The organism is Halomonas sp. 1513 (assembly GCA_001971685.1).
Taxonomy (GTDB): domain Bacteria; phylum Pseudomonadota; class Gammaproteobacteria; order Pseudomonadales; family Halomonadaceae; genus Franzmannia.
The window spans coordinates 513,705-627,856 of the sequence record CP019326.1; the positions used below are offsets into that span (position 1 = coordinate 513,705).

At 65.8% G+C, this 114,152-nt stretch carries 100 protein-coding genes and 3 tRNA genes (1 of these 103 only partly in view); 56 read left to right on the forward strand and 47 right to left on the reverse strand.

All coding sequences use genetic code 11. The annotated features are described in order from the left end of the window. Positions 1 to 23: the 5' end (the start) of a delta-aminolevulinic acid dehydratase gene (locus BWR19_02355; protein ID APX91879.1), read on the reverse strand. The gene continues 985 nt to the left of window position 1, outside the view; only the first 23 of its 1,008 coding nucleotides appear in the window; the start codon lies at positions 21 to 23; its stop codon lies beyond the left edge, outside the window. Positions 24 to 257: 234 nt separating this feature from the next. On the opposite strand from BWR19_02355, the gene BWR19_02360 reads away from it, so the two are divergent. Then, entirely contained in the window at positions 258 to 920 is a 663-nt protein-coding gene (locus BWR19_02360) for an isoprenoid biosynthesis protein ElbB (GenBank protein APX91880.1), read from the forward strand. A gap of 58 nt (positions 921 to 978) precedes the next feature. Here the strand turns inward: BWR19_02360 and BWR19_02365 are convergent, their stop codons facing one another. From BWR19_02365 to BWR19_02425, 13 genes are all read right to left on the reverse strand, one after another. Next, a complete protein-coding gene (locus BWR19_02365; GenBank protein APX91881.1) occupies positions 979 to 1,755 on the reverse strand; it encodes a twin arginine-targeting protein translocase TatC in 777 nt (258 codons plus the stop codon). Beyond that, a complete protein-coding gene (locus BWR19_02370) occupies positions 1,752 to 2,198 on the reverse strand; it encodes a twin arginine-targeting protein translocase TatB (GenBank protein ID APX91882.1) in 447 nt (148 codons plus the stop codon). The genes BWR19_02365 and BWR19_02370 overlap by 4 nt, the downstream gene beginning before the upstream one ends. A 6-nt stretch (positions 2,199 to 2,204) precedes the next feature. Next, a complete protein-coding gene (locus tag BWR19_02375; protein APX91883.1) occupies positions 2,205 to 2,477 on the reverse strand; it encodes a Sec-independent protein translocase TatA in 273 nt (90 codons plus the stop codon). Positions 2,478 to 2,513: 36 nt separating this feature from the next. Further along, a complete protein-coding gene (locus BWR19_02380; protein APX91884.1) occupies positions 2,514 to 2,855 on the reverse strand; it encodes a phosphoribosyl-ATP diphosphatase in 342 nt (113 codons plus the stop codon). Between the two features lie 32 nt (positions 2,856 to 2,887). Beyond that, positions 2,888 to 4,504 (reverse strand): ubiquinone biosynthesis regulatory protein kinase UbiB, encoded by a 1,617-nt coding sequence (locus BWR19_02385; GenBank protein APX91885.1) that lies wholly within the window; start codon positions 4,502 to 4,504, stop codon positions 2,888 to 2,890. Continuing rightward, on the reverse strand, positions 4,501 to 5,127 hold the full coding sequence (locus BWR19_02390; GenBank protein APX91886.1) for a hypothetical protein: 627 nt from the start codon (positions 5,125 to 5,127) through the stop codon (positions 4,501 to 4,503). Before BWR19_02390 ends, BWR19_02385 begins: the two co-directional genes overlap by 4 nt. Beyond that, complete coding sequence (locus BWR19_02395; GenBank protein ID APX91887.1) at positions 5,127 to 5,873, reverse strand: bifunctional demethylmenaquinone methyltransferase/2-methoxy-6-polyprenyl-1,4-benzoquinol methylase; 747 nt, start codon at positions 5,871 to 5,873, stop codon at positions 5,127 to 5,129. The genes BWR19_02390 and BWR19_02395 overlap by 1 nt, the downstream gene beginning before the upstream one ends. 283 nt (positions 5,874 to 6,156) lie before the next feature. Further along, complete coding sequence (locus tag BWR19_02400) at positions 6,157 to 6,540, reverse strand: 1-(5-phosphoribosyl)-5-((5-phosphoribosylamino)methylideneamino)imidazole-4-carboxamide isomerase (protein APX91888.1); 384 nt, start codon at positions 6,538 to 6,540, stop codon at positions 6,157 to 6,159. A gap of 267 nt (positions 6,541 to 6,807) precedes the next feature. Continuing rightward, positions 6,808 to 8,127 carry an HslU--HslV peptidase ATPase subunit gene (locus tag BWR19_02405; protein ID APX91889.1) on the reverse strand — a complete coding sequence of 440 codons (1,320 nt, stop codon included), beginning with the start codon at positions 8,125 to 8,127 and terminating at the stop codon, positions 6,808 to 6,810. A gap of 10 nt (positions 8,128 to 8,137) precedes the next feature. Then, complete coding sequence (locus tag BWR19_02410) at positions 8,138 to 8,656, reverse strand: HslU--HslV peptidase proteolytic subunit (GenBank protein APX91890.1); 519 nt, start codon at positions 8,654 to 8,656, stop codon at positions 8,138 to 8,140. A 91-nt stretch (positions 8,657 to 8,747) separates the two neighbouring features. Beyond that, positions 8,748 to 9,458 (reverse strand): sporulation-like protein, encoded by a 711-nt coding sequence (locus tag BWR19_02415; protein APX91891.1) that lies wholly within the window; start codon positions 9,456 to 9,458, stop codon positions 8,748 to 8,750. Further along, entirely contained in the window at positions 9,458 to 11,143 is a 1,686-nt protein-coding gene (locus BWR19_02420) for an arginine--tRNA ligase (GenBank protein ID APX91892.1), read from the reverse strand. The genes BWR19_02415 and BWR19_02420 overlap by 1 nt, the downstream gene beginning before the upstream one ends. A gap of 252 nt (positions 11,144 to 11,395) precedes the next feature. Beyond that, positions 11,396 to 13,651 carry a primosomal protein N' gene (locus BWR19_02425; GenBank protein ID APX91893.1) on the reverse strand — a complete coding sequence of 752 codons (2,256 nt, stop codon included), beginning with the start codon at positions 13,649 to 13,651 and terminating at the stop codon, positions 11,396 to 11,398. A 178-nt stretch (positions 13,652 to 13,829) separates the two neighbouring features. On the opposite strand from BWR19_02425, the gene BWR19_02430 reads away from it, so the two are divergent. Next, on the forward strand, positions 13,830 to 14,045 hold the full coding sequence (locus tag BWR19_02430; GenBank protein APX91894.1) for a 50S ribosomal protein L31: 216 nt from the start codon (positions 13,830 to 13,832) through the stop codon (positions 14,043 to 14,045). A gap of 254 nt (positions 14,046 to 14,299) precedes the next feature. Beyond that, positions 14,300 to 15,571 carry a malate dehydrogenase gene (locus BWR19_02435; GenBank protein ID APX91895.1) on the forward strand — a complete coding sequence of 424 codons (1,272 nt, stop codon included), beginning with the start codon at positions 14,300 to 14,302 and terminating at the stop codon, positions 15,569 to 15,571. A 62-nt stretch (positions 15,572 to 15,633) separates the two neighbouring features. On the opposite strand, the gene BWR19_02440 is transcribed toward BWR19_02435, so the two are convergent. Beyond that, on the reverse strand, positions 15,634 to 16,386 hold the full coding sequence (locus BWR19_02440; GenBank protein APX91896.1) for a hypothetical protein: 753 nt from the start codon (positions 16,384 to 16,386) through the stop codon (positions 15,634 to 15,636). A gap of 115 nt (positions 16,387 to 16,501) precedes the next feature. After that, the gene (locus BWR19_02445; GenBank protein APX91897.1) at positions 16,502 to 19,030 is read right to left on the reverse strand and encodes a penicillin-binding protein; all 2,529 of its coding nucleotides are present in this window, start codon (positions 19,028 to 19,030) and stop codon (positions 16,502 to 16,504) included. Between the two features lie 244 nt (positions 19,031 to 19,274). Here BWR19_02445 and BWR19_02450 point away from each other — a divergent pair, with 244 nt between their 5' ends. The 12 genes from BWR19_02450 (at position 19,275) to BWR19_02505 (ending at position 36,663) form a co-directional block, all read left to right on the forward strand. Next, positions 19,275 to 20,339: a pilus assembly protein PilM gene (locus tag BWR19_02450; protein ID APX94865.1), complete on the forward strand. Its 1,065-nt coding sequence runs from the start codon at positions 19,275 to 19,277 to the stop codon at positions 20,337 to 20,339. Continuing rightward, positions 20,336 to 20,935 carry a fimbrial assembly protein gene (locus BWR19_02455; protein ID APX91898.1) on the forward strand — a complete coding sequence of 200 codons (600 nt, stop codon included), beginning with the start codon at positions 20,336 to 20,338 and terminating at the stop codon, positions 20,933 to 20,935. Before BWR19_02450 ends, BWR19_02455 begins: the two co-directional genes overlap by 4 nt. Beyond that, positions 20,932 to 21,552, forward strand: coding sequence for a pilus assembly protein PilO (locus tag BWR19_02460; protein APX91899.1), 621 nt, complete (start codon positions 20,932 to 20,934; stop codon positions 21,550 to 21,552). Before BWR19_02455 ends, BWR19_02460 begins: the two co-directional genes overlap by 4 nt. Further along, a complete protein-coding gene (locus BWR19_02465; protein ID APX91900.1) occupies positions 21,549 to 22,064 on the forward strand; it encodes a hypothetical protein in 516 nt (171 codons plus the stop codon). The genes BWR19_02460 and BWR19_02465 overlap by 4 nt, the downstream gene beginning before the upstream one ends. Before the next feature lie 65 nt (positions 22,065 to 22,129). Next, entirely contained in the window at positions 22,130 to 24,214 is a 2,085-nt protein-coding gene (locus tag BWR19_02470; protein ID APX91901.1) for a type II and III secretion system protein, read from the forward strand. Continuing rightward, complete coding sequence (locus BWR19_02475) at positions 24,214 to 24,756, forward strand: shikimate kinase I (protein APX91902.1); 543 nt, start codon at positions 24,214 to 24,216, stop codon at positions 24,754 to 24,756. Before BWR19_02470 ends, BWR19_02475 begins: the two co-directional genes overlap by 1 nt. A 1-nt stretch (position 24,757) precedes the next feature. Beyond that, positions 24,758 to 25,864: a 3-dehydroquinate synthase gene (locus BWR19_02480; protein ID APX91903.1), complete on the forward strand. Its 1,107-nt coding sequence runs from the start codon at positions 24,758 to 24,760 to the stop codon at positions 25,862 to 25,864. Positions 25,865 to 26,288: 424 nt separating this feature from the next. Beyond that, positions 26,289 to 30,740 (forward strand): glutamate synthase large subunit, encoded by a 4,452-nt coding sequence (locus BWR19_02485; protein ID APX91904.1) that lies wholly within the window; start codon positions 26,289 to 26,291, stop codon positions 30,738 to 30,740. A gap of 33 nt (positions 30,741 to 30,773) precedes the next feature. Further along, complete coding sequence (locus tag BWR19_02490) at positions 30,774 to 32,192, forward strand: glutamate synthase small subunit (GenBank protein APX91905.1); 1,419 nt, start codon at positions 30,774 to 30,776, stop codon at positions 32,190 to 32,192. A gap of 588 nt (positions 32,193 to 32,780) precedes the next feature. After that, a complete protein-coding gene (pyrG, locus tag BWR19_02495) occupies positions 32,781 to 34,442 on the forward strand; it encodes a CTP synthetase (protein ID APX91906.1) in 1,662 nt (553 codons plus the stop codon). A 15-nt stretch (positions 34,443 to 34,457) separates the two neighbouring features. Beyond that, positions 34,458 to 35,309: a 3-deoxy-8-phosphooctulonate synthase gene (locus BWR19_02500; protein ID APX91907.1), complete on the forward strand. Its 852-nt coding sequence runs from the start codon at positions 34,458 to 34,460 to the stop codon at positions 35,307 to 35,309. Between the two features lie 58 nt (positions 35,310 to 35,367). After that, a complete protein-coding gene (locus BWR19_02505; GenBank protein APX91908.1) occupies positions 35,368 to 36,663 on the forward strand; it encodes a phosphopyruvate hydratase in 1,296 nt (431 codons plus the stop codon). 599 nt (positions 36,664 to 37,262) lie between these two features. Here BWR19_02505 and BWR19_02510 read toward each other — a convergent pair. Both BWR19_02510 and BWR19_02515 read right to left on the reverse strand, forming a co-directional pair. After that, positions 37,263 to 37,586: a ferredoxin gene (locus tag BWR19_02510; protein ID APX91909.1), complete on the reverse strand. Its 324-nt coding sequence runs from the start codon at positions 37,584 to 37,586 to the stop codon at positions 37,263 to 37,265. Between the two features lie 326 nt (positions 37,587 to 37,912). Further along, on the reverse strand, positions 37,913 to 40,489 hold the full coding sequence (locus tag BWR19_02515) for a DNA mismatch repair protein MutS (GenBank protein ID APX91910.1): 2,577 nt from the start codon (positions 40,487 to 40,489) through the stop codon (positions 37,913 to 37,915). Between the two features lie 105 nt (positions 40,490 to 40,594). Between BWR19_02515 and BWR19_02520 the strand changes: the two genes are divergently transcribed. From BWR19_02520 to BWR19_02560, 9 genes are all read left to right on the forward strand, one after another. Continuing rightward, positions 40,595 to 41,104 (forward strand): damage-inducible protein CinA, encoded by a 510-nt coding sequence (locus tag BWR19_02520; protein APX91911.1) that lies wholly within the window; start codon positions 40,595 to 40,597, stop codon positions 41,102 to 41,104. A gap of 128 nt (positions 41,105 to 41,232) precedes the next feature. Next, positions 41,233 to 42,312 (forward strand): recombinase RecA, encoded by a 1,080-nt coding sequence (locus BWR19_02525; protein ID APX91912.1) that lies wholly within the window; start codon positions 41,233 to 41,235, stop codon positions 42,310 to 42,312. Positions 42,313 to 42,315: 3 nt separating this feature from the next. Then, positions 42,316 to 42,795, forward strand: a complete 480-nt coding sequence (locus BWR19_02530) for a recombinase RecX (GenBank protein APX91913.1) — start codon at positions 42,316 to 42,318, stop codon at positions 42,793 to 42,795. 155 nt (positions 42,796 to 42,950) lie between these two features. Continuing rightward, complete coding sequence (locus BWR19_02535) at positions 42,951 to 45,560, forward strand: alanine--tRNA ligase (protein ID APX91914.1); 2,610 nt, start codon at positions 42,951 to 42,953, stop codon at positions 45,558 to 45,560. Positions 45,561 to 45,596: 36 nt separating this feature from the next. Further along, complete coding sequence (locus BWR19_02540; protein APX91915.1) at positions 45,597 to 46,847, forward strand: aspartate kinase; 1,251 nt, start codon at positions 45,597 to 45,599, stop codon at positions 46,845 to 46,847. Positions 46,848 to 47,061: 214 nt separating this feature from the next. Beyond that, complete coding sequence (locus BWR19_02545) at positions 47,062 to 47,259, forward strand: carbon storage regulator (protein ID APX91916.1); 198 nt, start codon at positions 47,062 to 47,064, stop codon at positions 47,257 to 47,259. Between the two features lie 219 nt (positions 47,260 to 47,478). Then, positions 47,479 to 47,571: transfer RNA gene (locus BWR19_02550), tRNA-Ser, on the forward strand. A gap of 64 nt (positions 47,572 to 47,635) precedes the next feature. After that, positions 47,636 to 47,712 (forward strand) — tRNA-Arg (locus BWR19_02555). A 79-nt stretch (positions 47,713 to 47,791) separates the two neighbouring features. Beyond that, a tRNA-Arg gene (locus tag BWR19_02560) sits at positions 47,792 to 47,868 on the forward strand. A gap of 56 nt (positions 47,869 to 47,924) precedes the next feature. Here the strand turns inward: BWR19_02560 and BWR19_02565 are convergent. After that, complete coding sequence (locus BWR19_02565; protein ID APX91917.1) at positions 47,925 to 48,923, reverse strand: dihydrouridine synthase; 999 nt, start codon at positions 48,921 to 48,923, stop codon at positions 47,925 to 47,927. A gap of 158 nt (positions 48,924 to 49,081) precedes the next feature. On the opposite strand from BWR19_02565, the gene BWR19_02570 reads away from it, so the two are divergent. Genes BWR19_02570 through BWR19_02580 form a run of 3 tightly spaced genes read left to right on the forward strand, consistent with a single transcriptional unit; the run spans position 49,082 to position 52,559 of the window. Further along, the gene (locus BWR19_02570; protein APX91918.1) at positions 49,082 to 49,333 is read left to right on the forward strand and encodes a sodium pump decarboxylase subunit gamma; all 252 of its coding nucleotides are present in this window, start codon (positions 49,082 to 49,084) and stop codon (positions 49,331 to 49,333) included. A 52-nt stretch (positions 49,334 to 49,385) separates the two neighbouring features. Next, positions 49,386 to 51,227, forward strand: a complete 1,842-nt coding sequence (locus BWR19_02575) for an oxaloacetate decarboxylase subunit alpha (protein ID APX91919.1) — start codon at positions 49,386 to 49,388, stop codon at positions 51,225 to 51,227. A 9-nt stretch (positions 51,228 to 51,236) separates the two neighbouring features. Continuing rightward, the gene (locus BWR19_02580) at positions 51,237 to 52,559 is read left to right on the forward strand and encodes an oxaloacetate decarboxylase subunit beta (protein ID APX91920.1); all 1,323 of its coding nucleotides are present in this window, start codon (positions 51,237 to 51,239) and stop codon (positions 52,557 to 52,559) included. Between the two features lie 73 nt (positions 52,560 to 52,632). On the opposite strand, the gene BWR19_02585 is transcribed toward BWR19_02580, so the two are convergent. The 15 genes from BWR19_02585 to BWR19_02655 all read right to left on the reverse strand — a co-directional run bounded on the left by BWR19_02585 (position 52,633) and on the right by BWR19_02655 (position 66,962). Beyond that, positions 52,633 to 54,135: a hypothetical protein gene (locus tag BWR19_02585; GenBank protein APX94866.1), complete on the reverse strand. Its 1,503-nt coding sequence runs from the start codon at positions 54,133 to 54,135 to the stop codon at positions 52,633 to 52,635. 51 nt (positions 54,136 to 54,186) lie between these two features. Further along, a complete protein-coding gene (locus BWR19_02590; GenBank protein ID APX91921.1) occupies positions 54,187 to 54,726 on the reverse strand; it encodes a hypothetical protein in 540 nt (179 codons plus the stop codon). Then, on the reverse strand, positions 54,723 to 55,634 hold the full coding sequence (locus BWR19_02595) for a hypothetical protein (protein ID APX94867.1): 912 nt from the start codon (positions 55,632 to 55,634) through the stop codon (positions 54,723 to 54,725). Before BWR19_02595 ends, BWR19_02590 begins: the two co-directional genes overlap by 4 nt. Before the next feature lie 145 nt (positions 55,635 to 55,779). Continuing rightward, on the reverse strand, positions 55,780 to 57,387 hold the full coding sequence (locus tag BWR19_02600) for a gamma-glutamyltransferase (protein ID APX91922.1): 1,608 nt from the start codon (positions 57,385 to 57,387) through the stop codon (positions 55,780 to 55,782). Between the two features lie 20 nt (positions 57,388 to 57,407). Beyond that, positions 57,408 to 58,922 carry a Tat pathway signal protein gene (locus BWR19_02605; GenBank protein ID APX91923.1) on the reverse strand — a complete coding sequence of 505 codons (1,515 nt, stop codon included), beginning with the start codon at positions 58,920 to 58,922 and terminating at the stop codon, positions 57,408 to 57,410. A 16-nt stretch (positions 58,923 to 58,938) separates the two neighbouring features. Further along, the gene (locus BWR19_02610) at positions 58,939 to 59,409 is read right to left on the reverse strand and encodes a hypothetical protein (GenBank protein APX91924.1); all 471 of its coding nucleotides are present in this window, start codon (positions 59,407 to 59,409) and stop codon (positions 58,939 to 58,941) included. Between the two features lie 60 nt (positions 59,410 to 59,469). Further along, complete coding sequence (locus BWR19_02615; protein APX91925.1) at positions 59,470 to 60,450, reverse strand: Bordetella uptake protein; 981 nt, start codon at positions 60,448 to 60,450, stop codon at positions 59,470 to 59,472. A 106-nt stretch (positions 60,451 to 60,556) separates the two neighbouring features. After that, positions 60,557 to 61,087 carry a transporter gene (locus BWR19_02620; protein APX91926.1) on the reverse strand — a complete coding sequence of 177 codons (531 nt, stop codon included), beginning with the start codon at positions 61,085 to 61,087 and terminating at the stop codon, positions 60,557 to 60,559. Further along, complete coding sequence (locus tag BWR19_02625) at positions 61,084 to 61,662, reverse strand: chromate transporter (GenBank protein APX91927.1); 579 nt, start codon at positions 61,660 to 61,662, stop codon at positions 61,084 to 61,086. The genes BWR19_02620 and BWR19_02625 overlap by 4 nt, the downstream gene beginning before the upstream one ends. A gap of 234 nt (positions 61,663 to 61,896) precedes the next feature. Beyond that, positions 61,897 to 62,586, reverse strand: a complete 690-nt coding sequence (locus BWR19_02630; GenBank protein ID APX91928.1) for a 5-carboxymethyl-2-hydroxymuconate isomerase — start codon at positions 62,584 to 62,586, stop codon at positions 61,897 to 61,899. A 64-nt stretch (positions 62,587 to 62,650) separates the two neighbouring features. Further along, a complete protein-coding gene (locus tag BWR19_02635; protein APX91929.1) occupies positions 62,651 to 63,628 on the reverse strand; it encodes a hypothetical protein in 978 nt (325 codons plus the stop codon). Positions 63,629 to 63,709: 81 nt separating this feature from the next. Further along, positions 63,710 to 65,212, reverse strand: a complete 1,503-nt coding sequence (locus BWR19_02640; GenBank protein ID APX91930.1) for a hypothetical protein — start codon at positions 65,210 to 65,212, stop codon at positions 63,710 to 63,712. Beyond that, positions 65,212 to 65,727 carry a hypothetical protein gene (locus BWR19_02645; protein APX91931.1) on the reverse strand — a complete coding sequence of 172 codons (516 nt, stop codon included), beginning with the start codon at positions 65,725 to 65,727 and terminating at the stop codon, positions 65,212 to 65,214. Before BWR19_02645 ends, BWR19_02640 begins: the two co-directional genes overlap by 1 nt. Before the next feature lie 126 nt (positions 65,728 to 65,853). Further along, on the reverse strand, positions 65,854 to 66,384 hold the full coding sequence (locus tag BWR19_02650) for a transporter (GenBank protein APX91932.1): 531 nt from the start codon (positions 66,382 to 66,384) through the stop codon (positions 65,854 to 65,856). Continuing rightward, on the reverse strand, positions 66,381 to 66,962 hold the full coding sequence (locus BWR19_02655; protein ID APX94868.1) for a chromate transporter: 582 nt from the start codon (positions 66,960 to 66,962) through the stop codon (positions 66,381 to 66,383). Before BWR19_02655 ends, BWR19_02650 begins: the two co-directional genes overlap by 4 nt. Before the next feature lie 164 nt (positions 66,963 to 67,126). Here BWR19_02655 and BWR19_02660 point away from each other — a divergent pair, with 164 nt between their 5' ends. Beyond that, positions 67,127 to 67,786, forward strand: a complete 660-nt coding sequence (locus BWR19_02660; GenBank protein APX91933.1) for a GntR family transcriptional regulator — start codon at positions 67,127 to 67,129, stop codon at positions 67,784 to 67,786. Positions 67,787 to 67,789: 3 nt separating this feature from the next. Here BWR19_02660 and BWR19_02665 read toward each other — a convergent pair whose 3' ends face one another. Further along, entirely contained in the window at positions 67,790 to 68,407 is a 618-nt protein-coding gene (locus BWR19_02665) for an IMPACT family protein (GenBank protein ID APX91934.1), read from the reverse strand. Next, positions 68,407 to 68,886, reverse strand: coding sequence for a repressor LexA (locus tag BWR19_02670; GenBank protein ID APX91935.1), 480 nt, complete (start codon positions 68,884 to 68,886; stop codon positions 68,407 to 68,409). The genes BWR19_02665 and BWR19_02670 overlap by 1 nt, the downstream gene beginning before the upstream one ends. Before the next feature lie 248 nt (positions 68,887 to 69,134). Between BWR19_02670 and BWR19_02675 the strand changes: the two genes are divergently transcribed. The 13 genes from BWR19_02675 (at position 69,135) to BWR19_02735 (ending at position 84,252) form a co-directional block, all read left to right on the forward strand. Continuing rightward, entirely contained in the window at positions 69,135 to 69,782 is a 648-nt protein-coding gene (locus tag BWR19_02675; GenBank protein ID APX94869.1) for a heme ABC transporter ATP-binding protein CcmA, read from the forward strand. Next, complete coding sequence (locus BWR19_02680; GenBank protein ID APX91936.1) at positions 69,769 to 70,485, forward strand: heme exporter protein CcmB; 717 nt, start codon at positions 69,769 to 69,771, stop codon at positions 70,483 to 70,485. Before BWR19_02675 ends, BWR19_02680 begins: the two co-directional genes overlap by 14 nt. 13 nt (positions 70,486 to 70,498) lie before the next feature. Then, positions 70,499 to 71,239, forward strand: coding sequence for a heme ABC transporter permease (locus BWR19_02685; protein APX91937.1), 741 nt, complete (start codon positions 70,499 to 70,501; stop codon positions 71,237 to 71,239). Continuing rightward, positions 71,239 to 71,451, forward strand: a complete 213-nt coding sequence (locus BWR19_02690) for a heme exporter protein CcmD (GenBank protein ID APX91938.1) — start codon at positions 71,239 to 71,241, stop codon at positions 71,449 to 71,451. The genes BWR19_02685 and BWR19_02690 overlap by 1 nt, the downstream gene beginning before the upstream one ends. Next, positions 71,441 to 71,962: a cytochrome c biogenesis protein CcmE gene (locus tag BWR19_02695; protein ID APX91939.1), complete on the forward strand. Its 522-nt coding sequence runs from the start codon at positions 71,441 to 71,443 to the stop codon at positions 71,960 to 71,962. Before BWR19_02690 ends, BWR19_02695 begins: the two co-directional genes overlap by 11 nt. A 12-nt stretch (positions 71,963 to 71,974) precedes the next feature. Continuing rightward, positions 71,975 to 73,975, forward strand: coding sequence for a c-type cytochrome biogenesis protein CcmF (locus BWR19_02700; protein APX91940.1), 2,001 nt, complete (start codon positions 71,975 to 71,977; stop codon positions 73,973 to 73,975). After that, positions 73,972 to 74,499, forward strand: a complete 528-nt coding sequence (locus BWR19_02705) for a thiol:disulfide interchange protein (GenBank protein APX91941.1) — start codon at positions 73,972 to 73,974, stop codon at positions 74,497 to 74,499. The genes BWR19_02700 and BWR19_02705 overlap by 4 nt, the downstream gene beginning before the upstream one ends. Further along, entirely contained in the window at positions 74,490 to 74,963 is a 474-nt protein-coding gene (locus tag BWR19_02710) for a cytochrome c-type biogenesis protein CcmH (protein ID APX91942.1), read from the forward strand. Before BWR19_02705 ends, BWR19_02710 begins: the two co-directional genes overlap by 10 nt. Further along, a complete protein-coding gene (locus tag BWR19_02715; GenBank protein APX91943.1) occupies positions 74,960 to 76,204 on the forward strand; it encodes a c-type cytochrome biogenesis protein CcmI in 1,245 nt (414 codons plus the stop codon). Before BWR19_02710 ends, BWR19_02715 begins: the two co-directional genes overlap by 4 nt. An 18-nt stretch (positions 76,205 to 76,222) precedes the next feature. Continuing rightward, on the forward strand, positions 76,223 to 79,723 hold the full coding sequence (locus BWR19_02720; GenBank protein ID APX91944.1) for a chromosome segregation protein SMC: 3,501 nt from the start codon (positions 76,223 to 76,225) through the stop codon (positions 79,721 to 79,723). Positions 79,724 to 79,952: 229 nt separating this feature from the next. Continuing rightward, entirely contained in the window at positions 79,953 to 81,755 is a 1,803-nt protein-coding gene (locus tag BWR19_02725) for a cell division protein ZipA (protein APX91945.1), read from the forward strand. Between the two features lie 149 nt (positions 81,756 to 81,904). Continuing rightward, entirely contained in the window at positions 81,905 to 83,986 is a 2,082-nt protein-coding gene (gene ligA / locus BWR19_02730) for a DNA ligase (NAD(+)) LigA (GenBank protein ID APX91946.1), read from the forward strand. Continuing rightward, positions 83,983 to 84,252 carry a hypothetical protein gene (locus tag BWR19_02735; protein ID APX91947.1) on the forward strand — a complete coding sequence of 90 codons (270 nt, stop codon included), beginning with the start codon at positions 83,983 to 83,985 and terminating at the stop codon, positions 84,250 to 84,252. Before ligA ends, BWR19_02735 begins: the two co-directional genes overlap by 4 nt. On the opposite strand, the gene BWR19_02740 is transcribed toward BWR19_02735, so the two are convergent. Together BWR19_02740 and BWR19_02745 are read right to left on the reverse strand one after the other, a co-directional pair. After that, positions 84,249 to 86,279: a bifunctional tRNA (5-methylaminomethyl-2-thiouridine)(34)-methyltransferase MnmD/FAD-dependent 5-carboxymethylaminomethyl-2-thiouridine(34) oxidoreductase MnmC gene (locus BWR19_02740; GenBank protein APX91948.1), complete on the reverse strand. Its 2,031-nt coding sequence runs from the start codon at positions 86,277 to 86,279 to the stop codon at positions 84,249 to 84,251. The genes BWR19_02735 and BWR19_02740 overlap by 4 nt on opposite strands. A 163-nt stretch (positions 86,280 to 86,442) precedes the next feature. Continuing rightward, positions 86,443 to 86,742: a hypothetical protein gene (locus BWR19_02745; GenBank protein APX91949.1), complete on the reverse strand. Its 300-nt coding sequence runs from the start codon at positions 86,740 to 86,742 to the stop codon at positions 86,443 to 86,445. Positions 86,743 to 86,830: 88 nt separating this feature from the next. Between BWR19_02745 and BWR19_02750 the strand changes: the two genes are divergently transcribed. Both BWR19_02750 and BWR19_02755 read left to right on the forward strand, forming a co-directional pair. Beyond that, entirely contained in the window at positions 86,831 to 87,730 is a 900-nt protein-coding gene (locus tag BWR19_02750) for a phosphatase (GenBank protein APX91950.1), read from the forward strand. 57 nt (positions 87,731 to 87,787) lie between these two features. Next, entirely contained in the window at positions 87,788 to 88,411 is a 624-nt protein-coding gene (locus BWR19_02755) for a threonylcarbamoyl-AMP synthase (protein ID APX91951.1), read from the forward strand. 18 nt (positions 88,412 to 88,429) lie between these two features. Here BWR19_02755 and BWR19_02760 read toward each other — a convergent pair whose 3' ends face one another. Together BWR19_02760 and BWR19_02765 are read right to left on the reverse strand one after the other, a co-directional pair. Continuing rightward, complete coding sequence (locus BWR19_02760) at positions 88,430 to 89,326, reverse strand: ion transporter (protein APX91952.1); 897 nt, start codon at positions 89,324 to 89,326, stop codon at positions 88,430 to 88,432. A 17-nt stretch (positions 89,327 to 89,343) separates the two neighbouring features. Next, positions 89,344 to 90,204 carry a hypothetical protein gene (locus tag BWR19_02765; protein APX91953.1) on the reverse strand — a complete coding sequence of 287 codons (861 nt, stop codon included), beginning with the start codon at positions 90,202 to 90,204 and terminating at the stop codon, positions 89,344 to 89,346. Between the two features lie 112 nt (positions 90,205 to 90,316). On the opposite strand from BWR19_02765, the gene BWR19_02770 reads away from it, so the two are divergent. The 6 genes from BWR19_02770 to BWR19_02795 all read left to right on the forward strand — a co-directional run bounded on the left by BWR19_02770 (position 90,317) and on the right by BWR19_02795 (position 97,962). Then, the gene (locus BWR19_02770; GenBank protein ID APX91954.1) at positions 90,317 to 90,997 is read left to right on the forward strand and encodes a TIGR00153 family protein; all 681 of its coding nucleotides are present in this window, start codon (positions 90,317 to 90,319) and stop codon (positions 90,995 to 90,997) included. Positions 90,998 to 91,061: 64 nt separating this feature from the next. Continuing rightward, on the forward strand, positions 91,062 to 92,330 hold the full coding sequence (locus tag BWR19_02775) for a phosphate permease (GenBank protein ID APX91955.1): 1,269 nt from the start codon (positions 91,062 to 91,064) through the stop codon (positions 92,328 to 92,330). A gap of 144 nt (positions 92,331 to 92,474) precedes the next feature. Continuing rightward, entirely contained in the window at positions 92,475 to 93,788 is a 1,314-nt protein-coding gene (locus tag BWR19_02780; protein APX91956.1) for an amino-acid N-acetyltransferase, read from the forward strand. A 708-nt stretch (positions 93,789 to 94,496) separates the two neighbouring features. After that, positions 94,497 to 96,005 (forward strand): two-component sensor histidine kinase, encoded by a 1,509-nt coding sequence (locus BWR19_02785; protein ID APX91957.1) that lies wholly within the window; start codon positions 94,497 to 94,499, stop codon positions 96,003 to 96,005. 3 nt (positions 96,006 to 96,008) lie between these two features. Next, complete coding sequence (locus BWR19_02790; GenBank protein APX91958.1) at positions 96,009 to 96,545, forward strand: hypothetical protein; 537 nt, start codon at positions 96,009 to 96,011, stop codon at positions 96,543 to 96,545. Between the two features lie 34 nt (positions 96,546 to 96,579). After that, the gene (locus BWR19_02795) at positions 96,580 to 97,962 is read left to right on the forward strand and encodes a two-component system response regulator GlrR (protein APX91959.1); all 1,383 of its coding nucleotides are present in this window, start codon (positions 96,580 to 96,582) and stop codon (positions 97,960 to 97,962) included. On the opposite strand, the gene BWR19_02800 is transcribed toward BWR19_02795, so the two are convergent. From BWR19_02800 to BWR19_02810, 3 genes are all read right to left on the reverse strand, one after another. Then, on the reverse strand, positions 97,963 to 99,318 hold the full coding sequence (locus tag BWR19_02800) for an exodeoxyribonuclease VII large subunit (GenBank protein ID APX91960.1): 1,356 nt from the start codon (positions 99,316 to 99,318) through the stop codon (positions 97,963 to 97,965). Positions 99,319 to 99,460: 142 nt separating this feature from the next. Continuing rightward, the gene (locus BWR19_02805; GenBank protein APX91961.1) at positions 99,461 to 100,054 is read right to left on the reverse strand and encodes a hypothetical protein; all 594 of its coding nucleotides are present in this window, start codon (positions 100,052 to 100,054) and stop codon (positions 99,461 to 99,463) included. A gap of 115 nt (positions 100,055 to 100,169) precedes the next feature. Continuing rightward, positions 100,170 to 100,367: a hypothetical protein gene (locus tag BWR19_02810; protein APX91962.1), complete on the reverse strand. Its 198-nt coding sequence runs from the start codon at positions 100,365 to 100,367 to the stop codon at positions 100,170 to 100,172. A gap of 186 nt (positions 100,368 to 100,553) precedes the next feature. Here BWR19_02810 and BWR19_02815 point away from each other — a divergent pair, with 186 nt between their 5' ends. From BWR19_02815 to BWR19_02835, 5 genes are all read left to right on the forward strand, one after another. Next, positions 100,554 to 102,023 carry an IMP dehydrogenase gene (locus tag BWR19_02815; GenBank protein APX91963.1) on the forward strand — a complete coding sequence of 490 codons (1,470 nt, stop codon included), beginning with the start codon at positions 100,554 to 100,556 and terminating at the stop codon, positions 102,021 to 102,023. 101 nt (positions 102,024 to 102,124) lie between these two features. Beyond that, on the forward strand, positions 102,125 to 103,699 hold the full coding sequence (locus BWR19_02820; GenBank protein ID APX91964.1) for a glutamine-hydrolyzing GMP synthase: 1,575 nt from the start codon (positions 102,125 to 102,127) through the stop codon (positions 103,697 to 103,699). A 265-nt stretch (positions 103,700 to 103,964) separates the two neighbouring features. Beyond that, positions 103,965 to 105,341 carry a hypothetical protein gene (locus BWR19_02825; GenBank protein ID APX91965.1) on the forward strand — a complete coding sequence of 459 codons (1,377 nt, stop codon included), beginning with the start codon at positions 103,965 to 103,967 and terminating at the stop codon, positions 105,339 to 105,341. 264 nt (positions 105,342 to 105,605) lie between these two features. Then, positions 105,606 to 106,451 carry a hypothetical protein gene (locus BWR19_02830; GenBank protein APX91966.1) on the forward strand — a complete coding sequence of 282 codons (846 nt, stop codon included), beginning with the start codon at positions 105,606 to 105,608 and terminating at the stop codon, positions 106,449 to 106,451. 129 nt (positions 106,452 to 106,580) lie between these two features. Next, on the forward strand, positions 106,581 to 107,345 hold the full coding sequence (locus tag BWR19_02835; protein APX91967.1) for a hypothetical protein: 765 nt from the start codon (positions 106,581 to 106,583) through the stop codon (positions 107,343 to 107,345). An 89-nt stretch (positions 107,346 to 107,434) separates the two neighbouring features. On the opposite strand, the gene BWR19_02840 is transcribed toward BWR19_02835, so the two are convergent. After that, positions 107,435 to 107,656 (reverse strand): hypothetical protein, encoded by a 222-nt coding sequence (locus tag BWR19_02840; GenBank protein APX91968.1) that lies wholly within the window; start codon positions 107,654 to 107,656, stop codon positions 107,435 to 107,437. A gap of 115 nt (positions 107,657 to 107,771) precedes the next feature. On the opposite strand from BWR19_02840, the gene BWR19_02845 reads away from it, so the two are divergent. Together BWR19_02845 and BWR19_02850 are read left to right on the forward strand one after the other, a co-directional pair. Then, positions 107,772 to 108,794, forward strand: coding sequence for a hypothetical protein (locus BWR19_02845; protein APX91969.1), 1,023 nt, complete (start codon positions 107,772 to 107,774; stop codon positions 108,792 to 108,794). Between the two features lie 1,280 nt (positions 108,795 to 110,074). After that, positions 110,075 to 110,776 (forward strand): hypothetical protein, encoded by a 702-nt coding sequence (locus tag BWR19_02850; protein APX91970.1) that lies wholly within the window; start codon positions 110,075 to 110,077, stop codon positions 110,774 to 110,776. A gap of 297 nt (positions 110,777 to 111,073) precedes the next feature. Here the strand turns inward: BWR19_02850 and BWR19_02855 are convergent, their stop codons facing one another. The 3 genes from BWR19_02855 to BWR19_02865 all read right to left on the reverse strand — a co-directional run bounded on the left by BWR19_02855 (position 111,074) and on the right by BWR19_02865 (position 114,091). Continuing rightward, positions 111,074 to 112,315, reverse strand: coding sequence for an amino acid dehydrogenase (locus tag BWR19_02855; GenBank protein ID APX91971.1), 1,242 nt, complete (start codon positions 112,313 to 112,315; stop codon positions 111,074 to 111,076). Between the two features lie 257 nt (positions 112,316 to 112,572). Then, positions 112,573 to 113,838 carry a phosphatidylinositol kinase gene (locus tag BWR19_02860; protein APX91972.1) on the reverse strand — a complete coding sequence of 422 codons (1,266 nt, stop codon included), beginning with the start codon at positions 113,836 to 113,838 and terminating at the stop codon, positions 112,573 to 112,575. After that, positions 113,828 to 114,091 carry a transcriptional regulator gene (locus tag BWR19_02865; GenBank protein ID APX91973.1) on the reverse strand — a complete coding sequence of 88 codons (264 nt, stop codon included), beginning with the start codon at positions 114,089 to 114,091 and terminating at the stop codon, positions 113,828 to 113,830. The genes BWR19_02860 and BWR19_02865 overlap by 11 nt, the downstream gene beginning before the upstream one ends. Positions 114,092 to 114,152 lie beyond the last annotated feature (61 nt).

The window sequence follows — 114,152 nt, forward strand, 5'->3', positions numbered from 1 at the left end:
TGTCGGGATGTGCCTAGGTTCAAGGGGTCTCTCCGGTCGTTGGGCGTGACCGCTGTCTGAGTATGGGTCACACAGATGACTGATCGATGACAGCGGCGTTGCATGGGTGATGCCGAATGCGCTTTCCGGCGATGCCTCGAGTATATCAGCGCCGCCCGGTTGGGGGAGAGCCGAGTCGCAGACGCTGGGGAGCAGATGGGCTACAGTGATGATTTGCTGCTCTCGGGCGGCAGCATCGCGGTCACAAGGAGAGCGATATGAGCAAGCAGGTGGCGGTCATTCTGTCGGGCTGCGGCGTCGAGGACGGCGCCGAGATCTATGAAACCACCCTGACCCTGTTGCGGCTCGATCAGTTGGGGATTGGCTATCGCTGCTTCGCCCCGGACATCGACCAGCACCACGTCATCGATCACCTGCGTGGCGAAGAGGCGCCGGATGAGACGCGCAACGCGCTGGTGGAGGCCGCACGCCTGGCGCGCGGTGAGGTCAGTGAACTCGCCGAGCTCGACGCCGAGGAGTTCGATGCGGTGATCCTGCCCGGCGGCTTCGGCGTGGCCAAGACGCTGAGCGATTTCGCCGTTGTCGGCAGCGACATGCAGGTGCTCGATGCACTCGCGGCGCCGCTGGTGGCCTTCCACGAGGCGCGCAAGCCGATCGGCCTGATGTGCATTGCCCCGGTGCTGGTACCGAGGCTGTTCGGCGAGGGCATCGCGGTAACGATCGGTCACGACCCGGCGGTGTCCGGGGCGATCAGCGCTATGGGCGGCCTGCACCGTGCCTGCAAGGTCGACGATATCGTGGTCGACTTCGAGCACCGCATCGTCACCACCCCCGCCTATATGCTCGCCGAGAGCATCAGCGAAGCGGCTAGCGGGATCTTCAAGCTGGTCGAGCGTATCGATGAGTGGATGGAGCTCTGACTCGGGCGTACCCTACTAGCTAGCGCCGGAAAGAGCGCGGTGACTGGTCGCAAGGGCGCTACTCCTCTTGCTCACGTTTCTTGCGCTGCGCCAGCCGGCCGAACAGCAGCCCTACCTCGTAGAGCAGGTACATGGGTACCGCCAGCAGGCTCTGGGAGATGATGTCCGGCGGGGTCAGCAGCATGCCGACGACGAAGCAGCCGAGGAAGATGTAGGGGCGCTTCTTGGACAGGCTCTCTACGCTGGTGGCGCCGGAGAAGATCAGCAGGAAGGTGGCGATGGGGATCTCGAAGGCCACGCCGAAGGCGAAGAACAGCTTGAGCACGAAGTTCAGGTAGGCGTTGATATCGGTCATCACCGCCACGTTCTCCGGCCCGGTCTGGGTGAAGAACTGGAACAGCAGCGGGAACACCACGTAGTAGGCAAATGCCGCGCCGGCATAGAACAGCGCCACGCTGGAGGCGAGGATCGGAATCGCCAGGCTCTTCTCGTTGTCGTAGAGGCCCGGCGCGATGAACGCCCAGGCCTGGTGCAGCACGAAGGGTACGGCGATGAACACTGCCACCACCAGGGTCAGCTTGAAGGGCGCCAGGAACGGCGAGGCGACCTCGGTGGCGATCATCTGCGAGCCTTCCGGCAGCATGTCCATCAGCGGCTGCGCAACGAAGGTATAGATATCGTTGGCGAAGGCGTAGAGGCCGAGGAAGATCACCAGGATCACCACCACCGAGCGCATCAGCCGCGAGCGCAGCTCGATGAGGTGCTCGATCAAGGGGGCCTGGGACGCTTCATTGTGCTGGTTGCGCTGCTTGTCTCGAGAGGCGTCGTCGCTCATCGTGAGGGCGAATCCTTGTCACTGGGGGGCGATGATGGGGTGGCCTGCTCGGAGCCCACCGAGTCGCGCCGCGCCTTGCTCGCCAGCGCCTTGTCCAACCGCTCGCTGGCGGCAGGCGCCTCATCCTGGTCGGCTGCGGCGGGGCTGTGCTGGGCGTCACCCTTGGGCGGCGTGCCGCTATCGGGCTCGGCGTAGCGCTCCACGTCGCGCTTGACCCTGCCCAGGCTCTCGTCGAGCTTCTTCTGCTGTTCATCGAGTTTCTGGCGCAGCTCTTCCGCCTCGAGCTGGGCGTTGATCTCGCGCTGCATGCCCGACACGGTGCGCTTGATCTTGCCGATCCACAGGCCAGCGGTGCGTGCCGCCTTGGGCAAGCGTTCGGGGCCCAGTACCAGCAGGCCAACGACGCCGATGAGCAGTAGCTCGAGAAAGCCGATATCCAACATGGGCGATTACTTGCGCTCTTCCTGGTCTTCGGCCTTCTGCTCGGCCTGGACGTCGTAAGTGTGGCCGGCATCCTCTTCGTGGCGGACCTTGGCCTGGGGCTGGTCGGCGGCCTCGTCGTCCTTTTCCTTGTCCTTGTCATCCTCATGCATGGCCTTCTTGAAGCCCTTGACGGCGCCGCCCAGATCGCCGCCGACGTTGCGCAGCTTCTTGGTACCGAACACCAGGATGATAATGCCGAGTACGATTAACAGCTGCCAGATACTGATGCCACCTAACATGTTGAATCTCCCACTGATCGAAGTATGCGTGCCGGGTCAGGGCGACGGTGTACGGGCGGCTTTTTCGTCCAACCCGGAGGTGCCGAAGCGACGTGCCAGCTCGTCGAGGACCGCCTGGTGCTCGATGTCGAGGTGCGACAACATCACCAGGCTATGAAACCACAGGTCGGCGGTTTCGGCGACTAACGCTTGACGGTCGCTGTCAACGCCACTGGCCGCGTCCTTGGCGGCGAGGATCGTCTCGGTGGCTTCCTCGCCGACCTTTTCCAGAATCTTGTTCAGCCCCTTGTGGTGCAGGGCTGCGACATAGGAACTGTCGGCGGCGGCGTGGCGCCGCTCTGCCAGCACGTCACCGAGTCGTTCGAGTATATCACTCATGGGGGTCATCCTCTGTCGCAAGGGAGTGGGGGTCAATGCCAGGCGAGCAGCAGCACGCCCAGGGCCGCCACGGCCACCACCGGCCAGGGTTGCTGTATGGCCCATCCCAGCAGCGGCTGCCAGGCCAGGGCCGCGGCCAGCAGCAGCACGCCGAGTCGCAGCCGGCGCGCGCCGCGGCTGCTGGACACCAGTTGGCGTCGCATGCCGACCAGGGAGTCGGCCTGGCGACGGCGCTGCTGGCGCTCGAGTTGGGCCCGGGACATCACCTGGTGGGCGAGTACCGGCAGCTCGGGCAGTTGGCGGGTCAGCTCCGGCGCCTGGCGCTTGAGCGACTCCCACAGCCCGCTGGGGCCGGCGCGCTCCTTCATCCAGCGCTCCAGGTAGGGTTTGGCGGTGCTCCACAGGTCGAGGTCGGGGTAGAGCTGGCGCCCCAGGCCCTCGATATTGAGCAGGGTCTTCTGCAGCAGCACCAGCTGCGGCTGGACCTCCATGTTGAAGCGCCGCGCGGTCTGGAACAGCCCCAGCAGGACCTGGCCGAAGGAGATGTCCTTGAGCGGTTTCTCGAGGATCGGCTCGCACACCGCGCGGATCGCCGCGGCGAACTCGTTGGCGCGGGTGTCTTCGGCGACCCAGCCCGACTCGATATGCAGGGCGGCGACTTCGTAGTAGTCCTGGTGGAAGAACGCCAGCAGGTTGCGCGCCAGGTAGTCCTGGTCCTCGCGGGTCAGGCTGCCGACGATACCGCAGTCGATGGCGATGTACTGCGGGTCCTGGGGATTGCCGCGGGTCACGAAAATATTGCCGGGGTGCATGTCGGCGTGGAAGAAGTTGTCGCGGAACACCTGAGTGAAGAAGATCTCCACGCCGCGCTCGGCGAGTTTCTTGAGATCGGTCTGCTGGGCCTTGAGCGCGGCGAGATCGGCCACCGGCACGCCGTGGATGCGCTCCTGGACCATCACCCGGGTGCGGGTCAGCGACCAGTGGATGGCCGGCACGTAGAGTATCGGCGAATCCTTGAAGTTGCGCTTGAGCTGCGAGGTATTGGCGGCTTCCTTGTGCAGGTCGAGCTCGTCGAACAGCGTCGACTCGTAGTCGCGTACTACCTCCACCGGGCGCAGCCGTCGCGCCTCGGGCACCCTCGCCAGTACCTGCGCCACGCGGTACATCAGCGCCATGTCCTGACGCATCACGCGGTCGATGGCGGGACGGATGATCTTGACCACTACGTCCTCGCCGCCGTGCAGCCGGGCGGCGTGGACCTGGGCGATCGAGGCCGAGGCCAGCGGGGTGGTGTCGAAGCTGGCGAAGGCCTCGGCCAGCGACATCTCGAGCTCCTCCTCGACCAGTGCCACGGCCTCGTCGCCGGGGAAGGGCGGCACCTGGTCCTGGAGGCGCTTGAGCTCATCGGCGATGTCGGGGGGCAGCAGGTCGCGGCGGGTCGACAGCATCTGGCCGAACTTGACGAAGATCGGCCCCAGCGCTTCCAGCGCCAGGCGCAGCCGCTCACCGGGAGAGCGGTTGCCGATCGGCACCAGCCGCAGCGGCGAGAGCTGGAAGCACAGGCGCAGCCACCACGGCAGGCGCTCCAGCGGAATCAGCGTATCCAGCCGATAGCGGGTGATCACCCACAGGATGCGCAGCAGCCTCATGCCGAGCCTCCGCGGTGCACTGCCAGTCGCCGTTCGAGGCGTGCCACTCGCGCCTCGAGCCGGTCGCTAGCCATCTCGACGTCGGTGAGCAGGTCGCGGGCCACGTCCTGCTGGCCGCGGCCGGTGAACAGGCGCGCCTCCTCGAACAGGTATTCACTGAGATCGGCACGCAGCTGCTGGACGCTGCGCGCGCCGAAGCGCCCCAGTCGGCGGCCGCCCTCGGCCAGTTGATGGGCAGGCAGGTCGCCGAGCAGGCGCGCCAGTTCGCCCTCCCAGTCGGCGTCGAGGTCGAGCACTAGGTCGCGCAGCGCCTCGAGCAACGCCGGGTTGCCGTGCACCGCGAGTCGCCCGCTGAACATCAGGCGCTCGATGGATTCCCCGCCCAGCAGGGCGCCGAGGCTCTCGGCGTCGAGCTCGACCCGCGCGTCGGCATCGGCTGCATCGTCGTGGTCGGCACGCTGCAGGTGCAGCCCCTGGGAATGCACCTGCAGCAGCAGGCTGAGTCGCGGCGTGGCCAGGTGGATCACCAGCCGCTTGCCGGCCAGCGCCTCGAGGCGCGCCGGCGCCGCGGGGTCGCGGGCCAGCAGCGCATTGAGGGTCGCTTCGAGGCCGGCCAATAGCATCACAGCTTGATGCCGCGGTGCAGGGCGACGATGCCGCCGGTGAGGTTGGTGTACTCGACCCGCTCGAGGCCGGCGGCTTCCATCATTGCCTTGAGCGTCTCCTGGTCCGGATGCATGCGGATCGACTCGGCGAGGTAGCGGTAGCTGTCGGCGTCGTTGGCGACCAGCTCGCCCATCTTGGGCAGCAGACGGAAGGAGTATTCGTCGTAGACCTTGGACAGCAGCGCACTGGGCGGCTTGGAGAACTCCAGCACCAGCAGCCGGCCGCCGGGCTTGAGGACGCGGGCCATGGAGCGCAGCGCGGCATCCTTGTCGGTGACGTTGCGCAGGCCGAAAGCGATGGTGATGCAGTCGAAGCTGTTGTCGGGGAACGGCAGGCACTCGGCGTTGGCCTGGACGTACTCGACGTTGCCACCGACGCCCTGGTCGAGCAGCTTGTCGCGGCCCACGCGCAGCATCGATTCGTTGATATCCGCCAGCACCACGCGACCACGCGGGCCGACCAGCCGCGAGAACTTCAGGGTCAGGTCGCCGGTGCCGCCGGCGATGTCGAGCACGCTATGGCCCGGGCGTACGCCGGCGCGCTCGATGGTCAGGCGCTTCCATACGCGGTGGATGCCCAGCGACATCAGGTCGTTCATGACGTCGTAGCGGGCCGCCACCGAGTGGAAGACGTCGGCGACGCGGGAGGCCTTCTCCTCGAGGGGGACTTCCTGATAGCCGAAATGGGTGGTGCGCTTGTCCATGGATGGCCCCTGGCTGGATTCGTCGCGCCGACGTGCGGGCACGTCAGCAAATGGCGATATTGTAGCGCCCCGGCCAGGGTGTTGTCCTGCGCGGTGGGGTCGCAGGCAGGGTTATTCGAGATAGCCTCGCCGCTCGGGACTGATCCGGCGGCAGGCCTGCGAGGAGGCGCTGTAAACCCATCCCTGGGCGCTACCTTGCGCCATCCATGGCGCAAACCTCCTCTTCGACCTGCCCCCGGCGTCCCTCGCTAGCAGCAACTGAGGTGGCTCAGGCGCCAATGGCTCAAAGCTGCTTGAACTGGATGGTCTGGGGTTCCCGGGAGGCGCCGGCCTCGTCCAGGCGGCGCAGGTAGTCGGCCCAGTTGGTGTCGTGATCGACGGCGATGGCGTAGAGGTAGTCCCAGCTGTAGAGGCCGCTGTCGTGGCCGTCGTCGAAGTGCAGCTTGAGCGCGTAGTTGCCGGCCTGGGTGATGTTCTGCAGGCCGACGTCCTTCTTGCCGACCTGCAGCACGGCGGTATCAGGGCCGTGGCCGCGGACCTCGGCGGAGGGCGAGAAGACCCGCAGGTACTCGACGCTGAGCAGGAAGCGCTGGCCGTTGGGATACTCGAGCTCCAGTTCGCGGGCCTTCTGGTGGTAGTGCACCTTGCTGGGGATGGGGGTATCCATATTGATGACTCCAAGATTTAGGCCTTAGGGGTGCCGCTGTCGGTGCTTCCGTATCTTATGTACCGCGGGCCGAGCAGCTACGTCAGCTCGAGACATAGGGCCTAGCATCGAGAAGGCGCGGCTTAAGCCGAGGACAGGCCTACGCGGAGGCGCTGTGACCCCCCCTGGGCGCTACCTATGCCATCCATGGCATAGAACCTCCGCTTCGACCTGTCCTCAGCGCCGCGCCGCATGTTGCCAATTCGATGCTCGGTGCTGCTTTTGAGGTTAGAGAATATACCGCGACAGATCCTCATCCATGGCCAGCTCGCCGAGCTGCGAGTTGACGTAGTCGGCGTCGATGACCAGCGGGCTGCCCAGGTCGCCGCCCTTGAACGAGGCTTCCTCGAGCAGGCGCTCCATCACCGTGTGCAGACGCCGTGCACCGATGTTCTCGGTGCCTTCGTTGACCTGCCAGGCGATCTCGGCGATGCGCTGGATGCCGTCCTCGGTGAAGCTGATCTCCAGGCCGTCGGTGGCCAGCAGGGCCACGTACTGCTTGGTCAGCGCCGCAGAGGGTTCGGTGAGGATGCGCTGGAAGTCGCCGGGCGTCAGCGCTTCGAGCTCGACCCGGATCGGCAGGCGCCCCTGCAGCTCGGGAATCAGGTCCGAGGGCTTGGAGAGGTGGAAGGCCCCGGAGGCGATGAACAGGATATGGTCGGACTTGACCATGCCGTGCTTGGTCGACACCGTCGAGCCCTCGATCAGCGGCAGCAGGTCGCGCTGTACGCCTTCGCGGGAGACTTCGCCACCGCTCGACTGCTGGCCCTTGGTGACCTTGTCGATCTCGTCGAGGAAGACGATGCCGTTCTGCTCCACCGCCTCGATGGCGCGGCGCTTGATCTCCTCCTCGTTGACCAGCTTGGCGGCTTCTTCGTCGCGCAGCAGCTGCCAGGCGTCCTTGACCGCGACGCGCTTGGTCTCGCTCTTCTGCTTGCCCATGTTGGCGAACATGCTCTGCAGCTGGTTGGTCATCTCCTCCATGCCCGGCGGGGTCATGATGTCGATGCCCGGCCCCTGGGGCGTGACCTGGATGTCGATCTCCTTGTCGTCGAGCTGGCCTTCGCGAAGCTTCTTGCGGAACAGCTGGCGGGTCGAGCTATCGCTGCGCGGCGCGTCTTCCTGGCCGCGCGGCGGCGGCAGCAGGGCGTCGAGGATGCGGTCTTCGGCGGCGTCCTCGGCCTTGTGGCGCACCTCTTCCTTGGCCTGCTCGCGGGTCAGCTTGATCGAGGCCTCGGTGAGGTCGCGAATGATCGACTCGACGTCGCGGCCGACGTAGCCGACCTCGGTGAACTTGGTGGCCTCGACCTTGATGAAGGGGGCGTTGGCGAGCTTGGCCAGGCGCCGGGCGATCTCGGTCTTGCCGACCCCGGTGGGACCGATCATCAGGATATTCTTGGGCGTCACTTCACCGCGCAGCGAATCGTCGAGCTGCATGCGCCGCCAGCGGTTGCGCAGGGCGATGGCCACGGCGCGCTTGGCATCCTGCTGGCCGATGATGAACTGGTCGAGGGCGTGAACGATTTCGCGGGGTGTCATCTGGGTCATGGGGCGGCCCTCAGAGCTCTTCGAGCGTAACGTTGTGGTTGGTGAACACGCAGATGTCGCCGGCGATCTCGAGGGATTTCTCGGTGATCTCGCGGGCCGACAGCTCGGTGTTCTCCAGCAGTGCGCGGGCCGAGGCCAGGGCGTAGTTGCCGCCCGAGCCGATGGCGATGATGCCGCGCTCGGGCTCCACCACGTCACCGTTGCCGGTGATGATCAGCGAGGCGTCCTTGTTGGCGACGGCCAGCAGCGCTTCCAGGCGGCGCAGCGCGCGGTCGGTGCGCCAGTCCTTGGCCAGCTCCACGGCGGCCTTGACCAGGTGGCCCTGATACTTTTCCAACTGCGACTCGAAGCGTTCGAATAGCGTGAAGGCGTCGGCGGTGCCGCCGGCGAAGCCGGCCAGCACCTGACCGCGATACAGCCGGCGCACCTTGCTGGCATTGCCCTTCATCACCGTATTGCCGAGTGACACCTGGCCATCGCCGGCCAGTGCCACCTTACCGTCGCGGCGCACGGATACGATCGTGGTCATGTAGTGCTTACTCCCAAAAAGACGTGCAACAGGAGATGCGGGCAGCAGACGCTGAAATCAACCGCCGGGGTTGCCCGGCGCACGCGCTGGCTCAGTTCTGCAGGCGGATCATCAGCGGCTCGATGCCCTGGGTGAGCATCAGGTCCTGGGCGCGGTTGAGTTCGCGGGTATCGTCGTAGGGGCCGACCTGGACGCGGTGCCAGGTCTCGTTGTCGCCCGACTGCACCTCGCTGATCTGCGCCTGGAGGCCGAAGTTGCGCAGCCGGCCGGCGAGCTGCTCGGCATCGCCCGACTCGCGGAACGACGCCGCCTGCAGCATATAGCGGCTGTCGTTGGTGGCGGTTGCCGGTTCGCTGGGGGATTCGGCAGGCGCCTGCTCAGCGGCCGCCTCGTCGGCGGCGGTGGTACGAGCGATCTGCTCGGCAATCGGGTCCACCGTCTCGTCGCTGGGTGCTTCGCTGGCGGCGGTATCCTCGCTGGGGGTGGGCGGCTGCGGCGGCACCACCACCTCGGAGCGCGGCGCTACCACTTCGGATTCCGGCAGCAGGGTGTAGAACTCGAAGGTCGGCATGCGCGGCTCGTCGGCGGCGTCGGGTTCGCCCTCGGCGGGGCTGCTCGAGGGCGGCTTGGGCAGCACCGTGGCCATCGGCGTGGGCGCGCTCTCCTGCACGTACTGGGCGAGGAAGAAGCCGGCCACCAGGCCGGCCACGCCCCATAGCCAGCCGGGCACACCGCGGCGCTGAGCCTGGGCACGGCGGCGCGGCGCGGCGCCGCGTTTCTTGGGCGCGGGGCGGCGGGCCATTACATCTCCTCGGGGGCGCTGACGCCCAGCAGGTCGAGGCCGTTGCGAATCACCTGGCGGGTGGCGAGCCCCAGCGCCAGGCGGGCGCTGCGCTGGGCATCGTCGTCGACCATCACCTTCACTGCGTTGTAGCAGGTGTGGAAATCGGCGGCCAGGTCCTGCAGGTACTGGGCGATCTGCTGCGGCTCACGGTTGCCGGCGGCGTGCTCGACGACCTCCGGGAAGCGCGCCAGGCGATTCATCAGCGCCTTCTCCTGGTCGGCGTCGAGCTGGGCCAGGCTGGCCATGGCCAGGGCGTGGTCGAAGGGCTTGCCGTCGGCCTCTGCGCGGCGCAGCACGCTGCACACCCGGGCGTGGGCGTACTGCACGTAGTAGACCGGGTTGTCGTTGGACTGCGAGCGAGCCAGGTCGATGTCGAAGGTCAGCTGTGAGTCGGCGCGGCGCGCGGCCAGGAAGTAGCGGGTGGCGTCGCGGCCGACCTCGTCGATCAGGTCGCGCAGGGTGACGTAGCTGCCGGCGCGCTTGGAGAGCTTGACCTCGACGCCGGAGCGGGTGACCAGCACCATCTGGTGCAGCACGTAGTCGGGCCAGCCCTGGGGGATGCCGGTTTCCAGCGCCTGCAGGCCGGCGCGCACGCGGGTCACCGTGGAGTGGTGGTCGGCGCCCTGCTCGTTGATCACCTGCTTGAAGCCGCGCTGCCACTTGTCGAGGTGGTAGGCGACGTCGGGCAGGAAGTAGGTGTAGCCGCCGTCGCGCTTGCGCATCACGCGGTCCTTGTCGTCACCGAAGTCGGTGGTGCGCAGCCACAGGGCGCCGTCCTCTTCGTAGGTGTGGCCACCCTCGATCAGCTTGGCCACGGTGGCTTCGACCTTGCCGTCGTCGTACAGCGAGGACTCGAGGAAGTAGACGTCGAAGGCGACGCCGAAGGCCTTGAGATCGAGGTCCTGCTCGCGGCGCAGGTAGGCCACGGCGAACTCGCGGATGGCGTCGAGGTCGTCGGCATCGGCCTTGGCGGTGACGTGGCGGTCGTCGGCGTGGATCGTCTCCCCGGCCAGGTAGCTTGCGGCGACGTCCTCGATATAGCCGCCGCGGTAGCCATCTTCCGGCCAGTGGGGGTCGTCGGGGCCGAGGCCCTTGGCGCGGGCCTGCACCGAGAGCGCCAGGTTGCTGATCTGGGCGCCGGCGTCGTTGTAGTAGAACTCGCGGGTGACGTCGAAGCCGGTGGCCTCGAGCAGCCGGCAGATCGAGTCGCCGATCGCCGCGCCGCGGCCGTGGCCGACGTGCAGCGGCCCGGTGGGATTGGCGGAGACGAACTCGACCTGCACCTTCTGGCCCTTGCCGATCAGGCTGCGGCCAAAGGTGTCGCCGGCGTCGAGCACCTGCTGCACCACTTGGGCCACGGCGTCGGTGGCAGCGAAGAAGTTGATGAAGCCGGGTCCGGCGATCTCGGTGCTGCTCACGGCAGGTGACTCGGGCAGGGCGGCAACCAGGGCTTCGGCCAGGTCGCGGGGCTTCTTGCCGGCGGGCTTGGCCAGCATTAGCGCCAGGTTGGTGGCGTAGTCGCCGTGGGCCTTGTCCTTGGTGGGGTCGACCTTGATGGTCGGCGCGACGTCGGCGGGCAGCACGCCCTGCTGCTTGAGGGCGGCGAGTGCCTCGTCGAGCAGCGCGATGATGGTCTCTTTCATGAGTGCTCTGATGTCCTGTGGCGCGTGGCGTGGCAACGGCCGAAACGGCTTGGCCGCCCATTATCGGCAATTGCGGGGCTGCTTTAAACCCTGTGGGGTAAAGCAGGTACTAGCGCTGATTGGCAACGTCGCGCGGCTGTTCCAGGCGAGTGCATCGCGAAACCGCTGTAAACCCCTCCCTGGGCGCTCTCTTTTTCATCCATGAAAAAGAAGTTTCGCTCATGCACCCGCCTGGCGCCGCTTGCGTCAACCTCAGCTCAGCGTCTGCGGATCGATATCCAGCGACCATCTGACCCGGCGCGCGTCGCGGCTCGCCTCCAGCCACGCCACCAGCCAGGCGCTGGCTTCGTGGAGCTTGCTGCGCTGTGCGCCGCTCAGCATCAGTTGGACGTGGTAGCGGTTCTGGCGGCGCTCCATGGGCGCCGGTACCGGCCCCAGGCAGTGCACCTCCAGGCTGCCGGCGAGCCACTCGCGCAGGGCTTGGCCGGCGCCGGCAGCCAGCGCGGTGGCGTCGGCCTCGCGGGGGCTCTCGAAGCGCGCCAGCGCCATGAAGCGGTAGGGCGGCAGACCGGCGACGCGGCGCTCGGCGAGCAGCTGCTCGGCCAGCGCATCGTAGCCGGTCTCGGCCAGCAGCCGCAGGTGCGGGTCGTCGCTGTGCAGGGTCTGCACCAGTACCCGGCCGGGGTGCTCGGCACGCCCGGCGCGGCCGGCCACCTGCACCAGCAGCTGGGCGTTCTGCTCCAGGGCGCGGAAGTCGCTGGCGTAGAGGCCGGCGTCGGCGTTGACCACCACCACCAGGGTGACATGCGGCAGGTGGTGGCCCTTGGCCAGCATCTGGGTGCCCACCAGCAGACACGGCTCGCCGCGCTTGACCTCGCCGAGCATGTGCTCGAGGGCGTCCTTGCGCCGCGTGCTGTCGCGGTCGATGCGGTGCACCGGCACCTCGGGGAACAGCTCGGCGAGGGTCTCCTCGGTGCGTTCGGTGCCGGCGCCGAGGGGTCTCAGGTCGGCGCTGCCGCAGTCGGGGCAGGCGTCGGGCAGCGCCTGCTTGTGGTCGCAGTGGTGGCAGGCCAACTGGTGGGGCTGGCGATGCAGCGTCAGGCGTGCGTCGCAGTGGTGGCATTCGGCCATCCAGCCGCAGGCGTGGCAGGCCAGGGTTGGGGCGAAGCCGCGGCGGTTGATGAACACCAGTACCTGATGGCCGGCGGCCAGGGTGGTGCGGATGGCCTCGATCACCGGCGCCACCAGGCCGCCACGGCGCGGGCGGCCGCGCAGGTCGACGAGCTCCATGCGCGGCGGGGCGTGGCGGCTGGCGCGGTGCATCAGGCGCAGGTGGCGGTAGTGGCCGCTGCTGGCCTTGGCCAGCGTCTCCAGCGACGGCGTGGCGCTGCCCAGCACCAGCGGAATACCGTCGCGGTGGGCGCGGGCCACGGCCAGGTCGCGGGCGTGGTAGCGCAGCCCGTCCTGCTGCTTGAGCGAGCCGTCGTGCTCTTCGTCGACGATGATCGCCCCGGGACTCGCCAGCGGCGTGAAGACCGCCGAGCGGGTGCCGATCACGATCGGCGCGCGGCCGCTGGCGGCGGCCAGCCAGGCATCCAGGCGCTCGCCGTCGGAGAGTCCCGAGTGCAGCGCCACCACCGGCACCCGGAAGCGCTTGCGGAAGCGCTGCAGGGTCTGCGGGGTGAGGCCGATCTCGGGCACCAGCACCAGCGCCTGGCGGCCGCGTGCCACCACCGCCTCGATCAATTGCAGGTAGACCTCGGTCTTGCCGCTGCCGGTGACGCCGTGCAGCAGGCAGGGGTGGAAGCGGTCGAGCCCTTCATGCATGGCCGCCAGCGCCTCGGCCTGCTCGCGCTTGAGCGGCAGGCTGGGCTCGGCCAGCAGCTGGTTGGCGGCCGGGGGCGGCGCGGCGATCAGCGGCTCGCTGCTGGCCTCGGCGAGGCCCTTGTCCTGCAGGCCGTCGAGCTGGGCGCGGCTGAAGCCCTGGGCCGTGATAGTGCCGACCGCCATGCCGCGGGGGTGCTGTTTGAGCAGTGTCAGCAGCTCGGCCTGGCGACGCGCGCGGCCCAGTGCCTCCGGCGGGGTGGCGTGGCCGCGTTCGCTGAGCTGCCAGCGTTCACGGGTGCGCGCTTCCAGCGGGCGCCCCTGGCGCAGCAGCACCGGCAGCGACTGGTGCAGGGTGTCGCCCAGCGAGTGCTGATAGTATCGCGCCGTGAAACGGCACAGCCACAGCCAGTCGTCGGGCAGCGGCGCACTGTCTAGCCAGGCGCTGACAGGCTTGAGATCGCCAAGCGGGAAGTCGCTGTGGGCGCGGCACTCGACGACGATCCCGACCACCTCGCGACGGCCGAACGGCACCTGCACTCGCAGCCCCGGCTGCCAGCCGTCGGGCGGGGCGCTGGCGCCAGGACGGTAGTCGAACAGCCTGCGCAGCGGCGTGGGCACGGCGACCGCCAGAACGGATGAATTGCGCGATGCGTCGGTGGGGCTAAAAGGGGTGGCGGGCAATTGGCCTCCGCGGCTGGTTCTGCTAAGATGCGTGCCCTTCGGGCTCGGGGCGTGACCTCGTGGCTTCGAAACCACCCGGTCTGTCGTTGCGCTGATAAGGCATGACAACTGTATGACAACCGTATGCGGTGCCTGGCAGGCGATCAGGTGGCGGCATACAGCATCATGAGGCTTCAAGATGAAACAAGGTATCCACCCCGATTACAAGAAGGTCAGCGCGACCTGCAGCTGCGGCGCTGCCTTCGAGGTCGGTTCGACCTCTGGCCAGGACTTCAATCTGGATGTCTGCTCGCAGTGCCATCCGTTCTACACCGGCAAGCAGAAGCAGGCGACCACCGGTGGCCGCGTCGAGCGTTTCAACAAGCGCTTCGGTGCCGCCGTCAAGCGCGGCTGATAGGCGCGCTGCTGGACTGCAAAAAAACCCGCCGCACGGCGGGTTTTTTTGTGGGCGCTCGGCTGGCTGCGCTGCGATAAGCTCGGCGTTATGCCTGAAGACTTAGCCATAAGTTGCACTAAATATCTGGAAATGCCTTCAAACATTCGATTAAATTCCTTGAATGACAGCAACTTGGCGCAAGTTGTGGGGCTGAGCGTTTTTCTATATTCTGATTCGACTCTCTCGTTGAAGACGACTGGACAACTACGCATATGACAGACGCCAAGAAGCAAGCCGCGCTTGACTATCACGCCAATCCCATTCCCGGGAAGCTCTCCGTCGAGCTCACCAAGCCGACCGCCTCGGCCAAGGATCTGGCGCTGGCCTACAGTCCGGGCGTGGCCGAGCCGTGCCGCGAAATCGCCAAGGATGTCGAGAACGCCTACCTCTACACCGGCAAGGGCAACCTGGTGGCGGTGATCTCCGACGGCTCGGCGATCCTCGGCCTGGGTAACCTCGGTCCGCTGGCGAGCAAGCCGGTGATGGAAGGCAAGGGGGTGCTGTTCAAGCGCTTCGCCGGCATCAACTCGGTGGACCTCGAGATCGACGCCGAGAGCCCGCAGGCCTTCATCGACACCGTGGCGCGCGTTGCCATCACCTGGGGCGGCATCAACCTCGAGGATATCAAGGCGCCGGAGTGTTTCGAGATCGAGCGTGCGCTGGTCGAGCGCTGCAATATCCCGGTGTTCCACGATGATCAGCACGGCACCGCCATCGTCACCGCGGCGGGCATGCTCAACGCCCTGGATATCGCCGGCAAGTCCCTCGAGGAGGCGCGTATCGTGTGCCTCGGTGCCGGTGCTGCCGCCATCGCCTGCATGAAGCTGCTGGTGGCCTGCGGTGCCAAGGCCGAGAACCTGTTCATGCTCGATCGCAAGGGCGTGATTCACAGCGGTCGCGACGATCTCAACCAGTACAAGGCGATGTTCGCCACCGAGACCGACAAGCGCACCCTGGACGATGCCATCGACGGTGCCGATGTGTTCCTCGGCCTGTCGGGCCCCAACCTGCTGTCTGCCGAGCAGCTCAAGACGATGGCCGCCAACCCGGTGGTGTTCGCCTGCTCCAACCCGGACCCTGAGATCCATCCCGATGTCGCCAATGCCGCACGCGACGATGTGATCATGGCCACCGGCCGCTCCGACTATCCCAACCAGGTCAACAACGTGTTGGGCTTCCCGTTCATCTTCCGCGGCGCACTGGACGTGCGCGCCACGGCGATCAACGAGGAGATGAAGGTGGCGGCGGTTCACGCCCTAAAGGACCTCGCCCGCGAGCCGGTGCCCCAGTACGTGCTGGATGCCTACGAGCTCGACGCCCTCGAGTTCGGTCGTGGCTACATCCTGCCCACGCCCCTCGATGCGCGCCTGCTCGACCGTGTCTCGGCGGCGGTGGCCCAGGCGGCGGTCGACTCTGGCGTGGCGCGCAAGCCGTTCCCGTCGCACTATCCGCTGAACAGCGTCGATGAGGTCTACGGCGGCTGAGTCAGGACGCTGACCCGCAGCATACGATGCCGGCCCCATGGGGCCGGCATTTTCGTAGATGCCTACCAGCTATAGACCAGCGAGGCGCTGGTGGTCATGTCGCTGCGTGCGGTGGCGGTCTCGGGGGGCTGTGAGTTGCGGCGGATCTCGTGGGAGAGCCGCAGCGCCATGCGCGCATTGATGCGCGCGGTCAGCGCCGAGTAGGAGCGTGAGGTGGTATTGTCGCGGGTCGCTTCCAGCGACAGCTCCTGGGAGAAAGCGGCGGTGTCGGTGATCTCCCAGTCGTAGGCCAGTGCCCCGTAGCCGACGCTGAGTCCTTCGCTCTCTTCGTCGCGCACGTCGTCGAAACGATAGCCGGGGCCGGCTTCCAGCGACAGGCGGTGGGTGTCGGAGTCGAGAATCTGGCGGCCATAGCCGGCAATCGCCGTGACCTGCTGGTCGTAGCCGCTGAAGCGGTCCTTTTCCCAGCGTGCGAAGCCAAACAGGTAGTGGTCGCCGTCGAAGTCGTAGCGCTCGCGCCAGGCGCCGAGGTACTGCTCGGCGCTGGTGGTGTCGTCGCGGGCCACGTTGCGGACCTCGCCACGCAAGCTGTGTGTCCAGTTGCCGGTCAGCCAGGTCAGGCGCCCCTTGCCGAGCAGGGTGCGGCTGTCGGTATTGCCGGAGAGCTGGGTAAAGCCGAGTTCGAGGTCGCCGCTGAAGCGGTCGGCCTCTTCGTCAGGCGGTGGTGGGGCGTAGAAGGGGCTCGCCAAGGCGCTGAGAGGTAGCGCCAGCGCAAGGGCCGCTGCGCCGCATAGGCCAAGCCATTGACGTCTCATGCTGTAACTCCCTGTCGCTGCATGGGTGTCAGCCTACCTAGGGCAGGCACCGGGTGCCAATTCATGAAATGCCGCGGGGTGGCGTCCTGCCGCCCCGCGGCGAGTCGGCAAGCTGCTAGAAGATAGCCTCGTAGGAGCCGGTACCCTGCGAACCGCTGCTGTCCTCGATCTCGCGTCCCACGCTGCGCGGCTGATACTCCGGCAGGTGATCGCTGTGGAACAGTTCGCTGATACCGCCGGATTGGTCGTCGTGGAGGAGCCGGCCGGTATCGGCATCGACCCGAGCGCGGACGATATTGGCTGGCGCCTCTGGCATCGCTTCGGGGCGACCGTTGAGGGCATTGCCCATGAAGTCGATCCATACCGGCAGGGCAGCGCGGCCGCCATACTCGCCGGTGGTCTCGTTATTGTCCTTGCCGATCCACACGGTGGCGACGATATCGTCGTTGTAGCCGGCGAACCAGGCGTCGCGCTGTTCGTTGGTGGTGCCGGTCTTGCCGACGATGTCCTGGCGGCCGAGTTCGAGGGCGGCGCGCCCGGTGCCGCTGTCGATCACGTCGCGCAGCATGTCGCGCAGGATGTAGACGGAGGTGGGGTCGGCGACGCGCTCGGCGAGCGGATAGACGCGATCGCCGATCCGTACCTCGGTGGCGCCGTTGTCGCACTCGCGGCAGGCGACCCGCGGCACGGCTTCGTCGATCACGTTGTCGTCGTTGCCGCGAGTCACGCGTTCGACGAACCAGGGGGAGACCTGGAAACCGCCGTTGGCGAGTACCGCATAGGCGTTGGTCATCTCCAGCGGGGTCAGCGAGGCGCTGCCCAGTGCCAACGACAGGCCGCGCGGCAGGCGGCTTTCGGCGAAACCGAAACCTTCGAGAAACTCGATGGCGTTCTCGATGCCCAGGCTCTGCAGCACGCGCACCGTGACCAGGTTGCGCGACTGGGCCAGCGCCACCCGCAGGCGGGTAGGACCGAGGAAGTTGCCACCGGCATTGACCGGACGCCACAGGTCGTTACTGCCATCCTGCATCACCACCGGGGCATCGTTGACCACGGTGGCAGCGTTCATGTCGCCGTCCTGGAGTGCGGCAAGGAACACGAATGGCTTGAAGATCGAGCCTGACTGGCGCTGCGCCTGGGTGGCGCGGTTGAACTTGCTGGCATTGAAGCTGAAGCCGCCCTGCAGGGCCAGGATCGCCCCGGTATCCGGCTCCAGCACCACGATCGAGCCTTCGGCGTCGGGGCGCTGGGAGAGCCGGAAGCTGCCGTCGTTGCGCTCGAGGATGCGTACCAGGTCGCCGCGGCTGGCAATCTGTGCCGCCGAGCTCGGCTCGGGGCCGCGGGCGAAGGCGCTGCGGTACTCGCGCGCCCAGCTCAGGCCGTCCCACTCGAGGGTCACCAGCTCGCCGCGCCGATCGAGGACGGTCATCTCGCGGCCTTCGCTTTCGACCACGATGGCCGCCTGCAGCGGGCCAAAGCCGGGGGTGCGCTCGAGCACCCGCAGCCAGTTGCTGACGTCGCCGTCGATGCCTTCGACCTGGCTCTGACTGCTCTCGGCGGCCTGGCGCGCGGTCTCCATGACCTCGGGGGATTCGCCGAGCTCCTCTTCCAGGCCGCTGCGCTCGGTGCGCTCCTGGGCCTCGACCAGGCTCGACGGAATACCGCTCTCCTCGGCGCCGCGCCAGCCGTGGCGGGTGTCGTAGTCGATCAGGCCGCGGGTCAGGGCGTCGCGGGCGAAAGGCTGCAGCTCGCTGTCGAGGGTGGTATGGATACGATAGCCGCCGGTGTAGGCCTCGTCGCCGTAGCGTTCGATGGCGAACTGGCGAGCCATCTCGGCGACGTAGGGCGCATCGACCTCGACCTGGGCGGTAAAGCGCTGCGCGGTAATCGGCGCCTGTACGGCTTCTTCATAGGCGGCCTGGTCGATATAGCCCAGGTCACGCATGCGATACAGGATCCAGTTACGGCGAATCAGTGAACGCTCCGGGTTGGCCAGCGGGTTGAACGATGAGGGCGCCTTGGGCAGGCCGGCGATCATCGCCTTCTGGGCCAGGGTCAGCTCCGAGAGCGGCTTCTGGTAGTAGGTTTCGGCGGCGGCGGCGACGCCGTAGGCGCGGTTGCCGAGGAAGATCTTGTTGATGTAGAGCTCGAAGATCTCCTCCTTGCTCAGCACCTGCTCCATCTGCAGGGCCAGCAGGATCTCGCGAATCTTGCGGGTAAAGGTGCGGTCCAGGGTCAGCAGGTAGTTGCGCGCCACCTGCATGGTGATGGTGGAGCCACCGGTCTGGATGGTGCCGCCGCTGGAAACCAGCTCATAGGCGGCGCGCGCCAGACCGCGCGGGTCGACCCCGGGGTGGTCGAAGTAGTTGGCGTCCTCGGCGGCGAGCAGCGCCTGTACCAGGTCCTCTGGCACTTCGTCGAAGTCGATGGCCATGCGCCGCTCTTCGCCGAACTCGCCAATCAGCTTGCCGTCACGGCTGAAGATGCGCAGCGGGGTGTGCAGCTCGAAGTCCTGAAGCTGGCGCACGTCGGGCAGGCCCGGGGCGAAGTACAGCGCTGCGCCGACCACGGCCAGTACACTGGCGGTGCCCAGCGAAAGGATAAGCCAGAGCAGCGAGATAACAGAGGTCTTGAGCAACTTCATGAACAGGCGGTACCCATGGTGCGTGGAGAGAGAGGCGTTGAAGAAAAACGCAGAAGCCAACGATATATTATAGGTAGCCTAGTCGCCCGCCACCAGCGTTGAAGGTGCAACTCCCTCGCAGTTGTGTGATGTCGAGAAAGATCATGTAACCTCATGGTAAGAGTTCATGGTCAAGGAATGGGCCTTTTAGCCGATAATAACGACATTGGGCGTCATGTGCGCTTAACAGGGGAGTGGAGCCTTGGTGCGATTGAAACGCTCGGGCAAGGCGCTGGTCGGGGTCGACATCAGTTCGGCGACGGTCAAGCTGATAGAGCTCAAGCATGCGGCCGGTCACTATCAGGTCGACAGCTATGCGGTACGCCCGCTGCGCGAGGGCGCCGTGGTGGAGCGGCGCATCCGGCATATGGACGATGTCGTCACCGCACTGCGCGCTGCTGTCGATCAGGCGCGGTTGCATACTCGCCGAGCCTGCGTCGCAGTGCCCGCCGGTGCCGCGATCACCAGGACGCTGACCTTTCCCGCCTCGCTCAACGACGACGAGATCGAGGCGCGCATCGCACTCGAATCTGACAAGCATATTCCCTTTCCGTTCGCCGAAGTGGCATTCGATTTCCAGCGCCTGGGGCCCAATGCGCGCTACGGCGACCAGCAGGACGTGCTGCTGGTCGCCTGCCGTCAGCAGGACGTCAGTCAGTTGACCGAGGCCCTGCTGCAGGCGGGGCTCGAGCCGGCGGCGGTAGACGTCGAGACCTTTGCCATGGAGCGCGCCTTCGGCGAACTGCGCCACCAGCTGCAGCCGCCGCTGCCGGCCGAGGATGACTGCGTGGCGCTGGTCGACATCGGTGCCACCATGAATTCGTTTCACGTGCTGCGCCAGGGGCGGGTGATCTATAGCCGCGACACCGTGTTCGGCGGTCGCCAGTTGACCGAGGAGATCCGCAGCCGCTACGGGCTGAGCCTCGAAGAAGCCGGCCTGGCCAAGAAGCGCGGTGGCTTGCCCGACGACTACTCGCGGGAGGTGCTGGGTCCCTTCCTGGATACTCTGGTACAGCAGATCGGTCGCTCGCTGCAGCTCTATTACACTGCGGGTCGCAAGTTCGAGGTCAAGCGTCTGATGATTGCCGGCGGCTCCAGCGTGGTACCAGGGCTCAGCGAGCGTCTGATGCAAGACAGCGGCATGGAGGTGACCATTGCCAACCCCTTCCTGCGCATGAAGATCAACTCGCGTATCGATATCCACACCCTGGCCGGCGACGCCCCGGCCATGCTCACCGCCTGTGGCCTGGCCATGAGGGCGCGCCGATGACCATCGAGATCAACCTGCTGCCGTGGCGCGATCGCGTGCGCGAGCGGCGCAGTCGTCGCTTTCATGTCGCGCTGCTGCTGGCGGCGGCGGTCGGGCTGGGCAGCGGCGCCAGCATGACGCTCTTTTACCAGCAGCGACTCGAGGCCCAGCAGCAGCGCAATGCTCACGTCGAGGCCCAGTCGGCACAGCTCGAGCGGGATATCCGCTCGATCGGCGAGTACGAGGCGGCGCGGGCGCAGATGCTCGATCAGATCGAGGTCTTCAGCCGCCTGCAGGTAGGGCGGCCGCAGACCGTGCACGTCTTCAATCAGCTGGTCGAGAGCCTCGAGCAGGGTGTGCATTATACCCGCCTGTCGCGGCAGGGAGAGTCGCTGCGCTTGAACGGCCTGGCCGACAGCAATCGCCAGGTATCGGATCAGCTGCGCGCGCTGGCGGCGGCCAGCGCCCTCGATGTGCCGGTGCTGTCGGAAGTCGAATCCGAGGACGGCGCGGCACGCCGGCGCTTCAGCCTGAGCGTCAACCAGCAGATGCCCGAGGAGGCCGAGTCGCTCAGCGACGCGGTGCCTGAGTCGGATGCCGAGGAGGAGTCGTCATGAGTCTGGCCGGTGAGTGGCGGCGGCTGCGCGAACTGGAGTGGCGCGAGCTGGATATCAAGGAGTCGGGCAGCTGGCCGTGGTCGCTGCAGCTGATCTGCTGCCTGCTGGCGCTGGGCCTGACCTTTGCCGGCATGCACTGGTACCTGGCGGCGCCCAAGGCCGAGGAGCTGGCGGCGGCCCAGCGCCAGGAGCAGAGCCTGCTGCGCGACTACCAGAGCAAGGCGGTCCAGGCGGCCAACCTGCCGGCGATGCGGGCCCAGTCGGATGAGCTGGAAGAGCGCCTCGAGGCGCTGCTCGAGATGCTCCCCACCGGCGCCGAGATACCCTCGCTGATCGACAATATCAGCGAAACGGCCATCGACAACGAGCTGTCGATCGACTTCATTCGGCTGCGATCCCCGGAGGAGCGCGACTTCTATATAGAGCAGCCGTTCGATATTCAGGTGCGCGGCGACTATCACCGCATTGCGGCCTTCCTGGCCGGGGTCGCCGGCCTGCCGCGCATCGTCACCCAGCATGACTTCAGCCTGGAGCCGGTGGAGGGCGACGGTCAGCTGCGCCTGTCGATGCTGGCGCGCACCTACAGCTACCGCAGCGATGTCGAGGAGGCGCCATGAAGTCGTCGATGTTCGCCCTGACGATGAGCCTGCTGCTGCTGGCCGGCTGTGCCGACCCCGACTTGGTCGGCCTCGAGCGCGAACTCGAGGCGCTCAAGCGCAACCCCGGTGAGCTGACGGTGGCGCCGCTGCCCGAGCTGCCGCGCTACCAGGCGCCGGGCTATGAGCAGGCCGGCGCACGCAGCCCGTTTCAAGCCCGCCGGCCGAGCGATGATGACGAGGCGCAGCCACAGGGCGAGCGTGCGCCGGATCCCGATCGTCCGCGAGAGCCGCTCGAGCGCTACGACCTGAGTGAGCTGCAACTGGTCGGTACACTGACCGTCGCCGCCCAGCCATCGGCGCTGCTGCGCTCGCCGGAAGGCCAGGTGCATCGGCTGCGGGTCGGTAACTACCTGGGGGCCGATGATGGCCGCATCGTGAGCATTACCGGGGCGTCGATCGTGCTGGTGGAAACGGTGCGCGAGCGCAACGCCTGGGTCGAGAGAACGCGAGAAATGACGCTGCCCAACTAGGGCGAACAATAGATGCCGCTAAGCCGCAAGGGCAAGCGGCACGCTGCAGTGCAGGGGATACGACAATGAGCATGATCACGCGTCTGACCGCAGCCCTCACCATGGTGCTGCTTAGTTTGCCGGCGCTGGCGGCGTCGACCCTCGACGACCTCAGCTATCGCCAGGGATCGGGGGGCGAGCTGGAGGTCGTGATGACCTTTGGCGGCGGGGTGCCCGAGGTGCGCGGCTATCGGCTCGAGGATCCGGCGCGCCTGACCATCGACCTGATGGATACCGCCAGCCGCCTGGAGCGCAGTCGGCAGTCGCTGGACATCGCCGGGGTGCGCGACCTCACGACGCTCGAGGCCGGGGCGCGCACTCGGCTGGTGTTCGCCCTCAATGATGCCCTGCCCTACAACACTCGCCAGGAGGGAGACACCCTGGTGCTATCGATCGGTGGCGAGGGTGGCGCCCGGCAGGCGGCGGCGCCTCAAGCCGCGCCGGCTGGCGCCCAGGCCGAGCCGGTTGGTGCCCAGACCGCCGCAGCCCCGGCCAGCCGCGAGCCGCGTATCGAGGAGATCGATTTCCGTCGCGGCGAAGAGGGGGCGGGGCGGCTGATCGTTACCTTCGACCGCTCGGGCGTCGACTCCCGGGTCCGCGAGAGCGGCAATCGCGTGATCGCCGAGCTGCGCCGGGTGGAACTGCCGGCGGAGCTCGACCAGGTACTCGACGTGACCGACTTCGGCACCCCGCTGCGGCGTGTCAGCCCCCAGCCGGGGCGCGACGGCGTGACCCTCGAGCTCGAGGCTAGCGGCGACTACGCGATGCTCTCGACCCATAGCGGCCGCGAGCTGGTGATCGAGATTCAGCCGGTGTCCCAGGCCGAGCGCGAGACCCGCGAGCGCGAGCGCTTCGCCTATACCGGCGAGCGCATCACCCTCAACTTCCAGGATATCGAGGTGCGTTCGGTGCTGGCGATCATCGCCGACTTTACCGGCCTCAACCTGGTCGCCAGCGACAGCGTGACCGGCAACGTGACCCTCAACCTCGAGGACGTGCCCTGGGACCAGGCCCTCGACCTGGTGCTCAAGAGCCACGGCCTGGCCAGCCGCCAGGAGGGCAACGTGATCGTCGTCGCGCCGGCCTCGGAGCTGGCCAATATCGAACGCCAGGAGCTCGAGTCCCGCGAGCAGATGGAGACGCTCTCGCCGCTGACCACCGAGATGATCCAGGTGCGCTATGCGCGAGCCTCCGACCTGGCCGCCCTGCTGCGCGGCGAGGGCGGCTTCGGGCTGCTGACCGAGCGTGGTCGGGTCAGCGTCGACCAGCGCACCAACACCCTGCTGATCCAGGACACCGCCGATCAGATCCAGAGCATCCTGCGCACCCTGGATCAGCTCGACGTGGCGGTACGCCAGGTGCAGATCGAGGCGCGCATCGTGATCGCCCGCGACAGCGCGACCCGTGAGCTGGGCGTGCGCTGGGGGGCCGAGTCGACCCGCGGCTTCCGCGCCGATCCCGGCGCCGACGACGGCTCCTTCATCGCCCGGGATATCAACCCGCAGGGCCTCAATCGTGCCCGCGGCGGCCTGGCGGTGGATATGGGCAGCGCCACCAATCCGTTGACCACCTTCGCCTTCGGCTACCTGTCGGGGGATATCCTGCTCGACCTCGAACTGCGCGCCCTGGAGAGCGAAGGCAAGAGCCAGACCATTTCCCAGCCGCGGGTGATCACCGCCAACCAGCGCACCGCGGTGATCAAGCAGGGCACCGAGATTCCCTATCAGGAGGCCACCTCCAGCGGCGCCACCAACGTCGACTTCAAGGAGGCGGTGCTGTCGCTGGAGGTCACCCCGCAGATCACTCCGGACAACCGCATCATCATGGACCTGGTGATCAACAACGACACCGTCGGCGAGGAGTTCGCCGGGGTGCCGTCGATCGATACCAACCAGATCGAGACCCAGGTGCTGGTGGATAACGGCGAGACCGTGGTGCTGGGCGGGATCCTCACCACCGAGCAGGTGCGCAGCCTGTTCAAGACGCCGTTCTTCGGCGACCTGCCGCTGATCGGCAACCTGTTCCGCTATACCCAAGACTCGAGCGAAAAGGTAGAGTTGCTGGTATTCATCACCCCGAGAATCATCGAGGACGGACTGGCAATTCGCTGATGCAGGATTTACCCAACCTATTTCTGATCGGCCCCATGGGGGCCGGCAAGAGCACCATCGGCCGCCTGCTGGCGGCCGAACTGTCGCGTGACTTCCTGGACAGCGATCACGAGATCCAGGACCGCTGCGGCGCCGATATCCCGTGGATCTTCGAGATCGAAGGCGAGGCCGGATTTCGCGAGCGCGAGGAAGCCATGGTCGAGGAGCTCACCCAGCGCGAAGGCGTGGTGGTGGCCACCGGCGGCGGCGCGGTGATGCGCGAGAGCAACCGCCGGGCCCTGCGCGAGCGGGGTACGGTGATCTACCTCTATACCACCGTCGAGCAGCAGCTGCGACGTACCGCCAAGGATCGCAATCGGCCGCTGCTGCAGAACGGCAACCCCGAGGAGATCCTGCGCGGCATGTTTGCCAAGCGCGATCCCCTCTATCGTGCCACCGCCGACCTGATCGTACGCACCGACCGCCGCGGTCCGCGCTCGGTGGTCAGCGAAATCGTGCGCCGCGTGACGCGCCTCGTCGATCCACTGCAATGCAAGGCCTGACATGACTCAACCCCCTCCGTCACCGGTCACGCTCAACGTCGAGCTCGGCGAGCGCAGCTATCCCATCCATATCGGCGCCGATCTGCTGGGCGATCCGCAGTGGCTGGTACCCTACCTGGCCGGTCGCCAGGTCATGGTGGTCACCAATGAGGTCGTGGCGCCGCACTACCTCGAGCGCTTCAAGGCCGGCCTGCCCGCCGACCTCGAGGTGCGCGAACTGGTGCTGCCCGACGGCGAAGCCACCAAGACCCTCGACCACGTCAGCCGCATCTGGGACGCCCTGCTCGAGGCCGGCTTCAACCGTCGCTGCACGCTGGTGGCACTGGGTGGCGGGGTGATCGGCGACATGGTCGGCTTCGCCGCCGCCGGCTATCAGCGCGGGGTGGCCTTCCTCCAGGTGCCCACCACGCTGCTCTCCCAGGTCGACTCCTCGGTGGGCGGCAAGACCGGCGTCAACCACCAGCTGGGCAAGAACATGATCGGTGCTTTCTGGCAGCCGCGTGCGGTGCTGATCGATACCGCGACCCTGGCCACCCTGCCGCCCCGCGAGCTGTCGGCGGGGCTCGCCGAGGTGATCAAGTACGGATTGATCCGCGATGCCGACTTCCTGGCCTGGCTGGAGACCAACATGGCGGCGCTGCGGGGGCTGGACGAGGCGGCGCTGCGCGAGGCGATCCGCCGCAGCTGTGCCCTCAAGGCCGAGATCGTTGCCGCCGACGAGACCGAGCAGGGCGTGCGCGCGCTGCTCAATCTCGGCCACACCTTCGGCCATGCCATCGAGGCGCATCAAGGCTACGGTAACTGGCTGCACGGCGAAGCCGTCGGCACCGGCATGCTGATGGCCGCCGAGCTGTCACACAGGTTGGGCTGGCTGAGCGAGGCGGACGTTGCCCGCGCGCGGCGTATCGTCGCTGCCGCCGGCCTGCCCGAGGCGGCCCCGGCGGCGATGGGCGTCGACGACTTCCTGAGCCGCATGCGTCTCGACAAGAAGAACATCGATACCCGGCTGCGCCTGATCCTGCTGCGCGAGCTGGGCGATGCCTGCCTGGACGACCAGACCCCACCGGCACTGCTCGAGGCGCTGCTGCGCGACTATCCACGCAGCTGATATAGCTACCTCTGCCCTGCGCCACATCAAGATCACGGCGCCTGCTGAGTGCAGGCGCCGTTTTTACTGCTGCCCGCCCGGGCGCTCAGGCAGTAATTCGCATGCCTTATGCACAACTCGCATGGCCTTTTGTGTAAAATTAAGACTAAAGTCTAGTAATTCTGAGGCGAGCAGCTTGATGGTACAAGTCATTGACATGCCACGTGTTTTTTATTGAATGCTGAGCTAACTAGCCGATTTCTGGCGATTTTTCTGATCGGGGAGGAGGAGGGGAATTGCGTGTCACAGGGTAGCTGGCTATGCTGTACGGCCTTTTTCACGCCAGACAACGGCCGCTCAACGGTAACTAAAAATTAAGCAAAACATTAAAAGATAGCACTGAGCGCTTCTGGACACAAGACATCGATTTCAGTGAGGCACGCCCATGAGACAGGGTCTTCATCAGCCGGGTGAGTTCCGGGACAACTGCGGCTTCGGCCTGATCGCGCACATGGAGGGCCAGGCCAGCCATGCGCTACTCAAGACCGCCATCGAGTCGCTGACCTGCATGACCCACCGCGGCGGCATTGCCGCCGACGGCAAGACCGGTGACGGCTGCGGCCTGCTGCTGAAGATGCCCACCGATTTCATGCGCGCCGTGGCGCGGGAGTCGCTGGGCGTCGAGCTGGGTCGCAGCTTCGCCGTGGGCAGCCTGTTCCTGCCCGATGATGATGGCCGCGAAGCCCACGCCCGCGAGGTGCTGGAAGCTGAGCTTGCCGCCCGCAACCTGACCGTGCACGGCTGGCGCGAGGTGCCCACCGACGCCAGCGTGTGCGGGCCGATGGCGATGGACTGCCTGCCGCGCATCCGCCAGCTGTTCGTCGAGGCCGACGATGAGCGGCTCGATGCGCAGCTGGCGGTGGACCTGTTCATGGCGCGGCGCCGCGCCGAGCAGCGCCTGCGCGATGAAGATGACTTCTATATCTGCTCGCTGTCGGCCAAGGTGGTCTCCTACAAGGGCCTGATGATGCCCGTCGACCTGCCCACCTTCTATCGCGACCTCGGCGACGAGCGCCTGGAAACCGCCATCTGCGTCTTCCACCAGCGCTTCTCGACCAATACCGCGCCGCGCTGGCCGCTGGCTCAGCCGTTTCGCTTCCTGGCCCACAACGGCGAGATCAACACCATCGAGGCCAACCGCGGCTGGGCCAACTCGCGCAAGGAAAATTTCGTCAATGAGCTGCTGCCGGACATCGCCGAGCTCGACGAGATCGTCAATACCGTGGGTTCCGACTCCTCGAGCATGGACAATATGCTCGAGGTGCTGATGACCGGCGGGATGGATATCTACAACGCCATCCGCATGATGGTGCCGCCGGCCTGGCAGAACGTCGAGACCATGGACGGCGACCTGCGCGCCTTCTATGAGTACAACTCCATGCACATGGAGCCGTGGGACGGCCCCGCCGGCATGGTCATGACCGACGGGCGCAACGCGGTGTGCATGCTGGATCGCAACGGCCTGCGCCCGGCGCGCTGGGTGATCACCAAGAATGGCTTCATCACCCTGGCCTCGGAGATCGGTACCTACGACTACGCCCCCGAGGACGTGGTCGCCAAGGGCCGGGTGGGCCCCGGGCAGGTGCTGGGTATCGACACCGAGACCGGCGAGGTGCTGCACACCCAGGACATCGACGAGCGTCTCAAGTCGGCCTTCCCCTACAAGCGCTGGCTGAAGGATCGTGCCCACTATCTGGAGTCCGCCCTCACCGAGCTGGCGCGCTTCCAACCGATGGACACCAACGAGCTGAACGTCTATCAGAAGATGTTCCAGATCAGCTTCGAGGAGCGTGACCAGCTGCTGCGGCCGTTGGCCGAAAGCGGCCAGGAGGCGGTGGGCTCGATGGGCGACGATACGCCGATGGCGGTGCTGTCGCGCCAGAACCGGGTGCTCACCGACCACTTCCGCCAGAAGTTCGCCCAGGTCACCAATCCGCCCATCGATCCGCTGCGCGAAGCGATCGTGATGTCGCTGGAGACCTGCATCGGCGCCGAGCTCAACGTCTTCGAAGCGACCCCGGACCACGCCCACCGGATCATCCTGACCACGCCGATCCTGTCGCCGCGCAAGTTCACCGCGCTGGTCAATAACGAGGATCCCGCCTTCGTCAGCCACACGCTGACGCTTGCCTACGATCCCGAGCAGCAGGGCCTCAAGCAGGCGCTGCAGGCGCTGTGCCAGGCCGCCGAGGCGGCGGCGAAGGATGGCAAGGTGATCCTGGTGCTGAGCGATGCCGACTTAGAGAAGGGCCAGCTGCCGATTCATGCGGCACTCGCCACCGGTGCCATCCACCATCACCTGGGCCGCCTGGCGCTGCGCCCGCGGGTCAATATCGTGGTCGAGACCGGCTATGCCCGCGACGCCCACCAGATGGCGGTGCTGTTCGGCGTCGGTGCCACCGCGGTCTACCCCTACCTGGCCTACCAGGTGCTGGCCGACATGCACCGCACCGGCGAACTCACCGGCAACCCGGCGGATGCCCGCGAGAACTACCGCAAGGGCATGCAGAAGGGGCTCTACAAGATCCTCTCCAAGATGGGCATCTCGACCCTGGCCTCCTACCGCGGCTCGCAGCTGTTCGAGGCGGTGGGGCTGCACTCCGAGGTGATGGAGATGTGCTTCACCGGCATGGCCTCGCGCATCGAGGGCGCCGGCTTCGCCGAGATCCAGATGCAGCAGGAGCTGCAGGCGCGCGACGCCTGGCTGCCGCGCAAGGGCATCAGCCAGGGCGGCCTGGTCAAGTACGTTCACGGCAAGGAGTACCACGCCTACAACCCCGACGTGGTGATGACGCTGCAGGAGGCGGTGCAGCAGGGCAACTACCAGAAGTGGAAGAAATTCGCGCGGCTGGTCAACGAGCGCCCGGTGGCGACCATTCGCGACCTGCTGGCCCTCAAACCGGCCGCCGAGCCGCTGCCGCTGGACGAGGTAGAGCCGGTGGAGAGCATGCTGCCGCGCTTCGACAGCGCCGGCATGTCGCTGGGCGCGCTGTCGCCGGAGGCCCACGAGGCGCTGGCCCAGGCCATGAACGAGGCCGGCGGGCGCTCCAACTCCGGCGAGGGCGGTGAGGATCCGGCTCGCTACGGCACCATCCGCAGCTCCAAGATCAAGCAGATCGCCTCCGGGCGCTTCGGCGTCACCCCGGCCTACCTGGTCAACGCCGAGGTGCTGCAGATCAAGGTCGCCCAGGGCGCCAAGCCCGGCGAGGGCGGCCAGCTGCCCGGTGGCAAGGTCAACGACCTGATCGCCCGGCTGCGCTACTCGGTGCCCGGCGTGACGCTGATCTCGCCGCCGCCGCACCACGACATCTACTCCATCGAGGACCTGGCGCAGCTGATCTTCGACTTGAAGCAGGTCAATCCGGACGCCCAGGTCTCGGTCAAGCTGGTCTCCGAGCCGGGGATCGGCACCATTGCCACCGGCGTGGCCAAGGCCTACGCCGACCTGATCACCGTGTCGGGCTACGACGGCGGCACCGCGGCCAGCCCGCTGACCTCGATCAAGCACGCCGGCAGCCCCTGGGAGCTGGGCCTGCCCGAGGTGCACCAGGCGCTACGCATCAACGGCCTGCGCGACAAGATCCGCCTGCAGACCGACGGCGGCCTGAAGACCGGCCTAGACGTAGTCAAGGCGGCGATTCTCGGCGCCGAGAGCTTCGGCTTCGGCACCGCGCCGATGGTCGCGCTGGGCTGCAAGTACCTGCGCATCTGCCACCTCAACAACTGCGCCACCGGCGTCGCCACCCAGCACCAGTACCTGCGCGACGAGCACTTCCGGGGCACCGTCGACATGGTCAAGCACTACTTCCGCTTCATCGCTGAGGAAGTGCGCGAGCTGATGGCGCTGCTCGGCGTGCGCCAGCTCACCGACCTGATCGGCCGCACCGATCTGCTCGAGGTGATCGAGGGGCAGACCAATGCCCAGCGCCGGCTCGACCTGACGCCGCTGCTGGAGAACGACCACGTGCCGGCGGACGCCCCGCAGTTCTGCCAGGTGGAGCGCAACGTGCCCCACGATCCGGGCGCCAAGAACCGCGAGGTGCTCGATGCGCTGAGCGACGCCATCGAGGCCAGGTCCGGCGGTGAGTTCTCGTTCACCATCACCAACTGCGATCGCAGCGTGGCGGCGCTGACCTCGGGGGCCATCGCCAAGCGCTACGGCGAAGAGGGGCTCGAGGAAGCGCCGATCACCGCGCGCTTCACCGGCGTGGCCGGGCAGAGCTTCGGGGTGTGGAACGCCCGCGGCCTGCACCTGCACCTCGAGGGCGACGCCAACGACTACGTCGGCAAGGGCATGAACGGTGGCTCGATCACCATCGTGCCGCCGCGTGCCAGCACCTTCGAGAGCCACAAGACGGCGATCGTCGGCAACACCTGCCTGTACGGCGCCACCGGCGGCAAGCTGTTCGCCGCCGGCCAGGCCGGCGAGCGCTTCGCGGTGCGCAACTCCGGCGCCCAGGCGGTCATCGAGGGTGCCGGCGACCACTGCTGCGAGTACATGACCGGCGGCCTGGTCGCGGTGCTCGGCGAGACCGGCGTCAACTTCGGCGCCGGCATGACCGGCGGCTTCGCCTACGTGCTCGACGAGGACCGCACCTTCGTCGACAAGTACAACCACGAGCTGGTCGAGATTCATCGGATCAACACCGAGGCCATGGAGGCCTACCGGCGCCACCTGCGGGAAGTCATCGAGGAGTACGTCGCGGCCACCGAGTCGGCCCGCGGCAAGGCCATCCTGGAGGACTTCAGCGACTTCATCCGCCACTTCTGGCTGGTCAAGCCCAAGGCGGCAAGCCTCAATGGCCTGCTTGCCGAATCCCGCCGGCGGCCCGAGTAAGCCCGACGTTCCAGACTTCGAGGAGAGACGACCATGGCAAACCGTCTGAGCAACGACTTTCAGTTCATCGATGTGGGTCGCCAGGACCCGCAGAAGAAAGAGGCGCGTACCCGGGCCAAGGAATTCGCCGAGATTTACGAGCCCTACAAGCCCCAGGAGGCGGCCAGCCAGGCGCACCGCTGCCTGCACTGCGGCAACCCCTACTGCGAGTGGAAGTGCCCGGTCCACAACTATATTCCCAACTGGCTGAAGCTGGTCAGCGAGGGCAACATCCTGGAGGCGGCGGAGCTGTCGCACCAGACCAACTCGCTGCCCGAGGTGTGCGGTCGGGTGTGTCCCCAGGATCGCCTTTGCGAGGGCGACTGCACCCTCAACGACGGCTTCGGCGCGGTGACCATCGGCTCGGTGGAGAAGTACATCACCGACACCGCCTTCGCCATGGGCTGGCGCCCGGACATGTCCGGCGTCACCTGGACCGACAAGAAGGTGGCGGTGATCGGCGCCGGCCCGGCCGGGCTCGGCTGTGCCGATATCCTGGCGCGCAGCGGCGTCAAGCCGGTGGTCTACGACCGCTATCCGGAGATCGGCGGCCTGCTGACCTTCGGGATTCCCGAGTTCAAGCTCGAGAAGCACGTCATGGAGCGGCGCCGCGCGGTGTTCGAGGAGATGGGCATCGAGTTCCGCCTGAATACCGATATCGGCAGCGACGTGACCATCGAGGCGCTGCTCGAGGAGTACGATGCGGTGTTCATGGGCATGGGCACCTACAAGTACATGCAGGGCGGCTTCCCGGGTGAGGATCTGCCCGGCGTGCACAAGGCCCTCGACTACCTGATCGCCAACGTCAACCACTGCCTGGGCTTCGAGAAGGACCCTGCCGACTATGTGTCGCTGGAAGGTCAGCGGGTGGTGGTGCTGGGCGGCGGCGATACCGCCATGGACTGCAACCGCACCGCGATCCGTCAGGGCGCGGCCAGCGTGACCTGCGCCTACCGCCGTGACGAGGACAACATGCCCGGCTCCAAGCGTGAGGTGAAGAACGCCCGCGAGGAGGGCGTCGACTTCCTGTTCAATCGTCAGCCGGTGGCGGTGGTCGGCGAGGAGCGGGTCGAGGGCGTCAAGGTGGTACGCACGCGGCTCGGTGAGCCGGATGAGAACGGCCGCCAGCGCCCCGAGGTGGTGCCGGGCTCGGAGGAGATTCTGCCCGCCGATGCGGTGGTCATCGCCTTCGGTTTCCAGCCCACCGATATCGACTGGCTGGCGCCGAACAGCATTGCGGTAGACGAGCGCGGCCGCATCAAGACCAGCGAGGAGGCGGCGTTCGCCTTCCAGACCAGCAATGAGAAGATCTTTGCCGGTGGCGACATGGTGCGTGGCTCCGACCTGGTGGTGACGGCCGTCTACGAGGGCCGCCAGGCCGCCGAAGGCATCCTCGATTATCTGGGGGTGTAAGGCCTGGCCCCAGCGCCGCTGGGGTGGAAGTGGCATTCTGCGTCTTGTGCCTGACGCCACCAAGGTGAGCGGCGTCGGGGTGGTGCCAGTAGCTCGCGGCTTTTCCGGCGACAGGTCTTCGAGGGGGCGCTGTGAATCCGTCCCTGGACGCTACCGATGCCATCCCTGGCATCGAACCCCCTCTACGACCTGTCCCCGGCGCCGCTGACCTTCGGCGGCCTGCTACCACGGCGCCGCTAGGTTGGGCGTGGAATTCCGCGACCCAAGCCTCCTGGAGGCGCAGCGGCGTGACTTCCCGAGGGCGCTGGCCAGTAGCGCAGCGGCACGCGGCGATCGACATGGATGTCGATCGAGGGGCAAGCGGGAGGGACCCCGGTTTGCCCCGACGCGTAGCCGCCAGTGAATGGCCAGGGTTTCGCCCTTGGGGTCACGCGTCTCGCCTTCAGGAGGCGCCGGCAGCACCTGACTATTGATGCCACTCCGTTAGCCTCGCCAAAATTGAGCCGATTCGCCGAATCTGCTACTCTGTCGTCCCATCCTGGCGCGGTTTCCTGCGGCGCCTTCTGATCACGTTTCGACAGGTTTTCCATGACACGATATATCTTCGTGACCGGCGGCGTTGTGTCCTCTCTCGGCAAGGGCATCGCGTCGGCTTCGCTGGCGGCGATCCTCGAGGCGCGCGGCCTCAAGGTCACCATGCTCAAGCTGGATCCGTACATCAACGTCGATCCCGGCACCATGAGCCCCTTCCAGCACGGCGAGGTGTTCGTCACCGAAGATGGCGCCGAGACCGACCTCGACCTGGGTCACTATGAGCGCTTCATCCGCACCAAGATGACCCAGGGCAACAACTTCACCACCGGCCGCGTCTACGAGCACGTGCTGCGCAAGGAGCGCCGCGGCGACTACCTGGGCGGCACCGTGCAGGTGATCCCGCACATCACCGACGAGATCAAGCGCCGCGTCTACGAAGGCGGCGAGGGCTTCGACGTGGCGCTGGTGGAGATCGGCGGCACCGTGGGCGACATCGAGTCGCTGCCGTTCCTCGAATCGATCCGCCAGATCAGAAGCGAGCTCGGCGCCAACCGCGCGATCTTTATGCATCTTACGTTAGTGCCTTATATAAAAACGGCCGGAGAGACCAAGACCAAGCCGACCCAGCACAGCGTCAAGGAGCTGCGCTCCATCGGTATCCAGCCGGATATCCTGATCTGCCGCAGCGAAGTCGAGCTCGAGGCCAGCGAGCGGCGCAAGATCGCGCTGTTCACCAACGTCGAAGAGCGCGCCGTGGTGCCGCTGCAGGACGCCGACACCATCTACCGCATTCCGCTGATGCTCCATGAGCACGGCCTCGACGAAATCGTCTGCGACAAGCTGCGTCTGGAAGCCGCCGACGCCGACCTGCATGAGTGGGTGCGGGTGCTCGACGCCAAGCTCAATCCGCTCAAGTCGGTCAATATCGCCATGGTTGGCAAGTACATGGAGCTGCTCGACGCCTACAAGTCGCTCAACGAGGCGCTGATCCACGCCGGCATTCAGGGGCGGGTCAAGGTCAACGTCGACTATGTCGACTCCGAGGACATCGAGCGCCACGGCACCGACCGCCTGGCCGGCAAGGACGCCATCCTGGTGCCCGGCGGCTTTGGCGAGCGCGGCGTGGAGGGCAAGATCATCACTGCCCGCTACGCTCGCGAAAACCACATTCCGTACCTGGGCATCTGCCTCGGCATGCAGGTCGCGGTGATCGAGTTCGCGCGCCATGTGGCGGGCTGGCAGGATGCCAACTCCACCGAGTTCACCCATGATACCCAGCACCCGGTGGTGGGCCTGATCACCGAGTGGCTGAGCCCCGAAGGCAAGATCGAGCTGCGCGACGCGGCTTCCGATCTCGGCGGCACCATGCGCCTGGGTGGCCAGATATGCCACCTCAAGGCCGGCAGCAAGGCCCGCGAGGCCTACGGCAGCGACGAGATCGTCGAGCGCCATCGCCACCGCTTCGAGGTCAATAACCAGTTCATCGACGAGCTCGAGAAGGCTGGCCTGGTGGTCTCCGGAAAGAGCGTCGATCAGTCGCTGGTGGAGATGATCGAGCTGCCCGATCACCCCTGGTACGTGGCCTGCCAGTTCCACCCCGAGTTCACCTCGACGCCGCGCGACGGCCATCCGCTGTTCTCGGGCTTCGTCAACGCCGCGCTGGAGCACAAGAACGTCCGCGCCCGCCAGCATTCCCAGGCCCAGCCGCAGGGCTGAGCTCAAGGAGCGAGCATGTCGTCACCGCAACGCATCATCGAGTTCGCCGGCCTGCGGGCCGGCAACGCCCTGCCGCTGGGGCTGTTCGGCGGCATGAACGTCCTCGAGTCCCGCGACATGGCGCTCGAGGTGGCGGCGGCCTACGTCGAGGCAACCACCAAACTGGGCATGCCCTACGTGTTCAAGGCCAGCTTCGACAAGGCCAACCGCAGCTCGATCCACTCCTACCGCGGGCCCGGTCTCGACAGAGGCCTGGCGATCCTCGCCGAGGTCAAGTCGCGCTACGGGGTGCCGGTGATCACCGACGTGCATGAGCCGTGGCAGGCCCAGCCGGCCGCCGAGGTCGCCGATATCATCCAGCTGCCGGCCTTCCTGGCGCGTCAGACCGACCTGGTGGTGGCCATGGCCGAGACCGGCGCGGTGATCAATATAAAGAAGCCGCAGTTCCTGGCGCCTCACGAGATGCGCCATATCATCCGCAAGTGCGAGGAGGCCGGCAACGACCGGCTGATTCTCTGCGAGCGCGGCTCGAGCTTCGGCTACAACAACCTGGTGGTCGATATGCTCGGCTTCGGCGAGATGAAGCAGACCGGCTACCCGCTATTCTTCGATGTGACCCATTCGCTGCAGCGCCCGGGGGGGCGCGCCGACAGCGCCGATGGTCGCCGCGCCCAGGTCGCCGAGCTGGCCCGGGCGGGAGTGGCCGTGGGGCTGGCTGGGCTGTTCCTGGAAGCGCATCCGGACCCGGACAACGCCAAGTGCGACGGGCCCTGTGCGCTGCCGCTGGACCAGCTCGAGCCCTTCCTTGCCCAGCTCAAGGCACTCGATGAGCTGGTCAAGGGCTTTGCGCCCCTGACGATTTCTTGAGCGGAGCCGTGACCCTCTCTCAAGCTAGATCAACGCTGACTCATTAAAGGATGACACCATGAGCAAGATTGCCGACGTTCGCGCCCTCGAGGTGCTCGACTCGCGTGGCAACCCCACCGTTCAGGCCGAAGTGGTGCTGGAAAGCGGCGCCAAGGGCGTCGCCTGTGCGCCCAGCGGCGCCTCCACCGGCTCCCGCGAAGCGCTGGAGCTGCGCGATGGCGACAAGGCTCGCTACCTGGGCAAGGGCGTACTCAAGGCCGTCGAGGCGGTCAACGGGCCGATTCGCGAGCGCCTGCTGGGCATGACGGCTGCCGACCAGCGCGCCCTCGACGAGGCGATGCTGGAACTCGACGGCACCGATAACAAGGCCAACCTGGGCGCCAACGCCATCCTCGCCGTGTCGCTGGCGGCGGCCAAGGCGGCGGCGGCCACCAAGGGCGTCGAGCTCTATGAGCACATCGCCGCGCTGTACGGTCAGCCGGGCCAGTTCAGCATGCCGGTGCCGATGATGAACATCCTCAACGGCGGCGAACATGCCGACAACAACGTCGACATCCAGGAGTTCATGGTCCAGCCGGTGGCGGCACCCAACTTCCGCGAGGCGCTGCGCGTCGGCGCCGAGATCTTCCACGCCCTGAAGAAGGTGCTGTCGGCCAAGGGGCTCTCCACCGCGGTGGGCGACGAGGGCGGCTTCGCCCCCAACCTGGCCTCCAACGCCGAAGCGCTGGCGGTGATCAAGCAGGCCGTCGAGGACGCCGGCTATCAGCTGGGCCGCGACGTCACCCTGGCGCTGGACTGTGCCGCCTCGGAGTTCCATCAGGGCGGCCAGTACACCCTGGCCGGCGAGGGCAAGTCGTTCGACGCCGCGGGCTTCGTCGACTACCTGGCCGAGCTGTGCGACCAGTACCCCATCGTCTCCATCGAGGATGGCCTCGACGAGTCCGACTGGGCCGGCTGGAAGACCCTGACCGACAAGCTCGGCGACAAGGTACAGCTGGTCGGTGACGACCTGTTCGTCACCAACACCAAGATTCTCAAGCGCGGCATCGACGAGCAGATCGGCAACTCGATCCTGATCAAGTTCAACCAGATCGGCTCGCTCTCCGAGACCCTGGACGCCATCAAGATGGCCCAGGACGCCGGCTTCACCGCGGTGATTTCGCATCGCTCCGGCGAGACCGAGGACACCACCATCGCCGACCTGGCGGTGGCCACCTCGGCCGGCCAGATCAAGACCGGCTCGCTGTGCCGCTCCGACCGCGTCGCCAAGTACAACCGCCTGCTGGTGATCGAGCAGCAGCTGGGAGACCAGGTGGCCTACCCGGGGCTGGCGGCGATCAAGGGCCAAGCCTGACAGGCGGCGTGCCCAAGCGGTAAGCTCAGGCGGGGCCGTTGATCGGTCCCGCCTTTTTCATGGCCGCTTGCAGGCCGGTCGGAGCGCAGACGTTGTAGCGAATCTCTTCATCTCGTGTAAGACATCTCGTACATTTCGCCTGAGAACTTCGCTCGGAATTGCCGCTCGGGCGCGCATTTCTTCCCGCCCTATATTCTTAAGTTTTTGATATTTTTGATATTTTTCATTCTGTGTCGGCGCAGAAGGCCCAGCGGGCGATGTGGAGGCCGGCTTGTGATGCCGGCGAGAACTGCCACAATGTCCTCGGGATTTGGAGAAGCGGGGAGTGCTTTTCCGGCAGGATGCAACGGGATGCTAGTCGTGGTGCGCCGGGTATGGCAGGAAGCCGTCTCTCGGCACGGACGTCACCATCAGGATGTGGGCATAAGGATGTGCTCAAGGGATTCGGCTTGGAGCGGGCGACCTACGGGTCGCCTTTTCCATGCACGCACGATGAAAAACGCCGCCGGTCACTGACCGGCGGCGTTTTTTTGTCTGGCGATTAATGGGCTTAGGTTTGTACGAAAAGTCGGCGAGCGCAGGCAGTTTTCGAACAAAACCTAGCGCTCTAGCTGGGCCAGCTTGTCGGGCTTACCATCCCACTCTTCGGCGTCGGGCAGCGGGTCCTTCTTCTCGGCGATGTTCGGCCACACCTCGGCGAGTTCGGCGTTGAGCTCGATGAACTCCTCCTGGCCCTCGGGTAGCTCATCCTCGGCATAGATCGCCTCGGCGGGGCACTCAGGCTCGCACAGCGCGCAGTCGATGCACTCGTCGGGATGGATGACGAGGAAATTGGGCCCCTCGTAGAAGCAGTCCACCGGGCAGACCTCGACACAGTCGGTGTACTTGCACTTGATGCAGTTCTCGGTGACGACGAATGTCATGCCAGTCTCCCTTCCTCTGGCCGGTCGCTCGGCCACGATGATGGTTTGATAAAAAGTTATAAGAGCCGATGTTTTTATGCTGGTGCGGCGGGGAATCTGACCATTCTAGTCGTGCCCCCATAGCGTCGCAAGCGATGTGCTTGCCGTTTCGGCGCGAGAGTATCTGCCTAAGGCGAGGGCTCCGCTAGGGGCTGATCCGCAGGCAGGCCTACGAGGGGGCGCTGTAAACCCATCCCTGGGGCCATCCATGGCGCACCCCCCCCCTCTTCGACCTGCCTCCGGCGCCCCTCAGCAATGCCTAGCAGTCCTTACAGCGCAGCAATGGCCTACAGCGCCTCCCGCCAGCGATACAGCAGCTCCAGCGCCTGGCGTGGGCTCAGCTCGTCGAGAGCCAGGCCGCCGAGCTCGTCGATCAGTGGATGCGGCGCGCTGGCGAACAGATCATTCTGCTGGGGTACCGGTTCGCCGCCGGCGGCAAGCGAGGGGCGGCTGCCCTGGTCGACTTCATGCTGCTCGAGCTGGGCGAGCTTCTCCCTCGCCCGGGCGATCACCCCCTGGGGCACACCGGCCAACTGTGCGACCTGCAGGCCGTAGCTCTGGCTCGCCGGACCCTCCTCGACGCGGTGCATGAAGACGATGCCCTCGCGGTGCTCGGCGGCGGTGAGGTGGACGTTGGCCACGCCGGGTGCCTGCTCGGCGAGCGCGGTCATCTCGAAGTAGTGGGTGGCGAACAGCGTGAAGGCCCGCGAGCGGGTCAGCTGCTCGGCGCTGGCCCAGGCCAGCGACAGGCCGTCGAAGGTGCTGGTGCCGCGGCCGATCTCGTCCATCAATACCAGGCTGTGGTCGCTGGCGTTGTGCAGGATGTTGGCGGTTTCGGTCATCTCGACCATGAAGGTCGAGCGCCCGCCGGCCAGGTCGTCGGAGGAGCCGATGCGGGTGAAGATACGATCCACCGGGCCGATCTCGGCGTCGTCGGCGGGCACGAAGCAGCCGGTGTGGGCGAGCAGTACGATCAGCGCCGCCTGGCGCATGTAGGTCGATTTGCCGCCCATATTGGGGCCGGTGATCACCAGCATGCGACGGTCGTCGTCCATGATCAGGTCGTTGGGCACGAAGGGGTGGTCGCTGACCTGCTCGACGACCGGGTGGCGGCCGCCACGAATGTCGATCCCCGGCGCCTCGGCCAGCCGTGGCCGCACGAAGCCCAGTGCTTCGGCGCGCTCGGCGAAGGTGGCCAGCACGTCGAGGCTGGCGAGGGCCTGGGCGCTGGCCTGGAGCGGCCCCAGCTCGGCATTGAGGTCATCGAGCAGGCTCTCGTACAGGAGCTTCTCGCGGGCCAGGGAGCGGGACTTGGCGGACAGCGCCTTGTCCTCGAACTCCTTGAGTTCGGGAATGATGAAGCGCTCGGCGTTCTTCAGGGTCTGGCGGCGAATGTAGTCGGCCGGGGCGTCGCGGGCCTGGCCGCGGGGGATCTCGATGTAGTAGCCGTGGACGCGGTTGTAGCCGACCTTGAGGTTGGCCAGACCGGTGCGCTCGCGCTCGCGGCGCTCGAGCTCGATCAGGTAGTCGCCGGCGTGCTCGGCCAGGCCGCGGTATTCGTCGAGCTCGTCGTCGAAGCCGTCGGCGATCACGCCGCCGTCGCGAATCACCACCGGTGGATTGTCGACGAGTGCCCGGCTCAGGGTGTAGGCGAGCTCCGGATAGGGGCGGATATGCCGCCTGAGGTCGTCCAGGGCGCTGCCCTCGGCGTAGCCGCGCAGCGCGTCCTGCAGCTCGGGCAGGGCATTGAGGGCGTCGCGCAGCCGCGCCAGGTCGCGGGGACGGGCGCTGCGCAGTGCCACCCGCGCCAGGATGCGCTCGACGTCGCCGATCGCCTTGAGGTCGTCGCGCAGTGCCAGGTAGCCCTCCTGGTCGAGCAGCAGGGTCACCGCGGTCTGGCGCGCGCCGATCAGCGCACGGTCGCGCAGCGGGCGGTTGAGCCAGCGCTTGAGTAGGCGAGCGCCCATCGCCGTGGCGGTGGTGTCGAGCACGCTGGCCAGGGTGTTGTCGCCGCTGCCGCCGAGGTTGGTATCGATCTCCAGATTGCGGCGGCTGGCGGCATCGATGACCACCGCGTCGTCGCGGTTCTCGACGCCGATGGCGGTGACGTGGGGCAGCCGCGAGCGCTGGGTGTCGCGGGCGTAGTCGACCAGCACGCCGGCGGCGATGATCGCCGCCTCCAGGTGGGCGCAGCCGAAGCCGCGCAGGTCCTGGACCTGGAACTGGTCGCACAGCAGGCGCAGCGCGCTGTCGCGGTCGAACAGCCAGTCGCTCTGGCGCTTGAGGCTGGCCCGCCCGTCGAGCGACGGCGGCAGTTCGAGGCCGTCGGCGGCGAGCAGCTCGGCCGGTGCCAGGCGCTGCACTTCGGCCAGCATCTCGGCGTCGTCGTCGACCTCGAGCACGCTGAAGCGCCCGCTGGAGAGCTCCAGCCAGGCCAGTCCCCAGCGCCCGCCCTGGCTGTGCAGGGCCAGCAGCAGGTTGTCGCGGTGGGCGTCGAGCAGCGCCTCGTCGTGCAGGGTGCCGGGGGTGACGATGCGCACCACCCGGCGCTCCACCGGCCCCTTGGCCAGTGCCGGGTCGCCGATCTGCTCGCAGATCGCCACCGACTCGCCGGCCTGGACCAGGCGCGCCAGGTAGCCCTCGGCGCTGTGGTAGGGCACGCCGGCCATGGGAATCGGCTTGCCCGCCGACTGGCCGCGCTGTGTCAGGGTGATGTCGAGCAGCTTGGCGGCGCGCTTGGCGTCGTCGAAGAACAGCTCATAGAAGTCGCCCATGCGATAGAACAGCAGCACGTCGGGATGCTCGCGCTTGATCTTCAGGAACTGCTGCATCATCGGCGTGTGCGAGGGGCTGGCCTGGCTCATGGGGTTCCTTGACTCCTTGGATGGGACCTAGCGTCGACGACTCTGCATTCGCGACCAAAAGGCAGTATTCTACGCGCAAGCCAGCGCCACGTCAGGAGACCCGGCATGCCAGCATCCCCCCAGCGCCTCAGCAATCTCGATCTCGCCACCCTCGCCGAGCGGCTCGGTCGGCTGTGCCGCCAGCACGGGCGGCAGGTGACCTGCGCCGAGTCGTGCACCGGCGGCGGCGTGGCCAACGCCATCACCGCGGTGGCGGGCAGCTCCGAGTACTTCGAGACCGGCTACGTGACCTACTCCAACGCCGCCAAGTCGCGCCTGCTCGGCGTCGACCCAGCGCTGCTCGAGGCGCACGGTGCGGTGAGCCGCGAGGTGGTCGAGGCGATGGTCGCCGGCGCCTGTGGCGACAGCGGCGCCGCGCTGGGCGTGGCGATCAGCGGCGTGGCGGGGCCCGGTGGCGGCTCGGAGGCCAAGCCGGTGGGCTTGGTGTGGCTGGCGTGGGGCGACGCCGACACCCAGCAAGCCGAGCACTACCACTTCCCCGGCGACCGCCGCGCGGTGCGCGAGCAGGCCGTGCGTGCCGCACTGGTGGGACTGATCCAGCGCCTCGAGGCCTGAGGCACAGAAATTTACCGACTGAGAGTAGGCGCGCGAGGAATTTTTCGCCATACTACTGTGCAGTCATACAGTATTCGATCCCGAGCTCGTGATCGACGCTATATCCGCAATCGCTTAGGAGATCTCCCATGGCCCAGGACGACAACCGTTCCAAGGCATTGAATGCCGCCCTCTCCCAGATCGATCGCCAGTTTGGCAAGGGCACCGTGATGCGGCTGGGCGATACGCCCCGGGTGATCATGCCGTCGGTGTCGACCGGTTCCCTGGGCCTGGATATCGCCCTGGGCATCGGCGGTCTGCCGCTGGGGCGCGTGGTTGAAATCTTCGGTCCCGAGTCCTCGGGCAAGACCACCCTGACCCTGTCGGTGATCGCCCAGGCCCAGAAGCAGGGCAAGACCTGCGCCTTCATCGATGCCGAACACGCCCTCGACCCGAGCTACGCCGAGAAGCTCGGCGTCAACCTCGACGACCTGCTGGTCTCGCAGCCCGACACCGGCGAGCAGGCCCTCGAGATCTGCGACATGCTGGTACGCTCCGGCGGCGTCGACGTGATCATCATCGACTCGGTGGCGGCACTTACCCCGCGTGCCGAGATCGAGGGCGAGATGGGCGACTCCCACGTCGGCCTGCAGGCGCGCCTGATGTCCCAGGCGCTGCGCAAGATCACCGGCAACATCAAGAACGCCAACTGCATGGTGGTGTTCATCAACCAGATCCGCATGAAGATCGGGGTGATGTTCGGCAGCCCCGAAACCACCACCGGCGGCAACGCCCTGAAGTTCTACTCCAGCGTGCGCCTCGATATTCGCCGCACCGGTTCGGTCAAGCAGGGCGACGAAGTCACCGGCAACGAGACCCGCGTCAAGGTGGTCAAGAACAAGGTGGCGCCACCGTTCCGCCAGGCCGAGTTCCAGATTCTCTACGGCAAGGGCATCTACCACGCCGGCGAGGTCATCGACCTGGGCGTGCAGTGCAAGCTGGTCGACAAGGCCGGTGCCTGGTACAGCTACCAGGGCAACAAGATCGGCCAGGGCAAGGCCAACGCCGCCCAGTTCCTGGAAGACAACCCGGCGATCATGGACGAGATCGAGTCCGGTATCCGCGGGCAGCTGCTGGCCACCGTCGAGCCCAGGGAGAAAGACAAGCCCAAGCCTGAGGAGGCCCTGGCCGACAGCGCCGACGAGTCCAGCGAGGACGGCCTGCTCTAAGCCATGCAGCAGCGCACGCCCGACGCTGACGCCCCGTCGCCGCGCGATGACGCCATTCGGCTGCTGGCGCGGCGCGAGTACTCCCGCGCCGAGCTGCACAGCCGGCTAGCGGCGAAGGGGCACGAGGCCGCGGCCATCGAGGCGTGCCTCGATGGCCTGGCCGAGCAGAACCTGCAGTGCGATGCGCGCTTCGCCGAGACCTTCGTGCGTTCGCGCATTGCCCGCGGCCAGGGCCCGCTCAAGATTCGCGCCGAGCTTGGCCAGCGCGGCATCGACCGCGACGGCATCCAGCAGGCCCTGAGCGAGAGCGAGGATCGAGGCGAGGCCGACTGGTTCGCGCTGGCCGCCGAGGCGCTGGCCAAGCGCTTTACCGGCCCCGGTGAGTCGCCCCGCGAGCGCGCCCGTCGCGAGCGTTTCCTGGCCTCGCGGGGCTTCGACTTCGAGCAGGTGCGCCACGCCATGCAGTACGCCTGGTCGGCCTGAGCTGCACCAACTACCCCCCGAACTATCCTCCTCAGGGTCCCCCGCTGTCGTTGCTTGACGACTGCGTTATACTAGTGCCCCTTTGAGCGACCCAGATCGTGCCCTGTGCGCCGGCTCGCCCGCCAGGTCAACACGCTTATCGTCACGGACACCCTATGAAAAGTGCAGATATCAGACAGGCCTTTTTGACCTTCTTCGAAGAGCAGGGCCACACCATCGTGCCGACGAGCTCGCTGGTGCCCGGCAACGACCCGACCCTGCTGTTCACCAACGCCGGCATGGTGCCGTTCAAGGACGTCTTCCTGGGCCGCGACCCGCGCCCCTATGTGCGCGCCACCTCGGCCCAGCGCTGCGTACGAGCCGGCGGCAAGCACAACGACCTGGACAACGTCGGCTATACCGCGCGCCACCACACCTTCTTCGAGATGCTGGGCAACTTCAGTTTTGGCGACTACTTCAAGCGTGACGCCATTCGCTTCGCCTGGATCTTCCTCACCGAGCGCCTGGGCCTGCCCGCCGACAAGCTGTGGGTCACCGTGCACGTCAGCGACGACGAGGCTGAGAAGATCTGGAAGGAGGAGATCGGCATCGATCCGGCGCGCTTCTCCAAGCTCGACGAGGACAACTTCTGGCAGATGGGCGACACCGGCCCCTGTGGACCGAGTTCGGAGATCTTCTTCGACCACGGCCCCGAGGTGTGGGGCGGCCCGCCGGGCAGCCCAGAAGAGGACGGCGACCGCTACATCGAGATCTGGAACCTGGTGTTCATGCAGTTCGATCGCGATGCCAGCGGGACTCTCAACCCGCTGCCCAAGCCCTCCATCGACACCGGCATGGGCCTCGAGCGGGTTGCGGCGGTGCTCCAGGGCGTGCACTCCAACTACGAGATCGACCTGTTCCAGAACCTGCTGGATGCCGCCGCCAAGGCCACCGGACACGGCGATACCACCACGCCATCGCTGCGCGTGATCGCCGACCATATCCGCTCCTGCGCCTTCCTGATCGCCGACGGCGTGCTGCCCTCCAACGAGGGGCGTGGCTACGTACTGCGCCGGATCATCCGCCGCGCCATCCGCCACGGCCACAAGCTGGGCGCCAGCGAGCCGTTCTTCCACAAGCTGGTGGCGGCGCTCGACGCCGAGATGGGCGAGGCCTATCCCGAGCTGCGCGAGGCCAGCGAGCAGATCGCCCGGGTGCTGCTCAAGGAGGAGGAGCAGTTCGCGCGCACCCTGGACCACGGCATGGGCCTGCTCGAGGCGGCGCTGGCCGACCTCGAGGGTGATGAGCTGCCCGGCGCCACGGTGTTCAAGCTCTACGACACCTACGGCTTCCCCTTCGACCTGACCGCTGATGTGTGCCGTGAGCGCGGCGTGAGCCTCGACGCAGCCGGTTTCGAGCGCGAACTCGAGGCCCAGCGCCAGCGTGCCCGCGCGGCCAGCCAGTTCGGCGCCGATTACGCGGCGGCCATCGAGCTCGACGGCGAGACCGCCTTCACCGGCTATGAGCGCCTCGAGGATGACGCCCGTGTCACCGCGCTGGTCGACGCCGAGGGCAACCCGCTGGCCGCGCTGGAGGCGGGCAGCAAGGGAGTGGTGGTGCTGGATCGTACGCCGTTCTACGGCGAGTCCGGCGGCCAGGTCGGCGACACCGGCTACCTGCACGCCAACGGCGGGCGCTTTCAGGTGACCGACACCCAGAAGCAGGGCGGGCATCATCTGCACCACGGCGTGCTGGTCGACGGCGAGCTGCGCGTGGGCGCCGAGGTGCGGCCCCAGGTCGACGCCGACCTGCGCGGCGCCACGGTGCGCAACCACTCCGCCACCCACCTGCTGCACAAGGCGCTGCGCATGGTGCTCGGCGATCACGTGCAGCAGAAGGGCTCGCTGGTCAGTGCCGAGCGCCTGCGCTTCGATTTCAGCCACTTCGAAGCGATGACCCCGGCGCAGCTGGCCGAGGTCGAGGCCATCGTCAACGCCCAGATACTCGCCAACGCCGATACCCGCATCGAGCAGATGAGCCTCGACCAGGCCAAGGCCAAGGGTGCGGCGGCGCTGTTCGAGGCCAAGTACGCCGACAACGTCCGCGTCTTGACCATCGGCGCCGACGACTTTTCCATCGAGCTGTGCGGCGGCACCCACGTGGCGCGCAGCGGCGATATCGGCTGCTTCCATATCGTCAGCGAGACCGGCATCGCCTCAGGCGTGCGGCGCATCGAGGCGCTCACCGGCGAGCATGCGCTGGCCTACTTCCAGGTCCAGGAGGCGCGGGTCGCGCGCCTCGGCGAGACCCTCAAGAGCAAGCCGGAGCAGGTCGAGGAGCGGGTCGCCTCGCTGGTCGAGCGCAACCGCAGCCTGGAGAAGGAGCTCGAGCGTCTCAAGGCCAAGCTGGCCAGCGCCGCCGGCAGCGACATGCTCGCCGAGGCCGTGGAGATCGGCGGCGTCAAGCTGCTGGTCAAGCAGCTCGAGGGCGTCTCCGGCAAGGAGCTGCGCGGCGTGCTCGACCAGCTCAAGAACAAGCTCGGCTCGGGGGTCGTGGTGCTCGGCGTGGCCGATGAGAGCGCCGCCAAGGTCAGCCTGATCGCCGGGGTCACCGACGACCTCACGGCGCGGGTCAAGGCCGGCGAGCTGGTCAACCACGTGGCCGGCCAGGTCGGCGGCAAGGGCGGTGGCCGGCCGGACATGGCCCAGGCCGGTGGCAGCGACGCCGCGGCCCTGCCTGGGGCACTCGGCAGCGTGCCGGACTGGCTTGCCGCCAAGCTCGGCTGACAACACACTTTCCACTGACAACCAGGACAATCGCATATGGCGTTATACGTACAGAAATTCGGTGGCACCTCGGTGGGCTCGGTGGAGCGCATCAAGGCGGTGGCGGAGAAGGTCAAGCGCTTCCGCGACGAGGGTCACCAGATCGTGGTGGTGGTGTCGGCGATGAGCGGCGAAACCAACCGTCTGATCGGCCTGGCCAGCGAAATCAACGACGAACCCACGCCGCGCGAAATGGACATGCTGGTGTCCACCGGTGAGCAGGTGACCATTTCGCTGCTGGCCATGGCGCTGCACAAGCTGGGCGTGCCGGCGACCTCCTACACTGGTGCCCAGGTCGGCATTCGCACCGACAGCGCCCATACCAAGGCGCGTATCCAGGGCATCGACACCGATGACATGCGTGAGGATATCGACGCGGGTCAGGTGGTGGTGGTGGCTGGTTTCCAGGGCGCCGACGACGAGGGCAATATCACTACCCTCGGGCGGGGTGGCTCCGACACCACCGGGGTAGCCCTGGCCGCGGCGCTCAAGGCCGACGAGTGCCAGATCTATACCGACGTAGACGGCGTCTATACCACCGACCCGCGGGTCTGCTCCAAGGCCAAGCGGCTCGAGACCATCACCGTCGAGGAGATGCTCGAGCTGGCCAGCCTCGGCTCCAAGGTGCTGCAGATTCGCGCCGTGGAGTTCGCCGGCAAGTACAACGTCCCGCTGCGCGTGCTGTCCAGTTTCGAGGATGGCCCCGGCACCCTGATCGTCGCTGACACAGATGAAGAAGAGGACTCCATGGAAGAACCGCTGATCTCCGGTATCGCCTTCACCGCCAACGAAGCCAAGCTGACCCTGCTCAACACCCCAGACGTGCCGGGCGTGGCGTCGCGGATTCTCGGCCCGATCGCCGATGCCAATATCGAAGTCGACATGATCGTGCAGAACGTGGCGCCGGTGGGTGACTACACCGACTTCACCTTCACCGTAGCCAAGGGCGACTTCAAGCAGACCACGCGTATCATCGAGGAGACCGTGATCCCGGATCTCGGTGGCGGCGAGCTGCGCGGCGACGACAACATCGCCAAGGTCTCGCTGGTCGGGGTAGGCATGCGCTCCCACGCCGGCGTGGCGTCTAAGATGTTCCGCGTACTGGCCGATGAGAACATTAATATCCGCATGGTCTCGACCTCGGAGATCAAGATCTCGGTGGTGATCGACGAGAAGCACATGGAACTCGCGGTCAAGGCGCTGCACAAGGCGTTTGGTCTCGACAAGAGCGATATCGAGAGCGAATAAGGAACCCGCTCAAGCGTGATGCGTTCTACGCTTAGGGAGAAAGGAAGCCGATGCACTCCGCGGTGCTTTCATTCAACGCCAATTTCGCGTGTCATGGCGGCGTATGAATTTTGTACCGAGTTTGGCCTAGCGTGACGAATGGCGCATAATCTGTCAGCGCTTGGCGACAGGCGTAGTGCATCCCGTAGCCGTAAGTCTGAGAAGGAGATCAGTCATGCTCATCCTAACCCGCCGTGTCGGCGAGACCCTGATGATCGGTGATGACATCACCGTGACGGTACTCGGGGTCAAGGGTAACCAGGTTCGCATCGGGGTTAATGCGCCCAAGGATGTGGCCGTGCACCGTGAAGAGATTTATCAGCGCATCCAGCGTGAAAAATCCGACGGCAGCGACGGTGAGTCTCAGGCCTGACGCACGACCTGACGGTCGGGGTTGTCAGGCGCACGCTCGGGCCGGCAGAGTCTCGCACTTTGCCGGCTTTCGCGCGTTTGTGCTGCGCTCATCAGGTGTGTAAGAGCGTTTGCAAGGTGTCCTGGCGGAGCGGCTTGGCGAGGCCGCCAGAGCAAGAAAATTTCGGCGGGCATTGGACAATGGCCTTCGGAAACGGTAACATACGCGCCGTGTTGATGAGGAGAGGTGGCCGAGTGGCTGAAGGCGCTCCCCTGCTAAGGGAGTATGGGGTTTATAGCCTCATCGAGGGTTCGAATCCCTCCCTCTCCGCCATTTACGCCGTGTAAGCACAGCGTTATGCCATCGACACACGTATGCACAGCATGCACTGGAAGTTGCGCCCGTAGCTCAGCTGGATAGAGTACCTGACTACGAATCAGGGGGTCGGAGGTTCGAATCCTCCCGGGCGCGCCAGCTTCCCCACGATACGCCGTATCAATGCGATACCCCATGACGTTCGTGGCAGTACGTCATCTGTCGATATGACAGCTACGCGCCCGTAGCTCAGCTGGATAGAGTACCTGACTACGAATCAGGGGGTCGGAGGTTCGAATCCTCCCGGGCGCGCCACTTTTCGACCCGTCCTCGTTCAATGAGGGCGGGTTTTGTGTTTTTGCACGATCGTGTCAGGCGTCCTCGCAGCTTGCGAGCGACGCCTTCTTTTTGCCCGGCGGATGGCCGGGTGTCTCGCTCAGCAAGCCTGCCAGCAGCGCATCGAGATCGGTGATGCGCTTGAGCGTCGCAAAGCGGCGTGCCGCTTCGGCGTCGCGGCCGCGCATCTGATTGAGCCACTGCTTGAGCAGCGACACCACGACCCGCGCGGGAAGTGTGCTACGCTGCAATGCGGCATAGTCGCTCAGCATGGCGGCACGGCTCGCCCAGTGGGTCTCGGGCAGGCGCATGCCGGTTGCCTGCCAGTGGCGAATGCGTGCCGCCAGCCACGGGTCGGCCAGGGCGCCGCGACCGAGCATCACGTCGTCGCAGCCGGACAGCGTGCGCGCCTGCCAGTAGTCTTCGAGGCACCAGATGTCGCCGTTGGCCACCACCGGAATGGCCAGGTGGCGGCGAATGCGGCCGATCCACTCCCAGTGGGCCGGCGGCCGGTAGCCCTCGTTGCGGGTGCGGGCGTGGACCACCAGCTGCGCCGCGCCGCCCTGTTCGGTGGCGCGAGCGCAGTCGAGTGCCAGGCGGCGGTCGGCAAAGCCCAGGCGAACCTTGGCGGTGACCGGCACCCGGCCTGCCGAGGCGCGATGCACGGCGGCGACCGCCCGCTCGACCCGCTGTGGGTCGCGTAGCAGCGAGGCGCCGCCGTCGTGACGATTGACCAGCTTGGCCGGGCAGCCGAAGTTGAGATCCAGGCTGGTAACGCCAAGGCGGATCGCCTGCTCGGCGTTGGCGGCCAGCGCCTCGGGGTCCGAGCCGAGCAGCTGCAGGTGCACCGCGACGCCGCTGGGCGTGGCCATCGGCTCGCCCTGGGCATGCCGGGCCAGCTCCGGGCAGTGCTTGAGGAACACCCGTGGCGGCAGGCGCGTATCGACCACGCGCACGAACTCGGTGACCGTCCAGTCGAAGCCGGGGCGGGCGGTGAGCAACGCACGGGTGTGCGCATCGATCACGCCCTCCATGGGCGCTAGGCCGATGCGGCCCTTATGTAGTAAATTAACAACGTGCGGCTCAACCATGGTGTCATTGCAATATCGTGGAATTCAGGCAGGTTATTGTACCAGCCAAGATGCGCCGCCACGGACCTCAATGTGCCGCGCAAGAGCAAGGGGATTTTGACATGCTGGACACCCAACTGATGCAAGAGGGCCTCGCCCTGATGGCCTTCGGCATGGGCTTCGTGTTCGTCTTCCTGACCGTGCTGGTACTGTCGACCACCATCATGTCACTGCTGGTCAGGCGCCTGGCGCCGGCGCCCGCCGCCGAGGCACCGCCGCGGCCCGCGGCTCCGTCAGGCGCCGGCGACAGCGAAGAACTGATGGTGGTGATGAGCGCCGCCCTGCACCGTTACCGTCAGCGTCATCGCCGCTGAGCGATGGCGTCGGCCAGCCAAGATACGATTTCAGCTACAAGGATAAGGTCACATGAGTGAGAGCCAACGCCCGCTGGGCATCACCGATGTGGTGCTGCGCGACGCTCACCAGTCGCTGTTCGCCACCCGCATGCGCCTCGATGACATGCTACCGATCGCTGCCAAGCTCGACGAGGTCGGCTTCTGGTCAGTGGAGTCCTGGGGTGGTGCCACCTTCGACGCCTGCATCCGCTATCTTGGCGAAGACCCCTGGGCCCGCATCCGCGCCCTCAAGGAGGCGATGCCCAACACCCGCCAGCAGATGCTGCTGCGCGCCCAGAACCTGCTCGGCTACCGCCACTACGCCGATGACGTGGTCGACAAGTTCGTCGAGCGTGCTCGCACCAACGGCGTCGATGTGTTCCGCGTCTTCGATGCCATGAACGACCCGCGCAACCTGGAGCGGGCGATCAAGGCGGTACGCGACGTCGAGGGCCACGCCCAGGGCACCATCTCCTATACCGTCAGCCCGGTGCACACCATCGAGGGCTGGGTCGAGCTCTCCCAGCAGATCGAAGCGATGGGCGCCGACTCCCTGGCGATCAAGGACATGGCCGGGCTGCTCACCCCCTATACCGCCTTCGACCTGGTCTCGCGCTTGAAGAAGGCGCTCAAGATTCCGGTGCACATGCAGTGCCATGCCACCACCGGCATGTCCACGGCGACCGCGCTCAAGGCCGTCGAAGCGGGCATCGACAACGTCGACACCGCGATCTCGTCGATGTCGATGACCTACGGCCACAGCCCCACCGAGTCGGTGGTGGCGATCCTCGCCGGCACCGAGCGCGACACCGGCCTCGACCTCGAGCTGCTCGAGGAGATCGCCGCCTACTTCCGCGAGGTGCGCAAGAAGTACGCCGCCTTCGAGGGCTCGCTCAAGGGCATCGACTCGCGGATCCTGGTGGCCCAGGTGCCCGGCGGCATGCTCACCAACATGGAAGGCCAGCTCAAGGAGCAGGGCGCCGGCGACAAGCTCGACGACGTGCTTTCCGAGATCCCCAAGGTACGCGAGGACCTCGGCTTCATCCCGCTGGTCACGCCCACCTCGCAGATCGTCGGCACCCAGGCGGTGATGAACGTGATGATGGGCGAGCGCTACAAGTCGATCTCCAAGGAGGTCCAGGCGCTGCTCAAGGGCGAGTACGGCGCCGCCCCTGCGCCCTACAACACCGAGCTGCAGGAGCGCGTGCTGAAGGGCGAGGCGCCGATCACCTGCCGGCCGGCCGACCTGCTCGAGCCGGAGATGGATCGCCTGCGCGACGAGCTCAAGGCCAAGGCCAAGGACGAAGGCATCCGCCTCGAACAGGGCGAGCGTGAGATCGACGACGTCCTGACCTATGCGCTGTTCCCGCAGATCGGCCTCAAGTTCCTCAAGAACCGCGACAACCCGGATGCCTTCGAGCCGGTACCCCAGGCGCCGGACGCCGCGGCGGCCAATCTTCCGGCGACGACCCAGAAAGGCGGGGCGGTGGCAAAGCCAGCCGACACTCAGGCCGCTGCCGGCCCCGAGACCTACACCATCACCGTCAACGGCAAGCAGTACGTGGTCGAGGTCGCCGAGGGTGGCGAGATCGGCCAGGTGCAGGAGGGCGGAGCCGCGCCTCAGCCCGCCGCGACCCCCGCCGCCAGTGCCCCGGCCGCCAGCGGCGAGTCGATCACCGCCCCGCTGGCCGGCAATATCTTCAAGGTCAACGTCAAGGCCGGGGACAGCGTTGCCGAAGGTGACGTGGTGATCATCCTCGAAGCCATGAAGATGGAGACCGAAGTGCGTGCGGCCAGTGCCGGCACGGTGTCCGAGGTCAAGGTCAAAGAAGGCGACAGCGTATCGGTAGGCGATACGTTGATCGTGCTCTAAGGGCGACGCATGGATAACCTGTTGACGCTTTGGTACGGCTCGGGGCTGTACAACCTGCAATTCGGCCAGCTGGCGATGATCCTGATCGGCCTGGGCCTGCTCTATCTTGCCATCCACAAGAAGTTCGAGCCGCTGCTGCTGGTACCGATCGGCTTTGGCGGCATTCTCGCCAATATCCCCGAGGCGGGGCTGGCACTGTCGGCGCTGGATCAGGCCATCGAGGTGGCCAGTCCGGCTGTGCTGCAGCAGATGGCCGCGGCCATGCAACTGACCCTCGACCCGCTGGTCGGCCCCGAGGCGTGGCGCGAGGTTCTCTACGCCGAGGCCCGCGATGACATCGGGCCGGAGCAGCTGCGCGCCGCCGAGGACGTGGCCCGCGGGGTCGGCTACAGCAACGGCATGCTCTACACCTTCTACCAGGTGGCGATCGCCTCCGGCATCGCGCCGCTGGTGATCTTCATGGGCGTCGGGGCAATGACCGACTTCGGTCCGCTGCTGGCCAACCCGCGCACCCTGTTCCTGGGCGCCGCGGCGCAGTTCGGCATCTTCGCCACGGTGCTCGGCGCGGTGGGGCTCTCGGCGCTAGGGGTGATGGACTTCTCGCTCAACCAGGCCGCCGCCATCGGCATCATCGGCGGTGCCGACGGGCCGACTTCGATCTATGTATCGAGCATCCTGGCGCCTGAGCTGCTGGGGGCGATCGCCGTGGCCGCCTACGCCTACATGGCGCTGGTGCCGCTGATCCAGCCGCCGATCATGCGTGCGCTGACCACCAAGCGTGAGCGCCAGATCACCATGACTCAGCTGCGTCCGGTGTCGAAGCTCGAGAAGATCGTCTTCCCGCTGGTGCTGCTGATGCTGGTGGCGCTGTTCCTGCCCGACGCCGCGCCGCTGCTGGGGATGTTCTGCTTCGGCAACCTGATGCGCGAGTGCGGCGTGGTCGAGCGGCTCTCGGATACCGCCCAGAACGCGCTGATCAATATCGTCACCATCTTCCTCGGCCTGGCGGTGGGCTCACAGCTCGTCGCCAACCAGTTCCTGGCACTCGAGACGCTGGGGATCATGGGGCTGGGCATCGTCGCCTTCGCCATCGGCACCGGGGCCGGCATCATGATGGCCAAGCTGATGAACGCCATGAGCAAGATGCCGATCAACCCGCTGATCGGCGCCGCCGGCGTCTCGGCGGTGCCCATGGCGGCGCGGGTGGCCAACAAGGTGGGGCTGGAGTCCAACCCCCACAACTTCCTGCTGATGCACGCCATGGGGCCCAACGTGGCCGGGGTGATCGGCTCGGCAGTGGCCGCCGGGGTGATGATCAAGTACCTGGGCTAGTACGTTTGCAACCGACAAGAAGGGGGCCTGATGGCCCCCTTCTTGCGTTACGCACCAGGGTAAGCTTGGCGGGTCAATCCTGGGCCAGGCTCTGGCGATGCTGCTTGAGCCGGTAGCGCAGCGCCAGCACGATCGACAGCGCCGCCAGGGTCAGCAGTGCCAGCGAGATGGGGCGGGTGAAGAACAGCGTCCAGTCCTCGTTGGTCATCAGCGCGCGGCGCAGGTTGGTCTCGGCGATGGGGCCGAGGATCACGCCCAGCACCAGCGGCGCCAGCGGATAGTCGAGTTTGGCCAGCACGTAGCCGAAGACGCCGATGCCGAGCAGCAGATAGATGTCGGTGATGCGGTTGTTGAGTGCAAAGGCGCCGACCATGCAGCAGGTCAGTACCACCGGCACGATCACCGACTTGGGCACGCTGGTGACCTTGAGAAACAGCCGCATGCTGAGCAGGCATACCACCAGCATCATGGCGCCGGCCAGGAACATCGCCATGAACATCCCATAGACGGTGTCGGCGTGGTCCATGATCAGGCGCGGGCCGACGCCGATGCCGTGCACCATCAGTGCCGCCATCAGCACCGCGTCCACCGCGCTGCCGGGGATGCCCAGGGCGATCATCGGGATCAGGCCGCCGCCGGAGGTCGCCGAATTGCCCGACTCCGAGGCGATCACCCCTTCGCTCGAGCCTTCGCCGAAGGCCTCGGGATGCTTGGAGCCGCGCTTGGCCTGGTCATAGGCCAGTAGGTTGGCGATGCTGCCGCCGGCGCCAGGCACCGCGCCGATGAAGACCCCGACCATCGACGAGCGCAGCAAGTTGAAGGGAAAGGAGAGCACCTCGCGCATCGCCGCCCAGGGCTTGAAGCTGATGCGGCTGTCGATCAGCTGCTTGCCGGCCTTGACCTCCTCGGCGTCCTCGACCTCGCGCAGCAGCTGGCTGACCGCGAAGATGCCGATCAGTACGATCAGGAAGGGGATGCCCGCCGAGAGCATGCGCAGGTCGAACGAGAAGCGCGTCACGCCCATCAGCGGGTCGGAGCCCACCGTGGCGATGATCAGGCCGATGGCGCCGGCCAGCAGGCCGCGCAGCATCGACTTGCCGACCAGGCTGGCGACGATGGTCAGGGCGAAGACCACCAGCGAGAAGTACTCCCAGGCGCCGAGCTTGACGGCGATCATGGCCAGCGGCGGGGCGGCGATGATCAGCACGATGGAGCTGATCAGGGTGCCGAAGAACGAGGCCCAGATGCCGATCGCCAGCGCCCGGCCGGGCTCGCCGCGGCGCGCCATGGGGTAGGCGTCGAAGGTGGTGGCCAAGGCCGAGGGCGTGCCGGGGATGCCCAGCAGCGCGGCGCTGATCATGCCGCCGGTATAGCCACCGATGTAAACCGCCAGCAGGGTGGCGACCCCCTGAAGCGCCGGCATGGTAAAGGTCAGCGGCAGCGCCAGCACGATGGCCATGGTGATGGTGAAGCCGGGAATGGCCGCGGTGATCACCCCGGCCACCACCCCCACCAGCATGGTCAGCATGGTGGGCAGGGTAAACAGCTGATCGGCCCCTGCCAGAATGGATTCCATCATGAGCGGATTCCTGGGTCAGCGAAGTAGATGCCTCGCGCCGCGCACGGCCTAGAGCAGTGCGCCGCGCGGTAGCGAAATCGAAAAGACGTGGCGAAACAGGGCGTCGAGGCCCACCGACATCAGCAGTGCGATGGCCGCGGCGATGGCCAGCTGGCGCGGTCGACGCGCGCCCAGTAGCACCTGACAGGCCAGCACGAAGGGCAGCGTGGCCCAGCGAAAGCCGACCAGCGGCATGGCGATGGCATAGAGGGTAAACAGCCCCAGCACGCCGAAGGCGAGCCGGTGTCGCCACAGCCAGGCGGCGACGCTGCCGCTGGGCAGCGCCGTGGTATGGCGCAGCTTGGCGGCTTCCTTGACGATCATGAGCACATTGAGCAGTGCCAGAATGGCCAGCATCAGGCGCGGGAAGCTGCCCGACCCGATCGGCTCCCAGGCCGACGACGGCAGCCCGCCGGCGTGGACGAACATGATCGCGGCGATGCCCAGCAGCGCCAGGTTGAAGACGATATGGCCAATCGCCTTGGCGCGCTCGCCTGAGGAAACGGGTTCCCGGCCTTGCGGCCGGGAGTCGGAGGTGGCACCACTCATTGCTGCAGGGTCCCTGCCAGGCGCTCGATGGTGGCATCGAGGGTGTCGAGGTGGTCACGGTATTCGTCGGGTCCCATGAACTGCACCTCGGCGCCGGCGTTGTTGACGCGAGTCACGAACTCCTCCTCGGACGCCATCGCTTCCACCGCGGCGGCCAGCACCTCGATGCGATCCTCGGGGGTGCCCAGCGGCGCGATCAGGCCGCGCAGGATCGACAGGTTGAGGTCGTCGTAGCCGAGTTCGGCAAAGGTCGGGACGTCGGGGGTCTGCTCCATGCGCTCGCTGTGGCCAACGGCCAGGAAGCGCAGGTCGTCGTTCTCGACGAACTGCAGGCTCGAGGCGATATCGCCCATCGCCGCGTCGATGTGCCCGCCGACCAGGGAGCGGATGCGCTCGCCGGTACCCTCGAAGCCGACGTAGCGGAACGACAGGTCCTCGGCGTCCTCGATCATCGCGCCGTGGATATGCGGTACCCCGCCGAGGGTCACGCCGAAGCGAATCTCGCCGGGATTGTCCTGGGCGTATTCGACGAACTCCTCGAAGGTCTCCCAGGGGCTGTCGGCGCTGACGGTCAGGTACTGGGGCGAGGCGGTGATCGCGGCGATCGGCTCGTAGTCGTCCCAGTTGTACTCGGTCATGCCGGTGTGGTGGGAGACCATGAAGCCGTCGTGGACCTGGCCGATGGTGTAGCCGTCGTTGTCGCGCTCGGCGAGATCGGCAAGGCCGGTGGTGCCGCTGACGCCGGGCATGTTGATTACCGGCATCGGCTGGCCGAGATGCGGCTCGATATGGTTGGAGACCAGGCGCATCAGCACGTCGCTGCCGCCCCCCGGTGCCCAGGGCACGATGAACTCCACGGGGCTGTCGGGGTAGTCGTCGGCGTGGGCGCTGGCGGCGAGGCCGCCCATCACCAGACCGATGCCGGCCAGGGTGGCGGTGGCCAGGGTGAGAGGATGGCGCGAGGCGACATTGGGGTTGTTGGGTGTCGGCATCTTGCTTCTCCGGTTTCTGTTGAGGAGGGGCCCGGCCGTGGCCGGGCCCGGTACTGCAGGGTTACCAGGGCAACACGGCTCCGTCGGTACGCGGCTCGGTGCCGCCGCTGAGCACGCCGCTGGTGCTGTCGCGCAGGATGATCTGGCCGCGGCCGAAGCTGATGGTGTCGGCGACCTTGACGATGTCGTGGCCGCGCCGCGCCAGGGCCTGGGCGAGGTGGTCGGGGAAGTGCGGCTCGACCTCGACGGTCTTGCCCTGGGTCCACTTCCAGCGCGGCATGTCCAGCGCCGCCTGGGGGTTGAGGTGGTCCTCGAGCATGCCGGTGATCACCTGCACGTGGCCCTGGGGCTGCATGTAGCCACCCATCACCCCGAACGGGCCCACCGCCTGGCCGTCCTTGGTGATGAAGCCGGGGATGATGGTGTGGTAGGTACGCTTGCCCGGGGCCAGGGCGTTGGGGTGCTCGGGGTCGAGCGAGAACGACCAGCCGCGGTTCTGCAGGCTGATACCGGTGCCGGGGATCACGATGCCCGAACCGAAGCCTTTGAAGTTGCTCTGGATGAACGACACCATGTTGCCGTCGCCATCGGCGGTGGCCAGGTAGACGGTGCCGCCGGTAAGCGGATTGCCGTGAACCGGGTCGACCGCCTGCTCGCCGATCAGCCCGGCGCGGGCCTTGAGATAGCCGTCGTCGAGCATCTGCTCGACGCTTGGCCGCATGGCATCGCGCTCGGTGACGTGGGCGAAACCGTCGACATAGGCCAGCTTGGTGGCCTCGATGCGGCGGTGCAGGGTCTCCACCGGGTCGCGGCCTTCGGGGCCCATGCGCTCCAGCATGCCCAGCGCCTGAAGCACGATCAGGCCGCTGCCGTTGGGCGGAATCTCCCAGATGTCGTGGCCCTTGTAGCGCACGCTGATCGGATCGACCCACTCAGGCTCGAAGCGCGCCAGGTCCTCCTTGCGCAGCAGCCCGCCGTGTTCGCGGAAGAAGGCGTCGATCTTGTCGGCCAGCTCGCCCTCGTAGAAGGCGCGGCCCTTGGTCGCGGCGATGGCGCGCAAGGAGCTGGCGTGGCCCGGCGATGACCAGCGCTCGCCGGGCTGGGGCGCGCGGCCCTCGGGGGCGAAGGTGTCGAGCCACGGCGCGAAGGCGGCCTCGTCGTAGGACGAGTAGGTGTGGAAGGCCTCGTCCCACATCTGGTGGATGACCGGCGAGACTGGAAAGCCCTCCTCGGCCAGCGCCACCGCCGGTGCCAGCAGGTCGGCGAAGGGCAGCTTGCCGAAGCGCTCCGAGAGCGCCGCCCAGGCCGCCGGCGCGCCGGGCACGGTGACCGGCAGCAGGCCGTGGTTGGGCACCCGGTCATGGCCCAGCGCCTGCATGGCCTCGATGCTGGCGGCCTGGGGGGCCGGACCGCTGGCGTTGAGGCCGTGCAGCTTGCCGTCGAGCCAGACGATGGCGAAGACGTCGCTGCCCAGGCCGTTGGAGGTGGGCTCGACCACGGTCAGCGCCGCGGCGGTGGCGATCGCGGCATCCACCGCGTTGCCGCCCTGCTGGAGAATGTTCATGCCGACCTGGGCGGCCAGCGGCTGAGAGGCGGCGACCATGCCGCGGGTGCCGAAGGTGGCCATGCGCCGCGAGGGGCTGGGGTAGTAAAGCGCATCGTGCTGCATAGGGAGCTCCTTGTGTTGGCTCAGCCGTCGCCGCGCTGGGCCTTGAGTCGGTTACGTTGAATCTTGCGGTCCTGATAGAGCGAGAAGATCACCGAGGCCACCGCCAGCGCCAGGAACAGCGCCGACAGCGGCCGGGTCAGGAAGGTCATCCAGCTGTCGTCGAGCTCCAGGGCACGGAACAGCTGGCGCTCCAGATTATTGCCCAGCACCACGCCGAGGATCAGCGGGGTGAGTGGCACCTCGGCCTTCCACAGCAGGTAGCCGATCACGCCGAACACGAACAGCACCCAGATATCGAACAGGTTGTTGTTCAGCGCGTAGGAGCCGATGGCGCACAGCATCAGTACCACCGGCACCAGGATCTCCTGGGGGATCAGCGAGATCTTGGCGAACCAGCGCACCAGCAGCAGCTGGCAGAGCACCATGATCACCGCGCCGATCAGCAGGCTGGCGTAGATGGCGCCGACCAGTATCGGGTTCTGCTCGAACATCAGCGGTCCCGGCGTGATGCCGTGCAGGATCAGCACGCCCATCATGATCGCCATCGGCAGGTCGCCGGGGATGCCGAGTGCCAGGGTGGGCACGAAGGCGCCGCCGGCCACCGCGCTGTTGGAGGCCTCCGAGGCGACGATGCCGCTGGGCGTGCCCTTGCCGAAGGTCTCCGGATGGCGCGAGAACTTCTTGGCCTGGTCGTAGCTGATGAAGTTGGCCACGGTGCCGCCGGTACCCGGCAGCGCGCCGACCAGGCTGCCGATCAGCGACGAGCGCAGGGTGTTGAGCTTCTGGCCGGCCATGTCCTTGAGGATGCGGCCGTAGGGGATCGTCACGTTGGTGTCGACGCCCTTGGCCTTGCCCTGCTCGTCGCGCAGCTTCTCGAGGTTGCCCATCAGCTGCGAGAAGGCAAAGATGCCGATCATCACCGGCAGGATCTCGAAGCCGGAGCCCAGTGCCGGGACGCCGAAGTCGAAGCGCAGGTTGCTGTTGCGGTCGTAGCCCACGGTGGTGATCAGCAGCCCTAGGGCGGCGGCCAGCAGGCCCTTGAGCAGCGCGCCGTTGGAGAGCCCGGCGACCAGCGTCAGGGCGAAGACGATCAGCGCGGTGATCTCCCAGGGCCGGAAGTTCATGCTGAAGCTGGCGATCAAGGGGCCGAAGAACACCAGCACCGCGACGCTGATCAGGGTGCCGATGAACGAGGCCGCCACGCCGATGCCGAGTGCGCGGCCGGGTTCGCCGTTCTGGGCCATGGGGTAGCCGTCGTAGACGGTGGTGATCGACGACGGCGTGCCGGGAATGCCCAGCATTACCCCGGAGACGATGCCGCCGGAGTAGCCGCCGACGAACACCCCGACCATCAGCGCGACGCCGCTGACCGGGTCCATGGCGAAGGTGAAGGGAAACACCACCAGGATCGCCATGGTCACGGTGAAGCCCGGAATGCTGCCGCCGATGATGCCGAACAGCACGCCGATGATGATCAGCGCCAGTACCGAGGGGCTGCTGACCTGGCCGAGGGCCTGTAGAAAGAAATCCGCCATGTGTCACTCCCAGGCGTCAGGGCAGCCAGACATTGAGGCCGAAGCGGAAGATCACGAACACCAGCGGCACCAGGGTGCAGCTGACGGCGAGATTGATGATCCACTTGCGGCGGGAATCGATCCCCAGCAGCAGTCCCAGGGAACTCACCAGGAAGGCCAGGGTGGCAATGATGTAGCCGAGTACCGGCAGCAGCGCGGCATACAGGCCGAACAGCACGAACAGCGAGAACACCGTGCGATTGTGGTGCAGCCACTCGCCGAAGCTGCGCCGCGGGGTGCTTCGCTCACCGGGGCCGGCGATCAGCGAGCGCACCAGGATCAGCAGCGACAGCAGGCCGGTCACCACCAGCAGGATGCGCGGGAACAGCGCCGAACCGTAGGGCTGCCAGGAGGTGGGTGGGCGGATATTGCCCGACTCGACCCACATCACGGCAACGATCAATAGCAGGACCAGCGCCAGGGCGCGGTCCTTGGTCAGTGTCAACATCGAGACATCTCCCGATTCCCGCCCCGACATGTCGGGGCGGGAATCTCACGCGGTTCCGGCTCAGTTCTGGAAGTCGATGTTCTCGGCGGCCGCCGACAGCGCGGCTTCGTTCTCGTCGAGGAACTCGAGGTAGTCGTCGCCGGCCAGGAAGCGCACCACCGAGCCGAACTCATTCTCGATACGGCTCTGCACTTCCTCGTTCTCGAGTGCCTGGCCATAGGCCTCGGCGATGGTGTCCTGGATCTCCTGCGGCGTGCCCTTGGGCGCGAAGATGCCGCGGCTGGTGGAGTGATCCATCTCGATGCCGAGCTCACGCAGGGTCGGCACGTCGGGCATGCTCTCCAGGCGCTCCGGGTGGGCGATGCCCAGCGGGCGGAAGGTGCCCTCCTCGAAGAACGAACCGCCGGACGGCAGGTTGAACATGGCGAAGTCGATCTCCTCGGCCATCAGCGCCGAAACCTGCTCGCCGGTGTCCGGGTAGCCGACCAGGCGCACGTCGGCCATGTCGATGCCGGCCTCCTGGAAGAACTGTGCCCAGAAGAAGTGGTCGGTGGAGCTCGGGATCATGCTGAAGCGCACCTGGCCCGGGTTCTCGCGCACGTAGTCGGCGATCTCGTCGGCGCTCTGCACCTCGTGGTTAGCGTGCGCCGTGGGGATGTTGATGGTCTGGGTCAGCAGCGCGATCGGCTCGAAGGCATCGAAGGAGTAGTCGACGGTGCCGGCCAGCTTGGACAGCGCGATGGTGTCGTGGCTGCCGAGCAGGGTGTAGCCGTCCGGGTCGGCCTCCTTGACGTTGCGCGAGCCCAGCGTGGCGCCGGCGCCGGCCATGTTGACCGGCACGATCGACTCGCCCAGGTACTGCTCGGCTTCCTGGGAGATCAGCCGGAAGATGATGTCGGTGGCGCCGCCGGGGCCGTAGGGAATGACCAGCCGGATATCCTGCTCGGGATAGTCGGCCTGGGCGGTGCTGGTAAAGCCCAGGCTCGATGCCAGGCCGATGGCCGCGATGGCGGTGGTGAGAGTCAGCTTCGAACGCGTCATGATGGACACCTTTTATATTGTGGTGGTGTGGTATAACGCCGGACTTGCCGGCGGCGAGTGAGCGCGTGATCCCGTTGTCGGGTTATTGTGTCGTTGCGGGGGCGTCTCAGCCCAGGAACAATCCTCCATAAACCAGGGCGCCGAGCACCACGAAGGCCGGATGGGCGCGAAATCGCAGCAGCGCCACGGCGGCCACGGCGCCGATCAGCAGGGTGTGGAGCAGCCCGGCGCTGTTGATGCCCTCGCTGAAGAAGCTCCAGGTCAGCCAGGCCATCATCAGCGCGATCACCGGGCGCACCCACTGGCTCATGCGCTTGACCCGCGGCGACTCGCGGTGGCGATAGAGCAGCCCCAGGGCGCCGAGCATCAGCAGCAGCGACGGCACCACGGTGGCGAACACCGCCACCACCGCGCCGCCGATACCGGCCACGTCATAGCCCACGTAGCCGGCCATCTTGGTGGCGATGGGGCTGGGCAGGGCGTTGCCCAGGGCCAGGGTCTCGGCGAACTCCTGGGCGCCCATCCAGCCATAGCGGCCGACCACTTCGGCCTCGATCAGCGGGATGATCGCCGGGCCGCCGCCGTAGCCGATGATGTTGGGGATGAAGAAGGCCAGGAACAGCTCCCAGTAGATCATGAGGTGGCCTCCTTGGGCGTCGGACGCAGCAGTGCCGCGGCCAGGATGCCGCCGATCACCCAGCCGGGGTGCACGCCGAGCCAATAGATCAGCACGCCGGCCACCGCCGCCATGGCCAGGCTGACCAGCCAGCCCAGCACCAGCTGCGACTTGTTGAGGAAGTCCCAGGCCAGCTGGCCCATCATCACCATCACCACCGGCACCACGCCTTGGCCCATGCCCTGGATCCAGGCCACGTCGCGGTAGCGGCTGAACACGCCGAGCAGGGCGATCATGGCGATGATGGTGGGCAGGATCACCGCCAGCACGGCGTTGATGCAGCCGGTGACGCCGGCGACGCGATAGCCGATGTAGCCGGGCATCTTGGTGGCGATGGGGCCGGGCAGGGTATTGGCGATGGCCAGGATATCGGCGAACTCTTCATCGCTGAGCCAGGCGTGGCGCTTGACCACCTCCTGCTGGACGAGGGGGATCATCGCCGGGCCGCCGCCGAAGCCGAGCAGGCCGATGCGCAGGAAGGCCATGAACAGGTCGCGCTGACGGGCATCGCCGCGCTGTGTCGTCGACAGGCTCATGCCCTCACCCTGCGAGCCGCTACCGGCAACGCCTTATTTATGGTTGATATTGTCATTCTCAATCGTCTTGTGACTAAAAAATCGATTATTCTCCATCGACTATAGTGTCACGCTTCGACGCGAGTCAAGCGCTTGGCGGCGAGCATCTGGGTTGGCAGTGGAGCGCTGGGCGAGGTTCGAGAGTAGGTGAAAGAAGAGGCAACTGAGGCTGGCCGTAGCCAGCCTCTGCTGTGTTCAGACGATCTTGAGCTGCACGTCACCGACGCCATCGACGTGGCCTTCGAGGGTGTCGCCTTTGCTGACGGGGCCCACCCCTGCCGGGGTGCCGGTCATGATGATATCGCCGGGTGCCAGTTCGAACAGCCCCGAGAGGTGCTCGATGACTTCAGGGATTTTCCAGATCAGCTGGTTGAGGTCCCCCTCCTGCTTCACCTCACCGTTGACCTTGAGCCAGACTGCGCCGTTGTCGACGTCGACGCCCTCCTTCTTGACGATCGGGCTGCACGGCGCCGACTTCTCGAACGCCTTGCCGATCTCCCAGGGGCGGCCCATCTTCTTGGCCTGGCTCTGCAGGTCGCGCAGGGTCATGTCGAGGCCCACGGCGTAGCCGTAGACGTGGTCCATGGCGTGGTCGGTGGAGATGTGGCGGCCGCCCTTGCCGATGGCAACCACCAGCTCGATCTCATGGTGCACGTCCTGGGAGTGGGCGGGGAGGGTGAAATCGCCGCCCAGGGTCACGTTGTCGGGATTCTTCTGGAAGAAGAACGGCGGCTCCTTGTCCGGGTCGTGACCCATTTCGACGGCATGGGCGGCGTAGTTGCGGCCCACGCAGTAGACGCGGCGGATCGGGAAGCGCGCATCGCTGCCGGCCACCGGCAAGCTGGCGGGCTGAGACGGCGTGAACACGTAGTTGTCTTGAGTCATGGACGGGTCCTTGGGGGTTGGGCGCCCGCCGCTCGGCGGCGGGCGCGGTGGTGAAGGGGTGCGCTTACTCGTCGATGTTGTCGACGATCTCGCGATAGCGCTCGATCTCGGACTCGATCAGTGCCACGAAGTCGTCCGGCGACTCGCTGAAGACCGGCTCGGCGCCGTTGTCGCGCAGCGCCTCGCGGACCGCTTCGTCGTTCTCGATCATGTCGGCGATCTCGCCGTGCAGCTTGGCCACGATATCGTCATCGGTGCCGGCCGGGGCGAAGATGCCCAGCCACAGTGCGGCCAGGTAGCCGTCGATCCCTGCCTCCTCGACGGTGGGGACATCGGGCAGCTGTGAGGCACGGTTGGCGGTACCCACGCCCAGCGCGCGCAGTTGCTCGTTCTGGATGGCCGAGTACACCGCCGGGAAGCTGCCGAACAGGTAGTCGATCTCCCGGCCGAGCATGGCGGTGGTGGCTTGGGCATTGCCCTCATAGGGGATGTGCACGGCATCGACGTCGGCCATGTCATTGAACATCAGCGCCGACAGGTGAGTGGTGCTGCCGGCCCCGGCGGAGCCGAAGTTCATGTCGCCGGGATTCTCGTGGGCGTGGTCGATGACGTCCTGCACCGAGTGGAAATCGGAGTCGGGGTGCACCACCAGCACATAGGGTGTTTCGGCAACCAGGCTGATCGGTTCGAAGTCATCGATGGGGTGGTAGCCGACGTCGTCGTGGACTAGATAGCCGACGGCATGGGTGCTGGTCGAGCCGACCGACAGGGTGTAGCCATTATTGTTGGCGTTGGAGGCTGCGTGTGTCCCCACGGTACCGCCCGCGCCGCCGCGATTTTCGTAGACGAACGGCTGGCCGAGGCGGTCGGAGAGCGGTTGGCCCACGGTACGGCCGACGATATCCGTCGAGCCGCCGGCGCCGAACGGGATGATCAGGCGAATTTCCCGCTCGGGGTAGTCGGCGGCGGCGGAGGTCGCGACCATCATGCTGAGTGCGGGGATCGCGGCAAGGGTAGCGAGGGGTTTGATGAGCGTTGGCATTGTTGTACTCCGGTCTTGATGTTGGGCGTATCGCCGGTTGTGGCGCACGGTCGAGCCGTGCGCAGGATGCAGCGTGATCGACTAGGCGGCTCTGGCCTTCCAGCGCCGGTAGAGCCCTGGGCCGAGCACGATTGCAATGATGAATACGGCAAGTATCAGGAAACTCAGGCTGATCGGGCGGGTGAAGAAGATGCTGAAGTCGCCGCGGGAAATCAGCATCGAGCGACGCAGGTTCTCCTCCACCATCGGGCCCAGGATCAAGCCGAGCAGCAGCGGCGCCGCTTCGCAGCGCAGCTTGATGAACAGATAGCCGACCAGCCCGAAGCCGGCGGCGAGGAAGACGTCGAAGATCTCCAGGTGCAGGCTGTACATGCCGATCGAGATAAAGGTCACGATGGCCGGAAACATGATGCGGTAGGGGATCGACAGCATCTTGATCCAGATGCCGACCAGCGGCAGGTTGAGGATCAGCAGAAGCAGGTTGCCGATCCAGAAGCTGGCGATCAGCGCCCAGAAGAAGTCCGGGCTGGAGGTCACGATCTGCGGCCCGGGCACCAGGCCATGCATCATCATGGCGCCGAGGATCAGCGCCATGGTGGCGTCACCGGGCACGCCCAGCGAGAGGGTGGGGATGAAAGAGGTCTGTGCCGCCGCGTTGTTGGCCGCCTCAGGTGCGGTCACACCCTCGATGGCGCCCTTGCCGAAACGGCTGGGATCCTTGGCGACCTTCTTTTCCACGGCATAGGCGGCGAAGGTGCTCATCGCCGGCCCGGCGCCGGGCAACAATCCAAGCAGCGAGCCGATGCCGGTGCCGCGCGCGGTGGCGCCAGCCGAGTCGCGCAGATCGCGCTTGGTGGGGATCAAATCGCGCCACGGCACCTTGCCGACGAAGCGTTCACGTTTCTCGCCCAGGGCCACATTGTTGAGCACCTCGGCCAGGCCGAACAGGCCGATGATCACGACCACGAAGCCCATGCCGTCGTAGAGACTCATGCTGCCGAAGGTAAAGCGGGGTATGCCGGAGGTCACGTCCTGGCCGACCATGCCCAGCAGCAGGCCGAGAATCACCATGGCGATGCCCTTGATCAGCGAGCCATTGACCAATACGGCTGCACCGAGCAGACCGGCAAGCATCAGCGAGAAGTACTCCGGTGAACCGAAGCGCAGCGCGAACTGGGCCAGCGGCGGAGCAAAGAGGGCAATGATGACGATCGCCACGCAGGCGGCGGCGAAGGAGACGATGGTAGTCATTACCAGGGCGGGCCCAGCGCGCCCCTGCTGGGCCATCGGGTGACCGTCGAGGGCGACCACCACCGAAGCGGCGGTGCCCGGCAGGTTGAGCAGGATGGCCGTGGTCGAGCCGCCGTACATGGCGCCATAGTAGAGCCCGGCGATCATGATGATCGCCTCGGTGGGCGGCAGGTGGAAGGTGACCGGCAGCAGCAGGCCGATGGTGGCCAGCGGACCGATCCCCGGCAATACGCCGATGAAGGTTCCCAGAGTCACGCCAATGAAGCAGTACAGCAGCGTCTCGGGTGACAGCGCGATGCCGAAGCCTAATGCGAGGTGGTCGAGGAATTCCATTAGTTACCCCACAGCTGCAGAGGAAGGCCGATGCCGTAGCGGAATATTCCCGCCGAGAGGACGGCCATGAACAGCGCCAGCAGCAGCGTGGAGCGCCACTTCATGCCTGGCTCGGCGAACGAGCAGATGATCACCAGGCCGATGACCGAGGCGATGAGGCCGATGTGCTCGATGGTCAGGGCGAAGAAGCTCATCCCGCCGAGCACGAACAGCATCGAGCGTCCCGCCTTGAGCATGCCGGCTCGTTTGGTGCTGTCATCCTCGGTGGAAGGGGCAGTGGCGTGCTTGCGTCGCAGCGCCTGGCGGAATCCCTCGAGATTCTTCAATACCAGCACCATGCCGAGGATGGCGATGATGGCGCCTAGCACCGTCGGGAAGAACCCCGGGCCCATGCGATCGATGCTGCCCAGCGGATAGTTGCGCGCGGTGATCATCGCCCCCAGGCCGATGGCGGTGAAGATGGCGCCGGAATAGAGATCCAGAGTGGGGTCGATGTTGTCATTATTGGTCGACATGCTGCCCTCCTTCAGCGTGGGGGCTGTGGCATGCGAGTGAGGCTGGCGTGTCGCTCTTCATGATGTCGTCCTCGTTGTATTGTTGGATGAGGATGGTGTCGTGATGGCCGCTATCGATATCGTTGGTTAACCCAGGAACAGCCCTCCGTAGACTAGGGCGCCGAGCACCACGAAGGCCGGATGGGCGCGAAATCGCAGCAGCGCCACGGCGGCCACGGCGCCGATCAGCAGGGTGTGGAGCAGCCCGGCGCTGTCGACGCCCTCGCTGAAGAAGCTCCAGGTCAGCCAGGCCATCATCAGCGCGATCACCGGGCGCACCCACTGGCTCATGCGCTTGACCCGCGGCGACTCGCGGTGGCGGTAGAGCAGCCCCAGGGCGCCGAGCATCAGCAGCAGCGACGGCACCACGGTAGCGAACACCGCCACCACCGCGCCGCCGATACCCGCCACGTCATAGCCCACGTAGCCGGCCATCTTGGTGGCGATGGGGCTGGGCAGGGCGTTGCCCAGGGCCAGGGTCTCGGCGAACTCCTGGGCGCCCATCCAGCCATAGCGGCCGACCACTTCGGCCTCGATCAGCGGGATGATCGCCGGGCCGCCGCCGTAGCCGATGATGTTGGGAATGAAGAAGGCCAGGAACAGCTCCCAGTAGATCATGAGCGAGCCTCCTGCTTGGGCACCGGACGCAGCAGTGCCGCGGCCAGGATGCCGCCGATCACCCAGCCGGGGTGCACGCCGAGCAGGTAGATCAGCACGCCGGCCACCGCCGCCATGGCCAGGCTGACCAGCCAGCCCAGCACCAGTTGCGACTTGTTGAGGAAGTCCCAGGCCAGCTGGCCCATCATCACCATCACCACCGGCACCACGCCCTGGCCCATGCCCTGGATCCAGGCCACGTCGCGGTAGCGGCTGAACACGCCGAGCAGGGCGATCATGGCGATGATGGTGGGCAGGATCACCGCCAGTACGGCGTTGACGCAGCCGGTGACGCCGGCGACGCGATAGCCGATATAGCCGGGCATCTTGGTGGCGATGGGGCCGGGCAGGGTATTGGCGATGGCCAGGATATCGGCGAACTCTTCATCGCTGAGCCAGGCGTGGCGCTTGACCACCTCCTGCTGGACGAGGGGGATCATCGCCGGGCCGCCGCCGAAGCCGAGCAGGCCGATGCGCAGGAAGGCCATGAACAGGTCGCGCTGACTGGCACTGCGACCTTGGGTAGTCGAGTGCGACATCATGGCGACCTATGACAGAGGAAGCGTGGCGTGTAGTCGTCGTATTTTTTCATTGCTAATCGTCTTGTTGTTATAAAATCGATTATTATATTTAGAACGTAGATTGTTCTTCGAGGATGCGTCAAGCTCTGTGGTCATAGAGTGGCCCTTCCATGGGAGGAGAGATGGACGTCCCGCAACGCAAACAGAGTGCTACCACCGCCAGTCGGGTGTTCGACGCCATGCGTCATGACCTGGTCAATGGCCGCTTTGCCGCCGGCGAGAAGGTGGCCATCAATGGTCTCAAGGAGCAGTATCAGGTGGGCCTGAGCCCGCTGCGCGAGGCGCTCAACCGCCTCGCCGCCTATGGGCTGCTGGTGCAGGAGAATCAGCGCGGTTTCCGGGTGCCGCGCCTGGACCGACGCGAACTCGACGATGTCGCCGGCATGCGCCGCGAGCTGGAAGGCATGGCACTCGAGCGCGCGATCCTCAACGGCGACGCAGAGTGGGAATCGGAGCTGCTGGCCGCCGCTCACCGCCTCAAGCGAGCCGATCTGTCGCCGACCAAGGTCGATGAGTGGGAGCAACTGCACTCACGCTTCCACAGTACCCTGGTGGCGCCCTGCGGCTCGGTATGGCTGCTGCGCTTCATCGACCAGTTGCACGACCAGTTCGACCGCTATCGGCGCATGGCCCCCGGCGTGCCCGAGGTGCGCAAGATCCTCGATGCCCAGCACGGCGAGCTGGTCGAGCTGGCCCTGGAGCGCGACGTCAAGGCGGCGCGGGCGCTGCTCGAGGACCATATCGACCGCTCTTATGAAGTGGCGCGGGGAAGCTGCAAGTAGGCGCTACTCGCCGACGCTGAGGCGCCCCTTGAGGCGTGAGGTCAGCTCGCTCAAGCGAGCCGGGTCTTGGTCGGCGGGCCAGCCGACCCGCAGGCTCACGCCGCTGGCGTGATAGTCGGCCCCGCGTACCGGAATTTGCTGCTCGCTGAGCCAGCTGCGGGCCTCGGCTTCGCCGGCGAAATCGACGCCGAGGGTGAGCGCACGGCGGGGCGTGAAATCTATCAGCGGCAGCTGCTCGAGCCCCTTGGACACGGCCTGGGCATAGGCGCGGGCCAAACCGCCGGTGCCCAGCTTGGTACCGCCGAAGTAGCGAATGACCACGCACCCCACCTGGCCGATGCCGGCCCCCTCCAGCACCTGGAACATTGGGCGCCCCGCGGTGCCGCCGGGCTCGCCGTCGTCGGAGAAACCGATCGCCTGCTGCTCGCCGGGCGGGCCGGCAACGAAGGCACTACAGTGGTGGCTGGCGCCGGGATGAGCCTGGCGGGCGGCGGCCAGCAGCGACTCGAATGCCTCGGCGGTCGGCGCATGGCAGAGCCAGGCAATGAAGCGACTCTTCTCTACCTCCAGCTCGCTCTCGAGCCATAGACCCTCCTCGAGGTCGGGAATCGGATAGCCCATTACATCAGCTGAGTCGGCTGACGCATCACACCCATCACCATGCCCAGCACCTTGATGTCGTCGTTTTTGAGAAAGATCGGCGCCATGCTTTCGTTGGCCGGCTGTAGGCGCACCCCGGCTTTCTCGATATACAGCTTCTTCAGGGTGACCTCCTGATCATTGATCATGACCACCGCCGTTTCGCCGTTCTCGGCGCTCTCCTGGCGTTCGATGATGATCACGTCGCCGTCGAAGATATTGCACTCGATCATCGAGTCGCCGCACACACGCAGCGCGTAGGTATTGCGCCGCACCATGCTCGACGGCACATAGACGCTGGCGGTGTCGGTACACGCCTCGATGGGCATGCCCGCCGAGACCTTGCCGAGCAGCGGCACCTCGACCAGCTCGCCAAGCTGGTGGTCATCGAGCGCCTCCCAGGCGTCTGCCATGGGCAGATTAGGGCGCCGTTGCAGGTAGTGCGGGGCGGTGTGAAGCATGCTCTTTCTCCCTCCGGGGCGGGGTGCTAATACCTGTTATTTTTTACAGCACTTCTGCATCATAGCAAGGGCGGCGGGAGTCGCAAGTCCTGACGATCCGGCGGCCACGCTTGATTGAGATCAAGGCAAGTCCCGATGCGACCGGCTGACGCAGGCCCGGCGCTAGCCGCATCAGGCCATTCCGTGTAGAGTGCCGAGCCAATAATCGATGCTGGGAGACCGCGGTGCAGAGTGCGCTGAAAGGGGCCTTGAGCTTCCGTCTGCAAGCCCGCCAGCTGACCTGTGAGCGCGATGACCGCGTGCTCTTTCATGGCCTGGATCTCGAGGTGGGACCGGGGCAGATCGTGCGCATCGAGGGGCCCAACGGCAGCGGCAAGACCACGCTGCTCAAAATCCTCTCGGGGCAGCTCAGCGACTATCAGGGTGAGCTGTACTGGGACGAGGCGCCGATGCACGCCGCGCGGGATGCCTTTCTCGCCAATCTGCTCTACCTGGGACACGCCCCGGGCATCAAGGGCGCGCTCACGGCGCTGGAGAACCTCAGCTGGCACCAGGCGATGGCCGGTGAGGCGGGCGAGCATCAGGCGCGCATGGCGGCGCTGGCCGAGATCGGCCTGGCGGGCTTCGAAGACGTGCCCTGCGCCCAGCTCTCGGCGGGCCAGCAGCGGCGCGTGGCGTTGGCCCGGTTGAGCCTGATACCGCGCCTGCTGTGGGTGCTCGACGAGCCCTTCACGGCCATCGACAAGGACGGCGTGGCAGCGCTGGAGAGGCGCTTGCTCTCCCACGCTGCCCGCGGGGGGAGCGTGATACTCACCACCCACCATGACCTGGCACCGCTCGGCGATATTCGCCGCGTGCGTCTTGGCGAAGGAGGCCGTGTCAATGCAGCACGCTGAGCGCCTGGCGGTGACGGAACCCCGCGGCGGCCTGGGGGTCGCACTAGCGGCGACGCTGCGCCGGGATCTGACGCTGTTGATGCGGCGCCGCAGTGAGGTGATGAACCCGCTGGTGTTCTTCGCCCTGGTGATCACGCTGTTCCCGCTGGGTATCTCGCCGGACGCTGCGCTGCTCGCCACCGTGGCCCCGGGACTGCTGTGGGTGGCGGCGCTGTTGGCGACGCTGCTGTCGCTCGATTCGCTGTTTCGCGCCGACTTCGAGGATGGCTGTCTCGAGCAGATGCTGCTGGCACCCCAGCCGCTGGCGCTGATGGTGATGGCCAAGGTCGCGGTACACTGGCTATTGACCGGCCTGCCGCTGGCGCTGATGGCGCCGCTGCTGGGCATCACCCTGGCGCTGCCGGCGGGCAGCTACGGCATCCTGATGCTGTCGCTGGCACTCGGCACGGCCAGCCTGAGCCTGATCGGCGCCATCGGTGCGGCGCTGACGGTGGGCCTGGCGCGCGGCGGCGTGCTGCTGTCGTTGCTGGTGCTGCCGCTCTACGTGCCGGTGCTGATCTTCGGTACCGGGGCGGTGCAGGCGGCGCTACTGGGCGATGCGCTGGCCGCCCATCTGGCGATTCTCGGCGCGCTGCTAGCCGGCGCGCTGATGCTGGCGCCCTGGGCGATTGCCGCGTCGCTGCGAATCAGTATCAACGGTTGAGAGGTTGAGAGGCATGTGGGCCTTTATTAACAAGTTGCGTTCCCCGCGGTGGTTCTACGCCATCAGCGCCAGGCTGCAGCCCGTCTTCTGGGTCGCCGCGACGCTGCTGCTGGTCGTGGGTACCGTGTGGGGTCTGGCCTTTGCCCCGGCCGACTACCAGCAGGGCAACAGCTTCCGGATCATCTATGTACACGTGCCGGCGGCATTCCTGGCCCAGTCGATCTTCGTCAGCATGGCGGTGGCGGCGGTGGTGTTCATGGTATGGAAGATCAAGATCGCCGACATGGCCGCTGCGGTGATGGCGCCGCTGGGCGCGGCGATGACCTTTATCGCGCTGTTCTCCGGTGCAGTGTGGGGCGTGCCGACCTGGGGCACCTGGTGGATGTGGGACGCCCGCCTCACCTCGATGCTGATCCTGCTGTTCCTGTATTTCGGCGTGATCGCTCTGCGCGGCGCCTTCGCCAGCCGCGACAGCGGCTCGCGGGCCGCCTCGGTGCTGGCCATGGTGGGGGTGATCAATATCCCGATCATCAAGTACTCGGTAGACTGGTGGCATACCCTGCACCAGCCGGCGACCTTCACCGTGACCGGTCGCGTGGCCATGCCGATGGAAATGTGGGCGCCGCTGCTGATCATGGTGCTAGGTTTCTACTGTTTCTTCATCGCCCTGACGCTGATGCGCACGCGTAACGAGATCCTGCGTCGTGAGTCGCGCAAGCGCTGGGTACGTGACCTGGCCGGAGGAGGGGACTGATGGCGTTTGCCTCACTTCAGGACTTCTTTGCCATGGGCGGCCACGCCCCCTATGTGTGGTCGGCCTGGGCGGTGACCGCGCTGCTGCTACTGGGATCGGTAGTTTACGCGCGCGCCGAGCGCCGCCAATTGATCCGTGATCTGCAACGACGTGAACGCAGGGAGCGCCGTGTCGGAAGCGAACCAGCGAGGAACCTAGCCGATGACACCTAAACGCAAACAGAAGCTCTTCATCATCCTGGGGCTGATGTCCCTGGCGGCCATTGCCATCGGCCTGACGCTGTTCGCCCTGCGCAGCAACATCAACCTGTTCTTCAGTCCGGTACAGATCGCCGCCGGCGATGCTCCCTATGAACGCACCATTCGCGCCGGCGGCATGGTGCGCGAGGGATCGGTATCGCGCAACGCCGACAGCCTCGACGTCGAGTTCACCGTGACCGACTATGTCGACGATGTGCGGGTGCATTTCAACGGCATCCTGCCCGACCTGTTCCGTGAAGGGCAGGGCGTGGTGGTGGTCGGTGAGCTGCAGCCAGACGGCTGGATCCGCGCCAATGAGGTGCTGGCGCGTCACGACGAAAACTACATGCCGCCTGAGGTCGCTCAGGCGCTGGAAGAGGCAGGCTATTCGCCCGCCGATTTCCAGGCCAAGGCCGCCGAAGTCGGCAAACGACTCGAAGCCCAGGGCGAATACGCTGACGACAACGGCGCCAGCCAGTACTGATCCGGAGCCGCCATGCTGATCAAGATGATTCCCGAAATCGGCCACTTTGCGCTGGTGATCGCGCTGCTCCTGGCGATCGTCCAGGGCACGCTGCCGCTGGTCGGTGCCACGACGCGACGCCCGCTGTGGATGGCCTTCGCGCGGCCCATGGCCGCCGGCCAGTTCCTGTTCGTGGCGATTGCCTACGCCTGTCTCACCACCAGCTACATGCTCGACGACTTCAGCGTGGCCAATGTCGCCAACAACTCCAACTCGATGCTGCCCTGGTACTTCAAGTTCAGTGCCGTGTGGGGCAACCACGAGGGCTCGGTGCTGCTGTGGAGCCTGATGCTGGCCGGCTGGGGCTATGCCGCCAGCCGCTTCTCCCGCGACCTGCCCGAAGACATGGTGGCGCGGGTGCTGGGGGTGATGGGCCTGGTCTGCGTGGGCTTCCTGCTGTTCATCCTGGCCACCTCCAATCCCTTCGAGCGGCTGCTGCCCAACATTCCCTCCGACGGCGCGGACCTCAACCCGCTGCTGCAGGACTTCGGCCTGATCATTCACCCGCCGATGCTCTACATGGGCTACGTGGGCTTCTCGGTGGTCTTCGCCTTCGCCATCGCCGCGCTGCTCGGCGGGCGCCTGGACGCCGCCTGGACCCGCTGGGCGCGGCCCTGGACCAACCTGGCCTGGGCCTTCCTCACCGTGGGCATTGCGCTGGGCAGCTGGTGGGCCTACTACGAGCTGGGCTGGGGCGGCTGGTGGTTCTGGGATCCGGTGGAGAACGCCTCGCTGCTGCCGTGGTTGACCGGCACCGCGCTGATGCACTCGCTGGCAGTGACCGAAAAGCGCGGCTCGTTCAAGAGCTGGACGGTGCTGCTGGCGATCACCACCTTCTCGCTGTCGCTGCTGGGTACCTTCCTGGTGCGCTCCGGGGTGCTGACCTCGGTGCACGCCTTCGCCAACGACCCGTCGCGCGGCTTCTTCATTCTGATGCTGCTGACCATCACCGTGGGGCTGTCGCTGCTGATCTTCGCCCTGCGCGCACCGCGGGTCAGCCACACCGTGGGCTTCAACTGGGTATCGCGTGACGCCCTGCTGTTGATCAACAACATCCTGCTGGTGATCATTACCGTCACCGTGCTGCTGGGCACCGTCTACCCGCTGCTGCTCGATGCCCTGGGCTTCGGCAAGATCAGCGTTGGCCCGCCCTACTTCAACGCCCTGTTCGTGCCGCTGACGGTGCTGATGTGCGTGTTCATGGGCCTTGGCCCGGGGGCGCGCTGGAAGAGCATGTCGGCCCGCGATCTTGGCCGGCGCGTCGCACTCTCCGGGGTGGCGGCGCTGGTGCTGGGCGCCACGCTGCCGCTGATCTTCGCCGACCAGTGGAACCTGTGGGTGGCGATCGGCCTGATCACCGCGCTATGGATCGTGCTGCCGATGTTCCGCGATCTCTTTGATAAGACGCGCCACGCCAGCTCCTTCGGCGCCGGGCTCAAGAAGCTCTCGCTGGCCTACTGGGGCATGCAGCTCGGCCACCTGGGGGTGGCGGTGACCATCGTCGGCGTGGCGGTGGTCTCGCACTACAACGTCGAGCGCAGCGTGCGCATGGGGCCGGGTGACACCGTCCAGGTGGCCGGCTACGAGTTCACCATGACCAATCTGCAGGCGCGCCGTGGCCCCAACTTCCTGGCCGATACCGCCACCATCGAGGTCAGTCGCCTCGGCAGCGAGCGCAGCTTCGAGATGCGTCCCGAGAAGCGCCTCTACATCGCCCGCGGCATGCCGATGACCCAGGTCGCGCTGCGCCCGGGCTTCTTCCGCGACCTCTACGTGGCGATGGGCGAGGAGCTCGACGGCGATGACTGGGCGATGCGCGTTCAGTACAAGCCGTTCGTGCGCTGGCTGTGGCTCGGTGCGCTGCTGATGGGCGCCGGCGGTATCCTGGCCATCGCCGACCGCCGCTATCGCCGTCGGCGCACTGCCGAGGCGCCCCGCGAGGCTGGCACGACAGCCCAGGAGGCGCACGCATGAGCCGGCGACTGATCCTGCTGCTACCGCTGCTGATCTTCCTGGTACTCGGGATATTCCTGTATCGCGGCCTGTCGCTCGACCCGTTCCATCGCGACTCGGCGCTGCTGGCCCGCGAGTTCCCGGCCTTCGACAAGGTCACCCTCGAGGACCCCGAGCGGCGCGTCGATCCGTCGCTGTTCAACGGCGAAGTGACCCTGGTCAATGTGTGGGGCGAGTGGTGCCCGGCCTGCAAGCAGGAGATGCCGCAGCTGCTCGACCTCGCCGACCGCGGTGTACGGCTGGTGGGTGTCAACTACCGCGATACCCGCGACAAGGGGCTCGGCTTCCTCGAGGAGTTCGGTAATCCCTTCGAGGTGAATATCTTCGATCCCGACGGTACGCTGGGCTTCGATCTGGGCGTCTACGGCGCCCCGGAGACCTTTCTGGTCGACCGCGACGGGGTGATTCGCTATCACCACACCGGTTACATCGACCCCAGCGACGTCCGCGACCACATCCTGCCGGAGGTGGAAAAATGGCAGTGATCCGACAGGCCACACTGGCCTTGCTAATGACCCTGATCGCCGGCCTGAGCTGGGCGGGCGGCATCGAGGTGCGCGAGTTCGACGACCCGGTCATGGAACAGCGCTACAACAGCCTGACCGCATCGCTGCGCTGCCCGCTGTGCGAGAACCAGGCCATCGACGACTCCGATGCACCGATCTCCGGTGACATGCGCGAGCAGGTCTACCTGATGCTGCAAGACGGCCGAGCGGACATCGAGATCCTCGACCACATGACCACGCGCTTCGGCGACTACGTGCTCTACAACCCGCGCCTCGAGGGCCGCACCCTGCTGCTGTGGGGGCTGCCCGGCACCCTGGTGGTGCTTGGCGGGGTGCTGGTGGTGGTGATCGTGCGGCGTCGACGCGACGCCTCGGCGCAAGCCCTGTCCGCCGAGGAGCGTGCGCGCCTCGATGAACTGATCAACCGCGAGAGGACACCATGACGTTACTCTGGGCCGCCTTTGCCCTGCTGCTGCTGCCTGCCGCTTGGCTGTTGATCGCCCCGCTGCGCGGCGCCCGCCGGCTGCACGACGCCCAACACGAGTTCGAGACCAATGACCGCACCGCCGAGCAGAACGTGGCGATTTATCGGCGCCGCCTGGCGTCGCTGGAAGCGGCGCTGGAGCGCGGTGACATCGACCAGGCGCGCTTCGAGGAGGATCGCCTCGACCTCGAGCGCAGCCTGCTCGAGGACACCGAGAACCTCCAGCGTGCGCCGCTCAAGGCCCCTGCCGACGGGCGTATCGTGGTGCCGGTGCTGCTGGTGCTGGTGGCGGTGGCCAGCGTGGTGTGGTACCTGAACGAGGGCGCCGAGGGCGACCTGGCGCTGTACGCCGCCCAGCAGGAGGTGCGTGAGAACCCCCAGGGCTCCCGCGAGATGATGATCGAGCGCCTCGAACAGGAGGCCGCGCGCCAGCCGGGCAACGTCAACGTCTGGTATTCGCTGTTTCCGCTCTACCGCGACGCCAACCGCCCGGCCGAAGCGCTGGATGCCCTGGAGCGGCTGATCGAGATGGAGGGGCGTGAGCCCTCGCTGCTGGCGCAGAAAGCGCAGCTGCAGTTCTTCGTTGCCCAGCGCCAGATGAACGATGATATCCGCGCGCTGGTCGACGAGACCCTCGAGCTCGACCCGCGTCAGCCCACCGTGCTCGGCATGCTGGGCATCAACGCCTTCGACGAGGGCCGCTACGAGGACGCCATCGACCACTGGCGGCGCGCCATCGCCGGCTACGACGATCCGGGTTCTGCCGCCGCGCTGCGCGAGGGCATCGCCGCTGCCCAGGAGCGCCTGGGGCTGTCCGCCGATGAGATCGAGGCGGATGCCGTGGAAGGCCCCGGGGTGCGCGTCGAGGTCAGCCTCGATGACGCCCTGCGCGACCAGGTGGATGACGACGCCACGGTGTTCGTGGTCGCCCACGACCCCGACGGCGAAGGCCCTCCGCTGGCGGTGTCGCAGCTGCTGGTCGGCGAACTGCCGACCACGGTGACCCTGAGCGATGCCAACGCCATGAGCGACCAGGGGCGTATCTCCCAGGCCAGCCAGGTACGGCTGATGGTGCGCGTGTCGCCCAGCGGCCAGGCCACGCCGCAGGCCGGCGACCTGTTCGGCGACCACGACGCCGTGCCGGTGGCAACCTCCGACGGCGAGTCGGTGCCGGTGGTTATCGATCGCGTCTTCGAGTAGCGGAGGCCGACTGCCGCCATGCGCCTCACCTCGATCAAGCTGGTCGGCTTCAAATCCTTCGTCGACCCGGTGACGGTGCCCTTCGATGGCAACATGACCGCCATCGTCGGGCCCAACGGCTGCGGCAAGTCCAACGTTATCGACGCGGTGCGCTGGGTAATGGGCGAGTCCTCGGCCAAGACCCTGCGCGGCGAGTCGATGACCGACGTCATCTTCAACGGCTCCACCGGCCGCAAGCCGGTGGGCCAGGCCTCCATCGAACTGCTGTTCGACAACCGCGACGGCAGCATGGGCGGCATGTACGCCCAGTACGCCGAGATCGCCGTCAAGCGGGTGGTGACCCGCGACGCCCAGTCGAGCTATTTCTTCAACGGCCAGAAGTGCCGACGCCGCGATATCGCCGACCTGTTCATGGGCACCGGCCTGGGGCCACGCTCCTACGCCATCATCGGGCAGGGCATGATCTCGCGGCTGATCGAGGCGCGCCCCGACGACCTGCGCGCCACCCTCGAAGAAGCCGCGGGGATCTCCAAGTACAAGGAGCGGCGCCGCGAGACCGAAAACCGCATGCGCCGCACCCAGGAGAACCTAGAGCGCCTCGAGGACATCCGCGATGAGCTCGACAAGCAGCTCGAGCGCCTCAAGCGCCAGGCCGAGGCGGCCAAGCGCTACCAGACCCTCAAGCAGCAGGAGCACCGCCTCAAGGGCGAGCTGGCGCTGCTGCGCGCGCGTGCTCTGCGCGCCGAGCAGGGCGAGCAGGAATCGCGGGTGCGCGACCTGGAGACCGCCGTGGAGCGCGAACTGCTCGGCGCCCGGCAGTGCGAGTCGCGGCTCGAGGCGGCGCGGCTCGAGCACGATGGCCTCAGCGAGCAGCTGGAAGGCTGCCAGGCGCGCTTCTACGAAACCACCGCCGCCATCGCCCGCCTCGAGCAGCAGCTCGAGCACACCCGCAGCCGCGACCAGCAGCTGGCCCGCGACCTGGAGAGCGCCCAGCATGAGCGCGCCGAGCTCGACCGGCTCGGCGCGGCCGATGCCCAGCGGCTGACCCAGCTCGATGAGGAGCTCGCCGAGCTGGACCCGGCGCAGGAGGCGGTTGCCGAACAGTTGGAGGAGCTCGAGGCGGCGCTGGACGAGGCCGAGCAGCGCCTGCAGCAGGCCAGCGAACGCTGGGAAGCCTTCAACGACGGTCATCGTGACGCCAGCCGCGACGCCGAGCGCGCCCAGGAACGCGTGACCAGCCTCGAACGCAGCCTCGCCTCGCTGACCCAGGAGCGCCAGCGCCGCCAGCAGCAGCATAGCGAGCTCGCCGATCCCGCAGCGCTCGGCGAACAGCGTGACATGCTCGCCGAGCAGCTCGCCGAGCTGGAGCTCGAGCAGCAGGCGCTGGCCGAGCAGCGCGACGCGCATTTGGCGCGCCGCGATGCGGCCCGCCAGCGCCTCGAGCAGGATGAAGCCCAGCGCGAAACGCTGCGCCAGCAGCGCAGTCAGCGCCAGGGCGAGCTGGCCTCGCTGGAGGCGCTGATCGAGGCGGCGCTGGTGGATACCAATGCGGCGCTGACTAGGCACCTCAGCGACCACGGCCTGGGCGAGGCGCAGCAGCTCGGCGAGCGGCTCGAGGTCACGCCCGGCTGGGAAGACGCGGTGTCCTGGGTGCTGGCGCCCTGGCTCAGCGCGCGGCTGGTCGACCTGCCCGCCGCCGCGACGGCCCTCGACGGCCTCGACGGTGGCGAACTGGCGCTGCTCGACGCCAGCGATGACGCCGCGCAGCCGGCCCCGGCGAGCCTCGCCGCGCGGGTCGCCGGGGCCGGCGCCTGCCAGCTGCTGCTGGCCAACATTTTTACCGCAGAGACGGCCAGCGAGGCCTGGCAGCGGCACGCCGAGCTGGCCCCGGGACAGAGCCTGATCACCCGCGATGGGCTATGGCTCGGTCGCGGCTGGGCGCGGCGCCGCGCCGGCCAGCAGCAAGGCGACAGCCTGCTGGCCAGCCGCCGGCGGCGCGATGAGATCGCCGCCGAACTCGAGACCCTCAACGCGCGCCTCGCCGAGCTGGATGCCAGCGTCGACGCCAGCCGCGAAGCGAGCCGCGAGGCCGAGGCGGCGCTGGAAGCCTGCCGGCAGCCCGAAGCCGAGCTGCAGCGTCGCCGCCAGCAGCTGGCTCTCGAGGAAGCCAATCTCGCCACGCGCATCGAGCACCTCGCTGGCCGTCGGCGTGAGCTCGACGACGAGCTTGGCGACCTGGCGGAGCGCCATGAGACACGCCTGCTGGAGCTTGAGGAGGCTCGCGAAGCCTGGCAGCAGGCGATGATGCGCCTGGAGGCCAGCGGTGCCACCCGCGAGCAGCGCGAGCGCGAGCGCCGCGACGCCGCTGAGGCGCTGCAGGCGCTGCGGGTTCGCCAGCGACCGCTCAGCGAGCGTCGCCAGCAGCTGGCCCTCGACCTGCAGCGGCTGAGCACCGAGCGCGCCGGTCTGGTCCAGCAGCGCGACCGCAGTGAGCAGCGCCGCGCGCGGCTCGCGGAGAAGTGCGCCGAGCTCGCCGCCAGCCGCGAGGCCCTGAATGAGCCCGAGGACATCGAGCGTGAACGACTCGAGACGCTGTTCGAGCAGCGTGAGCGCCACGAGCAGGCGCTCAACGCCTGCCGCGATCAGGCCGCCGAACTCAGCGAGCGGCTACGTCAGGATGAGCTCGAGCGTCAGACCCACGAGCGCAATCTGGAGGGCGTTCGCGAGCGCCTGCAGGAGGCGCGGCTGCAGGTGCAGGCGCTCAAGCTCAAGGCCGACGCCCAGGATGAGCAGCTCGCTGAACTGAACCACGATGCCGCGGCGCTGGCCGAGCGGCTCGATCCCGAGGCCACCGAATCGGCTTGGCAGGCACAGCTGGAGAGCCTGGTCGAGAAGGTGCGCCGACTGGGGGCGATCAACCTCGCGGCCATCGAGGAGTACGACCAGCAGGCCGAGCGGCGCGACTACCTGGAGGCCCAGCAGGCCGAGCTCAACGAGGCGCTGGAGACCCTGGATCGGGCGATTCGCAAGATCGATCAGGAGACCCGCACCCGCTTCAAGCAGACCTTCGATCGGGTCGACGCCGGCCTGCAGACGCTTTTTCCCAAGGTCTTCGGCGGTGGAACCGCATGGTTGACGCTCACCGGCGAGGATTTGCTGGAGACCGGCGTGGCGATCATGGCAAGGCCACCGGGTAAGAAGAACAGCACCATTCATTTGCTGTCGGGGGGAGAAAAAGCCCTCACCGCGTTGTCACTGGTATTTGCCATCTTCCAACTCAATCCGGCACCCTTCTGCATGCTTGATGAAGTCGATGCGCCACTCGACGATGCCAATGTGGGTCGTTATGCAGCGCTGGTAAAAGAGATGTCAGAGACAGTACAGTTCATATATATCACCCACAACAAGATCGCCATGGAGGCAGCCGAACGCTTGATGGGGGTGACCATGCAGGAGCCAGGCGTATCGCGACTGGTATCCGTGGGCGTCGAGGAAGCCGCGGAGCTGGCCGAAGCCTGAAGCGCTTGCACCACAACAGCAAACACGTTAACAAGGAAGAAACATGATGAAGGTCAGGGATAGACGCAGGGCATTTGCACTAGGCGCCACCACTTGGCATTTATCATTCACCAAGTGTGATAGACAAGCTTGACATTCAAAAAAAGTGGCCCTTTTTTTGGTAATCGCGCTATGCTGGTGACGAACAACTTATCAGGCATGGCGCCTTAGCAAACAGGCAAGATGACCCATGGAACTAAGAGAGTGGCTGATCATCCTGGGGCTGGCCCTGGTGACCATCATCGTCGTAGACGGTGTGCGTCGCCTGCAGCGTCAGCGTCGCGTGCCCAGACTGGACCGGGTCGACACACGATCCAACGGATCCAATCGGGTAGACATGGACCTCGACGACGAGGCCAAGGCGGCCGAGATCAATTGGGAACTGCCTAACGGCGGTGCTCGGGTGATCCGCCCCGCTGAATCGGAGCAGGTGGCCCCCAAGCCCAAGCTCAAGCGACAGGAGCATCCTGGCGCCTCACGGGTATTGTCTGAGTGGCGAGACAAAGAGTGGCGGGACAAGACGCAGGACTCGACCAGCGCGTCTGCCTCCGGCGGCGCGGCGCCTCAGCGCCAGTCGGCCGAGCCCGCCCGCGCCGCAACGCCTCAGTCGCCTGACAGCGTACCTGCCTCGGCCGCTTCCCCGCGTGAAGCGGCCGCGCCTGCTGCTGCAGCCGCTAGCGAGACAGCGCCCCGCGCCGAGCCGGCACACGACGTGGGCGCCGACGAACGCCTGCAGGCGGAGCCGCCGGCCGACGCCACGCCTCGTGCCAGCCAGCCGCAAGCTGCGACTGATGCAGCGCCGGCGCCTGCCGTCAGCGAAACACCTGAGCCGGCCGTCAGTGAAACGCCCGAGGTTGCAGCCCAGGCTGAAGCTCCGCGGGCCGAGGAGCCGGCACGTACCGAACCCACGCTCTCGGCGCTGGATGCCGACGAGACGCCCCAGGCCGCCGCCGAACCGCTGGCTGCCGACCCCGACGATCACGACGAGCACCACGACGCCGAGCGCTATCGGCTGGTCGACCTCGAGGGCATGACCGACTCGTTCAAGGAGCGCTCGACCAAGGTCGGCGCGTCCATGCAGCGCTTCGGCTCCTCGATGAAGCAGAACCTTGCCGCGCGCAAGGAGCAGCGCAAGAAGGACAAGCTCGAGAAGGCGCGTCTCAAGGCCGAGAAGCAGGCCCGTGAGGCCAGCCGCCGCAAGCAGGCCGAAGCCGAACAAGCCGCCAAGCTGGCCGCCCAGCGCGAGCAGGAAGCCGCTCGCCAGGCCGAGCGTCGCGAGCAGCAGGTGCTCGATGCCCAGGCCATCAGCGCCCAGGACCAGGACGACCCGCTGTTCGCCCCGAGTCGCCTGCATCATGTCGACAGCCGCTACGCCGAGCCGAGCTTCGACGAAGCCGCCGCCGCCAGGGTGCAGCGTCCGGTTGACGACTCGGCCTACGAGTCGCGTCCCGCCGCCGAGCGTGAGCCGGTGGTCACGTCGCATCCGGTGGTCGAGAAGGCGCTGCGCCACGACATCAACGTCGAGCACGCCCGCGATACCCTGAGCCATGCCGAAGAGGTCATCGTCATCAGCGTGATGTCGCGCGATGCAGAGGGCTTCAGCGGCTCGGCGCTGCTCGACCTGATGCTGGCCTGCGGCCTTCGCTACAGCAGCGACATGGGGATCTTCAACCGCTTCGAGACCGAAGACAGCGAAAGCGAACTGCAGTTCTCGATGGTCAACGTGGTCAAGCCGGGCACCTTCCCGCTCGATTCCATGGACGAGTTCCGCACTCCCGGGGTGACGCTGCTGATGCCGCTGCCCGGGGCGGTCGACACCGCCGCCGCCTTCGAGGCGATGGTCGAGACCGCCATGGTCATCGTGCGCCACCTCGGTGGCGAGCTGAAGGACGAAAATCGCAGCGTGATGACCGCCCAGACCGTCGAGTTCGCCCGTCAGCGGGTCCAGGAGTTCGAGCGCCGCCACCGGCTGCATCGCTACCAGGCCAACTAGCGCCTCCTCGTAGGCCTGTCGACGGATCAGTCCCTAACTGCGATAGCGCCCCGCCAACAACCCCCGGTAACTCCCACCGGGGGTTGTTGCTTTGGTAAGCTAGTCGGCATTTTTTTAAGCTACGCGCTTTGCACCGAGACGCCCGATCAATGACCCAGCCCGATCCCCAGATCCGCGACGAGATCGCGAGCCTGCGTGACGAACTCGACGACGCCAACCATCGCTACTACGTGCTCGATGAACCACGCCTCACCGATGCCGACTACGACCGCAAGCTACGCCGCCTCCAGGCACTCGAGGATGAATACCCCGACCAGATAACGCCGGATTCGCCCACCCAGCGGGTCGGCGCCGCGCCGGCCGACGGCTTTCCCGAGATCCAGCATGCGGTGCCCATGCTGTCGCTGGACAACGCCTTCGACGACGACGAGCTGCGCGCCTTCGTCAAGCGCGTCGGCGAACGCCTCGAGCGCGACGGCGAGCAGCTGACCTTCTGCTGCGAACCCAAGCTCGACGGTGCCGCGGTGTCGCTGGTCTACGAGCACGGCGCGCTGGCCTTCGGCGCCACCCGCGGCGACGGCCGCACCGGCGAGGGCATTACCTCCAACCTGCGCACCATGCGCTCGGTGCCGCTCAAGCTGCGCAGCGATGGCCACCCGGCGCTGCTCGAAGTGCGCGGCGAGGTGATCATGAGCCACGAGCGCTTCGAGGCGCTCAACCACAAGGCCCGCGAAGAGGGCGGCAAGGTCTTCGCCAATCCGCGCAATGCCGCCGCCGGCAGCCTGCGCCAGCTCGACCCGGCGATCACCCGCACCCGGCCGCTGGAGTTCACCGCCTACCAGGTGGCGCGGATCGAGCCGGATCTGGGCGATGCCACCCACAGCGCCCTGATGGCGCGTCTCGGCACTCTAGGTTTCCGCACCAGCCGCGAACTGACCACCGTCACCGGCAGCCAGGGGCTGATCGACTACTGCCGGCGCCTCGGCGAGCGCCGCGACGCGCTGGGCTACGATATCGACGGCGTGGTGATCAAGGTCGACGACCTGCGCCTGCAGCGCGAGCTGGGCTTCGTGGCTCGTGCACCGCGCTGGGCGGTGGCCTACAAGTTTCCCGCCCAGGAGCAGACCACGCGTCTCAACGACGTCGAGTTCCAGGTCGGCCGCACCGGCGCCATCACCCCGGTGGCACGCCTCGAGCCGGTCACGGTGGCCGGCGTGACGGTCTCCAACGCGACCCTGCACAACGCCGACGAGATCGCCCGGCTGGGCGTGATGATCGGCGATACCGTGAGCATCCGCCGCGCCGGCGACGTGATCCCTCAGGTGGTGCGGGTGCTCGACGAGCAGCGCCCGGCGGATGCCCGCGATATCGTGTTTCCCGAGCGCTGCCCGGTGTGCGACTCGGCCATCGAACGGGTCGAGGGCGAGGTCGCGGCGCGCTGCAGCGGCGGCCTCTACTGTGCCGCCCAGCGCAAGGAGGCGCTCAAGCACTTCGCCTCGCGGCGCGCGCTGGATATCGACGGCCTGGGCGAGAAGCTGATCGACCAGCTGATCGAGCGCGACTGGGTCAAGACGCCCGCCGACCTGTTCCGGCTCGACGCCGAGCGTCTCGCCGAGCTGCCGCGGATGGGCCAGAAGTCCTCCGAGAACCTGGTGGCGGCGCTGCAGCGCGCCAAGGCGACCACGCTTGCCCGCTTCATCTACGCGCTGGGCATCCGCGAGGTGGGCGAGGCCACCGCCGGCAACCTGGCCAGCCACTTCGGCACCCTGCAGGCATTGATGGACGCCGAGCAGCAGGATCTCGAAGCGGTCAACGACGTCGGCCCGATCGTTGCCGCCCATGTCCACGGCTTCTTCCGCGAGCCGCACAACCGCGAGATCATCGACGACCTGCTCGGCTGCGGCCTCGCCTGGGAGGAGCAGGAGATCGGCGAGCGGCCCCAGCCGCTGATCGGCGAGACCTGGGTGCTCACCGGCACCCTCGAGAACCTGACTCGCGACGAGGGCAAGGCGCGGCTTCAGGCACTGGGCGCCAAGGTCGCCGGCAGCGTCTCCAAGAAGACCGCCTGCGTGGTGGCGGGGCCAGGCGCCGGCAGCAAGCTGGCCAAGGCCGAAGAGCTGGGAGTGACAGTGATCGACGAGGCCGAGTTCCTGACCCGGCTGGCGCGCTGGGAGGCCGGCGGCGCTTATCAACCAGACGAAAACCAGGCCGACGAGGAGCCAGCACCATGAGCGGACGTTTCGTGGAAGTCCCCCACGCCATGCTGCCCGGCGAAACCCTCGACGCCCTGCTCGAGGCCTTCGTCACCCGCCAGGGCTACGACACCACCGACACCTCCGGCGACGGCATGCACGGCTGGACGGCCCAGCTCAAGCAGCAGCTGGCCCGCGGCGAGCTGCTGATCGTTCACGACTTGCAGACCGAGAGCACCGAGGTGATGACCCTGGCCCAGTGGCGCAGCTTCGGCCGCGATATCGCCGACGAGGAGGAGGGCTAGTGCTCGCCTCGAATCAGCTCGCGGATCAACCGCCGCCCCGGGTGCAGCTGGTCGGCCAGCGCCGCGGGCAGCGGTAGCGGCTCGTCGCAGATCCTCGAGGCGATCAGCTCGGCGCACAGCGGCGCGCTGGCCAGCCCCCGCGAACCGTGGGCGGCGCTGATCCACAGCCCGGCATGATGCGCCCCCGGCGTGGCGGGAATGCGCTTGGCATCCTTGGCCAGGGCGGCGTAGTCGCGCCGCCAGGCCTCGGCATCCGGCACCGGCCCGGCGTAGGGAAGCTTGTCGGGGCTCGCCGCACGCACCGCGGCACGGCCGCCCATGCGCGCCGGGTCGAGGTCGACGCCGGCCTCGCGCAGCGCCTCGAGGTAGCCGGGGAGGGTGCGTGCCAGTTCGGCCAGGTTGGCGGCGTGGTCCGCCTCGCGCATCTCGTCGCCCTGGTCATGGGGCGCGAAGGTGGCGCCGAAGGTCAGTCGGCCGTCGCAGGGCGGCGGCACATAGCCGCCGGCGCAGATCACGCGGCTCGGCGCAGGCGCCCCCGGCGGCAGCGCCACCTGGCTGATCTGGCCGCGGATCGGCTGCAGCGGCAGGTCGGCGGTCTGGGCGAAGCGGTTGGCCAACTGGGCGGTGGCGATCACCACCTGGTCGGCGTCGAGCGAGGCGCCGTCGGCCAGCGCCAGGCGCCAGCCGTCGGCCTGCGGCGTAACTGACTCCACCTCACCGTGCTGAACGCTCACCCCCCGGGTGGCGGCGAGGCGCTGGCACAGCGCCTGGGGCCGCACCCAGCCGGCGGCGGGGTAATCCAGCGCTCGCTCGGCGGCGAACAGTGCGGCCGGCAGCCCGCCGCGCTCGGCCAGTGAGTCGCCGTCCACTCCCTCCACCACCGTTGCTGGCAGCCCGTACTGGGTGAGAAAGCGTGCCTGGCGCTCGGCCTCGCGGGGCTCATTGGCCAGTTGCAGCACGCCGCTGGCCTGCCACAGCGCGCCCTCTGGGTCGAGCGCCTCGAGCCAGCGCCGGCTGTGCAATAGCCCGGCCAGGTAGACCCGGCTATGCGCGTTGGGCGCCACCGCCAGCTTGATATACAGCGCCCCCTGGGCGTTGCCCGAGGCGCCGGCGCCCGGCGCCTCGCGGTCGAGCAGGGTGACCCTCACGCCGCGCCTGGCGAGTGCGTGGGCCACGCTGGCACCGGCCAGCCCGGCGCCGATCACCGCGACGTGGCGCGCCGGACGCGGCAATGGGGTGCTAAACCAGGGGGTGGCATGGCGCGCGGTATCGTCGGCAGGCACGGCGATCTCGCCGGCCAGCATCTCGCGCTTGCGGCCGAAGCCGGGCACCTTGCGCCAGGCGAAGCCGGCGGCCTTGAGCCCGCGCTTGACCACCCCGGCGCAGGTGAAGGTGGCGAAGGTGGCGCCGGGGCGGCTGTGGCTCGCCATGGCCTCGAACAGCGCCGGCTGCCACATCTGGGGATTCTTCGACGGCGCGAAGCCGTCGAGGAACCAGGCGTCGACGCCGCCGTCGAGGGCCGCCAGGCACTCGGCGCTGTCGCCGAAGTGCAGGTCCAGGGTCACCCGTGGGTCGAGCCACAGGCGGTGCACGCCGGCCACCGGCTCGGGCCACTGGGCGACCAGGCGGGCAGCGGCGTCGGCGAGCTCGGGCCAGGCGGCCAGCGCCCGGGCCAGGTCGTCGCGGGTCAGCGGGTACTTCTCGGTGGAGACCAGGTGCAAGCGTGCGCTGGCCGGCGCATGCTGCATGAAACAGGCCCAGGCGCAGAGCAGGTTGAGCCCGGTGCCGCAGCCGGTCTCGCCGATCACGAAGGGCCGCGCCTCGCGCCACTCGCGAAAGCGCCGCGGCAGGTCGTTGCCGTCGATGAACACGTGCTGGGTCTCGGCGCGGCCGTCCTGGCGCGAGAAGTAGACGTCGCCGAAGGCCAGCGAATGGGGCGTCTCCAGGTCGCCGTCGTCGCGCTGCCAGTCGAGGCGGGCGGTTTCCAGTGCCGCGAGGCTATCGCGGTGGCGGTCGGCCAATGGCAGGCTCCCCAGGCAATCGGTTGGTCAAAAATTGAGCAGTCTGCGCCGAGCGGCGTCTCATCGTGCTTGCCAAAAGGCGTCCGCGGGCTACTAACAGGGTTTTCCACAGACAGTGTGCATAGTCCGGCTGTGGAAAACCTAAGGCTTGTTGCCTGGCGTGTCGTCGTTAAGGCAGGACTTTCTTGAACGGCTTGACCGTGACCTTGGCGTAGACCCCGGCGATCACGTAGGGGTCGGCGTCGGCCCAGGACTGGGCGGCGCTCAGGTCGTCGAACTCGGCCACCACCAGGCTGCCGCTGAAACCGGCATCGCCGGGGTTGTCGCTGTCCACCGCCGGATGCGGCCCGGCGAGGATCAGGCGGCCCTCGTCGCGCAGCTTCTCGAGGCGGGCGAGATGGTCGGGACGAGCCGCCATGCGCCGCTCGAGGCTGTTCTTCACGTCTTCACTGATGATCGCATAGAGCATCTCAGGGCTTCCTTGAGTAGTGATTGACCCTCTGGCGCGCGGCGCGCACCATGGAACGCCTATTCTGACAAAGACGCCTGTCGGCGTCATGCCAATGACTCAACTCGCTCCACTACCGGCTGCCCTCGAGGGCGTCGGCGGCATCGATCTGCATATGCACTCCACCGCCTCGGACGGCGCGCTGCCCCCCGCCGAGCTGGTGGCGCTGTGCCAAGCCCGCGGCCTGACGCGCCTGGCCCTGACCGACCACGACACCGTGGCCGGCGTCGCCGAAGCCCAGCAAGCCGCCCAGGCGCTGGGCCTGCGCGTGCTGCCCGCCGCCGAGCTCTCGACCCAGTGGCGCGGCATGAACATCCACGTGGTGGCGCTGCTGCCCCAGGGCGTACGCGGCAGTCTCGAGGCCGGGCTCGTTGCCCAGGCCGAGGCCCGCGAGGCGCGCGCCGAAGAGATCGCCCGGCGCCTCGAGAAGCTGGGGCTCGCCGATGCCCTGGCCCGCGCCCGCGAGCAGGCCGGCAGCCCGCGACCGCTGGGACGCCCCGACTTTGCCCGGGCGCTGGTGGCCGCCGGCCTTACGCCGGACATCAAGACCGCCTTCAAGAAGCATCTGGGCAGCGGCAAGCCCGGCGATGTAAAGGCCCACTGGCCGTTCATCCCCACCGCGGTGGAGTGGATCCGCGATGCCGGCGGCGTGGCCGTGCTGGCCCATCCGCTGCGCTACGGCACTACCCGGCGCAAGCGAGGCCTGCTGCTCGACGACTTCACCGCTGCCGGCGGCGAGGCCGCCGAGCTGATCAGCGGCTACCAGAATGCCGACGCCACCCGCGATCTGGCCCGCCAGCTCGACGAGCGCGGGCTATACGCCTCGCTGGGCAGCGATTTTCACTTTCCCGGTGGCGCGCTGGCGCCGGGCAGCATGAGCCCTGCGCCGCGCAGCGCGGTGAGGCCTGTGTGGATGCATCCGGCGCTGGCCGCCTTCGCCGCCGCCTAGATCGCCTTTCTCCCGCCGGCCGATTACGCTGAAACAAACGCGACAAGGAGTCATGCCATGACCCAGTTCTTCCAGCTGCATCCCGACAACCCCCAGAAGCGCCTGATCGACCAGGCCCTGACGATCATTCGCCAGGGCGGGGTGGTGGCCTACCCCACCGACTCCGGCTACGCGCTGGGCTGCCACCTGGGTGACAAGAAGGCGATCGAGAAGATCAAGTGGCTGCGCTCGCTGGACGACAAGCACAACTTCACCCTGGTGTGCTCGGACCTGTCCGAGATTGGCACCTATGCCAAGGTCGACAACGCCGTGTTCCGCCTGCTCAAGACGCATACCCCGGGACCCTATACCTTCATCCTCAATGCCACCTCGGAGGTGCCGCGGCTACTGCTGCACCCCAAGCGTCGCTCGATCGGCGTACGCGTGCCGGACCACCGCATCACCCTCGCGCTGCTCAAGGCGCTGGGTGAGCCGCTGATGAGCGTGACGCTGATCCCGGTCGGCGAGGAGCTGCCGATGACCGATCCCGAGGAGATTCGCGAGCGCTTCGGCGCCCACCTCGACCTGATCATCGATGGCGGCGCCTGCCACCTGGAGCCGACCACGGTAGTCGACCTGCGCGACCTGCCGCCGGTGATCGTGCGCGAAGGGCGCGGCGACCCGGCACCCTTCCAGGTCTGAGCAAGCCCCCGTGCGCCCTCACGCCCTATCGCTGGAGGGGGCGTCGTCGCTGTCTTGCTGCTCGGCGTTGGGGTCGGGGGTCTCCTCGTCGAGCCAGGTGCCGCAGCGCAGGCAGTAGCGGGCGCGCAGCTCGTGGCGGTCGTGGCCGCAGCCCGGGCAGGCCTCGTCGGAGTAGCGGTCGGCGCGGATCGAGCGAATCACCTGGGCGGAGAATACCCCGGTGGGTACTGCGATGATCGAATAGCCGGTGAGCATGAGCATGACCGTGATTGCCTGGCCCAGCGGCGTGGCCGGCACGATATCGCCGTAGCCCACCGTGGTCAGGCTGACGATGGCCCAGTAGATGGCGGTAGGGATGCTGGTAAAGCCTGCCTCGGCGGACTCGATCACATACATCACCGAGGCGAAGATGGTGACCAGCATGAAGATGCTGAACAGGAACAGGAAGATCGGACGCGTGCTGCGCTTGAGGGCATCCAGCAGCAGCTGCGCTTCACCGACGAACTGCATCAGCCGCAGCACGCGGAAAATGCGCAGTACGCGCAGCAGGCGCAAGATCACCAGGGTCTGGGCGCCAGGGATCAGCAGCATCAGCCAGGTCGGCAGGATCGCCACGATGTCGATCACGCCATAGAAACTGCGCAAGTAGCGCAACGGTTTTTCGAGAATATAGATGCGTATCAGGAGTTCGACGGTGAAGGCGATGGTAAAGCCCCACTCCAGCCAGTAGAACCATTCGCCATATGCTGCGCTGTATGACTCAACGGTATCGAGCATGATGATCAGCACGCTGGCCAGGATGGCGACGATCAAGGCGATATCGAAGCCCTTGGCCAGCGGCGTGTCCGACTCGAAGATGATCTGAAACAGGCGGGTGCGAAGGCCTTCGCCGCCAGGCTTGAGGGCAGGGTCCATGGGATCCTCCTGATCCGTCAGTCGGCGAGTCGCCGGGCCAGGGCGAGTGCCGCCCGGCCGCCGGTGAGGTCGAGCCGACCGCGCGCGTCGAGGCCTGCGGCGGTACGCCGGGCCAGCGCTTGAGTGTCGCGATCAACGGCGTTGACCGCAAGTCTGGCCAGCGCCGCCTGGGCGGCCTCGTGGAACATCGAGCGGCCACTGTCGTGATAGGCATCGAGCGCCGCCATGGCGAGGTCGAAACTGGCCCGCGGCTCCCCGTCCTCTTCGGGCAGCGCCCACTGGCCGGCACCCAGCGCCGCGCCGCGGGCCGCCTTGCTGGCCTGGGCCGGGCGCAGTGCGACCCGCTCGGCCAGGGTCTCGGCCAGCTGCCACAGCGTATCCACCTCGCCGGCCTTGAGCTCGAGTTCCAGTTCGCAGATCTCGGCACGCCGCCCGTTGGCGACGATCTCGCCCTCGTCCACGGCCAGCTCGATACGGCTGCCGTGGTGCTCCAACTGCCAGGTGCGGCGCTGGAAGTCGGTGCGAAAGGCCGCTGCCAGGCTGTCGAGGGTGGCGCGATCCAGGTCGCGCATCGGCGGCAGGTCGGCGAGTCCGTCCAGGTCCAGCGCCGGGCCGTCGATCGGCCACTCCCACTCGCCGCGCAGGGAGAGCCCGCCGCTGCCGGCGCCGCTGGTCTTGAGCGTCTGCAGGCAGCGCCCGCCGACCTGGCGGATGCGCAGCGCCACCCGGGCACGCTCCAGGGCGCCATCGGGGGTGTCGAAGTAGGTATTGATCAGGTGGATGGGGGGCTCGGCGCCGTCGGCCAGCAGTGGCAGGCCCGGCAGTGCGGCGATGCCGTCACCCTCGACGGCGAGCTTGAGCTCGATTTCCTGGCTCATCAACGAAGGCCCCCTTGGCACGGGTGAGATGGCAGTAAGATGAAATTTTCATGACGCTAAGGGTGGCAGTCTCTATACTGTCGCCGCCATTCCCAACTGCGCAAACCGCTCTATGGTAACCACTAATCCGTTTTCGGCGATGTTTGGCCGTTCGCCATTCCAGCCGCTGCTGGCGCATATCGTCAAGGTCAATGAGTGTGCCGACCAGCTGCTGCCGTTCTACGATGCGGCGCTGGCCGGCGACTGGGACGCCGCCGCCCGCCACCGCGAGGCGATCACCGACCTCGAGCACCAGGCCGACGAGCTCAAGACCGAGCTGCGGCTCAACCTGCCAAACACCATGTTCCTGCCGGTATCGCGCTCCGACCTGCTCGATCTGATCAGCGTACAGGACAAGATCGCCAACAAGGCCCGCGACATCACCGGCATCATGCTCGGGCGCTGCATGCGCATGCCGGAGCCGCTGGCCCAGCCGATGCGCGACTACCTGGTCACCGCGGTGGCCTCGGTGGCCCAGGCCCGCAAGGCCCTGGAGGAGCTCAAGGAGCTGCTCGAGTCGGGCTTCGGGCGCAACGTCAACGAGGTGATGCAGAACCTGATTCGTGACCTGCACGAACTCGAGCACCAGACCGACGACCAGCAGGTGGCGATCCGCCGTCAGCTGTTCGCGCTGGAGAGCGAGCTGCCGCCGGTGGACGTGATCTTCCTCTACAAGATCATCGACTGGATCGGCGAGCTTTCCGACCGCGCCGAGCGCGTCGGCAGCCGCCTGCAGATTCTCACCGCCCGCTGAGGCCCATCACGCCGCCTCGGCGGTTGCCTCGTCCTGACCCGACACCCACATAGGACCCGACCCTATGTTGATCATCGCGCAACACGGTGAAATCTTCATCATTCTGGCGTGTGCCTTCGGTTTCTTCATGGCCTGGGGCGTGGGCGCCAACGATGTCGCCAATGCCATGGGCACCTCGGTGGGCTCCAAGGCGATCACCATCAAGCAGGCGATCATCATCGCCGTGATCTTCGAATTTCTCGGCGCCTGGCTGGCCGGCGGCGAGGTCACTTCCACCATTCGCGGCGGGATGATCGATCCCGACCTGCTCGACGGTAACCCCGAGCTGCTGGTCTACGGCATGCTCTCGGCGCTGCTGGCCGCGGCGATCTGGTTGATGATCGCCTCGGCGCGCGGCTGGCCGGTGTCGACCACCCACTCCATCGTCGGCGCCATCGTCGGTTTCGGCGCCGTGGGGCTGGGGGTGGAGGCGGTGGCCTGGGGGCAGGTGGGCACCATCGCCTCGAGCTGGGTGGTGTCGCCGCTGCTGGCCGGCAGCATCGCCTTCATGCTGTTCAAGACCGTGCAGTACCTGATCTTCGAGGCCAAGGATCCTTTCGCCGCGGCGCGTCGCTACGTGCCGATGTACGCCTTCCTGGTCGGCTTCGTGGTCGCCATGGTGACCCTGACCAAGGGCCTGACCCACGTTGGGCTCGACCTCAGCTTCGGCCAGAGTCTGCTGTTTTCGACGCTGTTCGGCTTGATCGTCGCAGGACTCGGTGTGCTGCTCGAGCGGCGCGTCAGTGCGTTGCCCCTGCCCGCCGACGACCACTTCGGCTATGCCGGCGTGGAGCGGGTGTTCGGCGTGCTGATGATCTTCACCGCCTGTGCCATGGCGTTTGCCCACGGCTCCAACGACGTCGCCAACGCGGTCGGCCCGCTGGCCGCGGTGATCAGCGTGGTACAGAGCGACGGCGTCATCGACAGCGCCGCCCTGGTGCCCTGGTGGGTGCTGATCCTGGGCGGCGGCGGCATCGTCTTCGGGCTGGTCACCTACGGCCACAAGGTAATCGCCACCGTGGGCACCGGTATCACCGAACTGACCCCCAGCCGCGGGTTCGCCGCGACCCTGGCGGCGGCTACCACCGTGGTGCTGGCCTCGGGCACCGGCTTGCCGATCTCCACCACCCATACCCTGGTGGGCGCCGTGCTGGGCGTGGGCCTGGCACGCGGCATCGCGGCGCTCAACCTGCGCGTGATCGGCACCATCGTGATGTCGTGGTTGATCACCCTGCCGGCCGGCGCCGGCCTGGCGATCATGTTCTTCTTCATGTTCAAGGGGATCTTTGGCTAGCGCCAAGCGTAAGCTGACGGCCCGCACTCGCTGCGGGCCGCTGCGTCTCTGGCATACCTGGTGGGCGGTGGTGCCGCGCGTTTGGCGGCTCTGCTATCATCGAGCCGTAACCCTTTCCATTCCTCTGCTGCCGGAGCGCGGCCCTTGAACACTCGCTTTCCCTTCGTCGACTGGTTCCGCAATTCCTCGCCGTATATCAATGCGCACCGCGGGCGAACCTTCGTGATCCTGATCGAAGGCGAGGCCATGGCGCAGGGGCGAGGCGAACAGCTGATCCAGGACCTGGCGCTGCTGCACACCCTGGGGGTGCGGCTGGTGGTGGTGTTCGGCATTCGGCCCCAGGTGAATGCCGCCCTCGAAGCCGCGGGCGTTACCCCCACCCGCCACGACGGCCGCTGGATCGCCGACGCTGCGATCATGGCCTGCGTCGAGCGGGTCGCCGCCGAGCAGCGGCTGTGGCTGGAGGCGCGCCTTTCGCTTGGGCTGCCCAACACCCCGCTGCACGGCGTCGAGCTGACCGCGGTGTCCGGCAATCTGGTGATGGCCAAGCCGCTGGGGGTGCGCGAGGGGGTCGACTACGACCACAGCGGCGAGGTGCGCCGGGTGCGCGCCTCGGCGGTCCAGGCACTGCTCGAGCAGGGCGCGCTGGTGCTGCTGCCGCCGCTGGGCTTCTCGAGCACCGGCGAGGTCTTCGACCTGGATGCCTCGGAGGTCGCCCAGCAGGCCGCGGTGGCGCTCAAGGCCGACAAGCTGATCCTGCTTGGCGAGGCCGATGGCCTGCACGACGAGAGCGGTGCCCTGCAGCGCCAGCTGACCCCCGGCGAAGCGGAGCCGCTGCGCCACCGTTCGCCGCCGGGCAGCGAGCTGGATCGTCACCTGGCGGCGGCCTGCGGTGCGGCGCGTTTCGGCGTGGCACGCACCCATCTGCTGTCGTGGCACGATCACGACGCCTTGCTCGGCGAGTTGTTCACCCGCGACGGCGTCGGCACCATGATCACCCAGCACCGCTATGAGCAGCTGCGCGCCGCCCAGCTGGGCGATATCGCCGGCCTGCTCGAGCTGCTCGAGCCCCTCGAGCGGCGCGGGATGCTGGTGGCCCGCTCCCGCGAGCGCCTCGAGCACGAGATCGACGACTACCTGGTGATCGAGCGCGACGGCATGATCATCGGCTGTGCGGCGCTGCACGCCTTCCCCGAGGCAGAGATGGCCGAGCTGGCCTGCGTGGCGGTGCACGACGACTATCGGCGCGGCGCGCGGGGCGGGCTGCTGCTGGCCGAGACCGAGCGCCGCGCCCGGCGCCAGGGGCTGACCTCGCTGTTCGCCCTGACCACCCACACCACCCACTGGTTCTTCGAGCACGGCTTCCACCTGGCCGAGCTCAGCGAGCTGCCGAACCTCAAGCGCGACGCCTACAATCACGCGCGCAAGTCCAAGATCCTGCTCAAGCAGTTGGTCTAGCCGGCGGGCCGGCCTGTCGCAAAAGTGCGGCAGGTCGGCTTGGGGTGTCGCCAGACAGCAACTGTTTAAGATGCTGATTTTATTAGAGTACTTTCTCTTCCGCATATTGCTGTTGCCGGATGGCGACATAAATGCCGGTATTTTCCCTCGATTCGACGCTTTTTCCCGCCCCGGCGCGGGTTGGCACATTTTGCATGAATTTAACTATTTGATTTTAAAAGAACATTGCGACTATTGGCACGGTCATCGCAATGTATAGGGCGAGCAAGGGAAACGGATCAATACGGCTCGATCCGCTTCCCAGGCCGGATCAGCAGGGCAAGGATCACCACCCTGTGCCACTTGCTCGACTGGACCGGTCAGCGTCTGCTCCACGCGATGTGTGACTAAGGTTGCGATGAGACGGGTGCCGCCAATTAGGCAAGGAGTGGCACCGTAAGGGCAAGGATGCCCCGGCATGGATGCCTCATCCCCTTCGGGGGATCGAATTCAGGATCACGCCGCAACGAGCGGCGCGTTAGAGATGAAGCCGAGTGGCATGCCACTCGCAGTGCATGTACCTCAATCTCTACCCCTTCAGTTCCCTGCGTACTTGGGCCGGCTCTGCCGGCCCTCTTTTTTTGCTCGACGGTACCAACAGACAATTCTGTTATCCTGTGTGGAACAGCCATGACGCCGCCTCTTTTCCTTTTACATAGAACTCTGGTCATGACCACTCAGGTCTCGCGCCGCTGGCGCCCCCGCTCGCTGCTGCAGCTGGTGCTGCTAGCCTTCATCGTAGTGATGCTGCCGCTCGGCGTGCTGATGTTTCAGGCCGGGCAGGCGCTCTCCGAACTCACCCGCCTGGCCGACGTCAGCGCTCGCCAGGCGGTGGAGGAAACTCGCCGAGCCCGCGAGCTCTCCAGCCTGGCGCTGGAGATGGAGCGCAGCGCGCGCCAGTACGCGGTGATCGAGCAGGAGGGGCTGATGGAGATCTATCTCGAGCGCGTCGACGAGTTCGGCGAGCTGCTCGACCAGCATCGCCGCCTGCTGCCCGACGACCCGCATATGCTGGCGCTGCTCGACCAGCTGTCGCTGCTGCGCAGCATGCCCGACCTGCCCATCGAGGAGTTCCGCGAGGAGCTGTTCGCCTTCGTGCCTTTCGCCGCCAATACCGAGGCGGTGCGCCGCGCCACCAATCGCCACATCGACAGCCGGATCGACACCATCCGCGAGCAGGCCAGCAGCGTGCAGACTCAGCTGTGGCTGCAGACCGCGGCGCTGGTCTCGGCAAGCCTAGTGCTGATGCTGCTCTTCACCTGGCTGATCATCCGACCGATTCGGCAGCTCGAGCGGCGCATCCTGGGGCTCGGCAACAGCGGCACGGCAGCGCCGGCCAAGACCATCCAGGGGCCGGCGGAGCTGGTCAGCCTCGGCGACCGCCTGGATTGGCTGTCATCGCGTCTCAACGAGCTGGAAGCCCAGAAGCAGCAGTTCCTGCGCCACATGTCCCACGAGCTCAAGACGCCGCTGGCCAGCGTGCGCGAGGGCACTGCGCTGCTCAGCGACGGCGTGGCCGGTGAGATCACCTCGCGCCAGAAAGAGATTCTCGAGCTGATCGACAGCAGCGGCAAGGAGCTGCAGACCCTGATCGAGCAGTTGCTCGACTATAATTTGTTGCAGCACGACAAGGGCGCCAGCGTGGTGCGTTTCGATCTCGCCACCGTGGTCAAGGAGCTGCTGGCCAAGCATCAGCTGGCCCTCGAACACAAGGAGATGCGCGTCGAGTGGTTCGACAAGCCCCTCGACTGGCAGGCTGATCGCGTTGCCACCGGGCGCATTCTCGACAATCTACTGTCTAATGCCATTGCCTATGGAGAAGACGGCGGTGAGCTGGCGATCCGTGCCTGGACCCGCGGCGAGCGGCTGTTCGTCGAGGTGGCCAATAGCGGCGAGCCGATCGCCGAGGAGGACCGTCCACGGCTGTTCGAGGCCTTCTACCAAGGCCGCGCCCGGCGCAAGGGCCCGCTCAAGGGCTCTGGCATCGGCCTGTCGGTGGCTGCCGACTGCGCCCGCGCCCAGCACGGCGAGCTGATGCTGGTCGAAGATAGCCAGCTGCCGGTCTGTTTTCGCCTGGTCCTGCCTTGGGCAGACACCGTCAGCGGCGGGCAGGAGACACACAAGGCACCTTTGATGCTGCCCAAAGAGATGGCGAGCCATCATGTAAGGAACGACTGAACCATGAACTATCGAACACTGCTGTCACTCGCCACGGCGATGCTGCTGGTGGGATGTGAAGCGTTTCCTGCCATGCAGCAGAGCGAGGTGGAGCCTGAGCCGGAGCTGCCCACCCAGTGCGATGAGCCGATCCCGACCCTGGTCGAGAGCACCTGCCTGGTAGACGCCTGGGTGGCCTACGGCCTGGCCTCGCAGCGCGCCGACCGCGAGTGGCGGGATGAGCATCTCGAGCAGCTGGAAGGCAGCACCCCCGAGCAGCACCTGCAGCGCGCGGTGGTGCTGGCCTGGGGCAGCGAACGCCAATGGAGCCAGGCCGCCGAGCTGCTGGACGAGGATCTGCATGCCGCGCCCAGCGACCTGCAGCCGCTGCTGCGCTACTGGCTCAACGAACTGGAGGGGCGACGCTCACTGGCCAACCGGCTCGAGCGCAGCGAAAGCGAGCGCCGCAGCCTGGTTGAGCAGAACGAGTCGCTGGCCGAGAAGCTCGATGCACTGACCGATATCGAGCAGAGCATCAACCTGCGCCAGTACTCGCCCTGAGACCCGCAATACCGACGAGACGAGGGAGTGAATCGTGAAACAAGCAGCCCGACCGCAAGGCGCCCATATCCTGCTGGTGGATGACGATGCGAGCCTGCTGAAGCTGCTGGGCATGCGCCTGGAGAGCCGTGGTTTCCGCGTCACCACCGCCGAAAGCGGCCGCCAGGCCCTCGACCGGCTGGGCGAGTCGCGACCCGACCTGGTGCTCTCCGACCTGCGCATGGACGAAATGGACGGTCTGGCGCTGTTTCATGAGATCCAGCGTCAGGCGCCGGGCCTGCCGGTGATCATCCTCACCGCCCACGGCTCGATCCCCGATGCGGTGAGCGCCACCCGCCAGGGGGTATTCAGCTTCCTGACCAAGCCGGTGGACCGCGACGAGCTGTTCACCGCCATCGACGAAGCGCTGTCGCAGACCCCGGGGCCGGCGGTCGACGGCGACAACGCCTGGCGCGCGGCGATCATCACCCGCAGCCCGCAGATGGAGCGCATCCTCGAGCAGGCGCGGATGGTCGCCGGCGCCGACGTCAGCGTGCTGGTCACCGGCCCCTCGGGGTCGGGCAAGGAGCTGATGGCCAACGCCATCCACCACGCCAGCACCCGGGCCGACAAGCCGTTCGTCGCCATCAACTGCGGCGCGCTGCCCGAGCAGCTGCTCGAGAGCGAGCTGTTCGGCCACGCCAAGGGCGCCTTCACCGGCGCAGTGAACCAGCACCAGGGGCTGTTCCAGGCCGCCGACGGCGGCACCCTGTTCCTCGACGAGATCGGCGACATGCCGCTGACCCTGCAGGTCAAGCTGCTGCGCGCCATCCAGGAGCGCCATATCCGCCCGCTGGGCTCCACCACCTCGGTGCCCATCGACGTGCGCATCATCTCGGCGACTCACCGCGACCTCGACCGCGCCATGCGCGAGGGCGACTTCCGCGAGGATCTCTACTACCGCCTCAACGTGGTCAACCTCAAGCTGCCGGCGCTCAAGGAGCGCGCCGAGGACGTGCCGCTGCTGGCCAAGCACCTGGTGGCCCAGGCCGCCGAGCGCCACAAGCCGTTCGTCAAGGGCTTCTCGCCGGAGGCGCTCAACCTGCTGGCCTCGTGTGCCTGGCCCGGCAACGTGCGCCAGTTGGTCAACGTGGTGGAGCAGTGCGTGGCGCTGACCAGCTCGCCGATGATTCCCGAGGCGCTGGTCTCCCAGGCGCTGGCCGCCGAGGAGAACGCGCTGCCGTCGTTCAATGAGGCGCGCGCCAGCTTCGAGCGCAGCTACCTGATCAAGGTGCTCAAGATCACCGAAGGCAACGTCACCCAGGCGGCGCGCATCGCCGGGCGCAACCGCACCGATTTCTACAAGCTGCTCAATCGCCACGAGCTAGAGCCCAGCAGCTTCAAGCCGGGCGCCGCCGAGCTGGTCAGCAACGGCTAGCTACTCCTCCAGGCGCCGCGTGACCTCGACCGCAAGGCGCCCCTCGCCGAGCCGGGTGGTGAGCGCCTGGCCGGGTTGGGCGTCGGCGGCGCGCCGCACCACCTGCCCCTGTTCGTCCTCCACGATGGCATAGCCGCGGCCCAGCACCGCCAGCGGGCTGACCGCCTGCAGCTCGCGGGCCAGGGCCTCGAGGCGGCTGCGCTGGCGCTCCAGCTGGCGCGGCATGACGGCGAACAGCCGCTCGCTGGCCTGGCGCTTGCGCAGCTCGGCCTGGCGCAGCAGGCCGGCCGGGTCGATGCCGTTGAGCCGCGCCTGCAGGTGCTGCTGGCGCTGGCGGCCGTGGTCGAGGCGCGCACGCATGGCGCGCTGCAGGCGCGTCTCCAGCTGGGCCAGGTGCTGGCGCTGCTGGGCCAGCCGCTCGCCGGGGTGGCGCAGCCGCGCACGCAGATGGTCGAGGCGCTGAGCCTCGCGCTGCAGGCGCACCTGCTGGGCCTGTGCCAGCCGCCGGCCGGCGAGGCTCAGCCGCCGGCGCAGGTCGGCCTGGTCGGGTACCAGCATCTCGGCGGCGGCGGAGGGGGTAGGGGCTCGGGCGTCGGCGGCGAAGTCGCTGAGGCCGCTGTCGACCTCGTGGCCCACCGCCGACATCACCGGCAGTCGCGAGTGGAAGATCGCCCGCGCCAGGTGCTCGTCGTTGAAGGCCCACAGGTCCTCGAGGCTGCCGCCGCCGCGGGTGATCAGCAGCGCATCGCGCGTCGGATCGAAGCGCCCGCCGGGCTGGCTCTGGCGGTTGAGCAGCGCCAGGGCGCGGATCATCGCCGGCGCCGCTTCGCGGCCCTGCACCGGCACCGGCACGATATCGACCTCCACCAGCGGCCAGCGTGCCCGGAGGACCGCCAGCACGTCGCGGATCGCCGCGCCGCTGGGCGAGGTCATCACCAGCAGCCGGCGCGGCGGGAAGGGCAGGGCGCGGGCGTTGGCGAACACGCCCTCGGCGGCGAGCTGATGCTTGAGACGCTCCAGGGCGGCGAGCAGGTCGCCGGCGCCGGCCGCCTGCACGGCGTCGACGATCATCTGAAAGTCGCCGCGCGGTTCGAACAGCGACACCTTGCCGCGCAGCTTGACCCGGTCGCCGTTGTTGAGCGGCGCGGCGACGAACCTCGAGCGGTTGCGGAACAGCGCGCAGCGCAGCTGGGCGCGCTCATCCTTGAGGGTGAAGTAGACGTGGCCCGAGGCGGGCCGCGAGACCCCGGACAGCTCGCCCTCCACCCAGCAGTCGCCGAAGTCGCCCTCCAGCAGCAGGCGGGCGCGGCGGTTGAGGTCGCTGACGGAAAGGGTAGGGGGTTCAGATGGCGGCATGCTGGCACGGTCCTGATGAAGCAGTGGCATCACTTTAGCATGGCCGCATAGCCGACAAGAAAAGGCGCCGAGCCCAAGCGGCCCGGCGCCATCCATGTCATGCGTTTACGTTAAGAGAGGGGTAGCTAGCTACCCGAGGCGATCATTCAAAATCGTCCTCGATATCCTCATCGGTGTACTCGGCATCGTCGTCATCGCGGTCACGGTCATCGCGGTCACGATCACCATTGCGGTCGCGGTCTTCGTCCATCATGCCGTCGCCGTCGCCCACTGTGCCGGTGCCGGTGGTCTGCCAGACGCTTTCGCGGTCGCCGTGCTCCTGAGCGCGACGGTCGCGCTCGCTGGAGAACCACTGCTCCTCATATTCGGGGAAGTTCTGCAGCTCGTCCTCGCTGGCATCGACCAGGATGCGGTGCGACACGCTGTCGCCGTCACGATGCGTTTCCATGCTGAAATGCTCGACGCCGACCACCACGTCGTCACCGCCGATGCCCCAGAAGCCGCCGGCGCTGACGATAACGGCGGTCACCCTGCCTTCATCGTCCAGCAGCAGGTTTTCGACGTTGCCGACTTCCTCGTCGGGATCGCTGGCGTGATAGACATCGGCGCCGATGATGTCATTCGCGGAGTAAAGGCCTTGGGCGGCCGTGGTGTCGTCCTGAGCCATCGCCTGCGAGCCGAAAGCGAGGCTAGCGGCTATGGTTGCGACTGCGATGGTGAGTGTGTGCTTTTGCATGTTCAATCTCCTTAGATCTTTCCTTAGACTTCGGATCTTGCCTTGCAGTGATGGACCGGCTCTCGACGCGCGATCTCGATAGCTCGGTCAGAATCCCTGACTCGGAGCCGTTGACTTAGAGCCCTTTGGCCCATTCGTCGGCCTGGCGTTCCGCTTCCTCGCGCTCCAGGCCATACTTCTTCTGTATCTTGCCGACCAGCTGGTCCTTCTTGCCGCCGATCTGATCGAGCTCGTCGTCGGTAATTTCACCCCAGCTGCTGCGGGCCTTGCCTTTCACTTCCTTCCACTGACCTTCAACCTGGTCCCAGTTCATCTCGTCACTCCTGTCCTTGAGTGGGTGTGGTAACGCTCCTTTACTCTAGTTCACGCCTTGATACACGCAAGTGAAAACGCTGCACGCCGACACCTTCATTGCCCCACCCCGAGCCGACCCGCTATAATGCGCGATTAACTTTTTCCTCGCCCCACTTCCCATCTGCTCAAAATGGGTGTTGCCGCTATGCTACGTATGGCTCAAGAAGCACTTACGTTCGATGACGTATTACTCGTTCCCGGCTACTCTGAGGTCCTGCCCAAGGACGTCAGCCTCAAGTCCCGCCTGACCCGCAACCTCGAACTCAATATCCCCCTCGTCTCATCCGCCATGGATACCGTCACCGAAGCGCGCCTGGCCATCGCCATGGCCCAGGAAGGTGGCATCGGCATCATCCACAAGAACATGACCATCGCCGGCCAGGCCTCCGAGGTGCGCAAGGTCAAGAAGCACGAGAGCGTGATCGTCAAGGACCCGGTTACCGTGGGCCCCAAGGCCAAGCTGCAGGACCTGCTGGCGATGGCCGACGAGTACGGCTACTCCGGCTTCCCGGTGGTCGAGGGCGACGCGCTGGTGGGCATCGTCACCGGCCGCGACATGCGCTTCCAGCCCGACCACAGCGACAGCGTCGAGGCGATCATGACCCCGCGCGACAAGCTGGTCACCGTGCCGGTGGGCACGCCGCTGTCGGAGATCAAGGTCAAGCTGCAGGAGAACCGCATCGAGAAGATCCTGATCGTCGATGAGGACTTCCACCTGCACGGCCTGGTCACGGTGCGCGACATCGAGAAGGCGCGCACCTACCCGTTCGCCGCCAAGGACGCCGACGGCCGCCTGCTGGTCGGCGCCGCAGTGGGCACCGGCCCCGAGACCCCGGACCGCATCGCCGCGCTGGCCGAGGCCGGGGTCGATGTGATCGTCGTTGACACCGCCCACGGCCACTCCAAGGGCGTGATCGACCGCGTGCGCTGGGCCAAGGAGCACTTCCCCGGCGTGCAGGTGATCGGTGGCAACATCGCCACCGCCGGCGCCGCCGTGGCGCTGGCCGAAGCCGGCGCCGATGCGGTCAAGGTCGGCATCGGCCCGGGCTCGATCTGCACCACCCGCGTAGTGGCCGGCGTCGGTGTGCCGCAGATCACCGCGGTCTCCAACGTCGCCGAGGCGCTCAAGCCCTACGACATCCCGCTGATTGCCGACGGCGGCATCCGCTACTCCGGCGACCTGGCCAAGGCCATCGCCGCCGGCGCCAGCACGGTGATGATCGGCGGTCTGCTGGCCGGCACCGAAGAGGCGCCGGGCGAGGTCGAGCTCTACCAGGGGCGTACCTACAAGGCCTACCGCGGCATGGGCTCGATGGGCGCCATGTCCCAGAGCCAGGGCTCCAGCGACCGCTACTTCCAGGACAAGGACGCCGGCGCCGACAAGCTGGTACCGGAAGGCGTCGAAGGCCGCGTGCCCTACAAGGGCATGATGAGCGCCATCGTCCACCAGCTGATGGGCGGCCTGCGCGCCTCGATGGGCTACACCGGCTGCACCAGCATCCTCGAGATGCGCACCAAGCCCGAGTTCGTGCAGATCACCGGGGCCGGCTTCGCCGAATCCCACGTGCACGACGTGCAGATCACCAAGGAAGCCCCGAACTACCGGGCCAGCTGAGCCCAAAGCAGGACTCACTAGCGGCGGGGCAGCGTCAAACGACCCCGCCGCACCCTTTTGTATCCGGCCCGCCGCCTACGCTGCCAGCAAGAGACGCCCAGATGACCGACATTCACGCCCACAAGATCCTGATCCTCGACTTCGGCTCCCAGTACACCCAGCTGATCGCCCGCCGCGTGCGCGAGATCGGCGTCTACTCCGAGGTTCGCGCCTTCGATATCAGCGAGGAGGAGATCCGCGAGTACGCCCCCAACGGCATCATCCTCTCCGGCGGGCCGGAGTCCACCGTGGCCGAGGGCTCCCCCCGCGCGCCGCAGTGCGTGTTCGAACTGGGCCTGCCGGTGCTGGGCATCTGCTACGGCATGCAGACCATGGCCGAGCAGCTCGGCGGTGCCGTGGAAGGCTCCAACAAGCATGAGTTCGGCTACGCCCAGGTCACCATCGACAGCAGCGACGACATGTTCCGCGACATCAAGGACCATGTGGACCACGACGGCAAGGCGCTGCTCGACGTGTGGATGAGCCACGGCGACAAGGTCGCCCGTGCGCCGGACACCTTCACCGTCACCGCCTCAACCCCGAGCTGCCCCATCGCTGCGATGAGCTGGGCCGAGAAGCACTTCTACGGCGTGCAGTTCCACCCCGAGGTGACCCACACCCTGCAGGGCCAGCGCATCCTCGAGCACTTCGTGGTTGGCATCTGCGGCGCCGAGAAGCTCTGGACCCCGGCCAAGATCATCGAAGACCAGGTCGCCCGGGTGCGCGACCAGGTCGGCGACCGCCACGTGCTGCTGGGCCTCTCTGGCGGCGTCGACTCCTCGGTCGTCGCGGCCCTCCTGCACCGCGCCATCGGCGACCAGCTGACCTGCGTATTCGTCGACAACGGCCTGCTGCGCAAGAACGAGGGCGGGCAGGTGATGGAGACCTTTGCCAAGCACATGGGTGTGAAGGTGATCCGCGTCGACGCCGAAGACCTGTTCCTCGACAAGCTCAAGGGCGTTGCAGACCCAGAAGCCAAGCGCAAGGCGATCGGCAACACCTTCATCGAGGTGTTCGACGACGAGGCCAGCAAGATTGAGGGCGTCGATTTCCTGGCCCAGGGCACCATCTACCCCGACGTGATCGAATCCGCCGCCAGCAAGACCGGCAAGGCCCACGTGATCAAGTCGCACCACAACGTCGGCGGCCTGCCCGAGACCATGAAGCTCAAGCTGGTCGAACCGCTGCGCGAGCTGTTCAAGGACGAAGTGCGCAAGCTCGGCGTCGAGCTCGGCCTGCCGTATGACATGGTCTACCGCCACCCCTTCCCGGGGCCGGGCCTGGGCGTGCGCATCCTCGGCGAAGTGAAGAAGGAGTACGCCGACATCCTGCGCGAAGCCGACGCCATCTTCATCGAGGAGCTGCACAACGCCGACTGGTACCACAAGACCAGCCAGGCCTTCGCCGTGTTCCTGCCGGTCAAGTCCGTGGGCGTGGTCGGCGATGGGCGCCGCTACGAATGGGTCATCGCCCTGCGCGCCGTTGAAACCATCGACTTCATGACCGCACGCTGGGCGCACCTGCCCTACGAGCTGCTGGAAACCGTCTCCAACCGCATCATCAACGAGATCAGTGGCGTATCGCGGGTGACCTATGACGTCAGCAGCAAGCCCCCCGCGACGATTGAGTGGGAGTGAGGCACGCCTAAGCAGAATGCCTTACACGGCTAAGCTGACCGAGATCAAGGGTCTACCAAAAGGTAGGCCCTTTTTCTTTGCAATCTGTTACCTAGTCTTGTGTACTGGGCTAAGGTCGCCGAGATGGCCACATATAGCGATAAGCAATTAATACAGGGAGTGTCGAAGGCGGGCATGCAGAGCCATCAGACCATGCCCACCGGATCCTAGCTGCCGCGTGCAGCGATGCCTTTCAAAATAAAAACAGTACGCAGGGAGAGTGACCATGGAGCGTCCCGATTTCGCCAAACGTGGTGATCCAGCCAGGCTGATTCCCGTCGTTGCCGATACCAATCGTGAACAACGTGCGGCCTCGGTACTGCTCGCCGCGCTGCGAGGAGTACATGAGTTCCGGCAGCAGATGCTTCTTTCACTGGGAGTCCGCGTTGGTAGCCGGGCGGTGTTGGGTGCCTGGACGGAGATCGTGTTGGAAGCCGATCCGGGTGTAGCCAAGAGCGACCGCCCAGATGGTCTTATTGTGCTGCAGACCGGTCGCAAGACATGGAGTGCCCTAGTAGAAGCCAAAATTGGCAATGCTGACATTGGCGAGGAGCAGCTCAAGCAATATCTTCAGCAGGCCAAGAAGCACAAGGTTGATGCGGTCATTACCATCACCAACCAGTTCGTCGCGATACCCTCACATCATCCGGTGAAGGTGCCAAAATCGATGCTCAAGGGCGTCGAGCTCTATCATTGGTCCTGGATGTATGCGGTGACTCAGGCGACGCTGCTGCTGGAGTCTGGCGAGATCACTTCGCCCGATCAGCGCTTTATGCTGGAGGAGGTGCTGCGCTACCTCGGCCATGAATCCAGCGGCATCTCTCGTTTCGATAGCATGAACCGCGAGTGGAAGGAGGTGGTTGGCAAGGTCAAGAGTGGCGCCGTACTGGGCAAGAATACTGAGGAAGTGGAGAACACCGTCTCTAGCTGGCATCAGGAGCAGCGCGACCTATGCCTGGTAATGAGCCGCAAGCTGGGGCGGCCCGTCAAGCTAAAGCTGGCCCGTGCCCACCGCACCGATCCGGTCAAACGCCTCAAGGACGACTGCGAAGCCCTGGCCAAGGACAAGGTACTGAGTTGCTGTCTGGAAGTGCCGGACGCCGCTGCCGACTTGGAGGTTACTGCCGATCTCACCAAGCGCACCATCGTTTGTTCAATGCGTGTGGTGGCACCGCAGGACAAGAAGCGCAGTACTGCTCGCGTCAACTGGCTAGCCCGGCAGCTAACAAAGGCAGAGCCCGACAGTATGTACATCAAGGCCGTCCGTCCCGGCCGCGCCGAGGAGACTCAGGCCACTCTTGCCCAAGTAATTGAAGACGCTGCTGCGCTGGATTCTCCAGCGACCACGGTCGTTCCGAGTGCCTTTGAGGTGTTCTATATGGCCGACCTCGGCCATCGCTTTGCGGGCAACAAGATCTTCATCGAAGAACTGGAAAAGGCAGTGCCGCATTTTTACCAGCAGGTTGGGCAGCGGCTCAGGGCGTGGGTAGCTCCGCCGCCGAAGCTTCATCGGCGCGATCCGGCCGAGGGAAAGAGTGATGCTGACAAGGATGATATGGAGCAGCGGAAAAGCGATACGGAAGGGTGGGATGCGGCTGAGTAGCATGCACACCATCTTTAGCGAGATTGGTAGCTCTCCCGGGTGGCCTTCAGTATGCGTAGCTGTCCCGATGACTGTGGGTGGAGGCACCTACAAACAACGAATTGCGGAGACAGCCTTGGCTTGTTGGGCATCGCAGTATTGGCATTTGCATAGGTGCATAGGATTGAGAAAAAGGCAGAAATCGACCCGAAGCGGCCATGCTGGCAAAGGCCACAGGCACTCTGCATAACACAACTGTTAGTTTCTCAATGGCATGAGGAATCAATGAATAGAAAACCGAGAATATTTATAGGTTCTTCTTCGGAAAGTCTTGACGTGGCTGATGCTGTGAACCTCAATCTAGATCATAAGGCCGAAGTTACTATTTGGAGAAATGGAACCTTTGATCTTTCGAGCAATACCATTGATGCTTTGACAAAAAAAGCTAAGGCAGTGGATTTTTCACTGTTTATTTTCTCTCCGGATGATATTGCTATAATCCGAAGTAAACAAAAAGCCATAGTTCGTGATAATGTGCTTTTTGAGCTTGGCTTATTCATCGGTGCACTCGGAAAAGAAAGATGCTTTATTCTAAAGCCGAGAGGAGTTGATCTGCACTTTCCGACGGATCTTCTAGGTGTAACGCCAGCTGATTACGAATCAAACAGATCGGATGGTGATCTAGCGTCTTCGGTAAATCACGCTTGCGTGCTTATGAAACAGCAAATGGAAAAATTACGTACCGTAGAGCATGTGTCCACTGGTGCCGCACCCCCAAAGATCAATATCGAAGCTGCCAAGATCAAAGATTTCGACTATTTGGTCCTTGCTCAGCTTTTGGGTACGGCAACATCAGACCCGGAGGGACACATGCTTTTCCAGCTGAAAAACAACCTGAATGAGCAATCCTATAAAGTGGATTTGGCTATAATTCGTTTGGAGCGAGTTGGTTATATTGAAAAGCGAAACGACTCAGATATTAACGGTAACGAGTTTTACACCTACAAAATCACGCCTGAAGGAATTGAGCTCCTTTTTGAAAACGAAGAATTGGCTTTCCCTGCTCAAAAATCTCAACTAGCCTTGCCAAGGAAAGCTGAGGACTATTTCGATGACGACATTCCTTTCTAGGAAAAATGCTAACAATCACAATCACAATCACAATCACAATCACAAGCAGGGCAACGGCTCCTGCGTTTCGCTTCGCCTGCACCACAAAACCTCGCCGGTGGTGGGCGTTATATCTAAGGAGACACCCTGATGCCTTCGCGTATCTCTGGACAAGAATTAATCCAGCTTAAGGACGCTATTGTCCAAGATTTCGATTCTTCAAATTGGCGCGAGCTTGGTGCCCTCACCAATATGATTGATGAGGTCGATAGGCATCCCCGATTGCTGCGAAGCCTCTCTTTTGGCGATCCAGATTATGATGGCTTGGCATTGACCTTTCTGCGAAAAATGATAGGTCAGGAAGATGAGAATCTTGACATTGCCCTGAAATATATTCACAAAACATGTGGCGACGCTGGAGAAAACGTTTCTAGTGAAGTAGCACAAGGTCGAAAAATTGTTTTCTCTCCGACTATCTTCGATGTTCCCAGCGATCCTGTCGATACAAATCTGATCGCCGTCATGATGCCCTTTGACGCATCAATGAACGGAGTGAATATCGCTATTGTGGCGGCTGCCCAGCAAGCAGGTTTCGAGTGCCAAAGAGCAGACAACATCTGGGATCATACAACCGTCATCCAAGATGTGTTTTCGCTTATTTTCAAGTCCTACATCGTAGTGTGCGACTTTACAGGAAAGAATCCTAACGTGTTTTACGAGGCTGGTATTGCACATGCTTTGGGCAAGCATGTCGTTCCAATTACACAGTCAGAGCAGGATGTGCCGTTTGACTTAAGGCACCATCGTTTCGCCAAATATTTGAACAACGGTGAAGGCTTGGAGAGGTTGAAAGAGGATTTGGTCAGTCGTTTTTCCACGTTGGCTAAAAATCGACCTAATTCAGGCTGGATATAACAGGCGAGGCACAGCGATGCCATTTTTAATAGCCGCTCATGGCCGCAATCGGCTGTCAATTGCCTTGGCTCCGTCATCCCTCGGCGACGTTATTGGCGATATAACACAATATAACCAAAATACTCCCCATACTGCTCGTACAGCTCGATCTCCTGCTGATGCTCCTCGACGATGTCCCGTGCGGCGGGGCTCTTGTCATGGGCCTTGAGGAAGGCCCGGAAGAGCTGGTGGAGCCCCTGGCGCCAGCCTTCAAGCGTCTTGAACTGAGGACGTAAGCCAAAGACGACACTGCTATGTAAGACTTTGTCCACTGGTGCTCAGGCTGCATAGGTGTCAGGATGCTATGTTACATAATGTCTCTGGCACCCCGCCGCCAAAAGAACGGCGCGCCAGAGCAGCCAGTGAAGGAAGCGCAGGGAACCACCGATGATCCTCAAGGAAAAGGATGCCTACAGCGGCGCTGATGAGCGAGGCTACTATGGCCACAAGCAGGAGCAGGAGGTGGCCTTTCACCTGCGCCGAGAGTTCGGCGACAGCGAGCAAGTTCGCATCATCCACGACCAGGTGATCGAGCACGGCGGCGAGCGCGCCCAGATCGACCACCTGGTGATCCACCCCTACGGCTTCATCATCATCGAATCCAAGAGCATCGTTGGTGAAGTGCAGGTCAACGCCGAAGGGGAGTGGTCTCGCAGCTACAAGGGCAACTGGACCGGCATACCCTCACCGATTCGCCAGGCAGAGCTGCAGCAGGACCTGCTCAAGGCTCTGCTGCGAGACCATGTGGAACAACTGCTGGGCAAGCTGTTGGGCATCCAGACGCAGATTGGCGGCCGTGAGTGGCGCACCCTTTGCGCCGTTTCCAGCACCGCCATCCTGCATCGCGAGAAAATGCCGAAGGACGTGGCCGACAAGGTGGTAAAGACCGAGTTCGTGGCCAAGAAAGCGAAGGAACTGATCGGCAGTCTTAGAAGTGGCCTGCTCAAGGGGCGTCCTTGGTTCTCGATGCAGGAACTCGAGAATATCGGCACCTTCCTCCTGGCGCATACCGCAGCGCTGCAGGCGGCACTGGAGAAGCCGGCGCAGGACACACCACCTGATGAGCCGGCTCTCAGCGCCGCCCCCGTCACCGAACCCACGCCGCAGAGCTACGTGGTGACCCCGGAGCCAACTCCCGCAGAGCCGCCGGTAGATACCGCGGCCCCCACCGAAAAGCTGCTGACCTGCAAGCAGTGCGGCGGGACCGATAACCTGACCGGCATGTATGGCCAGTACGGCTATTACGTCAGGTGTGCCACCTGCAATACCAATACCTCGATGAAGCAGCCTTGCCCTGCCTGCGGCTGGAGAGCCGTCAGAGTCTCGAAAGATGGCCCGAGTTACACCGCCGCCTGCCGGAAATGTGAGCACCAGTATCTGGTCTTTCGACAGGCAGAGGGGAGGGCGTGATGGCAGATAACGACCCAAAGCCGACATGCCGCAAACGGCGGCGAGTACTTTCATTGGGGGAGTATGTAGCATGAACGATTATGCTCAAATAATAAGTTCTTTAAAGGTTGTGAGTACTGTAACGTGCGGTATGGCGATGCTGACCGTGCGTGCTCGCTAACGTTAGATATTGAAAACGTTATGTCATAAAAATATGGGATTGCGTAAGCGAATGTTTAGAAAGTGCCTCACAGACTATTTTCCTAGAGATGGACTCCCATGGGGGCATGCGCCTATCAACGAGGCGCCGGCCAAGACTTTCCTGAAAGAAACTGTTGAAGTAGTCGATGCAGTTAATCACTGTGCAAGAACGTTTACGAAGAAGAAAAACGGTGAGTTTACAAAGGACAGCGCTGATTCCTATCAGAATGTCGCGATATCTGCGTTCGGCCTGATGATGAGTCACTTCGAGCGGTTTCAGAGATATCAGTTTGCAGAGCTTCTTAATACGATGGATTTTATGGATTGTGTCGACGATGCACAACTTGCGAAAGAATTGCAGAAACAGGGCTGTGAGCTATCTTTGCAGCGACTTTTATCTGGTCGTGGTGATCCAAGAGAACCAGGTCAGATCGTTGCGGATGCAATGCCGGGATGGCACAACCCTGAGCGAGTCAATAGATACTTTTCCGTAATATTCCCCAAAGTCGCATTCTATTCGAAAGAGACCGTCCGCGAATTAGATTTGATGTGGCAACTGCGCCATTCGATAGTTCACACTGCAGGTGTTATTACACGAGAGGATGCAGCGAAGATACCCCAGCTACATGGGTATGCTGACCGTAGAATAAGCCTCGGAACCGATTTCGTTCCTGCAGTCGCTCGACGCTTTCATATTATGCTGAAGCATTCTGTTGGGAGACTAAGGGAGGAAGCCAAGTTTTCCATGGAGGCAGCTGGCGTGGAAGAAGAGATAGAGGCATTCCTAGACTCGGTCGTTGGGATTGACTCCCCGCGCCGCTCTTGGTTGTCTTAGGATGCGCAACGGCCATGCCGGTTTAGGTGGCAATTGTGACTCCAACAAAAACTCCACCCGACGCCGCAGATGCGGCGCAGCTGAGCTTCATCGTTATACCTAATTTCGATGAAGGAGTATTTATGGCCGCCTGGGGAATATTAGTCTATTTTAATGGGTGGCTCTCGACCCAAATCGGACTTACCGGCAAAGGCAGCATGCACGTTCAAGGGGAATGTTGGGTATGCTACATAAGACAATTTTTATGTACTGACTGGAGGGTTTCATGGTTCCTGAAGGCATTCTTAAAGAGATAATTGAGCGAGCTAAAGAGTCTTGGCCTGACGACGTAGTAATGCAGAAATATTGTATCTCAGAAGAGAAGGAAGCGTATGAGGCTCTAGAGAAGCTTGATTTTGGGAATTACGGTAAGCTGAAGCAGGATTTTATCCTGAGTGCGAAAGAGACGTTTGAATCTTGGGAGGAGATACTTTCTTCAGTTCGATCAGAGCTCTCTTCTTATTCCGACCTTCAAAATCTATCAGTCGATGGTGTTGATTCATCAACACTGGATGCGTGGAAAAGAGAGGCGGCCCAAGAGTGCGAAGGGTATTACGAAGGACAGCTTGATTTTGTACAGGGAAAGATTTCGAAGCACTTTTCAATATTTGAAACTAGGAAAGCTGTAGATCCGATAAAAAAACTGCTAGTAGAGATGGAGGAAATAATTGGATCTGAATGTTATAATGGAAATATCCAAAACTATAGCAGTTGGGGTGAGTTAGAGAGCGAAGGCAGAGATTTTCGTTATCCGGTGAAGTTCTATACGGGTAATGATGAGAAGAAGATGCGGAAAGTGCCAGTCGATATGTCAAGTGAAGAGCTTATCACTGGGTACTATGCCTTCGGGGCTAATGAGCTTAATATTTATAGGGCTCTCTACAAGGTTGTTCAGCACCTACGCAAAAATTACGGTCTTGATGTATAAAATGTATAACCATGCCATGCAGCCGCCGCTGGACCTCGCGCAGCTGATGGTTGGCGTTATATATCAGAAAAATCTCAATGGCCGCTTTTGGCCGTTAGTTGACCTGCAGGCGGGTAATCCCAAAGTTTCGAAACTCTCCACTTATCTTATTATCGTACCTGCATATCGGGTTATTTACTGTGTCGCCAGCGCTGGGAGTGGCAAAGGTGCAGAAGAGTCGTGGGTAACCCTGCGCTGAGTCCTATGGCTATTTGAAGCGGGCGCCCTTGAGGCGCCCGCATTCGTTTTACCTCACCGCTAGAAGCGATCCACGCGAAAGGGCGTCATATCCACCGCGGGCTCTTCGCCATCCATCATCTGGGCGAGCAGCTCGCCTGTGGCGGGGCCCAGGGTAAAGCCCTGGTGGCCGTGGCCGAAGGCGAGCCATAGCCCAGCCTTGTCGGGGGCGGGGCCGATCACCGGCTTCATGTCGGGCAGGCAGGGGCGGGCGCCTTTCCAGGGCTGGCCGTCGCGGCGCTTGCCCAGCGGGAACAGCTTGCGTGCGACCTTCTCGGCGGCGGCCAGCTGCTTGTACTGGGGCGGCGAGTCGAGGTCGGCTAGCTCGGCGCCGGTGGTCAGGCGAATCCCGGCGCGCATCGGTTCGAGCAGGAATCCCTTCTCGGCGTCCATCACCCAGTGGTTGAGCTTGGCGCCCTCTTCGGCGGAGTAGTGCATATGGTAGCCGCGCTTCACGAACAGCGGCACTTTCATGCCCAGCCGTTCCAGCATATCGCCAGCCCAGGGGCCCAGGGCCACCACCACCTCATCGGCCTCCATTGGCCCCTCGCTGGTCTTGACCTGCCAGCCGCCTTCTACCTGAAGTACGTCCTCGACGCTTGCCTGCATCACCCGGCCGCCCTGTTCGGCAAAGCTGCGGGCGTAGGCCTGCACCAGGCCGCCCGGGTCCGAGACCATCCACGGCTGCGTCCAGTGGATCGCGCCGATCAGCCCCTTGTCCAGGTGCGGCTCCTTGGCGTGGAGCGCCGCGGCGTCCAGCACCTCATACTCTACCCCGAAGCGCTCGTGGTTCTCTCTGGCCTTTTCCTGGCACGCCTCGAACGCCTTGCGGGTGCGGTAAAGCTCCAGCCAGCCGCCCTGGCGCACCAGCGCCTCGGCGCCGGCGGCCTCGATCATCGGCGCGTGGGCATCCTGGCAGCGCATGATCAATGACGCCCACTCGGTAACGATGCGCTCGTAGCGCTTACCGCTCGAGTTCAGCCAGTAGTTCAGCAGCGGGCCCGCGGCGTTCATCATGCCGGTGGGGCGGTAGCGGATATCCACCTTGCGGTTGGGCACCACTCGCAGCAGGGTGGCGATATCGCGGGGGAAGGCGTAGGGGCGTACCGCCTCGCGCTGGATGATGCCGGCATTGCCGAAGGAGGTCTCGAGCCCCGGCTCGCGGCGGTCCACCAGGGTGACGTCATGACCGCGACGCACCAGATGCCAGGCCACGGATACGCCGACCATGCCGGCACCAAGAACGATGATATTGCGGGCCATGAAGGTCTCCCTGCCGATGGATACACGAGGTTGCGCCGCGGGGCAGCGCCTGTCATGTGCGGATCTTATCAGTACTTGTCATAAAATCGGCCATGCGCCGATAATTAAGATGAAGTGGCTATATTTGGCTATAAGAGCAGAGTATTCTTCGTCTGAGGTGGCGTAGAATGGCGCTTGTTGTTGTGGGCGGCGCTGGGGCCCGCTCTTGCCCTTGCCCATTCAGTGTAGGTGCTGCCCTGACGGCCGCCGCGGCCTATTCAACCGCCCCCGGCCGTCCACCGCTCTGGCAGCTTGTGGCAGTTGCTCAACAGCCGTTGCTGCAGTCGCTCCAGTAATGTTTGCTCGGTGGCTTGGTGCGCCTCGGGGCTCAGGGTGGCGAGGGTGGCGTCGATGGCTGCCGGCATGCGTTCGGCGAGTTCGAGGCCTAGCTTGATGAAGTAGCGTGGCTGGAATCGCATCGAGCGCGCGAGGGCCTCCAGGTGCGAGCGTTCGATACTGCCGGGGCGATCCTCACCATTGAGGCGAAACGCGAAGCGGCGTGCTAGGCCGCTATAGAGCGTGGTGCTCATCAAATCATAGAACGGTGCCAGTCGGGGGCCTTCGTCGGTATAGAGTATGGCGAGGTTCTTGGCATGGCTGTCGTTGTTACCGATCAGCAGGTTGAAGAAGCACCAGCCGATCAGGCGCTGCAAGTCCTTGGCCGGCGTTCCCATCTGCTGCATGAGTTCACGACAGCGCGCCAGGCCGGGGCCGCCGTCGCTTTCGTATTTGATCAGCGAGGGCGTACCGGCGAGCTGGCAGAAATCGAGTTGGTGCAGGCGACGCAGCCTGCCCTGTTCGTCGGCGACCCGGTCGTAGCGGCGCACGAGGCAAGCGCGGGTCTCGGGCTGGTAGCGGGTCTCGGCAACCTCGAGCCCGAGCTCGGCGGCCAGCCGCATGCAGAAGGTCTCGTTGATGGCGGAGGCCCATACGTCTCTTAGGCCTTGGATGTCTGGCTTGAGAATGTGGTTGGACGGCGCCGACCCTTCCGGGATGGCGGGGCTTCCGTCTGCCTGCACCATCAGCAGCAGCTTGTCCTGGGCGCCGGCCAGCGAGATACGTGCCTCTTCGCCCTGCTGCGAGAGCAGAGGCCCGCGTTCCCTGTGCCGCAGGTGCTTCGCGAGCGCTTGCCAGCTGACGGGCTGATAGTGCGGCGGAGCGGGTGTTTCTCCTGGCGGCAGCAGGGTGAAGCCGCTGGCGGTGTCGCCGCCGATGGCGTTAAGCAGACCGAATACGCTAGTGGTGTGGTGGCGAAGCTCGAGGTGACGGCGTAGGTCGCCTTCCGGCAGCAGGTTCTCGAAGTAGGCCAGCACCGCATCGCCTGCGTGCACCTGCTGCGAGAGGGGCAGAGAGGGTGAGAGACTCACCGCTTCAGGGTGCTCCAGCCAAGCGGGGGCATACTCGAAGCGAAGCGGTTGGGTGTCATGCAGCCGGCCGACATGCCTGTCGCCGTGGTAAAGCGCCAGGGTATCGTCACTGGCCATGGCGGTGGCCACCCTTGCGCCGTACCACCACCTCTAGCCCCATCAGGTCGAGTACATCCAGCACCTTCTGCAATTGCAGTGTCGGCTTGCCCCGCTCCAAGTCGACGATGAAGCGGTTGCCGGTGCCGGCGAGGCCGGCCAGGTCGATCTGCAATAACCCCTGCTCGGCGCGCAACTGGCGTACCAGCTTGCCGAGCTCTTCGCTGTGACGAATGGTGGCGGCCTGAGGGAGCGGGACGTCGTTAGTCGGCATGGGAACCTGCATGTGATTACCGTTCGGTAATTCTAGGCGCAATTACGGCGTCTTGCCACAG

What these genes read in the sequence shown, in the direction of transcription:
- BWR19_02500 (APX91907.1), top strand. Translation starts at nt 34,458, where the DNA reads ATGTCGTCACCGCAACGCATCATCGAGTTCGCCGGCCTGCGGGCCGGC.
- BWR19_02645 (APX91931.1), bottom strand. Translation starts at nt 65,727, where the DNA reads ATGTCGACCAATAATGACAACATCGACCCCACTCTGGATCTCTATTCC.
- BWR19_02665 (APX91934.1), bottom strand. Translation starts at nt 68,407, where the DNA reads ATGGGCTATCCGATTCCCGACCTCGAGGAGGGTCTATGGCTCGAGAGC.
- BWR19_02415 (APX91891.1), bottom strand. Translation starts at nt 9,458, where the DNA reads ATGGCCCGCCGCCCCGCGCCCAAGAAACGCGGCGCCGCGCCGCGCCGC.
- BWR19_02590 (APX91921.1), bottom strand. Translation starts at nt 54,726, where the DNA reads ATGAGTGGTGCCACCTCCGACTCCCGGCCGCAAGGCCGGGAACCCGTT.
- BWR19_02570 (APX91918.1), top strand. Translation starts at nt 49,082, where the DNA reads ATGCTGGACACCCAACTGATGCAAGAGGGCCTCGCCCTGATGGCCTTC.
- BWR19_02650 (APX91932.1), bottom strand. Translation starts at nt 66,384, where the DNA reads ATGATCTACTGGGAGCTGTTCCTGGCCTTCTTCATTCCCAACATCATC.
- BWR19_02835 (APX91967.1), top strand. Translation starts at nt 106,581, where the DNA reads ATGCCTTCGCGTATCTCTGGACAAGAATTAATCCAGCTTAAGGACGCT.
- BWR19_02470 (APX91901.1), top strand. Translation starts at nt 22,130, where the DNA reads ATGAGCATGATCACGCGTCTGACCGCAGCCCTCACCATGGTGCTGCTT.
- BWR19_02850 (APX91970.1), top strand. Translation starts at nt 110,075, where the DNA reads ATGGTTCCTGAAGGCATTCTTAAAGAGATAATTGAGCGAGCTAAAGAG.
- BWR19_02595 (APX94867.1), bottom strand. Translation starts at nt 55,634, where the DNA reads ATGGGCGGCCTCGCCGCCAGCGCCCACGCCGACGACTACCCCGACAGC.
- BWR19_02605 (APX91923.1), bottom strand. Translation starts at nt 58,922, where the DNA reads ATGGCGGATTTCTTTCTACAGGCCCTCGGCCAGGTCAGCAGCCCCTCG.
- BWR19_02370 (APX91882.1), bottom strand. Translation starts at nt 2,198, where the DNA reads ATGTTGGATATCGGCTTTCTCGAGCTACTGCTCATCGGCGTCGTTGGC.
- BWR19_02535 (APX91914.1), top strand. Translation starts at nt 42,951, where the DNA reads ATGAAAAGTGCAGATATCAGACAGGCCTTTTTGACCTTCTTCGAAGAG.
- BWR19_02600 (APX91922.1), bottom strand. Translation starts at nt 57,387, where the DNA reads ATGCAGCACGATGCGCTTTACTACCCCAGCCCCTCGCGGCGCATGGCC.
- BWR19_02480 (APX91903.1), top strand. Translation starts at nt 24,758, where the DNA reads ATGACTCAACCCCCTCCGTCACCGGTCACGCTCAACGTCGAGCTCGGC.
- BWR19_02750 (APX91950.1), top strand. Translation starts at nt 86,831, where the DNA reads ATGCCAATGACTCAACTCGCTCCACTACCGGCTGCCCTCGAGGGCGTC.
- BWR19_02445 (APX91897.1), bottom strand. Translation starts at nt 19,030, where the DNA reads ATGAAGTTGCTCAAGACCTCTGTTATCTCGCTGCTCTGGCTTATCCTT.
- BWR19_02410 (APX91890.1), bottom strand. Translation starts at nt 8,656, where the DNA reads ATGACCACGATCGTATCCGTGCGCCGCGACGGTAAGGTGGCACTGGCC.
- BWR19_02360 (APX91880.1), top strand. Translation starts at nt 258, where the DNA reads ATGAGCAAGCAGGTGGCGGTCATTCTGTCGGGCTGCGGCGTCGAGGAC.
- BWR19_02390 (APX91886.1), bottom strand. Translation starts at nt 5,127, where the DNA reads ATGCTATTGGCCGGCCTCGAAGCGACCCTCAATGCGCTGCTGGCCCGC.
- BWR19_02610 (APX91924.1), bottom strand. Translation starts at nt 59,409, where the DNA reads ATGTTGACACTGACCAAGGACCGCGCCCTGGCGCTGGTCCTGCTATTG.
- BWR19_02630 (APX91928.1), bottom strand. Translation starts at nt 62,586, where the DNA reads ATGACTCAAGACAACTACGTGTTCACGCCGTCTCAGCCCGCCAGCTTG.
- BWR19_02455 (APX91898.1), top strand. Translation starts at nt 20,336, where the DNA reads ATGACCATCGAGATCAACCTGCTGCCGTGGCGCGATCGCGTGCGCGAG.
- BWR19_02420 (APX91892.1), bottom strand. Translation starts at nt 11,143, where the DNA reads ATGAAAGAGACCATCATCGCGCTGCTCGACGAGGCACTCGCCGCCCTC.
- BWR19_02505 (APX91908.1), top strand. Translation starts at nt 35,368, where the DNA reads ATGAGCAAGATTGCCGACGTTCGCGCCCTCGAGGTGCTCGACTCGCGT.
- BWR19_02460 (APX91899.1), top strand. Translation starts at nt 20,932, where the DNA reads ATGAGTCTGGCCGGTGAGTGGCGGCGGCTGCGCGAACTGGAGTGGCGC.
- ligA (APX91946.1), top strand. Translation starts at nt 81,905, where the DNA reads ATGACCCAGCCCGATCCCCAGATCCGCGACGAGATCGCGAGCCTGCGT.
- BWR19_02705 (APX91941.1), top strand. Translation starts at nt 73,972, where the DNA reads ATGAGCCGGCGACTGATCCTGCTGCTACCGCTGCTGATCTTCCTGGTA.
- BWR19_02475 (APX91902.1), top strand. Translation starts at nt 24,214, where the DNA reads ATGCAGGATTTACCCAACCTATTTCTGATCGGCCCCATGGGGGCCGGC.
- BWR19_02365 (APX91881.1), bottom strand. Translation starts at nt 1,755, where the DNA reads ATGAGCGACGACGCCTCTCGAGACAAGCAGCGCAACCAGCACAATGAA.
- BWR19_02745 (APX91949.1), bottom strand. Translation starts at nt 86,742, where the DNA reads ATGCTCTATGCGATCATCAGTGAAGACGTGAAGAACAGCCTCGAGCGG.
- BWR19_02685 (APX91937.1), top strand. Translation starts at nt 70,499, where the DNA reads ATGTGGGCCTTTATTAACAAGTTGCGTTCCCCGCGGTGGTTCTACGCC.
- BWR19_02655 (APX94868.1), bottom strand. Translation starts at nt 66,962, where the DNA reads ATGTCGCACTCGACTACCCAAGGTCGCAGTGCCAGTCAGCGCGACCTG.
- BWR19_02510 (APX91909.1), bottom strand. Translation starts at nt 37,586, where the DNA reads ATGACATTCGTCGTCACCGAGAACTGCATCAAGTGCAAGTACACCGAC.
- BWR19_02815 (APX91963.1), top strand. Translation starts at nt 100,554, where the DNA reads ATGCTACGTATGGCTCAAGAAGCACTTACGTTCGATGACGTATTACTC.
- BWR19_02700 (APX91940.1), top strand. Translation starts at nt 71,975, where the DNA reads ATGCTGATCAAGATGATTCCCGAAATCGGCCACTTTGCGCTGGTGATC.
- BWR19_02440 (APX91896.1), bottom strand. Translation starts at nt 16,386, where the DNA reads ATGAGACGTCAATGGCTTGGCCTATGCGGCGCAGCGGCCCTTGCGCTG.
- BWR19_02545 (APX91916.1), top strand. Translation starts at nt 47,062, where the DNA reads ATGCTCATCCTAACCCGCCGTGTCGGCGAGACCCTGATGATCGGTGAT.
- BWR19_02755 (APX91951.1), top strand. Translation starts at nt 87,788, where the DNA reads ATGACCCAGTTCTTCCAGCTGCATCCCGACAACCCCCAGAAGCGCCTG.
- BWR19_02680 (APX91936.1), top strand. Translation starts at nt 69,769, where the DNA reads ATGCAGCACGCTGAGCGCCTGGCGGTGACGGAACCCCGCGGCGGCCTG.
- BWR19_02565 (APX91917.1), bottom strand. Translation starts at nt 48,923, where the DNA reads ATGGAGGGCGTGATCGATGCGCACACCCGTGCGTTGCTCACCGCCCGC.
- BWR19_02865 (APX91973.1), bottom strand. Translation starts at nt 114,091, where the DNA reads ATGCCGACTAACGACGTCCCGCTCCCTCAGGCCGCCACCATTCGTCAC.
- BWR19_02585 (APX94866.1), bottom strand. Translation starts at nt 54,135, where the DNA reads ATGGAATCCATTCTGGCAGGGGCCGATCAGCTGTTTACCCTGCCCACC.
- BWR19_02720 (APX91944.1), top strand. Translation starts at nt 76,223, where the DNA reads ATGCGCCTCACCTCGATCAAGCTGGTCGGCTTCAAATCCTTCGTCGAC.
- BWR19_02395 (APX91887.1), bottom strand. Translation starts at nt 5,873, where the DNA reads ATGGACAAGCGCACCACCCATTTCGGCTATCAGGAAGTCCCCCTCGAG.
- BWR19_02805 (APX91961.1), bottom strand. Translation starts at nt 100,054, where the DNA reads ATGCAAAAGCACACACTCACCATCGCAGTCGCAACCATAGCCGCTAGC.
- BWR19_02635 (APX91929.1), bottom strand. Translation starts at nt 63,628, where the DNA reads ATGCCAACGCTCATCAAACCCCTCGCTACCCTTGCCGCGATCCCCGCA.
- BWR19_02710 (APX91942.1), top strand. Translation starts at nt 74,490, where the DNA reads ATGGCAGTGATCCGACAGGCCACACTGGCCTTGCTAATGACCCTGATC.
- BWR19_02575 (APX91919.1), top strand. Translation starts at nt 49,386, where the DNA reads ATGAGTGAGAGCCAACGCCCGCTGGGCATCACCGATGTGGTGCTGCGC.
- BWR19_02660 (APX91933.1), top strand. Translation starts at nt 67,127, where the DNA reads ATGGACGTCCCGCAACGCAAACAGAGTGCTACCACCGCCAGTCGGGTG.
- BWR19_02380 (APX91884.1), bottom strand. Translation starts at nt 2,855, where the DNA reads ATGAGTGATATACTCGAACGACTCGGTGACGTGCTGGCAGAGCGGCGC.
- BWR19_02520 (APX91911.1), top strand. Translation starts at nt 40,595, where the DNA reads ATGCCAGCATCCCCCCAGCGCCTCAGCAATCTCGATCTCGCCACCCTC.
- BWR19_02785 (APX91957.1), top strand. Translation starts at nt 94,497, where the DNA reads ATGACCACTCAGGTCTCGCGCCGCTGGCGCCCCCGCTCGCTGCTGCAG.
- BWR19_02435 (APX91895.1), top strand. Translation starts at nt 14,300, where the DNA reads ATGACAGACGCCAAGAAGCAAGCCGCGCTTGACTATCACGCCAATCCC.
- BWR19_02385 (APX91885.1), bottom strand. Translation starts at nt 4,504, where the DNA reads ATGAGGCTGCTGCGCATCCTGTGGGTGATCACCCGCTATCGGCTGGAT.
- BWR19_02620 (APX91926.1), bottom strand. Translation starts at nt 61,087, where the DNA reads ATGATCTACTGGGAGCTGTTCCTGGCCTTCTTCATCCCCAACATCATC.
- BWR19_02465 (APX91900.1), top strand. Translation starts at nt 21,549, where the DNA reads ATGAAGTCGTCGATGTTCGCCCTGACGATGAGCCTGCTGCTGCTGGCC.
- BWR19_02725 (APX91945.1), top strand. Translation starts at nt 79,953, where the DNA reads ATGGAACTAAGAGAGTGGCTGATCATCCTGGGGCTGGCCCTGGTGACC.
- BWR19_02400 (APX91888.1), bottom strand. Translation starts at nt 6,540, where the DNA reads ATGGATACCCCCATCCCCAGCAAGGTGCACTACCACCAGAAGGCCCGC.
- BWR19_02810 (APX91962.1), bottom strand. Translation starts at nt 100,367, where the DNA reads ATGAACTGGGACCAGGTTGAAGGTCAGTGGAAGGAAGTGAAAGGCAAG.
- BWR19_02855 (APX91971.1), bottom strand. Translation starts at nt 112,315, where the DNA reads ATGGCCCGCAATATCATCGTTCTTGGTGCCGGCATGGTCGGCGTATCC.
- BWR19_02540 (APX91915.1), top strand. Translation starts at nt 45,597, where the DNA reads ATGGCGTTATACGTACAGAAATTCGGTGGCACCTCGGTGGGCTCGGTG.
- BWR19_02825 (APX91965.1), top strand. Translation starts at nt 103,965, where the DNA reads ATGGAGCGTCCCGATTTCGCCAAACGTGGTGATCCAGCCAGGCTGATT.
- BWR19_02775 (APX91955.1), top strand. Translation starts at nt 91,062, where the DNA reads ATGTTGATCATCGCGCAACACGGTGAAATCTTCATCATTCTGGCGTGT.
- BWR19_02735 (APX91947.1), top strand. Translation starts at nt 83,983, where the DNA reads ATGAGCGGACGTTTCGTGGAAGTCCCCCACGCCATGCTGCCCGGCGAA.
- BWR19_02690 (APX91938.1), top strand. Translation starts at nt 71,239, where the DNA reads ATGGCGTTTGCCTCACTTCAGGACTTCTTTGCCATGGGCGGCCACGCC.
- BWR19_02790 (APX91958.1), top strand. Translation starts at nt 96,009, where the DNA reads ATGAACTATCGAACACTGCTGTCACTCGCCACGGCGATGCTGCTGGTG.
- BWR19_02770 (APX91954.1), top strand. Translation starts at nt 90,317, where the DNA reads ATGGTAACCACTAATCCGTTTTCGGCGATGTTTGGCCGTTCGCCATTC.
- BWR19_02615 (APX91925.1), bottom strand. Translation starts at nt 60,450, where the DNA reads ATGACGCGTTCGAAGCTGACTCTCACCACCGCCATCGCGGCCATCGGC.
- BWR19_02625 (APX91927.1), bottom strand. Translation starts at nt 61,662, where the DNA reads ATGAGCCTGTCGACGACACAGCGCGGCGATGCCCGTCAGCGCGACCTG.
- BWR19_02820 (APX91964.1), top strand. Translation starts at nt 102,125, where the DNA reads ATGACCGACATTCACGCCCACAAGATCCTGATCCTCGACTTCGGCTCC.
- BWR19_02530 (APX91913.1), top strand. Translation starts at nt 42,316, where the DNA reads ATGCAGCAGCGCACGCCCGACGCTGACGCCCCGTCGCCGCGCGATGAC.
- BWR19_02490 (APX91905.1), top strand. Translation starts at nt 30,774, where the DNA reads ATGGCAAACCGTCTGAGCAACGACTTTCAGTTCATCGATGTGGGTCGC.
- BWR19_02430 (APX91894.1), top strand. Translation starts at nt 13,830, where the DNA reads ATGAAACAAGGTATCCACCCCGATTACAAGAAGGTCAGCGCGACCTGC.
- pyrG (APX91906.1), top strand. Translation starts at nt 32,781, where the DNA reads ATGACACGATATATCTTCGTGACCGGCGGCGTTGTGTCCTCTCTCGGC.
- BWR19_02515 (APX91910.1), bottom strand. Translation starts at nt 40,489, where the DNA reads ATGAGCCAGGCCAGCCCCTCGCACACGCCGATGATGCAGCAGTTCCTG.
- BWR19_02830 (APX91966.1), top strand. Translation starts at nt 105,606, where the DNA reads ATGAATAGAAAACCGAGAATATTTATAGGTTCTTCTTCGGAAAGTCTT.
- BWR19_02695 (APX91939.1), top strand. Translation starts at nt 71,441, where the DNA reads ATGACACCTAAACGCAAACAGAAGCTCTTCATCATCCTGGGGCTGATG.
- BWR19_02715 (APX91943.1), top strand. Translation starts at nt 74,960, where the DNA reads ATGACGTTACTCTGGGCCGCCTTTGCCCTGCTGCTGCTGCCTGCCGCT.
- BWR19_02845 (APX91969.1), top strand. Translation starts at nt 107,772, where the DNA reads ATGATCCTCAAGGAAAAGGATGCCTACAGCGGCGCTGATGAGCGAGGC.
- BWR19_02375 (APX91883.1), bottom strand. Translation starts at nt 2,477, where the DNA reads ATGTTAGGTGGCATCAGTATCTGGCAGCTGTTAATCGTACTCGGCATT.
- BWR19_02765 (APX91953.1), bottom strand. Translation starts at nt 90,204, where the DNA reads ATGAGCCAGGAAATCGAGCTCAAGCTCGCCGTCGAGGGTGACGGCATC.
- BWR19_02485 (APX91904.1), top strand. Translation starts at nt 26,289, where the DNA reads ATGAGACAGGGTCTTCATCAGCCGGGTGAGTTCCGGGACAACTGCGGC.
- BWR19_02800 (APX91960.1), bottom strand. Translation starts at nt 99,318, where the DNA reads ATGCCGCCATCTGAACCCCCTACCCTTTCCGTCAGCGACCTCAACCGC.
- BWR19_02760 (APX91952.1), bottom strand. Translation starts at nt 89,326, where the DNA reads ATGGACCCTGCCCTCAAGCCTGGCGGCGAAGGCCTTCGCACCCGCCTG.
- BWR19_02525 (APX91912.1), top strand. Translation starts at nt 41,233, where the DNA reads ATGGCCCAGGACGACAACCGTTCCAAGGCATTGAATGCCGCCCTCTCC.
- BWR19_02580 (APX91920.1), top strand. Translation starts at nt 51,237, where the DNA reads ATGGATAACCTGTTGACGCTTTGGTACGGCTCGGGGCTGTACAACCTG.
- BWR19_02860 (APX91972.1), bottom strand. Translation starts at nt 113,838, where the DNA reads ATGGCCAGTGACGATACCCTGGCGCTTTACCACGGCGACAGGCATGTC.
- BWR19_02405 (APX91889.1), bottom strand. Translation starts at nt 8,127, where the DNA reads ATGACCCAGATGACACCCCGCGAAATCGTTCACGCCCTCGACCAGTTC.
- BWR19_02670 (APX91935.1), bottom strand. Translation starts at nt 68,886, where the DNA reads ATGCTTCACACCGCCCCGCACTACCTGCAACGGCGCCCTAATCTGCCC.
- BWR19_02640 (APX91930.1), bottom strand. Translation starts at nt 65,212, where the DNA reads ATGGAATTCCTCGACCACCTCGCATTAGGCTTCGGCATCGCGCTGTCA.